The following is a 115,343-nucleotide window of genomic DNA, read 5'->3' on the forward strand; positions in this document are numbered from 1 at the left end:
ACATCACTTAACAAGTTATCGGATGTATCAAATATATACCCATCATCACCTAGGTAATGACTGCTACCAATATATTCTGGTAAAAGATAGTTATTTAAATCATCCGAAAAAATATTATCGGAAATTATGATCTTATCAAAGACCCATTTAACTGCTGATTTTATCTTTTTTGGGGATGTTAAATTTATTTCAATTTTTACCCCATCAGTATTTATGTAATACATATTTTATATTATCACTCAATTTTCCAAATAGATTCAGCTTTAGGAACAGTACCTGATTTACTTGGTATTGTTCCAGATACTATACTTTCTGACGTAACAATACCACCTCTTGGGATATTTGGTACACTGCCTAAAGGTACTCTTCCTTCACTACCCAAAGGACCATAATTAGTTACTAACCATCCCGTCGGACAATGCACATACCCATACGGATTAAAGCCACCTAATAATCCGATAGAGTCTGGTGAAATATATTGCCCAGTGTCCTTATCATAGTAGCGAAAACGATTGTAATACAAGCCACTTTCTTTATCTTCATATTGTCCAGCAAACCGAAAATGGCATTCGGTATATTCAGGGTCGTTATCGGCATAATTATCATGGGATTGCCAAAACGCTATTTGTCCCCAGGTATTTAACCGTCCCGCCCAGCTGACAATGCCTTTTTCGCTATACTAATTTTTTATAAAGGCACTGTTAATACAATGCCTATCTTATAAATAAGAAATAATTTATTTTTTTGAAAGCCAATCATTTTTAAATGAAATACTTTTCCATGAGGCTGTTCTTTTTCTTTTTAGCCATTTTTCTAATTTTCCCCCACTTGGTTTCCCTGCTTTAGTATATTTTATTGGGGTTAATAGTAATAAATTAACCTCTTCATCTTCAGGGATGGATATTTCTTTTTCTTGATGATCGAAAGAGTAATCAACGGTAACGAGTGCATCGATTTCATCAGGCCAATGAAGGTGTTTCCATTGCTCGTCATTTTTATCTAAAATAAAACCTTCTTTAATGACTTCACTTTTTTTATAATATTCAGAGAGTGAGGAAAGTAATTTCATTGGAAAATTATCTTTATAATCACTTTGGAATATTGCCCGATTAATTGGCCAATTATAGGGCAAGCAGATTAAAAATTCAGTGTGAGGTAATCTTTTAAAATTGCCGAAAGTAAAGAATAATTTATGGTAATTACCATTTCCTACCCATGATGTCATTAATCTAATATTATCAGAATAATATTCATCAGTTAGAATAGGGCCAACATTTTTATAAATATGAGAGAGAATACCATCACCTTCAATGATGCCAGCTTGCATTTCTTCGAATGCTTTTCGTCCTCCCATCGATTGTAAATATTGAGCAACATCGGTATGTCCATAGGATATAGCGAGATCTAAAGCAGTACGATTAAAATTCATCTGTAAGCGGTTAATATCTGCACCAGATTTGATAAGTAATTTGATAATGTCTAAATGACCACCACATGATGCCTCAATTAATGGTGTAGTGATCCCTCGAGGATCTCCATCAACCCATGCTTTATTATTTAGCAAAAGAGCTAATATATTTATATATCCTTCAAATGCAACCTCAACAAGAGGTGTTAGATAGCTACTATCTATTACATTGGTATTGAAACCTTTTTGTATTATGAAATCACATAATAAATATTTACCTTCTTCAGAAAATCTATGTAATAGTGATTTATCAAATTTAATTTCAGATAAGTTTAAGTCTTTTAGATATTCTGATAATTTTTCTACATCTTCGTCTTTTATTATTTGATATATATCTATATTATTTTCTTTCATAAAACCTACCTTTTATCATTTCTTTCCCTAAATCATTTAAAGCTTCCTCTACAGCATTTTTTCCTTGAGGTGCTGCAGTTATTATTTTTTCGTGAACATGTTGTGCCGCTTTTATTGTATGAGCACCACCACCATTTCTAGCCCAAATGAAATTTCTTAAATCCGTATTTAGATCAATGTCATAGTATTTAAGAACATCTTATGCTTGAAGTATATAATCTCGATTTTTTTTAGACCAATTTGAAGGTGCATTTTCTCGAACTTTATGGTGTCTGTGTGGTTTTTCATTCCGTCAGGTGCGGGTCCTCGTTTTTCGAGATCTTCTTTAGATAAAAAACGGCATTTTCCCAATCCCAAGGGCAATCCATTAGGCGCATATTGATACAGATTTAACCCGCCAGCTAACCCAATAGGGTCATGCCGGGTAAATCGGCCAATATCAGGATCATAATAGCGAAAGGTATTATAGTGTAAACCTGAATACTCGTATCATCCTGATACTCGTCCTATGGGCCAGCAAAAATGCTGTCCAAATTTGTTCCCGACAAATTTGTCTCTATCTAGATATTGCCCCTGAAAACGTAAGTTCTGATCACGATATTGAGGATAATAATGAAACTCTCCTAATTTAATTTCTGTTTTCCCCCAGATGTGAAGCGAGCTTGCCATTGAATATCACCGTTATCATCAACTAACGCATCAGGTGGACCATTAGGCTGACAATGAAAATAAAAAACAGTTTGTTTATTTTTTAATGTATCAACGCGCGCTAAGGGAGAGTAACTGCCCACATCTTCATAGACATAGAGCATGTCAATATTGGGCTTGTTTATATAGGTGAGTTCATTTTTTCCTATTTGGTTAACAACCGATAATTTTAAAGAAAGGAAATAATCATGTTGAATTCATTTAGTATTTTGTTTAATTGCATTCTCCAATTTTAGATTGGAAAAGTATCAATCTTATTTAGACGGGTCATTACCAACAATACCATATTCAATGAACAGAGTTGATTTTTTTGAACTTATCTCAATGTAAGTATATGGTGTTGATAAATTTAAATATTTATTGATGCTCATAAAATCTCTTGGTTTTTAATTAAAATTGCAGTCTTAGTACCATCATGAAATAATATATCATAGTGTGCATGTGTATCATGAATTTTATTACCTGACATATTATGAATAATATCATAAATATTTTTTATTATATATATTTCTTCCATATTCACATTTTTTATTCTTCTATAAATGGGATTGATGGTATGTTGTATAGTTAATACATTAAACTAAGAAGAATTATTACATCTCTAGCATTACTCATATTAATGTTTTTTCGAATTTGGTTTAATGGTAAATTTAAATAATTTTAATGTCAGATAATCCAGAAGATTCAATGGTCTTCTGGCTATTAGTATATTCTATTTATATACATCCTAAAACTTAGTTTCTTTCTTTATAATACATTCTAATATATGATTCAAATTGATTTTGCGTTATTTTTTCACCTAAAATTAGCTTCGGTATAATATATTGCGTAAAGATGATCATATATTCAGAAGCTATTTTCGCTGCATCAAACCGACTTGTTACACCATTTTTATTAGTAAATATAAATTCATTATCACCTAAGATAAATGATAAAACTATGTCATAAATACAATAAATACAATTTTCATCATTTAAGTTTTCTTGTAATCTAGCAAAGATAGATACTATTGATATTGCTCTTTTTTTTGTAGATATTGGTAAGCTTGTTTTTGATATAAAAATATCGTTTTCAAAGAAAGTATCTTTTATTAAAAATAAATCACCTTCAGTATGAGGTAAATTTAATATCTCAGGGGCAACGTCATACATATTATTTTTAACAACTAACCAGTCACTTGGAACATGTAACCCAAGTAAAGGAGGATATTTTTTATATAAGTTATCCATTATTCAACCTTTTTTATATACTCATTTAACGGTGGTGTAGGGCGATTATCGACCACTTTACTTTTACTAAGCCTTCTGCCAAAGGCATCATAGGTAAAACGCCAGCATTCCCCCTCAGGATTAAAACAGGCAATAAGTTGGTTCAGTGTATTCCATTGGTAATACCATGTTTTCGCGCGAAAACCGTGTTGATAAACCACTTTTTGCGTTAATCGACCATTAATGTCGTAGTGATAATCTTGATAACCTTTGGCAGTGATACGACGAGTGACACGGCCTTTTTGTTGCTGCTGCGCCAGTTGTAAAAAGGCACCTTGCGCGTCAGACGGAATAAATTGGTGCTCGGTGATATTGAGATTGTTATCGTACTGGAATTTCTCGCTTTGGCATTCAAACTGGTTGCTGTATTGGGTTTCAACAATTTGGTCGTTGGTGTTATAGCGATATTGCGTGCGGTTCCAGCGGGCATCCTCAATATTGACCAGATTAAAGGCTTTATCGTATTGATAACCTCGATGAACATCCGGTCGATATTGGCGGTTGAAGTGGATTATCGTGTAGCGATTTTAAAAAGGACTCCGTTCCCCGTCCTGCACGTTGATGCGCTAATAACCCAGTGGCGGTGTAATGGCTAGAGTTGGCAAAACCCGCTTGGCTTTGGTGTAAAAACTCTTGTCCCAGCGCGTTATAACTAAATTGCAAGGGTGCATGTTGATTGACTTGCAGTGAAGTCAGTTCATGAAGTTGACCGAAAGCATAATGAAGTTCACGCTCACCAAAGCGGGTTTGGGTAAGGATATCGTGCTCTTTATCCCATTGATGCGTAATTTCTTGCCCATTAATGCGCTCACAACACAAATGCCCTTGGTCGTCATACTCAAATTCCACCACCGAATCAGGATTGGTGGCTTGAATCAGCTGTAAGTACTTATTATATTCCTTATTTTAATTATTTGTATTGTGTTGCCTCTATTTTTACTTAATTATTCTATACTGAATTTTTCTAGTATTTTTTTTATATGGTAGCTAGAATAAGGCGTTAGAATAGGAATATTCATTGACTCTTTTTCAGTTATTGAATATTCATTTCCCCATATATCTATTTTCTTACGAGAGTTCTCAGCTCCATACGAAAAATATATATCATCCATATTTGTGGGTTTATAATTTTCTTGATGACCAATAATTTGCCAATCTGAATCTGATTCATATTTTTTGTCAAATAAAAGATAGCTATCTATTATAAAAGGAGGCGTTAAACTCTTTGCTGATTTTATTTTATTTTCATCAATGGATGGAGATTCAGAATAGAAGTTAAATATTTCGGCTATATGGCCAACTATAGATTTCGATATAATCCTACCAAAATAGTATTTTTCTTTATTAAATGTAAAGCAAAATATATCACCATTTTTTATAAATCTAATCATAGTGCGAGGTTTCTTATTCCACTTCCAAATTTTAAGATTATTCATTTGAAATTTTTTCCTAATTGTATTAGTTTGCTTTTATAAGCCTATTAAAAGGCTTTTGCTCGATCATCTTCTCTATTATGATCAAATGAATTGTATTTATTGCCTCTATTGGTTGAAGATATATTTTCTCCAATTATTCCTGTTTTTGTTTTATAGTATTCTATGTAGAATTGCTCATATCCACGAGCTTGCCCATAGTTAATATTATTTTCAATAGGCATCATTATTCCTCTAGTTGATAGCCTTCCTGTATCTCTGTGTTCAACTGTTCTTCTTTCAAGGTTATTCGTTATACCTATATAATAAGGCTTAGTGGCTCCTGGGTCGTATAAGGCATAAACATAGAATCCAGAATCATTGATACTAGAAGACAACCCAAACGGATCTACCCACCCAACAGGACAATGCACATACCCATACGGATTAAAGCCACCTAATAATCCTATAGGGTCTGGCGAAATATATTGCCCTGTGTCCTTATCATAGTAGCGAAAGCGATTGTAATACAGGCCACTTTCTTTATCTTCATATTGTCCGGCAAACCGAAAATGGCATTCAGTGTATTCTGGGTCGTTATCGGCATAATTATCATGGGATTGCCAAAACGCCATTTGCCCCCAGGTATTTAACCGTCCTGCCCAGCTGACAATGCCTTTTTCGCTAAAAATTTCTCGTGGCGTGCCTTGATGGTCAGTGACGACATAATGCAGTTTTCCACGTTGATAACGGGCTGTGGGAGTGATTTCATTGGGCTGGTAGAGCCACTGAATTTGCGGATCATAAGCGGGGGTGCCATCGGCATAAATCGGGGTTTCTTGCACCATCTGGTTGCCCGACCACAGGTAATCCGCACGTTGAATTCGTTTATCTTTAAAGGGCGAGTTTAACGGTGGCGTAGGGCGATTATCGACCACCTTGTGTTTACTGAGTCTTCTGCCAAAAGCATCATAGGTATAACGCCAGCATTCCCCCTCAGGATTAAAACAGGCAATAAGTTGGTTCAGCGTATTCCATTGGTAATACCATGTTTTCGCGCGAAAACCGTGTTGATGAACCACTTTTTGCGTTAATCGACCATTACTGTCGTAGTGATAATCTTGATAACCTTTGGCGGTAATACGACGAGTGACCCAGCCTTTTTGTTGCTGCTGCGCCAGTTGTAAAAAGGCACCTTGCGCGTCAGACGGAATAAATTGGTGCTCGGTGATATTGAGATTGTTATCGTACTGAAACTTTTCACTTTGGCATTCAAACTGGTTGCTGTATTGGGTTTCAACAATTTGGTCGTTGGTGTTATAGCGATATTGCGTGCGGTTCCAACGGGCATCGTCGATATTGACCAGATTAAAGGCTTTATCGTATTGATAACCTCGATGAACATCGGTCGATATTGGCGGTTGAAGTGGATTATCGTGTAATGACTGTAAAAAGGACTCTGTTCCCCGTCCTGCACGTTGATGGGCTAATAATTATATAACGGCATTAATTTTATGTTAATAATTAATTTATTTTGAGGAGCTAAATAAGTTAGCCCCAACTCATTAATAAAAAACTATTTTTTTGTGTGATTTTCGTTTAGTAATAAAATAGCATTATTTTTGATTTTTTGGTTTTTTGATTTAGAAAGAATTTTTAATTTTCCTATTGTATTTTCATTTCCTATGCAACTTATTCCCCAGATACATTTTATAGCAAGTGAATAGTTATCATCAAAATCTAAATATTCTAGATTTAAATTGGATGCTAAATATAAAACATCAACACTTGATGGGCTCTTATATTCTTGTAAAAGTCTAGCTAAGTCTTCATGCTTATAATGCCATTTTTCAAGAATTAATTTTTCTAATAGATAAATACAATTGTATTTATATTTAATGACATCACCAAGATATAAAATACAATCGAGAAATTCTGGATCTTTTTTTTCAATGGATAAATTTAATTCATAACAAATATCAATAAATCCAAAATTTTTTTTGTACTCTTGAATTAAACTATCTTTATTTATTTTTTTTCTCATGTATAGCTCTATTAAATTTATTTTTTCTTTTATCATATGATTTAATCCTTTTTGATTTCCTTTGATTTTTCAAATTTTTTAATATTATCATTAAATATTTCTAATGCTTTTCCTTTACCTAGGCCAATATTGATTTGTTCGCCTTCAGCTTTAAAATAAGCATTAAATTTATTCCACCCTTTGCTAATAATGGGCATATCAGGGTAGGATTCTCTTGTTGCTTTTGTTGTTCCTGGTTTTAAATCAAAACGTACTAATATTCCTGTATAACTTTCAGAAAATCCTAATGTGGGGGATAAAAATGTTTCAGATGTTGGTTTCAATTGATTGTTGTTTATTAAATGCTCATAGTGAGCAGATGACATTGAACGATAAAAACTTTCAACCTCTCCTTTATTCCCCTGACCTCCCGCCAACCCAAACGGATCTACCCAACCCGTTGGACAATGTACATACCCATACGGATTAAAGCCACCTAATAATCCGATAGGGTCTGGCGAAATATATTGCCCTGTGTCCTTATCATAGTAGCGAAAGCGATTGTAATACAGGCCACTTTCTTTATCTTCATATTGTCCCGCAAAACGAAAATGGCATTCGGTATATTCGGCGTCGTTATCGGCATAATTATCATGGGATTGCCAAAACGCCATTTGCCCCCAGGTATTTAACCGTCCTGCCCAGCTGACAATGCCTTTTTCGCTAAAAATTTCTCGTGGCGTGCCTTGATGGTCAGTGACGACATAATGCAGTTTTCCACGTTGATAACGGGCTGTGGGAGTGATTTCATTGGGTTGATAGAGCCACTGAATTTGTGAATCATAAGCGGGTGTGCCATCGGCATAAATCGGGGTTTCTTGCCCCATCTGGTTGCCCGACCATAAATAATCCACACGTTGAATTCGTTTATCTTTAAAAGGCGAGTTTAACGGTGGCGTAGGGCGATTATCGACCACTGTACTTTTACTAAACCTTCTGCCAAAAGCATCATAGGTATAACGCCAGCATTCCCCCTCAGGATTAATAAAACAGGCAATAAGTTGGTTAAGCGTATTTCATTAGTAATACCATGTTTTCGCGCGAAAACCGTGTTGATGAACCACTTTTTGCGTTAATCGACCATTACTGTCGTAGTGATAATCTTGATAACCTTTGGCGGTAATACGACGAGTGACCCAGCCTTTTTGTTGCTGCTGCGCCAGTTGTAAAAAGGCACCTTGCGCGTCAGACGGAATAAATTGGTGCTCGGTGATATTGAGATTGTTATCGTACTGAAACTTTTCACTTTGGCATTCAAACTGGTTGCTGTATTGGGTTTCAACAATTTGGTCGTTGGTGTTATAGCGATATTGCGTGCGGTTCCAACGGGCATCTTTGAAATGGTTGTTTGGTATTGATACCTGATAACGAAGACATCGAAACTATTAAACAACAAAACCAACAACAGTAAGCGCAACTGAGTGCAATAAAACATACGATGCGCGAGCTGATGGCCGAGTATGTTAGCGGCTAAAGGGTAAGTTGAGCAGCTCTTAAAAATAAATAAGCCAGAAGATTTGAGGAACTTCTGGCTATAATTTTTTTATTATTCAACTTCGTAGAATGTTATACAAAAGCCATCTTCATCAAACAATCCATTTTCTGAATGGATAAATTCAAATTTTTTTTCAGGGAAAAGTTCTTTTAATCTTTGACGCCAAAAATACTCTAATACGATAGAAAATTTGAACATTAATTCTACACTTTCGCTTGCTTCATTAGCAGCCATTAAAAAAAACTCAGAAAGACAAAAATTATTATTAGTCATTTCTAATGTTTTTTTATCTTTACCATCTCCCTCATATGGTTTAAAACTTTCATCAGCACCATCTTTCCTATAAATTACATTATTAATTTCAATAAATGTTGGGCAAAACAAACCAGCGCAAGCAAGAACTCCTTCTAAATCAACACAGTTCGCTACAAAATTAGTCAATGGTACATTTGTAGGATAGCCAGATGGAAACTTTTTAAGTAACGAATTTGATACTATACTGCCATATATATTCATTCTAATCCCAGTAATTTTCTAATTTCATCAGGAACATCTCTATCTGCAAATTTAGTTTCACTGCCTGAATGAGGGAATAATTCTCCAGTCTTTGGGTTTTTATTCCATTTTGTTATTTTAATTCTATTCGGGCTAACATCAGCAAGACGTCGACCATCTGGTCCATATACAATTACATGCCCACCAGTCGTTTTTAAATAAGTATTAGGTGTACTTATTGCTGGTAATTTATTACCACTTCTTCCTGCATCTATGACTTGTCCATCAAATTTTAGATTTCTAAAATACTCTAAATCTAAAACTTGACCTTTAGAGTCAACTAAAAATCTTGTTTTATTTTCACTTCCGCCGTTATTAAGCGTTGACGTTCCACTTAACCCAAACGGATCAACCCAACCCACTGGACAATGCACATACCCATATGGATTAAAGCCACCTAATAATCCGATGGGGTCTGGTGAAATATATTGCCCTGTGTCCTTATCATAGTAGCGAAAGCGATTGTAATACAAGCCACTTTCTTTATCTTCATATTGTCCGGCAAACCGAAAATGGCATTCAGTGTATTCTGGGTCGTTATCGGCATAATTATCATGGGATTGCCAAAACGCCATTTGTCCCCAGGTATTTAACCGTCCCGCCCAGCTGATAATCCCTTTTTCGCTAAAGATTTCTCGCGGAGTGCCTTGATGGTCAGTGACGACATAATGCAGTTTTCCACGTTGATAACGGGCTGTGGGGGCCAGTTAATGGAGTTGATCAAAAGCATAGTTAAGCTCACGCCCACCAAAGCGGGTTTGGGGGAGGATAGTAGTTGTAATCGGTTAGTAAGTGGAATAGTAGAAAATCATGATGTGATCGTCTGTGTATTAAATATCGCGATCATGTAAGAAAAAGAGAAAACAGGAGGGCATTAAAAAAATTGTGTGACTTGAAATAAAGCACTCGAAAATCGAGATGCACTACACTGTGGGCTATTCCCAATATGGCAACAAAAGCACACTTCCGAACGGAATTCATCTAACAGGGCACTGGTTAAAAGCGGCAGGTTTTGAGACTGGCTTTACGTTTACCGTCAAAATCTTAAACAGCTGTTTGGTTTTGATACTGGACAGCGAAGAGACCAGAGCAATAAAACAACAAAACCAACAACAGCAAGCGCAACTGAGTGAGATTAAGCTGCGCTTGCAGGCGTTGGTTATCGAATAGGGATGTTAAATAGATATGATGTGGTCACATAGTAAGTCTAGCACCAGCCTTTATAGGAGAAAAATCATCAGGCCACATTGTATCATTGTCATATTCTGCATTAACAAAGGTAGCATCACTGATTCTACTCACATTCATATTTGCACCTTTCAAGTTCGCACCATTCATATTTGTAGCAAATAAGTCAGCACCACTAAGATTTGCATTTTTTAAATTAGCATTTAAAAAGAAGGCGCCTGCAAGTTTGGAATCTACTAATATTGCATTTACCATAGAAGCTTCCATAAAATTAGAGTTCATCAATAATGAATTAGTGAAGTTAGCTTCATCTAATAAGCAATAGGCAAAGTTTGCACCACGTAAATTAGCTTGTTTAAAGATGGCTCTTTTTAATGAAAACTTTTCAAAAATGGCCGTATGTAATAAATCATTAGTAAAATCAAAACCATCTAAACTATTTACGTTTATCTCTCTGATTGCCTCTGTTGATTCAAACTGGATTTGCACCATTACTTACCTCCCCAATCAAAACTATCAATGTAGTGGTCAACAATAATTGTTCACACGCTATTTACTGCTTTCGTATCTCACAATAAGTGTATTTACTTATAGTATTTGCTTTCGTAAATGTCCGAAATCTCGCTAAAGCCAGTCTGTTCTAATGTACATGGATTTTTAATATGTAACAAAATGTGTATTTTGTTTCAAATTGTAACAGTGTTGATTTTTAAGGGAAAAATAAGTCTATTTTTATAAAAACAATCAAAAAAAGATTTATTTTGCGGTTGGTTTAAAAGTGAGCACTTAAAATTTAGTTATACATAGAGATAAGTATAATCTTAAGTGTGGTCATTTTAGCTATTACCTTATTTTTCTCTGAATCACCATCAAATAACCAGTCCATTGTTAATCAATTTATTTGATACAACTTATTTATTTGCAATTTGAATGTGTCATAAACCCACGTTGAACAAATAGGCCGTAGATCTTTAATAGTGAAAAATTTTATATTTTGACGAAGAAACCAAGAAAACAACTAGCTGAATATCATTTCGTTTTACTTAATACGCTTAAATAATCGATAAAAAACAAAATGATAATTAATTCCCTTGTTTGTATAAGTAAATTAAATAGTACGGATTTTTAAGAAAAAAACAGATGAAAAGATTTACAAATACTTTACTAATAGTTTACAAATGAAATAAGATATCGTTATTGTTTTAATGCTAATAATTCATTGAGTAAAAGGAACGTGTAAAATGGCGATATCTAGAAGAAAATTTATCATTGGTGGAACAGTAGTGGCTGTCGCTGCTGGTGCGGGTATTTTAACACCAATGTTAACTCGCGAAGGGCGTTTTGTTCCGGGTACGCCAAGACATGGCTTTGTTGAAGGCACTGAAGGTGCTTTACCAAAACAAGCTGATGTTGTTGTTATCGGTGCTGGTATTCTTGGTATTATGACAGCTATTAACCTTGTAGAACGCGGTTTATCTGTTGTGATTGTTGAGAAGGGCAATATCGCAGGTGAGCAATCTTCAAGATTCTACGGCCAAGCAATTAGCTATAAAATGCCGGATGAAACATTCTTATTACACCATTTAGGTAAACATCGCTGGCGTGAAATGAATGCTAAAGTCGGCATTGATACTACTTATCGTACACAAGGCCGTGTTGAAGTTCCTCTTGATGAAGAAGATTTAGTTAACGTAAGAAAATGGATTGACGAAAGAAGTAAGAATGTTGGCTCTGATATTCCATTTAAAACCAGAATTATTGAAGGTGCTGAATTAAATCAACGTCTTCGTGGCGCGACAACAGATTGGAAAATTGCTGGCTTTGAGGAAGATTCCGGTAGCTTCGATCCAGAAGTTGCAACCTTCGTTATGGCTGAATACGCTAAAAAAATGGGCGTGAGAATTTACACTCAATGTGCGGCTCGTGGCTTAGAAACACAAGCGGGTGTAATTTCTGATGTTGTAACCGAGAAAGGTGCAATCAAAACTTCTCAAGTTGTTGTTGCTGGTGGCGTTTGGTCACGCCTATTTATGCAAAATCTTAATGTTGATGTTCCAACACTGCCTGCATATCAGTCTCAGCAGTTAATCAGTGGTTCACCAACGGCACCGGGTGGTAATGTCGCTTTACCAGGTGGTATTTTCTTCCGTGAACAAGCTGATGGTACTTATGCAACTTCTCCTCGTGTGATTGTGGCACCAGTAGTGAAAGAATCTTTCACTTATGGTTATAAATATCTGCCATTATTAGCATTACCTGACTTCCCAGTGCATATTTCTTTAAATGAACAATTAATTAATTCATTTATGCAATCTACGCATTGGAACTTAGACGAAGTTTCTCCGTTTGAACAATTTAGAGACATGACGGCACTGCCAGATTTACCTGAGCTAAATGCTTCATTAGAAAAATTAAAAGCAGAATTCCCAGCTTTTAAAGAATCGAAATTAATTGATCAATGGAGTGGTGCAATGGCTATCGCCCCAGATGAAAACCCAATTATCTCAGAAGTTAAAGAGTATCCAGGTTTAGTGATTAATACGGCAACAGGTTGGGGTATGACAGAGAGCCCTGTATCAGCAGAATTAACCGCTGACTTATTACTGGGTAAAAAACCTGTTTTAGATCCAAAACCATTTAGCCTTTACAGATTCTAATTAAGCTAAAATGTAAAAACCCTCTTAATTGAACTGACCCCAGTTCATAATGGAGGGTTTTTTTGTATATTTTTATTATTACTAAATTTATTTTTTTTGACTAATTTTAAATAATATTGAAATTATAGTTTAAAAATAGACTGCTGGGAATTGAATTTCATTAATCAAAATAGATTCATTTAAATAAATTAATGCTATTTATAATAAGTAAATTTTCTTTCTTCTTCAATTTTGATAAAAGATGTTTTTTTACTATTGCATATTTGTCTGCTTTTTTTCTGTGAATATATTTTCTGTTTTTTAAATAAAATATCATTAATGTTATGACTGTGACTAAAATGCTAAAAATAGTTGTTGCTATTAAAGCTTTAAATAAAAATGTTAAAGATCCAAAAAATAAGAAAGATAAAAATAAAAGTGGAGAGAATAATACTAATATATAGAAGAGAATCATGATAGGTAGTAAAAATCGAAATAATATTGATTTTTCTCTGTAGTTAAAATATCCGTAAGGTAAAAAAAGATAGGCGGATTGAGTAGTATGATTATACACTCCTATTGCCTCGTTTTTATTTAAATCACAATATACTTCGATACGATCATCTATCCCTAGAAAAAAAGGATGTTTTTTTATGGTCAAATAACCGAAATCAGTCTTTTTATTATGTGTTGTGCATGTGAATATATTTTCTTTATTACCAAAAATATAGTTATTTTTAGCGGTTTTAATTTTTTCGCCTGGATTGTTAAATGAAAGATCGTAAGTATTCTCTATATTATCTATGTTATTATATTTAACTATAATATCATGCTTTGAAATAATTGATTTATCTTCATCATAAGAACATTTATATGATTTATTGATCATGATCTTTTCTTTTAGATGATTTAATGCTCTAGTGGTAAATCTATTTAAATTTTTATTTAATACTAAAAATATTTTAATAGCATTCTTTTTATAATTTTTTATGTCTTCTTTTTTTTCTGGGTTTTCAATAAAGTCATTTATAGGAGATGTTAAATAAATATATACATCATAGAAAGAAATAACAGTCATTATCAATGAAATTAGAAATAAAATAGGTGTAAATTCAGCGTTGTAAAATAATAATGCTGTAAAAAATAATAGAGATATAAAGCTGTATTTAAAGCTTTTGATGGTTTTCTTTTGCTCTTGGTAAATGTTATCTGTTATTAATTCTGATTTCTCTGTTTTTAGAAAATACACCCAATAACCTGAGTTTTCTAACTTTTTAACGCCAACATTTATCATTTCTCCATGTTTTATTTTATCTAACTCTTCAATAGTATTTTTAAATTGTGATTGATATAGAAATAATATTTTATTCGTGGTTATTATTCTAATGATAATATCACCAGAAATATTTTGTTTATCATATCGAATAAATTCTTCTTGATAAATACCCGCTGAATATGACATTTAATTACCTATATGGTGAATGAAATTATTCAGTGGATTATATCAATATTATAAATAGAATGATTAGATTAATTTATATTTGATTGATAATAGTTTGAATTCATTTTTTGATGATATTAATTATTATCTTAAGGTAAATTTGTTATCGCAATATTGAATTTTTATACCACCAAGTATGGTGTGAAATTTTTATAAAAATCATAGCAAAGATATATTTGTATAAAATTTATTTTTATATGTTAATGGTAAATATACTCACTCATAAAACTATAGATCGTATCTATATGCTTTTTATTTGAAATGATTTTTATAAATCATAACTAAAAATCATCTAACTTATTGATATCTATTGATTGGGTGTTCGATATTTAATGCTGCATTGTTGCTCTAAATATGATGTATATTAAAATAACATATAGAAATGTAAATTATTTTAAATTTAAAATATCGGAATAACCTTATTAACAGGGTTGGTTAATATAAGTAATATTACGATTACCCACTAACTAATGATTAAATATTTTCTGTTTATAGTTTGATAGTTTATAAACTATAATTCGGTGTTTTATCAATGTAATCATCTAATGAAAGAAGGAGAGTAGAGGGATGATTAACACCAAAGTTGGGAATAGAATAAAAATGATAAGAAGACAATTAAAAATAACAGAGAATGAGATGTCTGAAAGATTGGGAATAAGTATGCTACATTACTCTCAATTAGAAGATGGGCATCTAAAAATAACAGTCGATCAATTGATTACTATTTCTTATGTACTTGGTGTTACACCTCAAAGTCTTATCTTAGAGGCTAAGAAAACAGACTTTATGGTTTTTGAGGACAAACAGTCGATAACCCAACCAAGTGAAATAGTTATATTCAGAAAGAAGCAAGTAATTTCAAAATAACATGAGTATATTATTTGTTGATATTGAGTTCTGATAAATATATTGAGTCATTTTTTAGTTATTTTAATTAAAATTTTATTTCTCAAAGCTCAATAACTAATAGCACAAAAGCCATCTTATTATAGGATGGCTTTTGTGTATTTAATGGCAGAGTGTTGTACCTGTTATATGATTTATGGCACCGTTTTTAATCAGTAGCCTTTGCATCTCTTTAAGATTATTTTGGCAAGCATAACTTAACGCACTGTGATTATAAGAAAATAATGACTTATCTTGCGTTGTCGTAACAAGATTAACATCAGCACCTTTGGAAATAAGGTATTTTACGGTATCAAGGCGATTATTACTGGCAGCAATCATAATAAATGTTTCACCATCGCCTTCTACTCTTTGGTTATTGAGCTCAATATCGCTTCTCATTAGGTCGTGAATTTTTTTTACTACATTGACGTTATTTCCTAATACTGCTGATTTAAAAACATTATAAACATCATCTTTATCCGTAGCCCAAAGGTTAGCGCCTTGAGAGATGAGATAATCAACCATCTCTTCATCACCAATAAATGCTGCCCATCCCAGAGCTGTTTGCTCTAAGCTTCCCGTGTCTTTCGCTTCAATATTTTGACCATCGGCAAGCATCTTTTGGACTTCATTTAAATCACCATGTTTAACAGCATCAAACCATAGTGCATTTCTACCTGTGCTTGGTGAAGTATAAAATACCCGATGTGGTAAACGTGATTTATTAGCCAACTCAATCATATCAGAATAATTTGATTTAAAAGATTGATATTCGGGTGGATTATTTTCATTAATGATCAATGCTTGTGTGCCAAAAGAAACTAATAACAATGAAAGAAAAAACATTTTTATGTTCATTTAAACACCCTGTGATCTAAATAATTAACAAAACTTATTACAATTAGTTTATTAAAAATTAATATTTATTAGTATTGACAATTGAAACAGAATGTAAGTAAGGTGTGTTTTATTAATACGTATTTGTAATAAAGATAAATCTTATTAATTATTTTTTGTTTTTAATGATCATTAATGGCGTTTTTCACTGCTAAGTGTTGGGTAATCACGATTTAATGGCACAAGTTCAAAATGCTCATTGCCATTAGCATCAATGCGAGTTGGTCTGTATTTCTTAAATGTTGCCTCTCTTTCATTATTAGCCGCAACAATAAATTCACCCAGATGTGGTTTTATCTCAGGATCAACAATGATTACATCTCCTGATTTAAAATCAGGTTCCATTGAGTCACCTTCTATTTCTAATGCAAAAGCATTTTATGAAAGTTCTTGATCTGTCAGAATATACCCAAATTCACCATCACAATCGTAATGGGAACACTATGTACCAAGTTTCCTGCTTGAACGTAGTTTATTAGTGGTAATTTTTTTGTGTTGATATCATGAATAGGTTGAATGTTATCACCCATCATTAACCAACCCGCATCACACTCTAACGCTCTTGCAATGCTAATAATATTGCGGGGCTTTTTGGTTGAGCCATCTTCTATTGAAGCCCATGATTGTTGTCTGATATCCGATTTTTCTGCTGCATCAGTCTGAATAAGCCTCAAGGCATCTCTTCTGGATTTAACTCTATTTGCAAGACTCATAATTCCTCCTATTAAAATAATACAGTTATACCTGTTAAATACTCTATCTAAAAAAGACTAAATCAATAAATGATAATTTGTAAGGAGTCATTTATAGACTAATAAATATCGATATAACTAGTTTTTCTATTTAATAACAACAATTGTTTCTTAGTAGAGTTCTGTTATAAATAAGAATGGTTTTATTATTAATGATATCTAGAATATAAAATTATTTTTTTATTTTAATAGAAAGGGGGTGACAAATGTTATATGAAGATAATTAAATTTATATCAAGTTGTCATATGTCTGATAAGTGATGTTTTTATAGGAATGAAAACATTTTATCTATATTAATTTAAATAATATGGCAAGACTGTTTATAAAATAAAGGGATATTATGAAACTTATTGATGGATTAAAAACAGAATTAAAAGGTTTCTTCAATGAAACCTCTGAAAATAACTATGTGAAGATTTTTGACACTCCTCATGTGTGGGGAATGCCATTTGGTAAAGAAATTATGCCAAAAGCGATAGAGCGTGAGGCTGAGTTTGAACAAGCCATTATATCTATCTTAGACAAAATGCTGTATCGTTGTGATATTTCATCTCTTAATGCCCCTGATGAAGAATGGCATAAAATTATTCTTGCTGCGATTGATAAATCTTTTTCTGAAAAAAAGGGCGTAAAGAACGCACGCAAATTCGATTTTTATTTGCACAAACACCAACAGTTTTATTAAACGGTGTTAAATACTATTTTAGTGGAACGCCTGAATATTTGGCACTACTCTGAGCCTCATGCATTTAAAAAAAATAATTTCTGTGTAGTGATTTATCGTTATTAAAAACGAAAATATAAAGGGGAGTTAATCCCCTTTATATCGTTAATAATAATTAGTTTAACTATTTTAGGTAATCTAACGGCCAGTGTTTGAAATAAATATGATTAGCTTGCCAGTCTACTTTTTCTGTATTGTCGTTTAATAAATGGCGAGCCACCGTAAAGGCAAATTCAAAACTCACACCTAATCCTTTTGCACTGATAAATTTTCCATCAACAACAACATCTTGATCAAGATAATGACCATCATCGTATTTATCTGCCAATTTATCGCCAGTACTGTAATTACGACCTTCAAGAAGATGATGTGCCGCTAATACTTTTGCTCCTGAAGAGCATAATGCACAAATATATTTATCTTCAGCAATATGGCGTTTAATAAATTGAATAACTTGCTCGTTAGCACATAAACGATCGGTGCCTTTAGGACCACCCGGCATCATGATTGCGTCGTAGCTATGTGTTAGCTTTTCAGTTAATAAAAAATCAGCACTGATTTTGGTTTCAAAATAAGTATTTAATACCAAAGTATCCATGCAAGAAAGTACATCAACATGAATATCAAGACGGCGCATGATATCAATAAAAACAACTGCTTCACCTTCTTCAAATCCATCAGCTAATAAAACGGCAACCTGTTTCATTTTATTTATCCCTTATGTGTTTTTAGTAATGAGTGGATACTTTGAATATGATTAACAATGGTCTCTTTATCTTGTTTATCAATCGTTTCTGCTGTGGCAATCCAGCTTCCTCCACACGCAACAACTTGTGGAATAGCAAGATAATCACTCACGTTATTTAAACTAATTCCACCTGTTGGCATAAATTGGGCTTGAGCATAAGGTGATGCTAATGCTTTTAGCATTTTTACCCCGCCAGAGGCTTCTGCGGGGAAAAATTTAAGTAAGGTTAAGCCTTTTTCAAGTGCGATCTCGACTTGGCTTGGGTTGTTAATACCCGGAACAATATCAATGCCGTTATTAAGGCAGTAATCAACTGTACTTGGGTTATAGCCCGGAGAAATAACAAAGCTAGCTCCAGCTTCTTTTGCCATATCTGCTTGTTGTGCAGTCAGCACCGTCCCTGCGCATAGTACTAGCTCGGGGAAGTGTTCATGCATGAGTTTTATGGCTTTGGCTGCCGCTGGTGTACGAAAGGTAATTTCGGCAACAGGTAATTGATTTTGGGTTAGAATTTCACCCAGCCAGATTGCATCTTCAGCGCGATTAATTTGGATCACGGGGATCACTTTCAGTGATGAAAGAGTATCAACAATTGACTGTGTCATGGTTATCCTTGATTAGTGTGTAGAATGAATCAGTAATTTCATGAGGAATGATGGCGCCATGATGCTGAATGACGAGTCCTGCTAAGGTGTTTCCCCACAAACAGCACGTCGGTAAGCTGTGATTTTGGAGCCAAGCAGCAATAAAAGCAGCATTAAAAGAGTCACCTGCGGCGGTGGTATCAATAACAGAATCAATGGGTTTGGGAGAAATATAGCCCGTATTTTTGCCATCAGACCAGTAAGCACCGTTCGCACCCAATTTGACAATGATGTTCTGATTACCCCATTGATGAAGGCGTTGTGCAATGTCTTGTTCTGTCAAAGTTGGATTTTGCCAAAGTATTTGCTCATCATCTCCAGTGACTAAAGCGATATCGCTAATGCTATACAACTTCTCAAACCATTCTTGTGCATGAGGTATTGAATCCCATAAACGTGGTCGATAATTCGAATCCACAATTAAGGTAAACCCTCGTTGTTTAAGGTGTATTAATTGAGTGAGTAGTGCCTCTTTACCTTCCGGCGTTAAAATAGCAAGAGAAATACCACTAAGATAAATCACACTATTATCAGGCAGTGCGTTGAGATGTTCGGCAAAACGACGATCAGTCGTAATATAACGAGCCGCTGCATCATTGCGCCAATAGTGGAAACTACGCTCACCGCAAGCATCAATTTCAATGGCATATAGACCGGGGAGTTTTTCAGGGATCGTAATAACAGATTGGCAGTTGATCCCTTCGTTTTCCCACGCTTTTTGCATTAAGGCACTGTAAGTATCAGTGCCTAAACCTGTAATGTAGTGAGGATGCAATGAAGGGATTAGTCGTGATAAATAGAGTGCAGTATTTAACGTATCACCGCCAAAACGCTGTTGTTGCGGTAAAAAAGGCTGACCACTAAGCTCTATCATACATTCGCCAATAACGGCGACAGTTTTGTTTGTCTTCACAGTTTCCCATCACTTTTACAGACACGAATTTTATCTGCAACCACCGCTTTCATTGCAGCTTTGCCCGGTACAAGATAATGACGAGGATCACTTGCATCTGGGTTATCCAAGAAGTACTGCTTGATTGCATTAGAGAAAGCGATTTTCAGTTCAGTTGCAACGTTAACTTTGCAAATACCTAAATCGATACAGTGTCGTACATCTGCATCAGGAATACCCGATGCACCATGAAGAACTAAAGGAATGTCTGTTTTTTGGCGAATAATGGCTAAACGATCAAAATCGAGATGAGGTTCATGTTTGTACATACCATGCGCTGTACCGATTGCAACAGCCAATGAATCAATACCTGTTGCTTTGATAAATTGTACTGCAGAATCAGGATCGGTGAATAGAGCATCTTTTGTATCAACGATAAGATCATCTTCCTGTCCACCAAGGCGACCAAGCTCAGCCTCTACCGTGCAATCCCAATGATGGCAGAAATTAACCACTTCTTTGACGATGCGAATGTTTTCTTCAAAATGAAAATGAGAGGCATCGATCATGGCGGAGCGCACACCTGAAATGACTTTATGACAAATATCAGGAATATCTTCATGGTGATCTAAATGTAGAGCAACAGGGATACGATATTGCTCTGCGGCCTGCTGGCAAATAGAGATCAAATAATCACTACCTGCATAAGCAAACGTGCTTGGTGTGCCCGCTAAGATAACGGGTGATGCCATCTCAGCGGCTGTTTCCATCACAACTTGAATGGTTTCCAAGTTATGAATATTAAAAGCAGGCACAGCATAATTTTCACGCTGTGCTTTATTGAGCATATTACGAGTAGAAACCAGATACATGTTTGCCTCTCATCTTTCGTTTAATTACGAATTATAATAAACGAAAGAAATAGAAAGGTAAAAGATCTAAATCACATTTTTATTGCCTTCGCACTGAAAGCAAATGAAAGGTGATTAGAAAAAGTGTGCCATTTTAGAGCTATAACTGGTGATCCCTTTGCGTAATAAATTATTTTTCGGTCGTCTTGACTGCCCTATCACGGTTTCAGCGACTTTTTGTGCTAAGGTCTGTTTTTCTAAACGGCGGGTTAATGGTGTTTGCTGAAGGGTATAATCTTCGCAAAAAATGATGTTTACCTCTTGCGTTGCTTTCACTCCAGTCACTAAAGCTTGAATCGCAGGAATTTCGAAACGAAAGTTATCTTTTTCGATGGGTAAAGGAAGTGAAGGTGTTTGCCATAAATTGATACGATCAGCGCAATAAAGTGCAATAATCACGGCACGTAATGACCAAAAACTACTGGCAGGCCCACTGTAGTTATCAACTAAACGAGGGTCGTGAGTAAATAAGCCTTGAGTGGGAGCACCATTTTTTAATGCGCCTTGAGAAATGAAATAACGTAAACTACTTTCAAAGGCGCGTTTTGCCTCACCTACCTTCACTGAAGGACAATGTAAATCGACACCTGCTAATAATGGAGCTGAAACCGCAAGGCGATAGCAGGCGCTTCGACCAAAGAAAGGAATACCTTTTGGCGTCATAAAATACAGGTAATGTTGATTAAAGGTGTTAAGTGATTGAGTAATAAATGCTGTATCAAATTGGGGATCAATTTGCGTTAACCAATACAATGAATAGTAAAAGCCCCATGCATTGTAGTAATCATAATTACCTTTTGCCCCATCACGAAACCATCCATCACCAACATAAAATTCTTTTAATCGTTCATAGCGCCAATGGGCAATTGTGTCTTTTCCTGTGAGTGCTTTAATGACAAATTGGACGGTAAGAGGGAAGAAATGCCAATTATTATCAACAATTTCACAGTGATTAACTTGTTCGAACCAAGTCATAATTTGTTGTTGTATGGCGGGTGTTAATGTATCCCACACCCATTCACGGCTTATCCAAAGTGTGAGCGCTAAATCAGCTGCTTCACAAATTCGTTGATCGTAATCTTCAAGTTTCCCCCAATATCCTTTATGAAGTGGATCTGTGCCATGAATGAAGCTTTGTTTGATCATTAAAGGTAAGTTGAACGCTTGATGATTTAATCCCATCAATGTCCTTTTTTTGCTGCTAACTATCCATGCGGCAAGTAGAGGAAGTACCCTGCTAACACCTTCAAGAGCATCTGTTCTTGCCGTTTGTTGCCCTGGGCTTCCGGGGTAATAAGCATGAGAGTAACCCCAGACTTGATAATGATGAAACGCCTGTGTGACATACTGTGTCAGCATTTCGCATAAAGAGAAAAGCGATTGGTTTTCATCATTAAAAAAATCAGTGATCGTTTTATCATATCGACGATAAGCAGATTTTCTGACTAATCGTCGAATGATATTTTCCTTAAATAAGCGTTGGTAGATTTCTACGTTTGGGTGCTCATAAGGGAGTTTTGGACGTGCTGAAGATGCAATTTCAATAGCCATTTTCGTATCTCAGAAAAAAGACGCATCCTTGCGAAACAAAACGGAAGTTGAATATTAAGGTTTTGCAGAATCTACGAGTATTTGATAGTGATCTTGTCCCCAAAGAACGGGCTTTGGCTTATCTTTGATCCACTGGTAATACGCATTTTTTAGCTCTGTTACTTTTTGTGGATTTTGTTTAGCAAGATCGATTGATTCAGCTGGATCTTTTTTATCGTTAAAAAGTTGGGGCTGATTTTTCCCATCATCATAAAAATAGAGTGCCCATTCACCGTCACGTACCGCCCAAGCACCTTTAGAGAGTTTTTCTAAATTAGGATTTGTAGGGGGGGTTTTACGTTGATAGGTTATCCATTGATGATATCCGTGCCAAAACTCTTGGTTTTCTTCACTGTAATGTTTAGTGCCAGGGCCTGCCCAATAAAGATAGTTGTGAGGGGACTTTGTTGTTTCGCCTTTAAGCAAAGGCATGATGTTTTTCCCTTCAACGTTTAAATTGTCAGGGATCGCAATACCGGCTGTTTGTAGTGCAGTCGGTAAAATATCGAGTGCGGAAATCATTTCATCACTTTTTGTGCCTGCAGGAATAGTACCGGGTTGATAAGCAATGAAAGGAACTCTAACACCACCATTAAACATTTGCCCTTTAAAGCCTCTATCCATCGCATTCATTGGCATAGGGGATTCATTAACTGCACCATTATCCGATAAGAAAAAGATAAGTGTATTTTCTAACTCACCGTTCGCTTTTAGTTTTGCAATAATTTGACCAATACCTTCATCTGCTGCATTTAAGGCAGCAAAGTATTTATCTGCCTCAACATTTCCAGTATCAAATTTCTCCATATATTTAGCAGGAGAAGCTTGTTCTAATGGAATATGGGGAACGCTATATGAAAGATTGATAAAGAAAGGCTTATCTTTATGTTCATCGATAAATTTTAGGGTTTCATCCGTTAAAAGATGCGTGGTGTAACCCGGCGCAGGAACATTGACACCATTACGCCAAAATGCAGGTGAATTCCATAAAGCTACGCCTGAGGCGTAATAGCTAAAGTCATAATCGAAACCTCGCTCATGAGGGGCATAACCCGCTTCCGGCGTTGAGATCATGTTATCGTGATAATCACGAGTTTGCTTACTTTCATTAATTTTCGGTTTGCGGATAACTTTTGCATTGTGCCATTTACCGATACTGGCGGTGGCATAGCCATTTTCTTGGAAAAGTGAAGGCAATAGTTTGATATCTTGTGGAATGCCTAAAATAGCATCGTCATTGCTGTAAGTACCAAAGCTTGCTGGAGAGCGCCCAGTAAAGATACCTGCTCGAGAGGGCCCACAAACAGGGTGAGCAACAAATGCATTGGTCATTTTGGCACCATTTGTGGCCATTTCACTGACATTTGGCATTGCAATGCGCGCAGCTTCTACCATTTTATTGATATCGCCTTCATAACGCGGTGGTGTAGGTCTTTGCGCTAATGTATCAACATCTAAGGTATCCAGTACAAAATCAAGTTGCCCTGTGCCTAAATCATCCATCACTATCAGTAAAATATTCGGCTTTTCAGGTGTACCACCTGCATTGGCAGATATCGGGATGTTTAAACACGACGTAGCAATTAGCCCAGCGAGTAAGCTTTTTTTAACAGAAGGTAAGATCACGGATTGTCTCCAGAATAAACAAGATAAAATAAAAAAGGGTTACTTTAGGTAGTTTTTTTTCATCGCAGGAAGCGCATCACTAGCAAGGCCCCCCCGTGAAATAGCTTGTTGCATTAGTTGCATACCCATCGCTGTATGATGAAATATTTTTTTATAAGAGCGACACAGGTAGTTATGGCGATGTTTTTCGCCTTCAATAGCAATAATGCGATGTTTAGGGCAGCCACCATAACATAAGCTTTGCACTTCACACTGTTTGCAAAGACTCGTTTGTTTATCATATTTATTTTGACCAAAACGCTGTTGCTGTTTTGAAGTGGCTAAATGAGCAAGACTATTTTGATGAATATTGCCTAAATTATTGGCGGGATAAACATAGTGATCGCAAGAATAAACATCACCATTGGCTTCAATGATCAATGCCTGACCACAGGTTTTAGATTGAATACATGTTGATGCAGGATATCCCATCCATGTACCTAATAAACTATCAAATAAGCGAATATATATTTTCCCGATATCGCCTTGTCGTATCCATTCATCAAATACTTCAGCCATAAATTGTCCATAGCCTTCAGCAGGAACAGAAAATGGCGCTAATTGAGCATTGGGACCCGGAGCATAATGTCCCCCATGAGTATGAGGAAAGCGTCTATCGACTTCGACGATAGGAATAAATTGAAAGAAGGTTGAACCTAACTCTTTTAAGGCTTGATAAGTCTCTTTTCCTTTATTCCAGTTTTGGTCATTAACGACAGTGAGTGTGTTAAATTCAACGCCATATTCATTGAGTAGCTTAATTGCACGCTTGACGCGTTCAAAGGTCGGGCTACCATTGACTGAAATACGATATTTATCGTGAACAGCTTCAATACCATCAATTGAAACGCCTAATAGAAAGTGGTTATCAGCAAAAAATTGCGCCCATTGGCGATTAATGGCGATTGCATTGGTTTGTACACTATTTGTAATTGTCTTGCCGTTAGCAAATTGCTTTTGGTATTTAACGACTTGCTCAAAGAAGGCTAATCCTGCAAGCGTAGGCTCGCCACCTTGCCAAGAAAAATCAACCTGATCTCCACCATGTGACTGAATATAGTCTTTAATATAACGACGAAGTACACCATCGGGCATCACTGTATGGCCCGTTGCTTTTGTCTCATCTTGAAAAATATTCTCTTTTTCCAGATAAAAGCAGTATTCACACTTAATATTACAGTGGTAGCTTGTAGGTTTTGCCATCATATGAAAATAAGCAGGTTGATTTAATGCCATTAGTTATTTCCTGAGTTTCTTTTTTATCCTGTTACATTACGTAAAATTTATCAAAACAAAAGAGATTAAAATCACAAATACGACATAACGAAAGTAAATGAAAGTTTTCTGCGAAAGGTAAATCCCATTTTTTTCGATAAAAATACTTTCGATTTGATACTATTTCATATTCTATTGACGATTTGAGCTATTTATTTTGATTTGTTTTTCGAAAATAAATGAATGTTGTGATGTTTTAATCTGCATTTTGTGAAATAAAGCGAAATTAAATCTATATTATTGTGTTTTATCTAGCCATATATGGTGTAATCATAACTATAGCGTTGCGTTATATCATTTTATTTATTGGAAACTGGTGGCCTCAAGGCTATTATTGAAGCTACACGAAAATAATCGTAAGTAATCGACGATGATTCGAAACTTTGTGAAAGAGATCAAAAGTTTTGTTTTTTTGCATTGTCGGTAAAAATTGGCGTAGTAAACTACATTCGAAACCAATCGAAAGAAAGTCTTTTGGTTTCGTAAGGAGACGAAAGTGAAAGCGGCAGTTGAGAGGCGTATGGAAATCCTCGACATGGTAAACCAACAAGGTAAAGCCAGAGTCGAAGATCTCGCTGAATTATTTAAAGTCTCAAGTGTCACTATCCGCAGCGATCTAAGTTTTCTTGAGAAAAATGGCTATATCGTTCGCTCTCATGGTGCAGCAATTCCTAATACAGGATTTATTGCCGAAATGAGTATCCACGAAAAACGTGGGCAAAACGCGGGCATTAAGACATTAATCGGGAAAGCTGCCGCAACGCTGATAAAGGATGGGGACACCGTCATTCTTGACTCGGGGACAACTACTCGCGAAATCGCGACACATTTAAAGTCGCGCGAAAATGTAGTGGTCATGACTAACGGTCTGGATGTCGCAATGGAGTTAGCAAATACCTCAGGTGTGGAAGTATTAATGACCGGTGGTGTATTGCGAAAAAGTGCGTTGTCTTTTTCAGGCTCACAAGCTGAAAATAGTCTTAGAAATTACCGTTTTGATAAGGTTTTTTTAGGCGTTGACGGATTCGATTTACGTGTTGGTATCACTACACACAATGAACAGGAAGCCAGTCTTAACCGTTTAATGTGTGATATCTCAGAAACGATTATTGCGGTTGCAGATTCTACGAAATTCAGTAAACGCAGCTGTCATATGATCAGAGAATTTGGTGATATTGATATACTGGTGACCGATTCAGGCATTCCTGAAGAATATATTCAGGAACTGAAAGAACACAAAATCGAAGTGATTATCGTTGACAATAAGGCATCGTAATTTGCTAACTCCATTAGCAACACCGCCGGTGTTGATTATGGAGTTAGTATTTAATGCATCCTTTAGAAAAGATTGTTCAGCAACATAAATCAGGCAAACAGAATGGTATTTATTCTGTTTGTTCTGCTCATCCTTTAGTAATAGAAGCATCTCTATTACAAGCGCTGGATAATGATTCCTTTCTGCTAATTGAAGCCACCTCTAATCAGGTTGATCAGTTTGGTGGTTATACGGGTATGACTCCCGCTGACTTTCACCAATATGTTATTGAACAGGCGGAAAAGGTAGGTTTCCCTATCGAGAAGCTTATTCTTGGCGGCGATCATTTAGGACCTAATCGCTGGCAACATCTTAACGCTGAAGAAGCGATGGCAAATGCAGATGTGTTGATCGCACATTATGTTGCCGCAGGTTTTAAGAAAATCCATCTTGATTGCAGTATGTCTTGTGCTGATGATCCAATTCCTTTAACAGATGAAATTGTGGCATCTCGTGCCGCTCGCCTCGCTGTGATTGCAGAAAATACGGCAAAAGAGACATTTGGTACAAGCGATATTGTTTATGTTGTTGGTACAGAAGTGCCCGTTCCGGGCGGTGCTGCCGAAGAACTTGATACCGTTGAAGTGACTTCACCAGACGCTGCACGTAAAACCTTAGAATGTCATCGTCACGCTTTTCAAAATGCAGGTGTGGGTGATTGTTGGGAACGTGTTATTGGTTTGGTTGTTCAACCCGGAGTTGAATTTGATCATACGGGTATCATTGATTATCAACAAGAAAAAGCTCAAGCATTAAGCCAAGTGGTAAATGACTATTCTCATCTTGTTTTCGAAGCTCATTCTACGGATTATCAAACTAAAGAAGCTTATAAACAGCTAGTTCAAGATCATTTTGCCATTTTAAAAGTTGGGCCTGCATTAACCTTTGCAATGCGTGAAGGCTTATACGCACTTTGCTCTATTGAAGAAACATTATTCCCTCAAGAACAGTGCTCTAAATTACGTGAAAAAATGGAGCAATTGATGTGTCGTGAGCCAGGTTTTTGGCAAAAATACTATCATGGTGATGAGTGTCAACAAGCCTTTGCTCGAGTATATAGTTTTAGTGATCGTATTCGCTATTACTGGCCTGATGCTGAAATTAATGCCGCCATCGACACACTAATGGATAATTTATCCGTTAAACCTATTCCATTGCCGTTACTGAGCCAATATCTGCCTTATCAATTTACCCAATTTAGAGAAGGCATGATTGACGGATCGCCTGAATCTTTTGTTATTGCGAAAATTCGTGATGTGTTATCGGTTTATGCCGATGCGTGCTATGTCCATTAATTGAGGGAAACCATGGAATATTTAAGTTATCAGACCGCTCAATTGGAGCAACTGAATGCATTTTGGACTGCAAAAGAAATTGAGCAACAACCAGAATGTTGGAAGAAAACATGGCAGTCAGTAAAAGAAAAACGTGCTGATATTGAAGCTTTTTTAAATAAAGCGCTCGCAGTACCTCATGCGCGAATTATTTTAACAGGTGCGGGTACATCTGCGTTTGCTGGTAAAGCATTAGCGCCTATTTTAAGTGGTCACACAAAACGTCGAGTAGATGCGATTGCAACAACGGATTTGGTGGCTGATCCACAAGAATATTTAGCGGAAGACATTCCTACGTTATTAATTTCTTTTGCTCGCTCGGGGAATAGCCCTGAAAGTGTAGCTGCGCTAGATGTTGCAACTGAGTGTCTATCACAATGTTATCACCTCGTATTGACTTGTAACCCTAATGGCAAGCTTTATGAGTATTGCCAAAATAACAGCAGCGCATTGGCATTATTGATGCCAGAAGAATCCAATGATCGTTCTTTAGCGATGACCTCCAGTTTTTCATCCATGATGATGGCTGCTGTGACTATCTTTTTAGGTGATAACGTCTTTAGTGACTCCATCGCGCCATTCTTTAGTAATTATAAAGCGCAGTTTGATAAAGCGAATCAAATTATTAGGGATAAATATGCCGGTAAGTTTAAACGGGTTATTTATCTAGGAAGTGGTGGTTTACAAGGGTTAGCGCAAGAAGCCTCATTAAAAATGTTAGAGCTTACTGCGGGTAAAGTGGTTGCTAATTTTGATACCCCATTAGGTTTTCGACATGGCCCTAAGTCTATCGTAAATAAAGAAACTTTAGTGGTGATGTTTTTCTCTAATGATGCTTATACACGTCAATATGAGACGGACTTATTACGAGAAGTTATTCACGATAATGCAGCAGGTAAAGTGATCGCGATCACCGCACGAAATGATAATGCTTTCTCAAAAGAGAGTTTTGTTTATATTCCTGCGTTAGAGAACTGTTCCGATGTGGCGCTATTGTTCCCTTACTTGATGTTGGCGCAATCATTCGCATTTCACAGTTCGATTGCACTAGGGAATACGCCTGATAACCCGTCTCCGACAGGAGAAATCAACCGTGTTGTACAAGGCGTCACAATTTATCCGTTCTCCTACAAAAAAGACGACACACACAGTCTGCTTTAAATTAATAAAATATAATAAGAGAGCTAGTTATGAACACACCAAATATTGTCTGGACCCGCATTGATGAACGATTACTCCACGGTCAAATTCGTATTACGTGGGGTAAACATACAGAAGCAAACTTAATTTTAGTCGCTAATGATGATGCAGCTGATGGCCCTAATGCGGCATTTATGCAGGCTGGAATGAAAGCATCAGCTGGTGGTGAATATGCGGTTCGTTTCTTCTCTATTCAAAAAACCATTGATGTTATTAGTAAAGCATCTCCTCGTCAGAAAATTTTTGTTTTGTGTAATAACCCGAAAGATGTTGCCCGTTTAGTGGAAGGTGGCGTGCCTATTACTCACTGTAATGTTGGCAATATGCATTTTCATGAAGGGAAACGCCAAATTGCGAAAACGGTATCGGTCAATGATGCTGATATTGAGGCATTTAAAAGCCTTGTCGCAAACGGTGTGACTTGCACAGTTCAAAACACTCCCGATCAGACACCCGTTGATGTATTAACGCTCGCATCAGCCTGATAATTTCCTGAACAAAAAACCTGCATTAGCAGGTTTGAGGATTATTTATGATTTTTGAAGCTTCTTTAGTGGCTTTATGGGCCTTCTTTTGCGGTATAGACAAGTATGACGTTGCATTAAATATTCACAGACCATTAATTACAGGACCTGTTGTTGGTCTGATTATGGGTGATATGCAGGTCGGATTGATTGCAGGTGCAACATTAGAACTTGCTTGGTTAGGACTTGTACCTAATGCCGGTGCTCAGCCACCAGATGTCACATTAGGCACCATTGCTGCTGTTGCTTTTGCCGTAATGACAAAACAGTCTCCTGAAGTTGCGATGGGTATCGGCATGCCAATTGCTGTGTTGATGCAAATGTTAGTGATTGGCTTCTTTGCAGTAACCGCATTCACCATGGGCAAAGCAGATCGATATGCAGAACGAGCGGATGCAGCAGGGATTTCACGGCTACTGATTATTACGATTACGGTGCGTTCATTACTCTATGCTTTGGTTGCTTTTGTGACGGTTTATTTCGGTGAACATGCGGCTCAATGGATTGATGAAAATACACCAAAAGTCTTACTCGAAGGCTTAGGTATTGGCGCGAAAATGGTTCCTGCAATTGGTTTCGCCATGTTGCTAAAAATCATGTGGTCAAAAGAAGTTGCAGGTGTGTTCTTTATTGGCTTTGTGATGACGACTTATCTAAAACTTCCAATTATGGCGGTCGCTATTTTAGGCGCGTCAGCCGCAGCACTTTACTTCTTCTTTAGTGGTAATAACAAAAATTCAAGTCAGCAGAATGAGGATTTCGAAGATGGTATCTGATAACAGCACCGCATTGAAAACGCAGGATAAACCAGAAACGGGTTCTTTGATTGATGGCATTGATGAATACCAAGATACCACTGTCAGAAAAGTTATCACTAAGGGCGATCTCTGGAAGTGTGCGTTCCGTGGCTTGTTTATGGAAGGTAACTTCAACTTTGAACGTATGCAAGGTGGTGGATTTGCATTCTCAATTATTCCTGCATTGAAAAAAATCCACGGAAATAATAAGCGTGACTATGCAACATCATTAAAAAACCATCTGCAGTTTTTTAATGCCAGTCCAAAGCTGTTTACCTTCCTATTAGGAACAGCTGTTGCAATGGAAGAGAACAAAGAGAAACCATCAACAGTTAACGTGATGAAGGTTGCAGGGATGGGGCCAACAGGGGGCATTGGTGATGCAATTGACCACATGACCTTGATGCCACTGACATTAGCATTAGGTGCTTCTATTGCAATGGAAGGATCAATTGCAGGGCCTTTTGTTTTCTTCTTTTTATACCAAATTGTGCACTTTTTAGTGTATTTCGGGCTGATGTTTATGGGCTATCGCGCTGGCACGGCGGCAATGGTCAATATGAGCGATGCCACTGAAAAACTGGCTAAAGCCGCCAACATTATGGGGATCTTTGTCATAGGTGCGCTTAGTGCAACCTTTATCAAGGTACAAACCACCGCCTCGCTGGAGCTGGGAGGGAAGGTGGTTGAATTGCAAACCGCGCTCTTTGACAAAATCATGCCGAATTTACTGCCTCTGTGCTTAGTTTTCTTGATGTATAAAATGGTGAAAAGCACGGGTTTTTGGGGTAAGCCACCGGTGTTGATTTTCTCAACCTTAGCCTTTGGCGTTGTCGGTCACGTATTAGGATTCTTATAACAGAACGCTTTTATCGCCGTTGTTATTGTCAATCGAAATACATTATTAACTTGCTATAAACGGGCAGGAGAGCTTTCTGCTGCTCGCAAGGAGCCACTCATGATAGGTCTTATTGTTTCAGGACATCTTAATTTTGCCTCAGGCATGGCATCAGCCGTAAAAGCGATTGCTGGAGAGCAGGAAGATATCGCGTTTATTGACTTTGTTGAGTCAATTTCCCCTGATGAATTAGAAGAAAAAATGCGTGAAGCGATTGACTCAATGTCATGTCAGCAATATCTCTTTTTAACGGATTTACCTGGTGGAACCCCTTGTAATCGTGCAATGGCAATTATGATGCAAAATCCTGCTGTTGAAGTGTTAGCAGGTGTGAATCTACCGATGATTGTTAATGCAGCTTTTGAACGAGAAGGGTGTTCAGCGTCAGAATTAGTGCAAACGTTACGCGAAATAGGTCAAGAAAGTATTCAAGATATTCGTGAGCAATTGGCTCAAATAGACAGCAATGATCTTGAAGAAGAAGACGGCTTATGAGTCAGCGATATGCCATTTTGGCAGATAGAACCTTTACACCAGAAGGTATTCGCTATCTCAGTTATGTCTGTGTTAAAGGTGAAAATATTGAGTCTATCACCACGCAAGCACCAACAGATTGCCCCATTATTCGCCTAAAAGGGAAATCGTTACTCCCGGGTTTTGTGGATATTCATATTCATGGTCGTGAAGGTGCGGATGTCATGGATGCGACTCAGCAAGGGTTACAAACCATTGCCGATGCTTTAGTGAAAACAGGTGTGGTTGCATGGGTTGGTACAACAGTAACAGCACCTATGGATGATATTCGTCAAGCATTATCACAAGTACGTGAGTTTTTATCAAAGCCACAAACGTCAGGTGCGTTATTACTCGGCAGCTTTTTAGAAGGACCTTATTTTACTGAGCGCCATAGAGGTTCGCATCCGGTGAAATATCTAAAAGCACCGACAATATCAGAGCTAGAAACACTGCTTGAAAGTGCGGGCGATACATTATTGCGTGTCGCTGTTGCGCCAGAAGCACAAGGTTCGATAGAAGCGATTGATTGGTTGGTCAATCGAGGTATTAAACCTAGTGTGGCACATACAGCGGCAACTTATGAACAAACGTCAGATGCATTTTTACGAGGTGCTGATTGTGGCGTGCACTTGTATAACGGTATGACGGGACTTCATCATCGCGAGCCGGGATGTTGTGGTGCTGTGTTGTATCACAATGTATTGGCAGAGTTGATTGCCGATGGCATTCATGTTCATCCCGTTATGATGCAATTAGCGTATCGGATGAAAGGCTACCAACAACTCGCTTTAATTACAGATTGCATGCGAGCAGGGGGATTACCTGATGGTGACTACACGCTGGGTGCTCAAACCGTCAGCGTAACCAATGGTCAAGCAAAAACAGCCGATGGCTCTTTGGCTGGGAGTACTTGTAGCTTAGATAGTGCATTAAGAAATATGGTGCAACTAGCGCATGTCCCTGAGTGGGAAGCGGTACAAATGGCAAGTGCGATCCCAGCAGAGTATCTCGGTATCGGCGATAAATTGGGTTATATCAAAGCGGGACGGCAAGCCAGCTTTGCTGTGGTGGATGAGTGTTTTCATCTCACCGATACATTCATCAGAGGAAATCATATTTACTCTGTATCCGGGGAAAATGCATAGCTTTTCAGTTATGCACCCTATCAGTAAAAATGAGGTATTTATAATGGAAATTCGTCAGCCAATTCATAGTGAACATGCTAAAAGGCTTGATACAGAAGGACTTCGTAAGGAGTTCCTGATTGAAAACCTATTCTGTGAAGGGGAAATGAATCTCACTTATAGCCATATAGATCGCATTATTGTTGGCGGTATTGTTCCTACAACACAGCCTTTAGCGCTAATGGCAGGTAAAGCATTAGGCGTTGATTTCTTTTTAGAAAGACGCGAATTAGGTGCCATCAATATTGGCGGTGCTGGCAAAGTGATTGTTGATGGTGAAGTGTTTGATATTGGTGCTCGTGAAGCGATTTATATCGGAATGGGCGCTAAAAGTGTTGAATTTACTAGCGACTGTGTAGAAACACCTGCGCGTTTTTATATGAATTGTGCACCCGCTCATCATACTTACCCAACGCGTAAAATAACACAACAACAAGCATCACCAGAAAAAATTGGTAATGCAGAAAACTGTAACGTTCGTACTATTTATAAATTCTTACATCCATCAGTTCTGCCAACGTGCCAATTATCCATGGGAATGACAGTTCTTGAGCCGGGCAGCTTATGGAATACCATGCCTTGCCATACCCATGAGCGTCGTATGGAAGTGTATCTCTATTTTGATATGAAAGATGACAATGTGGTTTTCCATTATATGGGAGAACCAACTGAAACACGTCACTTAGTGGTACGTAATGAGCAAGCGGTTATTAGCCCTAGCTGGTCAATTCACTCCGGTGTGGGATCTGCATCTTATACCTTTATTTGGGGGATGGTGGGTGAAAATCAGGTGTTCCACGATATGGATCACGTCGCAATGAAAGATCTGAAATAACGACCCATAGTCATATTTCTCTTATCCTACAAATAATAAAAGGTGTGGCAGTGATTGCCACACCCAAGAGGTTTCGTCATGAATTTATTTGATTTAAGTGGCAAAGTTGCCATTGTTACAGGTTGTAATACAGGTTTAGGTCAAGGTATGGCAATCGGTTTAGCGCAAGCTGGTGCTGATATTGTTGGTGTGGGAATTCAAGATGCACCAGAAACACGTCAGCAAGTAGAAGCGTTGGGTCGACGTTTTCACTACATTACTCAAAATTTAATGGAACAAGATGGACTAGAAAGTTTAGTCGATGAAGCGGTTTCCGTTATGGGGCGTATTGATATTCTGGTGAATAATGCGGGTATTATTCGTCGTGAAGATTTGTTGGAATTTAGTGAAAAAGATTGGGATGATGTGATTGATATTAACCAAAAAACACTGTTCTTCTTATCACAAAAAGTCGCTCGCCAATTTGTGAAACAAGGGGATGGTGGCAAAATAATCAATATCGCTTCAATGCTCTCTTATCAAGGTGGTATTCGCGTACCGTCTTACACTGCCAGTAAATCTGCAGTAATGGGATTAACTCGTGCGTTAGCGACGGAGTTATCTCAATACAACATTAACGTAAATGCGATTGCACCAGGCTATATGGCAACAGATAACACGGCGGCATTACGTGCCGATGAAGCACGTAATGCGGCTATCTTAGAACGTATTCCTGCTGGGCGTTGGGGAACACCAGAAGATGTTGCAGGTCCTGCAATTTTCTTGGCCTCTAAAGCCAGTGATTATGTTAATGGATACACAATTGCAGTAGATGGTGGTTGGTTAGCTCGTTAATTTCATGGAGAAATAGGATGGAACACGCTAATACAGAGGCTTTGCAAAGAGATACCGTATTGCAAAATATGAAACGAGTTTATCGTTATCAGTCGGCTAATCAAGTTCGCTGTGTTCGCCGTCGTAGTGGTAAAACACGTTTTATTAAAGACACAGATTGGGAACGCGGTGTTTTATGGACCTGCGTGAGTGCGGCATGGCAAGCAACACAAGACGAAGAGTATCTTAATGGTGTATTAAATTACACGTTGCATACAGGGTTTAGAACTGGGCCAAATGCACGTTTTGCGGATGACCATGTTTGTGTACAAGCTTACCTTTCAGTAAGCCCGCTTTTTGAACAATCTGAAATTCTTGAACCAACCGTTAAAGCATTCGAGATTATGCTTAATGATCCTAAGCCGGGTCGTGAAGATTGGTGGTGGTGTGATGCACTTTTTATGGCACCTCCAGGTTTTGCTGCATTGGCTGAAATTGCCGGCGAGCGACGTTATTTGGATTATATGCATACGGCTTATTGGGATGCGATTGAGCATTTACGTGATCCTGAAACTGGGTTGATTTACCGCGATCACCGTTATATTCCTGATGGTCAAGGAAATGAAATGCGTGAGGCTAACGGTGAGAAAGTATTTTGGAGTCGTGGTATTGGATGGGTTTTAGCTTCCGTTCCTCGTATTCTTCAATATATGCCTGATGATTATCATGGGCGTGAACGTTATATTGCGTTGTTTAAAGAATTAGCGACATCCATCCTAGATTATCAACATGCAGATGGTTTTTGGCGAACCAGTTTGTTAGATCCTGATAATTTTCCTGCACCTGAAAGTTCAGCAACGGCGCTTTTTTGTTATGGACTTGCATGGGGAATTAATCAGGGAGTATTAGAGAAAGAAATTTATTTCCCTGCATTAAATAAAGCATGGTCAGCATTACAAACCTGTATTCATGACAATGGCATGATAGGTTGGGTTCAACTTCCTGCATTTAACCCTCGTGAAGTGAAGTTTGAACATAATATGGATTATGGTGCTGGTGCTTATTTATTAGCAGGGAGTGAAGTGTTAAAACTTTTGTGAAATAGCGAGATCCTTGATATTGACGCTTTGTTGTTTTTATTGTGCCTTACATGCCTTCCGCGCAATATTTTCCTAATTAGGATGCCGACCAAAATAGGGGTCGGCTTTTTTATGCTTATTTAATAAAATAAGAGGTAACAATAACCTGTTACCTCTTATTGTAAATTAGGGTGCTTAGATTAAACCGTAATAACTTAATTCGAAAATTGCGGGGGATTTCTCCCCCACAAGGTTAGTGTTTATTATTGATAAACTTAACCTGAACATTTATATATTCACTATTAATCGTGAAATTCTCAATTGGATTGTTATAGAATAAAGTTATCAATAATATGGTGATATTTACACTAATAACAATCATACTAATAAGAGAATATTTGTTCATCTTCTTGACAGTTCCTCTATAAGGAGGCAGAATCAAGTTGTCACGTTTGAGGCGGCCTCGGTTAATGTTAAATAACATAATCGGGGCTTTTCTCTTTCTGGGTCTTAAAAAATGCTTGAACCAGATTGATCCAAGCACCCGCGCAGAGAATAGCAAAATATTTATTTGAGACAACACATTTATTATCAATAATAAATTATTCGATTTGTTTTCGTTATTTAAAATAAATAATTGATTCGCTAACGGGTGTAATTAATAAAATAAGAGGTAACAGCAATCTGTTACCTCTTATTGTAAATTAGGGTGCTTAGAGTAAAACACAATAATTGAAAAAGGAAACTGTGGGGGAATGCTCCCCCACAAGATTAATATCAAATAAAAAATATATTAACCTGAATCATTAAATATCCATTATTTGGTATGAATAAACAAAAAGTGTATTCTCTAATAATACGTTACTTGATATTATCATCGTGGCGATCATTAGCCCGATTAAAGAATATTTTTTCATTTCCTCTTGCGCTCCGATAAAAATGGAGGCAGAATCAAATTGTTGGGTTTGAGTCCGCCTCGGTTAATGTTAAATAACATAATCGGGGCTTTTCTCTTTCTGGTGCTTGCAAAATGCTTGAACCAGATTGATCCAAGCACCCGCGCAGAGAATAACAAAATAATCATTGGGCACAACACATTTATTATCAATAATAAATTGTTCGATTTGTTTTCGTTATTTAAAATAAATAATTGATTCGCTAATATAATAAACCCCTCGGTATTTTTATATCGAAGGGTTTTAATTGAAATATTAAATTATTTACTTAACTAAACTAATTACAATAGGTGTTGCTTGTATTGTCGTAGTCGTAATAAGCGTATTATCATTCTGATGTTTAATAATAACACCTGATTGAGATGTTGCTAATTTCCACACTCCTTTTACGGTAACTGTGCTACTTATTGGTTTAGAGTCGGCCGTTAGCCATTGACGAGAATAAACACTGACTTCAACTTGATTTCCATTATTATCAATTTGTTCAGCTTCAATGCCTTGATATAAATTTAAATCAGGATTAACAATACTCAATGTTAACTGTTGGTTTTGTGCTTTAGCCATCACCATAGTAGGTGCATCACTCGATAATAATATTGCTTGAGGTGATTTTAATTGTGTCGCTTCAAAAAAAGCATACCCTTCTTCTTGGGTGATTTTATCTTTTACCGCATGCAATTGATTATTATGTTGCAATATCGTGTACTCAGGTGCTTTATTATCTTGTGATTCAATCGCTATCGCATACTCATAACTTGCATCTCTAGGTGCGTTACCATGAGAGATTACCGCTGTTGCAAATAGTTGTTCTGTTGGTTTTGAATTTCTATCATCAAGTGAATGCTGTTTTTGATAACTAAATTCTACGGTTTGTCCTTTAGTGAGCTTGTATAAATTACCAGCCGGATCAATTAAAGTATCTGCATTATTTAAAGTTAATTGAGTGCCTAATTGATTAACCTCTTTGCCATTAATCATTACGGATTGTAATTTAGGGACCGCGTATTGGAATAGTGTTGTTTCTGTCGTATGTCGTTTATCATTATTTTCAATACCAGAACCTAATGCAATCACTCTATTATCAAATAAGAAATAGGATTTATGGGCTCTTAAGCTTTGTTGTTGGTATTTACTGTGTCCATGTAATTTCATGGCAAACATACTGTTATTATTAAGTGTATTGGCTCCCGAATAGCTTTCTGTTGAAAGCAACATTTCTTCAATACCCGCAGCAGGTAATTGATTAAGTTTTGCCTCAAGTTCGTTATATGGAAGATGGATTGTGGTTGTTCCTGGGTACCGATTCCAATCCCATCCAGCATGACTAAATCCGGATTGAGCTAAATCAGCTGGAATGATTTCCAATTGGCCATACTGTAAATAGCGGCCATAACGATTGTTATTTTCATAACTTTCATTACCCACAAGATAACGACTAAAACCACGAGCAATCGCAAGCCAACTTTGTTGTGGTAACTGAGTTGATGTTCTGCGCTGTATCGCCATCGAAGCATAGTTCATCGTCCATGCACCCGTGGGTTCATTTTCAGCTTTAATACCTTCAAAACTGTCTTTGTTATCTAATTTTGCATAGGCCGCAGCCAATGTGCTATCTAATTTTTGTTTACCATCCGGTGTGCCAGCTAATGCCATCCATTTAAATGGTGCTATCCCTATTTTATGTAATCCAGTGGGATGACGACCACTTAATACCACAGGAATTTGAGTCTCTTTGGTGTAGATACGCATTTTTAACAAAACATCTTTTAAACGCTCATGTGCTGAAGTCGATAAGCGAAAAGGGGAATCACTCAATGCATAAACACTTGGTGCTAAACCACCAAATGCGTCTTTAGCGTAAGCAGGATAATGTTGCGAATGATGAAAAATAGAGCCATCAGGTTTGAAACCACCGGCAACACCTTTTGAACTTAGTATGGTTTTATTAAGCCAGTTTTGTAGTTGGGCTAAGGCTTGTTGACGTTGTTGATAATCTGGCAACATCAGTAAGCTTTTTATCATCCACTGTAATTGCGTGTTGAGAATATCAACGTTTGCATCAACGATTTCATTGTCTTTTTCAAAAATTCGACCTGTGGCGTTGTACCACATCATTGCTTGTTGAGTAGGTGCTAAAAGGTTATTTTTTGCAAGTATATGACGACCAATAAACCATGCGTCAAAAAGCTCTCTGGTTTGATATCCAACATGAGTAATAATTTGATAACCACTACCTCGTGTAAAACCTTGCTCAAGGACGTAACGAGTTCCTAATAAATAGAGATCTTCTAATTTTTTTCTATCGACTGCTGATAAGGAATTACTACGTAAGTAAATAGCAGTTTGGAGAAGTGTTTTACCCACATCTCTTAGCATATTGGTATCAAGTAATGCTTTTTTCGTCTCGTCACTAAATACACCTTCAACTTTCATAAAGTGTTGTCGGTTAGGGTGATCGAGAGCTTTTCCTGTTATTGATCCATCCGTATGTTGTGTTAATTCTAGTTTTTCCCATAGAGCTAAATTTTTATCTAGCATGTCTGAAGTGATTTTTTTATCACTGTTAATTCCTTGATAATACTCAAAGCGCTGATAAATTGATGCCATTTCAGCTTGATCATCGTGAAACTCAGTATCGAAATTTAGAGTTGGGTAATGAGCTTTAAACATCTGATCGTACATCAGTAAAGCACTCCAGTTTTTACTGACCATCGTATTTACGGCATTATTGACGTACGGTACTTGATAGTCAGGAACTGCCCAACGATTATCTAAAGGTACACTCATAATAATTTGGTCAAAAAAGAGCGTTCCTGCCTGATCTGGGGCTGTTATCACTAATTGATCCAACTGACCTTTTGCCGAGCCTTGCATATCACGAAAAGGCACCGCAATACCTCGCCATCCCGTAAAGTTAAGCTGAGTATCAAAACTTAATGCAATTTTATTATTTTGCTTAAATTGCAATGTTAATGGGGAGGCTTGAGGTTTTTCATTATAAATCCACATCATAAAAGTGAGTGGTATAGCTGTGTTTTTATCGTCTTGGTAATTAACTATATTATTTAACGTTAATGTTGATTGTGGTTGATATTGCCACTTGAGCGATTGTTCTCCATCTTTAGCATGCTGTTTACTTAGTGATAATTGATCATTATTTGAAATGGTGAGGGTACTGGGTATTTCATTTTCAAAGAGATAAATATCACCGAAAGTTTCATGAGAAAGAGAAGGTAATGCTTGTGCGGGTAATGATAAACATAAGCTTAATGCCATTGCGTGGGCTAAAGGATTTTTTATTAGCATAATCAGATTTCCTACAAATAAAAAAGGAACGCAAGTGCGTTCCTTTTAATGAGATCAAGAGAGAGGGGTAAGTTTGATTTCTTGTGGAATACCAAAGTAGCTGGTAAACGTGAGTTCAGTGTTATCACCTGAAACGTGATATTTTACTTTGCTATTTTTATCAGTAGGTTGCCATTTCCCGTTGACGATGACATTGATAGTAACGGCAGTTGCCGCTTTTTGGCGTGTCATATTTAAATCAGGGGTTACAGCACTAATAGTCAGTGTATTTCCTTCCTGATGTGTCATAACAATGGCGGGTTTATCGACTTTTTTGATCCATTTATCGTCAATTGAAGCGGATTGATAAAAGGCATATCCCGTCACATTGCTGAGTTTATCGTAAATAACATGAATATCTTTATCTTTACGAAGAACCTGATATAGCCCATTACCATTACGGAATTTTTCTGCCATTTCTCCCATTTTTTCAGGAGTTGCATCTAAAAAGACCATATACTCATAACTAGAATCTTTAGGTTGAACGCTGTGATCAATCCACGCTGAACTAAAGTTTCCTTCTGTAGGTTGGCGATTTTTATTTTCAGCCGAAGTCTGGTGTTGACGACTGACATTCACTTTTTCAGCTTGAGTAATTAAATAACCATTACCGTTGCTATCGATTATCCAATCACCTTGTTTTAGCGTTGTTTTGTAAGGGAAACTCTCTATCTTTTGTCCATTAATCCAAATAGTATTTAATAATGGAGTTATGGCATGTTGAAATAAGGTGGTTTCCACATTTTTATTTTTATCACTACTGTTTATATTGCTACCGACAAAAATTAAGTGATTATTAGCGGCTAATACCGTTTTTTTCGCCGTAAAGTTAGGATCAAAACGCTCAAGATTGGCAGGATAAAGAAGATCGAATGCCATCATGCCATATTTACCACCAAGGGCAGATGTTCCACTAAATCCACGTTCTCCACGTTGCATTAACGTATGAGGTTTAGGGCTGTCTAACTCTTTAAGAGGAAGATGAATAGTGGTTGCTCCTGGCATTCTATTCCAATCCCAACCTTCTTGTTGATAGCCTTGTGAAAGCTGTGAGCCATTACTGACTATTTGGGCTACACCATGGCTTTGATAACGACCATAGCGGTTATCTTTGTTATAAATTTCAGATGACCAAACATTGGTGTTATAAGCTTTCAGTGTCACCATTTTATCCTGCCAGCGATGGATACCAAAAGCACCACCATTAAAGGCATAGAAGCCTTGAGGTAAAGCTGCGGGCGCAATAGTCTCGCCAAAAATAGCACTCGACTCATTTTGAGTTTTATCACTAATCGCAAGATAAATAGAAGCGAGCTTTTTATCAGGAGATGATTTTGCCGACATTGCAAGCCAGTAGTAGCCTTGAGCGACGGATTTTAACGACGGCGAGTTAAAAGGATGCCGCCCAGCAAGAGGTAATCCGACTTCAGGATTACTATAAATCCATGCTGATACCATTGCTTTTTTCAGGTTATTCCAACCGCTTTCACCCACTGCAAATGGTGTACCGCGTAGTAAATAAATAAGCTGAGAGGCATTTTTAAAGGCAGGGAAAGAGTAACCTGGATAGTTACCTTCATGTCGCCACGCTGTACCATCAGGACGTAAGCCATCTTTACCACCTGGTGGTACTTGCGTTAATGCACCAGTAATGTAATGACTGAAAGTATTAACTAAGTTGATGCGCTTTTGATCATCAGGCTCTAGTAGTAATAAGGCTAAGTGTTGACGAGATAAGGTGTTGAAATAGTCTAAATCTGAACTATCTGCTCCTACTTTCATATCAAAACTACTTTTAAACTCTCGTGAATACCACAGTAATGAATCATAAACTTGAGTTTGTAGATTTGCTTCTTTTAAGGCCTCAGACATTAATAGTGTAGAAATATACCACCAACGAGAACTGTATCCCCAGTGATGGGTTGTGACTAATGCACTCCCTTTAACAAAGCCTTGGTCTAATAAGTGCTTTGTCATTAATAAGTACATCTGTTTTAACTGGGCTTTTTGTGCCGGATCTTTTTCAAGAACATAAGCACGGCTGATATTAAACATTAATGTTGTGTAGTTACCAAGAATGACATAATTATCAAAAAGTGGCTTATCTTGAGAATTAAGGTTTTCTTGCTGATAAATAATAGTTTGTTTATCTGTGATCAGATGTCGCCCTTGTATTCCTCCATCCGCTAAAACGCGAATATTAAGTGCATCAAAATCACTTTTTAATTTACTAATATTTTCTTCTAGTGCGAGATTTGTCTCTTTTTCACCGCCAACAAATTCGTTAATTAGGCGCTGGCGAATAAGATCAATCGCAGCTAAATTTTCGGGCGTTACTGGTAACTGAGGTTGTACGTTATGAAATTGGATCTCAGGCTCTGATAAACGTGTTTTCACTTGATAATCAGACCATTGATAGCGCGCATCATCGATAGAAAACATGATGCGATCGATATAGATTTCACCTTGCCCCACACTAGCAGGGGCTTGAAAGCGAATGCTATCAACATTTGCACCCAAAGCACGACCGATGCTATCTTGAGAGCCTTCTGACGAGGTATTCATGGCATTTAAGGTCATCTCTCGATTTTCAAGATCGTTATTTAAAGAGATCCCAACAGCACGCCAGCCAGTGAAATTCAATTTTACTTTAAATCCTGCTTGCGCTTCACTGGTTGAATTGAGTTTCTCCCCTAAGTCGATAGTGAGATAGCCATCAATGGGTTTTTCGTTATAAAGCCAAAATGATAAAACAGGGGTAGATGCGCGTCCCCATGCTTTAGACGCTTCTTTATCTGTCGGTACAATCAGCTTTTTATGCAAAATAAAGCTACTTCCACCTTTCCATTTCCACAAAAGAGATTGGTTTCCCATAATGCTACGTTTATCAGATAACGTCAGTGTCGAGTTTTTATCTGTTGTGAAATCAGCTAACGGGTTATTTTGGGCAAAATGATATATTTCAGACTGCATCAGATTATTAGGATCAAATGCAGGATTGTTTGTTGCAGCCATTGCATTATAAGGGGCTGATAATAGCCCCAATGTTATAGCAAGTGCAGTAAAGCGAAATATCGGCATTATTTTTCTCCTTAGAAACGTTGGCTAACGGTGAAGCCAATGCGTCCTTCATTGAATTTGTCATAACGCTGATATCCCATTGTTGTACCTAAATTCAACGACTGGGTAATATCGAGATTTGCCCCTACTTCAGCACTAATAATGTCACCACCAACACGATTTCCTTTAATATCAAAGGTACTTCCCCCTGTATTAAAATAGGTAAGGCTATGGCGTTGATTAATATTATTGTCACCAGCAATATCTTTAAAGTAACGCAGATTAAGGGATGGTGTTAATTTGCCATAAGAAGTTTGATAGCTATTCCATAAAGCAACTGAACCACCTAATTGATTAACAGCATAGCGTTGGCCATAAGTACGCATAGATAATGCAGAGCCTGTTTCTTCCCAAGAATCAATATTGAGCCATTGATATTGGTAAGTCAGCATCGGTTTAATATGGATGAAATCAAAATCAAAATAGGTTCCCGCATTAATCTGATAGCCTAATTGCACACCAGAGTAATCACCTTTTGCTTTGGTATTTCCTTGCCATCCGGTATTGCCACCGATATCACGCTCGCTATCGACAGTGTAATAACCAATATTTAAATTACCGTTTAGGAATAATGTGTCACTATACCAACCGGTGTAAGGCATAAATTCAAAATGGTTAATTTCTTTGCTTGCGTTACGTTGTTTCGCATCAGCTTTGGCGTAGTTATAAGCAAAAGAAACACCGATAAGAGCATCTTGATTAATTTCGTAATCAGTACCGATTTGAATACCTGTACGGTAAGTGTTGTAACCGTTAATGCCACCTTGATTACTTTGTGTGCCGTAACCGTATAGCATATTCGCCCAACTATTCCAGCCAGCTTCTCTTTCTTCTACAGGTAATTGATTATCATAGCGTAAAAAACGGTGAGAGATATTATTTCGCATATCTTCAACCATCATTAAACCGGCTTGAATATCACTGCCATCAGCGATAGGGGCTAAATCATTCGATAACGCAGCAATATTATTATCGTCATTTCCAGCCGCGACTAATAGACTCAGTGCTTCATCTGAAACTTGGCTACGTGTATTATTGAATTCATTTAAAACAGTTGGAATAACAAAATTAGCTGCTGCTAATCCATTTTCATTGACACCACCACGTTCAGCTGCACTAATAAAATTATTGCCACCTTCATAGCTAATACCATAACGTGCAACTAACTGGTTGCCACTAACACCACCACTAATATTAGGTGGCGTAGTTTCTAGCCATGAATCAGTTTTTTCTAATAAAGGGGAAACATCAGGTGCAATAGCATTGGCGTCAGTAACCGTAATTCCAGCTTCATCTTTAATTGCTGAATTGGAAGAAATTAAAATAATATCTTTATTTATAATGTTATTGACACTAGTGCCTTTAAAATCCAATTTGGCTTGACTACCTTTTTTAAAGGTGACATCCCCGTCAACATGAAGAATAGTTTCATCAGTATTGGTATTATCATCAAGGCGGAAAATTAGCTGGCTATTTTCCTTATTCATGAAATTACCTTCCCAGAGGATCGTTTTGTCTTTTCCTTGGATAGTTAAATTGCCATGGTTTTCAATTAATGGAACACCTGTAATTTTATACCCATCAAATAAGGCATTTTGAGCACCGCCTTGATAAGCAAAATTTATTTTAGTATCAGCATGCCCATTGCCTAGAATATCACCGTGGATCTCTCCATTTACATCACTTCTAAAGCCTGTTTTCAGTGTTCTAAAATCAATAGCTGCCGTTTTTCCACGAATAATGGCACCGTCTCTTACATAAACGCCAGTACCTCGTTTAGGGAAATCACCTTCAACTAATATGGCTGTGCCATTTTCACTGGTTACGTTAGCACCATTTAGGTTGATATTACTGCTAAATGAAGCCCCTTGGTTTATCTTGATAGCACTTGCGCCATCACCCGTTACAGTAATATTTTTTGTAATTGCTTGAGCTTTGTATTCTGTTGATGAGCCATTAAATACAACGCCATCACCTTGAGAAACAGTGATATCTTTATTTATTTGAGCGGTATTACCGTCATTAACATTAACCGTTTCACAGATATTTAAAGTGGGATCACATTCTGTCGCCCATGCTGAACCATAAATAGCTGATAAAATAGCAGCGCTCAAAAATAACAATTTTTTATTTTTCACAATATAACTCCATGAACAATTATATGATTTTAATTATTAGAATGTTGCTCGGAATGAAACTTTGAAATAATCCTGAGTTGATTTACTGCCATCATTTTTATTTTCAACTCGTTCATTATAATACTCCGTCATGACTCGCCATTGAGGTGATATTTGATAAGCCATTTGTAGGGTATAACGTGTCATATCTTTTTCGATATAAACGCCTTTATTTGTTCTGTCTTCTATTTTTCCGAAAATAGATTTACGCATTGATGGAGAAACAATTAATCCTATTGGTGTCGTCCAATTTACATACATACGTAATTGTTGATTATGGTTTGTTTCTTTTGTGTCGTATTCTTCATGTCGTATTGCTTGCTTACCACCATCAAAATAAGCAACGGTTGTATTAATATTAGGAGTGACAAAATAACGTAGACCGGGCTCGATTTCCCAACCTAAGTAATCCGTGTTTGTAACGCCATTACTACGTTTGTCTTCTTTCTTTTGTAAGCCAAATAAAACGCTACCTGTTAAAAACCAATCTTTATTAATTGGAAATTGGTAATTGGTTTTTGATTCATAAAAATCAATAGTTAATCGGTTGCCATTATCATAGTTAGTGAGATCTTGACGCACTTTTAAACCTGGTTGGATCCAACCATTATTTAGTTTAAAACGATAACTACCCTGTAAATCATAACGCTGATAACGGTTCTTATTGTCATGCTCACGTTGACGAAAACCAACATCGAAATACCAGTTAGACTTATCTGGATTAATATTAAAATCTACACGATAACCCGCATAGTTATTTGGTGTATCGTAATCTGCCGTTTCCCAAGAAAACATGGCGTTGACATTAGCTGCCTGAGAATGAAAAGAAGTTAAACCTAAGCCAAGAAGAGGTAAGAAAAGAGCAATACGAAGTTTGTTCATGGTATATATCCAATTCTTTATTCGCTTTTATTTGTGTCAATTTTTAGGTGTAGGACATCTTTCCTTTTTTTTATAAAAGGATTTTTTATATCAGCGAATTGGGTTTATATATAGCGCCATAAAATTATGGCGCAGATATTTTTATTATTTTTCTTTACATGTCGATATTGTTTTATTTAATTTATTGGTTGTTGCCGTAATAAATTCAGTGGCGCGCCAAGAATCTCCTGTTTTTTCCAACCAAGGGGTTAATTCTTCTTTAATTAATTTCTCAATTAAAGGCATATTATCTTTGGCAATATTTTTCATTTGATATGGATCGTTTACATTATCATATAAAGTATATTTTAATGGCTGTCCATCTTGTCTATCTATAACCAAAGTATGAGTTTTGGTCCTTACGCCTCGTTTACCAAATGAAGGTTCACCATAAGGAATAAAGAGATAAAGCTGAGAGTTTGCTGTATCGCCTTTGCCAGTGACTACTCTATCTGCAAGATCAGTACCTTCTACTGAATCAGGGATCCATTCTGATAAACCAAGTAGCCCTAAGATAGTTGGGTAAATATCAGGTGCTGACATTAATGCATCATCAGTGCCTGGTTTAATTTTACCTGGTAAACGGAACATCATAGGAACACGCATGGATTCTTCATAAGGATTATTTTTTGTTGCTTGTCCATTTGCCCCTAAGCAACTGCCATGATCAGAGAAGAAAACAACAAGAGTATTATCTGCAAGACCTTGTTTTTCTAATTCATCTACGATGCGACCAAATTGCTCATCAACACCATTGACCATTGCCATGTATTCTTTGAAATATTGAGGTCCATAGCCTTCTTGATATTCAGTATCCCACTGTACATTAGGGCGTGTATTTAGCTCTTTTGAAGTTTTACCTTGATAAGCATCGAGGTATTTTTTCGGAACTTGATCATAAGGTGAATGAGGAGGATTCATTGAAACCACTAATGCAAATGGTTTTGAATTATCTCTAAATTGATTGTTTTCATTTTTGAGGAACTTGATTGCCATATCTGCTTCATGTTCAGGTCCCCATTGATCAATGTAAATTGGTTTATCACGAGGGGTATCGTTTGCCCAATACATTGGTTTTAAATGTAAATCATAAGTGCCATAAGAATACCAAAAATCAAAACCATGGCGTCTATCTGGTGCTGCCCATTCATTCCAATAACGACCTTCCATTGGATTGTTGTAACTTTCAATAAACGGTTCGTAAGGTGCATCAAGGTGCCATTTACCGATATAGCCTGTGCTGTAATCGAGAGATTTTAAAACATCCGACCAACATTTTGCATAAGGCGATAAATCAATACCCACTTTGCCACCGTAGTCATGTGCATTTCCTGTAATACCGTTACGAACAGGGTATTGACCTGTCATAAACATGCCACGAAATGGAGAACAAAGAGGGTAGTTTGAAGCCATCTGCGTCATTACTTTGGCTTGCTTCGCAAATTTATTCAAATTAGGTGTAATTGAAGGATCTTCCCCCATAAACTGTAATGCATGAGCACGCATTTCATCTGGGAAAACAATTAATAGGTTAGGGGCATTATCTGGACGCGATCGCGTATTAGAAGTTGAGCTCCCTGAATTAGCAATAACAGGGGTAGAAACAGTCATTGCTGCACCGCTGGCTGCGAGTCCTTTGATAAAAGTTCTGCGGGAAACAGTCATTGCTTCCTCCTATTTTACGTTTACTTTCGAATTGGTGTCTTTTATCTTATTTATACTTTTGTATAAGATCAAAAAGTAAGTTAACGAAAGATCAAGAATTGAAAGGGAGATCACATAATGGTGTCAAATTGTAAGCAATTTGACAGCTAAAATAGGAGTTGAAATATTGTTAAGAATAGACTAACTTTTTATTGTTTCATGTATCATATTGATTTATATGCTAATTATTTATTTTGTGATGACGATAGCAAAAATACCTAAAAGACGCCATTTTCAGCCAAAAAGTTGGATAATAGAAAGTGTAAGTATTTTTCTTTCGTTTGTTTTCATTGTCCTTTAATGATCCACCAAGATGTACCTTGAAACTCAAAATTTTTAACAATCTCCATACCTAATTTTTGATGTGCTTTTAGTGACCTAATATTTTCGCTATTAACAAATGCGATAGGATGCCCGCCATGTAAAGAACAGATATGTTGGTAGAGATCTTTTAAGAGTGATTTTCCTCGGTGCGATTTATCAATACAAACAGGGCCGTAAAACCAATTGTTTTGTGTTATTTCTGGAAAATGTTGGTGAATAGCTTGAGCAATTGGCGGGATCGAAAAAGAGGTAACAGGAAAGCTAAAAACAATAGCAACAATATTTTCTTGGTAAAGTGCAACAATGGCGTTAGTGCTGTTTTGATACATCGTTTCAACTTTATTTAGAGGGTATTCACCATATAATCCACCTTGTTGAGATTCGGAATTTGCCTGTAATAGTAGCGCTACTGCATTAATATCTTTAGCAGTCATTTTTTGAAATATATAATTCATTTTTTATTCCTTTTGACTCTAGCTTATAATCCTAGTATATAAAAAATAATGTATATTACAAAAATATGTTATAAATACTAAAGTTAAATTTATCAATTAAATTTTTTTTATAAAAAGCAGTAATATTACTTAAATTATTACTGCTTTGGTTATAAAAATTATTTTTTAATAATCTGATTCTAGAAAAGAAAATTGTTTACCAACCATAAGCTAATCCACCGCCAATAATAACTTCTTTTTCACTATTAATGGATGAGTTTAATCGAAATGCAATATCGTTATTTGGTTTATATTGCACGCCTCCAGCAAATGCTGTGCCTGTTCGATAATTACTAATACCAATTCCGCCACTTAAGGTGTGATGAGTAAGATAAGGAATGCTCGTCATTGCAACTGATGAAGCAATGCCGGCAAATACTTTTTTTTCTAACGCGATAATTTCTTTGTCTAAATTAGCAATTGAATCTGTGATTTCAGCCTGTCTTTTTTTGTAATACTTATCAAAATCATTAACATGGGTTTTGATATTACTAATATCTGCGCTGACCGTTCTCTTTAGCTGATTAATAGTATTATTTGTTGCTATTCTATTTTTATCCACCAGTTTTTTGGCTTGAGCAAAGTTAACGGCATCAGTATTATTTTTTCCTTCACTAATATTAATTAATCGAGAAGTATGTTGATTTTCAAAATTACCAAATGATACCGTATTTTCTTCCGTTGCTAACGAATTAGTACCAATAGCAACTGAGTGTGTGTTTTTAGCTTGGCTATTTGTTCCTATTGCGATTGAACCATTACCAGAGGCATTACTTTGGTCGCCTAATGAAATACTAGGAATATTTATGATTATTGGATCTTCTCTATTTTCTTTTATTGAATTTACGTTTGAATAGGAGAAATTTGGAAATAAGAAAACAATTAAAAATAATTTTTTAAATAACATTTAATTTAATCCTTTAATGATCTTTGGTGGTATAAATTAATGCTAAATGATTGCTTTTCTCATCACAAATAAAACATTCTGTATTTATTCTTAAAAATAGTTTTAAATAAAATACTAAGCTATTTAATATATGGTTAATGGTTATATTTCATTAAATATTATTTTTAAAAATATTTATTTTATAAAAACTGCATCTTAATTAAGATGCAGTTCAGGATGAAAAATATTAATGTTTTTTTCTAAAAGCAAAAGCGACAGAAATTGCTTGTAGCAAACACATTGTTGAAGTTTGAGAACGAAAGGTTTTTATTTGAGCTTCTTTAACCGTTAAACAAACATCGCTTAAACTTGCTAATGGGCTAATTGGACTATCAGTAACAATAATTTGTTTGGCTTCTTTGTAAGTCGCCATTTCACACATTTTTTGCATTTCATCTGAATATGGATGGAAGTGAATACCAAAGAGCACATCACGATGTGTAATATTTCTTAATTGCTCTTTGTACATCCCACCTAGGTTGTTGACAAAAACAACCTCACAAGGGATATGCGAGAGAGCATGAAAAAAATAACTTGCAGCACTGAATGAGTGATGAAAGCCACAAATATAAATTGTGTCAGCGTTTTCGAGCAATTGTAATGTTTTATTTAACATTTCTCTGTGAGTCTGATTTGCCAATTGTTGCAATGAATGGCTATTTGCTTGTGCAAATTCTTGCAAAATATAGGCTGGCTCATTCAGATTAGGAGGCTCCTCTTTATATTTTTGTTTATAAGTTAAATTTTCATTTTCATTTGCCATTTCATTCATCAAGTGATTTTGAAATAATTGTTTCATTTCATTAAAGCCATTGAAATGAAATGCGTTGGCAAAACGAATTAATGTCGATGGAGGAACATTTGCTTTATCTGCAAGGATCGCAATTGTATCAAATGCCACACTGTTTTTATTATCAAGTAGATAATGTGCAACCTGCTGTAGCCTTTTACTTAATCCATTATAGCGGGAGCGAACTTGTTCCTGTAGTTCATTCAGATTTGTTGCAGTAGACATAGTGCCCTCAATAAAAATACTATTGTAATTGTAGTGTTTTTTGCGTGGTATTTGAATGTTTTTAGCTAATAGTAATTAAAATGAAATATAGAGTTAATTCCAAATAAATTAATGACCTAAAGGTAATTATTTGATGTTTAAAACTCTATTTTATTTATTCTTTATTAATTTTATTATAACCTTTCGGAATTAATTTTCTCTATTTGAAATTAAATGAAATTATTATTTCATTTAACTAAAGTGATATTAATAATGATATTGGTTTTATTTGAGTGATTTTGTTTTATTTGACATTGCTTGTTTTATATTGTTAAAAATTTGACTTATATAGCTATTTTTTTTTGATAATATCATCTCTATTTAAAATGTGAAGTGTTTTAATATCTTTGTGCGCAATGATTGATATTTATAATACAACACTTGTTTTATTTGTTAATGATAGTAATTTATCACTATCTTAATTAAAATTTATTTTTATTGGTTGAAATTTTTATATGCAAAACGATCACTCGTGGATTAATTTATTAATGCACTATTGTCATGATCATTACTCAGAAATGATGCCGGTGATATTTTTTGTTTGTATTGTTGGTATTATTTTTGGTGTTGTACGCGAAATGCGCTGGTTATCCGGTTTTTTTACGCTTCCTCTCATTATTATTGTATTTTGTTTAATAAGTTCTAATTTAGGATAAGTTGACAATACAATTGTTTTTATAGTTAGATAATTGTTGTATTAGTTTTCTTCTTATTTTTATCTCTATATCTATTCTTTTTATTATGTACATAAACACCAGCCAATACACCTATCTTCTTTTGAAAAAAAAGCTGATCCAACAATGTCATTGATTAGATAATCAACAAGGTGACTAATAAGAGCTCATTACTTATTGATTATTATTGATAATGATAAGCAAATTATTTGTTGAATTATGGGCTAACAATTTATTCTCGATCTACTAAACTAGATAACATTATTTTAATGAATTAGTAACTATTGGATTTTTATTATGCAATGGAGAAATAATGCGTCTCGCTATGGACATTTGTCACTCCTTTTACACTGGGGATCGGCGCTTACTGTCTATGGTATGTTTGCTTTAGGGTTGTGGATGGTAACGCTAGGGTATTATGATAGTTGGTATCATTCGGCACCTGAAATACACAAGAGTATTGGTATTCTTTTATTTATTATTTTGATCGTGCGTGTGATATGGCGTTGGATCTCTCCACCGCCTAAAGCGTTATCAAGTTACAGTAAATTGACACGTATTAGTGCTCATATTGCACATATGCTTTTATATTTAATCTTATTTTCTATTCTGATTAGTGGTTATTTAATTTCAACCGCTGATGGACAAGCAATATCTGTATTTGATTGGTTTTCTGTGCCTGCCATTTTTACAGGGGAAGCCGAACAAGCGGATTTAGCCGGTGATATTCATCTTTATTTAGCTTGGGCGGTGGTTTTATTATCGCTATTACATGCTGCTGGTGCTTTAAAACATCACTTTATTGATAAAGATGTCACGTTAAAACGCATGCTAGGAATGCGGACTAAATAATTAAACTTATAAAATGAATTATGGAGATAACAATGTTTAAGAAAGCTTTATTCGGTTTAACCGCAGGTGCGTTGTTATTTAATGCAAGTACTGCTTTAGCAGCAGATTATGCTATTGATAAACAAGGCCAACACGCATTTGTACAGTTTCGTATCCAACATTTAGGCTATAGCTGGTTATACGGTACTTTTAAAGATTTCGATGGTACATTTAGTTACGATAAAGAAGATCCATCAAAAGATAAAGTTGATGTTGTGATTAAAACGGGAAGCTTAGACACTAATCACGCAGAGCGTGATAAGCACTTACGTAGCGCTGATTTCTTTAATGCAAGCAAATATCCTGAAGCTCGATTTGTCTCAACCCAAGTTATTCGTGATGGCGAAAACTATGTAGTTACAGGTGATTTAACATTAAATGGCGTGACTAAGCCAGTTTCATTAAATGCAAAATTAATTGGCGAAGGTACCGATCCTTGGAAAGGTTACCGGGCTGGTTTTGAAGCAACTGGTAAAGTGAATCTGAAAGCGTTTAATTTTAAATCAGACTTAGGACCAAAATCACAAGAAGCAGAGCTGATTATCTCTGTTGAAGGTGTAAAAAAGGCGTAATTAAATGTGCTTTCTGTAGAGCAATAAAGCCTCTTATTACCTAGATGATTTATAAACCGATACTTTAAGGTATCGGTTTTTTTATGCACAATTATGATGAATGACCTTATACTTAATTAATAATTCTTATTTTTTAATAGGATTAATATTTACTTTGAGGCTTTATCGATTTTAAGTAAGCGCAAAGAGCGGTTATAACAAAGAAGCCATCCACTTATTTAACAGGAAAGAGTTAATAATGAAAAAATTACGTCATACTTTTTTGAGGACTCTACTTATATCTAGTTTTTTCACAATAGGTATTACGGATGTTGATGCATGTACTCGGCTTGTTTATTTAGGTGACAATAACCAAATTATTACGGCTCGTTCAATGGACTGGAAATATGACATAGGAACGAATTTATGGATATTTCCACAAGGGATGCAACGCTCAGGAGAAGCCGGTGATAACTCGATAAAATGGACATCTAAATATGGAAGTGTGATTGCATCTGGTTATGATATTTCTACGACAGATGGTATGAATGAAAAAGGTTTAGTAGCTAATTTATTGTGGTTGGCGGAATCGGATTATCCTGCATATACCAAAGAAAAACCGGCTATTTCAATTTCTGCATGGGCGCAGTATGTGTTAGATAATTTTGCTTCAGTTGAAGAAGCTGTGAATGCATTAGACAGTGAGCCTTTTATTGTATTGACGGATAAAGTTCCTGGACAAGATAGAATGGCAACACTACATCTTTCGCTTTCAGATGCAACGGGAGATAGCGCCATCATTGAATATATAAATGGTAAACAAGTGATTCATCACAGCAAAGAGTATCAAGTGATGACGAATTCTCCTATTTTTTCAGAACAATTAGCGTTGAATAGTTATTGGCAACAAATCGGTGGAACCGTAATGTTACCAGGGACTAATCGTGCTTCAGATCGTTTTGCCAGAGCTTCTTTTTATGTGAATGCCATTCCTAAAGCTCAATCGAGTAAAAAATCGCTCGCTAGCGTATTTGGTGTGATCAGAAATGTATCTGTACCTTATGGATTAAGTACGGTTGAATCACCAGAAATTTCATCCACACGCTGGAGAACCGTGGCTGATCATAAAAAACAATTATATTTTTTCGAATCAGCATTATCGCCGAATACTTTTTGGGTTAATTTAAAGGAAATTGATTTTTCAAAAGAGAGTGGGAAAGTGATGACATTACCATTAGGTGAGGAGCAGTCGATAATCTATTCAGCTAATGCGACAAGTCATTTTAAACCTGCAGAGCCTTTTAAATTTCAAGGATTAGATCATATTCCTTTAAATAACTAGCTGGGTATTCACAATATCTAATATGAAATTATCTGTAATACTAAATGTGATAGAGACATCTAAAGTGACAAGAAAAATGATGTCTTTATTACTTATCTTAAATGGTATTTTTATCATTTACTCTATTTTGCTGTCTCGTGGTATTTATCTGGATTGGGAAATCCATGGTTTTTCAGCATGGCTTAAATCCTTAGGTGTATTAAAACTTCTCGATATACCAAAGGTAATGTTAGGTTGTGCATTAATTTTACTTTCAATATTTATGTATCTTGGCGCCAGAATTGCGTGGTGTGTTTCTTTGATTTTATTAGCCACCATTGTTTTTCTTGATGTTGCTGTTTATCAACAAATGGACTTTCAATCCTATTTTTCTTTTACTTTATTGATTGGATTGTTAATAAGTTGGCGTGCATTTCCACATCATAGTTTAACTAGTGCTGGCTTTGTGGCTTTTATCTGTATCCTTTCTTTACTGTTATTCTCAATGCTAGGAAGTCTTTATATTGGTGATGAATTTAAGCCACATATTACAACGTTGATGGATGCGTTTTATTTTTCTATTGTCTGTATGACGACACTCGGATTTGGCGATATTGTGCCAATTAGCACGAATGCGCGTATTTTTACTCTCACTGTTGTTATCTTGGGAATAACTGTTTTTACTACTTCCATTGTGTATGTCATGGGATTTCTTGCGCGCGGCACTCGCGATATTGTTAAGAAAAGGATCGCTAAAATGCATAATCATTTTATTATTATTGGTTCATCGGTATTAGCTTCTCAATTGGAAAAAGGGTTAAGAGAACAAGGGAAACCCGTTATTGCGATTTGTACCGATAAAAGTAAAGCTTCTTATGACGCACAAGTCAATATTATTGAAGGTGATCCAACGAATCTTAAAACATTGCTATCAGCTAATATTGCGAAAGCGAGTTGGGTTGTTACTTTATCTGAAAGTGACGCAGAAAATACCTTTATTTTACTGACAATCCAAGAATGTTCTAATGTTGATGCCAAATTGATCACTATTATTAATCAAGATGAAAATAGAGATAAAATCAGCAGGTTACGCCCAGACATGTTGTTTTCTTTAGCATCATTAGGTAAAGAAATTATGATGAAAGTTTTGTGTGGCGAATCTATTTCTTCATCTGATGTGACTAATTTGCTTTTAAACAAATATTTAAAATCATAATTTTGATAAAACTTTCTTTACGAAAGATAATGATTACCATAAGATGTATTTAAAATGCATCTTATTGAGGTTGAATTATGGAACTTGTAAGTTATAAAACAATGCCAGAGTGGACTCGTACATCCATTCCTTTAGCGTTATTAGAACGCCATAATACAAAGGAAGGCACTTATGCCCAAATGCGAGTATTGCAAGGTAACATGACCTTTGTTGTTTTTAATGATGATGGCTCACAAATTTCAGTTGAGTGTAATACTGAGGAGCAACCGCCGTTAATTCAACCTCAACAGTGGCATAAAATAGATAAAGCAAGTGATGATGTACGTTGTCAGCTCTCTTTTTTATGTGCCCCAGAAGATAAGCTATTTAAAGAAAACGACTTATCATTACCGCATTCTGAAGTACGCTATATGGCAACGTTTACTCAGCCTTGCAAGGTGTTAGATTTAGGTGCCGGTCGTGGTCGAAATAGCTTCTATTTAGCGTCTCAAGGTTATGATGTGACAGCGTTAGATATTAATGCTTCACATATTGATGCTATTGAAACAGTTAAAACCAAAACAGGATTGGCAGTAAAAAGTGGCTTATATGATATCAATGAAGCTTCACTTACTGAGAAATACGATATTATTCTTTCAACTGTTGTATTGATGTTCTGCCAACGAGAACGAATTGAAAGTATTATTAAAAATATGCAGGAATGTACCAATTCTAATGGTATTAATGTGATTGTTTGCCCTGTTGAAACGCCAAATAGTGATCCTGCTGAAATTCCATTTAAAACCTTTTTACGTCCAAATGAATTAGCGAATTATTATAAAGAATGGGAAATTATTAAATATAATGAGGATCCTGGGCATTTACATAAAACAGATGCAAATGGCAATCGTATTGCCTTAAATTTTGCTACTTTAATCGCACGCAAAAAATAGTTAATAACTCTCATCTCTTTTTAAATACCCCAAATATGAACTGCACCCCAAAAGTTGGACACCAACTTTGGGGTATTTTTTATCTGCTTAAGCGAGTTTTATTGTTGTGGTGAGTTATCGCTTTTAATATCGAGGGTTTGGTTTTTTTGTTCTTTTTCCTCAGATTTTTGCAATATCCGTTCTAATAAAACCGTATAAATAGGGCGACCACCTAATAGCTGTGCCAACATCGTTGCACCTAAACAGGTAATGATCATCGGCAGGATAAGTTGATAATTATCGGTCATTTCTAATACGAGGACGATCCCCGTTAGAGGTGCTCTTACCGTTGCTGCAAATAAAGCCCCCATTCCTGCAATAGCAAACGTACCAATTTGAATTTGATAATCAGGGAAAAGTAAGGTTGCAGTTAATCCGAATGCACTACCAAATAGAGTACCTAATGCCAGAGTAGGGGCGAATATACCGCCAGGAGCACCAGAAGCAAAACTGATGATGGATGTGATAGTTCGTAAAACAAAGAAAAGTAATAGTGCAATAAGGGAATATTGTCCTGTACTAAGCGCAGGAATAATACTAAATCCACCGCCGGTTATTTCAGGAATAATTAATGCTAATAAACCGCAAAGTCCACCGATAATGCCACCAGTTAAAACAAAACGTGATGTTTTATCTTGATAGAAATGCTGAAATTGGGTTTGGACATAGAAAAGTAGTTTACTGAATATAACGCCAATAATGCCAAATAACATACCCAAAATTAAATACAACCAGAGTGTATTTAGTGGTGCGGATGAAAATTTACCGATATGAATAACACCTCCTTCACCATTAAATAGGCGAAAAACAATGCAAGACATAATAACGCCAATAAAGACTGCTTTAATTGAAATAAGACTGTATTTAAATTGAGGTCGCATCTCCTCAATAATAAATAAAATACCAGCCAGAGGAGCATTAAACGCCGCGGTTAATCCTGCGGCGGCTCCCGTAGCTAATAGAGTATGACGAGACTCTTTATCTTTTATTCGAGAAATATCATTTATAAGTTGACCGATATTGGCACCCAATTGAACCGTTGGACCCTCTCGTCCTAATACCATTCCAGAACCTAGAGTTCCGATACTGGCAATAAATTTTATAGGTAATACTCGCCACCAACGAACAGGACGAATATCTATCATGGCACCTTCAATTTCAGGTATTCCTGATCCCCCTGATTCGGGTGAAAACTTCTTGACTAAATAATAGCCCAGCATTGCCAGAATAGAGGAAAAAAGTAATGTGCAGATCGCTAGAATATAAGGATTAGTAAAGGTTTTAATAAATTCTTCTTGTCGAAAATGAATCACCCAACTAACGCTTTTTTCAAATAAAACACCCACCAATCCCGCTAGAGAGCCGACGACTGCGGATAATAGCAGGATTTTTAGTGGTGCAAGGTTGGTTTCTTGCGTTTTTCTGAACAGATTAAATCGTCGTTCATTTTGGGTGTTTTGTGCTGATTTATGATTATGCATAACTTTGATTGAAGTATTGTAACGATGAACCTAATGATAGCGCAATTTAATAATGAAGTGATATTTCTCACATAACTAAGTCAATTTTAGAGTTAGTCGTTTTTTTTTCTAGCATATTTTCACTTTTTCATCTTTAGTGTAATTGATAACAAAAAATACATATTTAGATAACATTTGGACGAAAAAGGGTAAATTATGGATTTCATCACAAATATATTAAGCGCTATAAATGGCGTGGTATGGGGAGTTCCGATGCTTGTCGGTATTCTCGGTATCGGTCTTTTTATGCAGTTTCGACTTGGTTTTTTACCTATTAGGAAATTAGGTACAGGGTTTAAGCTTTTATTTGAAAAAAATGATAAAAGAGGCGAAGGGCAAATATCGCCATTTAATGCGTTGATGACCGCACTATCTGCCACTATCGGAACGGGTAATATTGCTGGTGTTGCTACGGCTGTTGTCTTAGGAGGACCCGGTGCATTGTTCTGGATGTGGATGACCGCATTAGTGGGAATGGCAACCAAATATTCAGAAGCCGTGCTTGCTGTACGTTTCCGTGAAGTTGATAAATATGGAAACTATGTTGGTGGGCCAATGTATTACATTAAAAATGGCTTAGGTAAAAATTGGGTTTGGCTAGGCACTGTTTTTGCTGTCTTTGGTAGTTTTGCGGGGTTTGGTATTGGTAATACAGTACAAGCAAACTCGGTGGCTGATGTATTGGAAAGTAACTTTGGTATTTCAACGACAATCACCGCTATTGTGCTCGTTGTTTTAGTCGGAGCTGTACTCATTGGCGGTATTAAGCGTATTGCCGATGTTGCTGGTAAATTAGTTCCTATTATGACCGTTGGCTATTTTGGTGCAGGTATTGTTGTTTTAGCACTGAATGTGACAGCTATTCCTGATGCCATTATCCTTATTGTGAAATCTGCATTTACACCTGTTGCTGCTCAAGGTGGTTTTGCGGGGGCTGCTGTTTGGGCTGCGATCCGTTTTGGTGTAGCGCGTGGTGTTTTCTCAAATGAAGCGGGATTGGGGAGTGCGCCTATTGCCCATGCGACGGCAAAAACACAAAACCCTGTTCGCCAAGGTTTGATTGCGATGTTGGGAACTTTTATTGATACCATCATTGTTTGTTCTGTTACAGGATTAACTATTGTTATCACAGGGCAATGGCTTACAGGACAAAGTGGTGCAACATTAACCGCAGCTTCATTCTCTATCGCTATTCCGGGGGGGAACTATATTGTGGCGATTGCATTAGCAATTTTTGCATTTACCACGATTTTAGGCTGGAGTTTTTATGGCGAAAAATGTGTGCAATACCTATTTGGGCCTAAAGCTATTATGCCATTTCGTATCGCTTGGCTGATTGCGTTACCGGTTGGGGCGACACAATCATTAGAGTTTGTGTGGTTGTTAGCCGATACACTCAACGCAATGATGGCTATTCCTAACTTAATTGCATTAGCTTTATTAAGTCCTGTTGTTTATCGCTTAACAAGAGATCATATAAAAGATGTTAACGCTGATAATATTGAATTAGATAAAGAAACTCATTCAGTGAGCAAAAAAGAAGCCGAAGCAGAGTAACGCGTTCTTACTTATCGGCTAATAACACAACATAAAACCGTATACTTTATCGTGATAAGTATGCGGTTTTTTATGGTAATAACTTGAGATATGAGACATTACAGATAATAAAAAGCCTTCTGGGGAGAAGGCGAAGAGATGAGTATAGATATTATATTTATAAGAATTTAGAAAAGAGAGAAAATCTTATTCTTTCATACTGATGAAGATATTTTTCACTTGGCTATAAGCATCTAACATCATTTTATGTGTTTCACGCCCTAAACCTGATTTCTTGTAACCCCCAAATGGTGCGTGAGCTGGGAGTTCATGATAAGTGTTAACCCACATACGCCCCGTTCTTACTGCTCTTGCAACACGTAGAGCACGGTTAATATCTTGAGTCCAAACACCACCACCAAGACCATATTCAGAGTCATTCGCCATTTCGATCACTTCATCTTCATTATCGAATGGAATAACACACAATACAGGTCCAAAAATTTCTTCTCGGGCTACACGCATTTGGTTTGTTGCGTTGATGATGATGGTTGGACGAACAAAGAATCCGTCATCATAACCTTCACCAGTAATACGCTCACCCCCCGTTAAAACAGTAGCGCCTTCTTTTTTCGCGAGTTCAATGTAGCCTAAGATAGTATCCATTTGATCTTGACTAACTTGTGTACCCATTTGCGTATTCGGATCAAGTGGGTCACCGACACGAATGCTCTCAAATTCAGTTTTTAATGCTTTCAAAAACTCATCATGAATATCTTTATGTAAGAACAAACGTGAACCTGATTCACAAGCTTGTCCTTGGTTCATCAAGATAGCTAATGCTGAATATTTGACGGCTTTTTTCATATTTGCATCAGGGAACACAATATTGGCTGATTTACCGCCTAATTCCAATGTTGCTGGAACCATTTTTTTCGCTGCGGCTTCTGCGACGGTATAACCCACATTGGTAGAACCTGTAAATGCAAGTTTATCAATGTCTTCATGCTCTAAAATAGCTTGTCCTACAACCGATCCGCGTCCCGTCACAATATTAATCACACCCGCTGGTAATATTTCATTTAAAATACGACCTAGCTCTAATAATGAAAGGGAAGTCAGTGTTGCTGGATTAATAACTACCGTATCACCTGCCGCAATCGCTGGCGCCAATTTCCATGCTGCCATTAATAATGGGAAGTTCCACGGAATAATTTGACCCACAACACCAATCGGTTCGCGAATAACAAGGCTAATGGTATTTTCGTCTAGGACGGCACTTTCATCGGTATGAGAGCGTATCACGCCTGCAAAATATCGAAAATGGTCAATAGAGGCAGGTAAATCTATGTTTTTCGACTCATTGAGTGGTTTGCCGTTATCGAGCGATTCTATCCAAGCAAAGCGTTCTTGCTCTTGCTCTAAGCGATCTGCGATTTTTAATAAGAGGGATTGACGTTCAGCAGGTGATGTTTTACTCCATGTTTTGAATGCGTTACGTGCAGCGCTCACTGCGCGTTCAACATCCTCAGCACTACCAGATTGGTATTCACTTAATAATTCACCCGTAGCAGGGCTATAGGTTTTGGTTGTTTTTTGTGATGTGCTAGATACCCATTCTCCTCCAATTAGCATTTTGTAACTTTCTAGAGGGCGAAATTCTGATGGAACATTATTTAATTTAATCATTTTTAATCTCCAATGTAGGGATGAGCATCATTCAAATGTGTAGTTTCACTTCGTAATACTCGTGCTAATAACATATATCAATTGAGAAAATTTGATTAGCTATTGATGCAATAGGTGATATTAACGATAAAAAATAGTAATGAATATTACTGACTTAACAAAAATGGGTAAACTTAATCGTTTCATCTCTCAGTCTTTATATGATTAAACAAAAAATAACCATCAATAATTCTTAAATATTCCTTCTTATTTAGTCATCATCGGCGTAATGCAGTAACGCTCTCTTGTTTAGACAGTTTTTTGAGGTGTAAGCAAAATCAAAGGATGAAAAAAGAGATATTAAAAGATTTGCTAGAAATTGCGTTAGATCAAACAACATTTAAATTGTTCAATATTGCACTTTCTCTCTGATAAAAATGGCGTATTCTTATGTTGCATCTAAAATGCAACTTATAAAAATAAAGCGTTATCTTTTATTAGAAGGAATACGATATGTATTGTGTGCAATGTGAACAAACAATGAAAACGCCTGTAGGTAATGGTTGTGCCTATGCGCAAGGTATGTGTGGTAAAACAGCAGAAACGTCTGATCTTCAAGATTTACTCGTTGCGGTATTAGAAGGGCTTTCAGCGTGGGCTTTAGCAGCACGTAGCGTTGGTATTATTGATCATGATGTAGATAGCTTCGCTCCTCGTGCTTTTTTCTCTACGTTAACTAATGTTAATTTTGATTCTGATCGTATTGTCGGTTATGCGAAAGAAGCTATCTATTTCCGTGAAAGTTTGAAATCTCGTACTTTAGCGAAAAATGCAGCAATTCAAGTGACTCATCCAAGAGCTGAAATCCAATTAGCGGGTAACGATTTAGACAGCTTACAAAAACAAGCTCAGCTTTTTGCTTTAAATGCAGATAAAGCGCAAATCGGTGATGATCTTCATGGATTACGTATGCTGTGCCTGTATGGCTTAAAAGGAGCCGCTGCTTATATGGAGCACGCGCATGTTTTAGGTCAGTATGACAATGAAATTTACGCAGAATATCATCGTTATATGGCGTGGTTAGGCACAGATCCTTCGGATATGAATGCGTTGTTAGAAAATGCGATGGGTATTGGTCAAATGAACTTCCGCATTATGGCGATTCTTGATAAAGGCGAAACTCAAGCTTACGGCAACCCTACTCCGGTTACTGTTAACGTGCGCCCTGTTGCAGGTAAAGCGATTTTAATTTCAGGTCATGACCTAAAAGATCTGCAAATGCTACTTGAGCAAACTGAAGGTAAAGGGATCAACATTTATACTCATGGTGAAATGTTACCTGCTCACGGTTACCCAGAACTTAAAAAATATAAACACTTAGTGGGTAACTACGGAAGTGGCTGGCAGAATCAGCAAATTGAGTTTGCAAAATTCCCAGGCCCTGTATTAATGACGTCAAACTGTATTATTGATCCGAATGTAGGTAATTACGGTGACCGTATTTGGACACGTAGTATTGTTGGTTGGCCGGGCGTAAAACATATTACTGGTGATGACTTCTCTGAAATGATTGAACAAGCACAATCATTAGAAGGTTTCCCATACAATGAAATTGAGCATTTAATTACAGTTGGTTTCGGTCGTGAAACGCTATTAAATGCCGCAGATACTGTGATTGATTTAGTCTCACAGAAAAAATTACGTCATGTTTTCTTAGTCGGGGGGTGTGATGGTAGCCGTGGTGAACGTAGTTACTACACCGATCTTGCAAGAGAAATTCCACAAGACTGTTTAATTATGACTTTGGCGTGTGGTAAATACCGTTTCAATAAACTGGATTTCGGTACTTTAGAAGGCTTACCACGCTTACTTGATGTGGGTCAGTGTAACGATGCTTACTCAGCGATTATGCTAGCGGTTAACCTTGCTGAGAAATTAGGGTGTGGTGTGAATGACTTACCACTGTCTTTAATTCTCTCATGGTTCGAGCAAAAAGCGATTGTTATCTTATTGACTCTGCTTTCATTAGGCGTGAAAAACATTTATACCGGCCCAACAGCACCTGCGTTCTTAACGGACAATCTGCTGGCGGTACTAAATGAGAAATTTGGTATGCGCTCTATTACTACACCAGAACAAGATCTTAAAGATATTCTTTCTGCTTAATGTTTTAAATTCATTATCATTACCGAAGCCTGCGGGCTTCGGTGAGGGATCAATATCCATGACGATGCCTACTTCTCTTTGTCCTAATCGTATGCAAGTTCACTCGATTAATCAGGAAACACCTGAAGTGTGGACGCTAAATTTAATTAATCATGACTTTTATTCTTATAAACCGGGTCAATTTGCACTGGTGAGTATCAATAATAGTGATGAAATAATGCGTGCTTATACCATTTCATCTTCTCCAGGATTAAGCCCGTTTATCACTTTAACCGTTCGCCGTTTAGAAAATGGTGTGGGTTCTAGTTGGTTAACATCACAAGTAAAACCAGGTGATTATCTATGGTTATCTGATGCTCAGGGGGAATTTACTTGTGCAGGTAAAGAAGGTGCGCGTTATTTAATGTTGGCAGCAGGTTGTGGTGTGACACCAGTTATGTCGATGACACGTTGGTTGTTAAATAATCAGCCTAAAGCCGATATCACGGTTATTTTTAATATTCGTGAGCAAAGCCAGTTTATTTTTGAGAAAGAATGGATCGAATTAGCAAATGCATATCCATACAATCTTAATTTTATCATGATGCCTAAATTACCTGATAATAAAGGGGTATTTAGTGGACGCATTTCTCAAGAAAAATTAGCTGCATTAGTACCTGATATTGCGAGTCGTACAGTTATGTGCTGTGGCCCAAATAGTTATATGGAAGACACAGGACGTTTTGCAAGAAATCTTGGTGTACCTGCTGAGAATATCTTTATGGAACGTTTTGGTGATGAGCCTGTTTGTGTTGATGAAAACGAACAATTAACCATGACTATTCGCCATCCATTATCACAAATTAAAGTTCCTGTTGGTGTGACTTTATTATCAGCTATGGAAGAAAATAAAGTTCCTGTGTTTGCTGCTTGTCGAGCAGGGGTTTGTGGGAGTTGTAAAACTCGCATTGCGAGTGGTGATTATGATGTCAGTAGTACCAGTACATTAACGGCTGAAGAGATAGCTCAAGGTTATGTCTTAGCATGTAGTTGTCGTTTAAAAGGAGATGTCGAGCTCGCTTAACCTCCTTCTATTAAGTATTTCCTTCTATTTTCCTGTTTTTTTACCCTGTTAATTTATTAACAGGGTTTTTTACGTCTATTCTCCCCATTAAAAAACCGAATAATCTGGAAAATGCTTCCCTTTATTTTAAATTAAAGAAGGTTTTTATTTATTCAGAATAATAAAAATATTGGAAACGATGACGAATTAAAAATATATTTTGGTTAGTGGGGCGTTTCCTTATAAACATTCTGCTATTATTTAAACTATTGACTGGGTAAGGGGGGATATATGAAAAAATTGTTAGTTATTTGTTTATTTAGTGTCATGTTATCTGGCTGTGAAAAACCTCAACAAACCCTTGATGGCTCTAACGTAGAGTCGCTACGTATCTCAATTGTTGAAATGCGCAACTCACTTCCCCTTGATGAACAATCTCGTTTTGATGAAGCAATAGAATTAGCTATTCTTAATGATATTAATTTTAATGATTTAGTTATCGCTGGTCGCCATAAAAATGCGGATATTATCACTCGTAAAATGTGTCAATCATTAGATGGTAAAACAGTAAAAGAGATATTTTTGCAAGCAGAAGAAATAAAAGTACAAAAATTAGCATTTAAATAATCAATTAATAAACAGATTATCTTTTACTATACGATTTTCGCTTTTGTAGGAAGACTTCATTTCTTTTTTATATATTAGTTTTACATGGAACTATATTATTTAATTGTATGATGAATATTGCGAGCTATTTTTCAATAGAACTTAAACAAAATCGTTATCGTGCTTTTCATTATATTGTGAGTGGTTATAATGCGCGCCGCATTCGCAAGAAAAGTGCAGTATCTCGTTAGGCGAGGCTCCTATACAAACACAGGTTACTGATCTGACGACGTCGAGAGACGCCCAAGATTAGGACAGGATATATCGACCGAAGGTATATCCCCATGTAACTTCCAGTATTCATCGGATACGTTGTATAGTGCTAAAACCGAGACGTGTAGATAGCTTTTGCATTCTCGCTTCTGGTTTCGCCCCTATGGAGAACTGATTTGCTAAACACAAACAGTAATAGGGAACCACAAAATGAAATTCAATACTCAAAACAAAATGGATGCTGTATTAGTTGCAGATGCATCCTTAAACACACCACAAAACAACTCAACTCAAGACCAATACAATCGTTTAAAAGATGATGCAACCGTTAGTGCTTATATGAGCCAGTCTTATATTGCGGTTTCTGTCGCTGATTCTGTTGAAAATGTGAAAGCTCAATTGGTTAATGATTTAAAAGATGAATTAATCCCAACCTATTTATATGTAGTGGATAAAGATAATTATCTAAATGGGATCTTGCCCGTTAAATCATTATTAATAGCCGCTAATGATCTGTTTGTGTCTGATGTGATGCGTCAAACTTTTTTCTCTGTCTCACCAGAACAGAATCGACATGATGTGTATCAACTGATTAGCCATAGCGGTTTAGACAGTGTACCCGTGATGCATTTTGGAAAATTAGTTGGTGTTTTACGTCCTCAAGATATTGCGGAATTAATTGAAGATGAAAATACACTTGATGCTCAGATGCAAGGTGCAACTTCACCTTTAGAGCAGCCTTATTTAGAAACCAGCCCTGTAACATTATGGCGTAAACGTGTTGTGTGGTTGTTGATGCTGTTTGTGGCAGAAGCGTATACCAGTACCGTATTACATGCTTTTGAAGATAGACTAGAAGCCGCAATTTCATTAGCCTTTTTTATTCCATTGCTGATTGGTACAGGCGGAAATAGTGGTACACAGATCACCTCAACATTAGTACGTGCTATGGCACTAGGGGAAGTGAGCTTACGTAATGTTTGGTCTGTATTAAGAAAAGAGATAACCACATCCATAATGGTTGCACTGACTATGGGGATCGCCGGTTTTGTGCGTGCTTGGTTCCTCGGTGTGGGGATGGAAGTGATGATTGTTGTTGGCTTAACACTTGTTTCAATCACGGTTTGGAGTGCGATTGTTTCGTCTGTTATTCCAATGGTATTAAAGCGTTTAGGTATTGATCCTGCGGTTGTTTCAGCTCCGTTTATCGCGACGTTAATTGATGGTACAGGTCTTATTATTTACTTTGAAATCGCATCTCATGTGATGAGCGAGTTTGCTTAAGGCAATCCCACATATTCATTCTCAAGATAAAGCCGATGTGAATTAATCAACACATCGGCTTTATTTTTATCTATGTTTTTTAATATTCAATAAACTGCAAAATAGCCTGACAATGACGGCAACGGTATTGTGTCTCTCCGCGCAATACTTTGTTATGACGACGAATGGTGAGCTGGTGTTTCTCTTCACAATGGCAAGCATAAGGAAAGGTTTTAGCTTTAACTGCGCTAACATCAAAATGATGGGTGCGTTTAGCTGAAACTTGTAATACGGTTTCCATCATCCATTTCCACTCTTTCCCATGAGGCGCTACACGACCAAAATGGCGATTAACTAATAAATGCGCTAATTCATGAGGAATAACTTCTTCAATAAAATTCTGTTTATTTTCAATCAATAATGTAGGATTAATACGGATTTCCCAATTTGCATAATAGGCACTGCCTGCAATAGTTCCTCTCTGATTATAATGTAGAGTTGGTTCTGGGTAATTTGTATTAAGATAAAGATTAGCCTGCTGCAATTTTTCACGCAGTGTTTGCATAACGCTTTGCACTAAGGCAATGGGGACTCTTACCGTTTTCATGTTACAGAGCATATAGCGCCTTATACAAACACGCAATAAAAAGAAAACTTGCACAATATATAAATTAACATATTATTAAAAAGTATATTGATTATGGAGTTTACCATGACACAACGAGTTCAACCTGATTTATTAGATGCAATGAAATTGGCGGCTAATGAAGCGTCTAGCATGCTTAAGACGCTAGGAAATGGCGATCGCCTTTTATTATTGTGTCAGCTAAGTCAGGGCGAAAAAAGTGTGAGTGAATTAGAAGAGAGTTTAGGTATTCGTCAACCGACACTTTCTCAACAGCTGACCGTTTTGCGCAATGAAGGGTTAGTGAATACTCGTCGTGATGGAAAACGTATCTTTTATTCTATTGCTGATGAAAAAGTTCTCATACTACTTAATACGCTTTATCAGCTTTATTGCCCTATAGCAGGTTAATTTATGAATATAGATTGGGTTCACTTTACGCCTTTAAGTGCGGCAATTGGTGGGCTTATGATAGGTGCTGCGGCTGCCATTTTACTGTTATTTAATGGCCGTATTGCAGGAATAAGCGGTATTTTAGGTGGTGTTTTATCAACAAAACAGCAGGGAAATGGTTGGCGTTGGGCATTTTTATTTGGCATGTTAATCGCACCGACACTGTTTTATTTTTTTGATAAACCCTTATCGCCTGTGATTGAAACGTCACCTTGGATGCTAATCATTGCTGGAGTGCTGGTGGGAGCAGGTACGCGTTTAGGTAATGGTTGCACGAGTGGTCATGGTATTTGTGGGTTAGCGAGATTATCGCGTCGCTCGATGGTGGCAGTTTTCGTCTTTATGGTGACTGCATTTATTACCGTTTATATTCAGCGCCACGTAATAGGAATAGGAGGCTAAGAAAATGACCAAATTTGTTGCTTTTCTTTGCGGTCTTCTATTCAGTGCAGGATTGATTGTTGGTGGAATGAGCAATCCGCAAAAAATTCTAGGTTTTCTGGATATTACTGGAAATTGGGATCCCTCTTTATTGATAATCATGGGAGCAGGGCTGGTTGTCAGTGTGATCGGTTACCAACTAACACGCCGTAGGCAGCAAAGTGTATTAGCATGCCCTTTAAATATCCCGACCAATAAAGCGATTGATAAACCATTAGTGCTTGGTAGTGTATTATTCGGTCTTGGCTGGGGATTGGCTGGAATTTGTCCTGGCCCTGGATTGGTATTAGCGGGTGCTGGGTTTTATCAAGGTATTTTATTTGTCCTTGCTATGATTGTGGGTTGGCTGTTAATTGGATTGGTGCGTAAGCCACAATAACAAACTATTTTATACTGATACTCTTAATGAATTAATTAAACGGGAAGCCTGTGCTTCCCGTTTGTGTATTGAATGCATTGAACGTTATTTAAAGTCAGCATAAGGAATAAGAGGATTTGGTGGTAAATCTAAATCACCATTCCAACCATCAAAGGAATAACGTAAGTACATTAATGCATGGCTTGGAGTATAGTTTTTTGCTTGTTGAATATCGATAGCTGCACCCATAAACCAATGTGGCGTAATACGATGTTCAACTAATGCTCTTGTGGTATAACCAAAACCGTTGCTGGCGTCTCCTTCATCAACAGCATCTCGCTCTTGATAATAAAGCCTCATTATCTCTTCTCGATCTTCAGGGCTAAGTTCATCCAGATAGTGCTTGAATTTATCGGGAGAAACGAGATTTTGTAAAGGATAGCGCTTTCTGTCATCCGTTTGAGAGTAAGACCAAGAAAGAGCGCCGGACAATTCCCAAGACCAGTTTTCAGTACGTTCACGATAATTTATCGGGATCCCTAAAGAGACATATTTTTGAGGGCTATAATAACCACCTTGACCTAAAGTGTATCCGCTTAAGTCTTTGTCATAATGCCAAAGCATCGTACTTAACCCGACAGAAACGCGGCGGTTGTTCTCATTGATAAGTTTATAATAATAGCCTCCCATTCCTCGAACACTGCTATTATCTTCAACATTTTTACCTGCCAATTTATCAATAGAAACCTCGCCCCAATAACCGTCTTTTCCACCTAAGTCATAGCTTCCGCTTAAACGAACGCCAGTCCTTCTAACACCGCCCCATGTTTGGTTAGTCCAAACATCTCGTTGACCACCAAAAGCAAGTAAAGCGCTATTAACAGGGCGGCGGTGAATATCAAGTGTCCAGCCTACATTGAAAAGATCATGACTATAGGCGATTTTACCGACCCAATCAGTCACTTCAAAACCCAGTGGTGTTGTACCAAGATCCCATTGCCATTGCCCATTTTCCCAGCCAATAGCAGGGCTAACACCAAAGGATTTTTGCTCTAGCGGGAAACAACCCGTGCGGTAACAAGTCCCAAATTTAGAGTCATAAGGTGATGTATCCAGTTTGCCACTATTAAGATTAACTAAGTCTGCCCGCCAGAAAAAACGACCATCATAAACTGGGTGATTGAGTTGTAACATAGTGGTATGGGCGCGTAGTTTTGAATAGCCTTCACTACCACTAGATCCCCAATAATCATGTTCAAGCGTAAATCGCCACTCTTGTTGACGATAAAGCGCGTCAGTATCTGTGCGTAAACTTCGAGACAGCCAATTATCCTTTTCGTTATTACGCATCAACGTGGTGTACTCAATGTTATCTTTTGGCAATCTATCTGTTATTGCATCCTTGATCATGGCCTGTTGGTAATAATAGTGAGCTTGCTGACGATGTTGGCCATCACGCTGAAAACGAGCAATATCGCGCAATACTAAAGGATCAACATTGTCTGGCTCTGTTTCAATTTGTTGTGCCAAATAAGCAAAATAGTGTTGTGCTTTTTCTGTATTTCCGACTTCTTTTTCAGCATTGGCGACGCGTCTAATCGAGTTGCTATTAAACTGTCTGGGGGAAAGTGTTTCTATTTTTGCAAGATAGTATTTTGCCTGTGCTTTTTGTCCTTGTGCTAAGGTAACATCTGTTGCGCCTAATAGTGCTGTTTCATTGTTAGGTTCTAGATTTAGAGCGGTATGGTAATAACTTAAAGCTTGTTCAAGGTTATTTCGCTCTTGTGCCCAGTCCGCTAATAGCAAATAAGTCTGAATTTTTTGATCTGGCGGAATATGAGCAAAAAGATAATCAACAGCTTGTTGTTCTTGTCCTTTTGCACGTAAAGACTCTGCATGCGCTAATATTTCACCAAAACGTAATCGACTAACTAATGCTTTCATACTCTCACTGCGTTGAGAGAAGGGGATCGTTTTTAGCGTATCAAGAGCTTGAGTTTCCCGTCCTGTCTTATTGAGATATAGCGCATAGGCATAAAGGCGAGATGCATCATTAGGGAGACGATGATTAAGTTGATTAAAATATGCTTCAGCCACAGCGTCTTGCTGGGTGATTAATAAATTATCGGCAAGGCGATAAATATTCCAAACATCATTAGGATAATCTTTAGCAATTGCCTTACGTTTTTCAATCGCACTAAGGTATTGCTCTTTATGCTCATCATCCGCGGCTAAATCTTGCCTTATACCCGAGATAATATAGTCATAATCTTCTACCAAATTTTTATATTGTCTTGGCGTTAAACCATTAATAAATTGTTGTGCTTTATCATGTGACTGTTGGCGATAAAGTTTTGCGAGGCTATGTAACGTTGCTGGGTGATTGGGTTGATATTTTAAGGCTTGCAAATAATGGCTTTCAGCCAGATCAAATTGGTGCAGTGCAACCGCAACATTGCCTAAACCAATATAAGGCTCGCTTTCATAAGGGCTTAACTTATTGAGTTGGTTAAAATAACGTTCAGCTAATTCATAATCTTGTTTTAATAGCGCTTCATCACCTTTTGAAAGAAGGTGCCAATATTGGTTGGCCTGCAACATCGCTCGCCATTGACCACTATTATCATGATTGGGTGATAATTTTAACGCTTGTGACAGATAAAAAATAGCCGCGCCACGTTGATTGCCACGAGAATAACGGACACCCAAAGCACCTACAATATCCGCATTATCAGGTTGTTGTCGTGCTTTTTGTTTTAAGGTCGCAATCGGCAATGAGGCTACATCTGTTTTTGGTTTTACCGTGGAAGTCGTACGGGTTGTGTTTGTTATAACCGCTGAGTTTATTGTGGCGTGTTGCTGGTAGAAGCTTGCTATTTTCGCATTCTGAGGATACTGGCGATAAATATGATCAAGTCTATCCATCTTATCATCGTGAGAAGATTGCATAAGCACTTGAATATAGTCTAGTGCTAACGTCTCATCTGGCGGTATTCCTCGATAAATCTCATCGTATAAATTTAACGCATCATCATAGCGCCCAGCAGTACGGTAAAGCTGGGCTAGCTGTAATTTTTGCCGATTAACATCCGTTGTCAGTGATAAGGTTTTTATTGCACGCTGATATTGCTCCGATTGTGGAAATTGAGCCCCTAATTGGGCAAATAATTGTTGTGCTTTTGCATTGTCCTTTTGTTTTACAGCAAATTGAATTTGCATTAATAAGATATTAGGATCATTAGGCTTAATTAACGCTAAACGATGCAACGATTGAGCCACTAAAGCTTCATTTCCCGTGGATGTTCCTAATCTCATTTGCTGTTGTAAAAAAGCTTCCGTTGTCTCTTCACTGGCTTGCGTGACAGGCAAAAAGCCTGTCAGCAAAAAGAGAGCAATAACAGAGTGGTGATGTGTGTGTGCAAATTGCCACATAGCCTAGTCCTTAGCCGCTAAACGACGTTGGCTTCTTATTTTCATTGCTCGCCAAATAAGAAGAGAGACAAGAATAATGCCGACAATTGCCGCTAAACCAAGCCATATAGGGTGGGAAGAAAACACATACCAAACCTCTTCCCACCAAGGTAAATAACCGACGAAATAAGTATCACCTACACGCAAGCTATTTACACCAGATTCTCTGACTAATACCACAGAACCATGCATAGCATCACGCTTACCACTGTCACTCATTGCTTCATTTAACAGTTTGTAACCTTGCGTACTGTCGGCTAATAATGCGACAACGCTACGTTGTGAAAAGAATGGAGATTGGAAACCAATAATCGCCCCCATTGATCCTTTTGAGGTCAGAGAGATACGACTATCAGGACGTTTATCAGTCGGTTGATAACTTGTATGGCTAAAGATACTGATTTCTCGAGAAGGTAGCGTGATTTCACTACGAGCTTTATCAATCAGTACGTTCATCTGCTTATCATTATTTAATGCAGGTGGAATGGTTCCGATAAGTAGTAGGTCAGCATCCCTTTTTTGTACTTCATCCAATGAACTGGTTAATGAAACATTGAGTGCCGGATAACCTGTTTGAGCACCAATATTCCCCATTGAAATTAATAGGGTAGATAATTGTGTTGGAGACGGTTGCTGATTAACAAAAATCAAGGTTTCAGACAGATCCGCATAACGGCTAAATGGGAAACCTGCATGGCTGTAAACCCGTAAGTCAGGCAGCGCAATATAGTGTCGATAATCACCTGTAAAATTAAAACTAGATAAATCATCAATGGCGACCGTATTTGGAACAGGTTGATAAGTAATACATTGATCTACTGATCCCCCTAGAATGGGGTTGATGTAATCAAAGGCAAAGGTAATTTGATTACGCTCACCCAGTTTTACGGCGGGAATATTCAATAAATTCTTATGCTCAATCCAGCCTTGAATAAGCGGTAAATAAGCGATGACAAGATTATCTTTTTTATCTTTCTCAAGGGGATAAGCTTTAATGAAATGGTCGTTTACTGAGATAGACATACGAGAGTCATCTTGAAATGCAGGAGCAGTATAGCGATAACGCAATTGCATTTGTAATCCCGTATTATTAAACATAAAGAGATCAGGCGGTAACGTCATATTTAATGTAATCGGATTCGGTTTTAATCCACGAGATTGCAACTGACCTTCATAGTCTTGTAGCGTATTAAAGTAGATAGGTTTATTTAACTGTACCCATTTTGGCGCATCATAAGGTTCACGCGGGATCAATTTTTCTACTTCATTAATGGTGACGATATTCCCTCTGAAGATAACTTGTCCACGGGCTATTCCGTTTACGGCAGTGATCAAATCGTTATCATCACGTCCCATAATAAGAAGTAACTTAATATAAGGATTAGTTGGATGCGTCAGCATTTCGATGGTTGGCGCTTTTACATCGGGATGCTGTTTTAAAAATGTGGGTTTTTGTTTATTGGTTGCAAAAATAATGCTGTGTTGATTTGGTAGCGCATCATAATAAACAGGGTAATTTTGTTTACGCCAGTCAACTTGAGTACCAAACCAAGAAGAGAGGATTGCAGCCGCTTTTTGTTGAACTAAATTAGGTGACTGGCTGAAAACCATCGGCAGTGTTAATTCCCCAAAATCACGGCTATCAAAAAAGGGTTCTGGAAAGTATGCTAATTCATTACCTAAACGGAGTGATTGAAAGGTCAGATTTAGTTGACTGCTTTTACCTACATCCAGCCAGAGTGTTGTATTTGCTTGGTTTTCACAAATTTCACGATAATGGCCAATAAAAGAGAGTTTTATATGGTTAAAATCTTGAATAAATAGAGGATTAATGGGTATCGTAATTTGGTTTTTCTTACCTAAGTCTTCCTGTTTTAAGGTGATGACGCCCATCAATTCATCATTTAAATAGACATTAAGATGGGATTCTACAGGAAGTAGTGACGGAGACGGTGTGAATTCTAAATCGAGGGTAGCTTTTGAAACATATTCATCACTACGTACACCAAATTCTAAATAGCCATCAGGGCTAACACCCGTCAAATGGATCGCGCCATAACTAGGCGCTGTCTCTGCAAATTTTAATATCTTTTGGCGAGCTGAAGGCGTGACATCCGCAGAAGGTAATTGTGTATTTCTTGGCTCTGCTTGAGAAATAACATCAGGAGCCGCTGCCGTTATTGTAATGGGTGGCTCTGAAATAGTGGTTTGCGCTTCTTGCGTTTCATCTCCATGAGCTGAAGAAGTGAGCATAAATAAGGCAAATATGAGAAAGCGTTTTTTCATTATTGTTACCCATGATCTTATTGTTTATTAATAAATTCCCAGAAAACTGAGTTTTTCCTTCAAGACTGATGAAATATTTGTGAAACATTAACGCGTTGAGGGAGTAACGATGAAAGCCACAGCAAAAAGAGACCGAGTAAGCGAAAAGTGGCGTAAATAAAGTAAGGAGCACGTTTTAATAAGGTGTTATAACCTTGCATGCTGATAAAAATAATGTTCTTGAGACTACTTAAAGGTCTGTCGGTTGGAAGTTCATTTTGCCAATTAGCCCAAGTATCGGCTCGCTCAAAAGTACAAGCAGTAAATTCGATAGATTTTTGCGTTGTCATTTCAAGGAGTTGTAACCCAATAATTTGTCCATCAATACGTGAAATGTTAGCTTTAAAAGCATATTCACGCTGATTTTGACTGAGTAATAGTGTGATACTTTCATTTTGAGAGAGTGAAAGTATGATATTGTCAGGCAATAAAATTGCACAGCTATTATCAGAAAAATCATAGAGATAACAGCGATAGAGAGCACCATTATTTAACAGCAACATGGCCGGAACTTTAACGCGCACGCGAGGAAAACGGCGTTGTTGCTTTGTTTCGACAGAAACGGCAATCGCAACACCGAGTAAGATAAGGTTATAACAAACCCATAATAAACACATGGCAACAGCCCATGCTTCATCGGGATCGCCCGTTGTAATGCGCCAAAAAGCAAACAAAACACCTAGCAAGTTTAGGTTGAGAAAGAGTAAGTAAGGGCGGTTAATTCGCCAATCGACAAAGCCTTCTTCCATGACGCCACCTTTGCCAGTCACGTTGAAAGTTCCTTTATGAGGAGAGAAAAGGGTACTTAACACTGGGCGAGTGGTGTACCACGCTAAAATCGTTTCATAAACCTCACCCCAAAATGAGTGGCGATAAGCACCTTGTAACTTCGCACTAGCGAGTGAAATATGGATCAAATACGGCACAACATAGAGAGCGATAGCAATCGCAGGTGCATAAATGATATAAGCATGGAAAATAAGAAACGTCAGTGGTGCGAGTAAGAAGATCATCCGCGGAATGCCAGAAAAAAAGTGCAACATGGCATTTAAGTAACAAAGACGTTGCGGTAGGCTTAAACCTTTACCAAAGAGTGGATTATCAAGTCGGAATATTTGTACCATTCCTCTCGCCCACCGAATACGTTGACCTATATGTGCGGATAATGATTCTGTCGCTAAACCAGCGGCTTGTGGAATGCGAATATAAGCAGATCGCCAGCCATGACGGTGTAAGCGTAATGAGGTATGCGCATCTTCTGTAACTGTTTCAACAGCAATGCCACCAATCTCATCTAATGCAGTACGACGTAACACTGCGCACGATCCACAGAAAAACGCCGCATTCCAAGTGTCATTACCATCCTGAACTAACCCATAAAAGAGTGTGCCTTCATTGGGGGTTTCACGAAAATTACCTAAATTACGCTCAAAAGGATCGGGTGAGAAAAAATGGTGAGGTGTTTGTACCAAAGCCATTTTTTCATCTTTTAAAAACCATCCCATAGTGAATTGTAGAAATGAACGTGTTGGAATATGGTCGCAGTCAAAAATGGCAACAAATTCACCAGAAGCAAGTGTTAAGGCATGATTGATATTACCCGCCTTAGCAAAATCATGCTTTTCTCGTGCGATATAACGAATGCCGACTTCTTGAGCAAATGCTTTAAATTCAGGGCGAGCACCATCATCAAGCAGATAAATAGTGAGCTTATCTTTAGGCCAATCTAAGTTTAAGCTGGCATAGATTGTGGGTTTTACAACTTGTAGATCTTCGTTATAGGTAGGAATAAAAATATCAACGCTTGGCCATTGTGTAATGTCTTCAGGCATAGAAACAGGTTTTCGATGCAGTGGCCAAATACATTGCATAAAACTAAGGAATAGCACGCACCATGCGTAAGTTTCAGCCAGTAAAAGCAGTAAACCACAAAATAGGCTGAAATTATCAATCCAATAAAGGGTAGATTGATAACGCCACCAAATGTATCGACATGCAATGGTCAGCGCCAACATAATCATGGCGATTGAAGCAAAACGACCCGGAATATCGCGGATAGCTAAAGCAACCAACCAAAGAACAATCACAAAAACAAACTGGAATGTAAGATCAAACGGTTGAGTGATACTGAGTAAAATAAAGAAGATGGCAAAAATAGCGATGACAGAGTAGAGAGTATATAGCCAAAATGGTGTGTTTTTTTTCTTATTTTCAATGAGTTCAATCGCAATAGGAGAAACATGAACAAAAAGTTTTTTGTATGTTTTTCGAATATAGAAAATAAATTGTGTGGGTTTTTTAATCAGTAAATGTGCAACATAATGGCAAGCTAGCCAAATGCTTTGTAACAAATAGCGCAGAGGATCAAAAACTTTAGGGCAACGAGGATCAATATGAGGATATAGCGCTCGTTGTTTTCTGGCAATTTTTCGCCAAAAAGGGGACTCCATCCGTAAAAAAAAACACATAATGCCCATAAATAGCTCGCTAACAATAGCTGCGCTACGAGATGCACCGTTATGGCGATAAAACGTGTAGTAACGAATAAGAATATGTTGTGTCACATTCTTTTCGACTTTATTCGTGGCATCGTAAGATGATGGCATTATGGCTGTCCTTCTTTCCTCTCAAATAACGAAAAACACCATTGAGCGAGTTGCAATATTTCTTCTACTAACATGCAATTAGCTCGGTAATCATATAAAGGTAAACGTGAGGCACAGGCCTCTAGTGAGGCTTCATCTCGATGAAGAACGACAGGGCATAATGGAAAGGGTGTCGTTTGCCAAAATTGATAAAAATCTTGATGAATTTGGCTGGTGGCACGAAACTGGTTAATCAATACATATTCATTTTTGATAAAAGCGTGCTGGTTAAGCCGAATATGACAGTTGCTTTCTGCCATTGCCACGGTGAAGAAAATATCTGCTTTTTCTATCCAAGGCGTGAAAAGGGTGTCTTGCGTATGCTGTAAATCCATTAAAATAATGGCATCAGGATGCAGTTGAATAAATGTCGTTAAAAAATGGGTAAGACGTTGTTTTGCTGAAAATGACAATTGTAAGAGCAAATTATCCTTCATATTAACCCAACCAAAAGGTAACACTTGGTAGTGTGGTCGATAGTAAAAAATACTCTCCTCTATTGGCGTTTCTGCTAATAATGCCTGACTTAATGTGGTACTTTTTTGCTGTACTGGAAAATAAAAAGACAAAATATTTTCAGTGCAATTATCAATAATAAGCACTTCTTTATTTTGTTGATTAAATTGCAGAGCAAGCGCAATTGCCGTGGACGTTGTACCCACTCCACCTCGGAGCCCTTTTAATACAATAAGTGGCATAATTAGCCTCATTTAGTCGTGTAATGAAATGCATTAAGTAATGGCCAGCGATAAATAAGCACACGATTTTCTTCTTCATTATTAATATCCTGATAGTGATAGTTATTTAATGAAAATAATTTTTTTAGTTTGTCAATGTCCTTATTTAGATTGTTTTTTTCTATTTTTACATTTGAGTTAATAAAATTTTTATTTTTCATTTTAATAACCTCTAGATAAAAGAAAAATAAGCCACTATCAAAGTTAAAATTTTTGATAAAATAGTGGTTAAGGATTTATTCGTTATCTTTAATTAAGGTGTCTATTTTAGAATAGGCTTTTAAATGCATTATTTCAATTACGTAAAAACACATAAAATAGATATTTATTTTCTTTTTTTTATAAATGATGGATGTTGGATTTCCTTTTTGTATTTATATTTTTTATTTTTAAAGCTGTATTTTTCAAATAATAACTGAAAGAGTTTAGCTACAAAAAATCAATAAAAAATAAATGTGAATTAGCTGTTTATAACAATATATTAAAATGTTAAAATCCGATGATCATTATTGTATATTGATCTGCATCACTTTTAATATAAAAATCATTGAATTTCAGTCTTTTATTGATTGCTTGTGTTCTTGTGTTTTGGTGTTTGTTTATTTATTGCTAATTTTGTTTATTAATTGTCATTGAGTGTTATTGATGTGTGCTTTATTTTGTATTTGTTTCTAAATATAAAAATAAGATAACTCTGTGTTTCATTATTTAATGTAAATAAAGCATCATTTTTAAAAATAGACGCTATTATATAAATAGAACGTTGAGTGTTTTATTTTTAAACCCAACTTAAATAAGTTGTCTAGCATAATTTTTCTTTTATATAAGAGGTCAGTGTTTTTCTGACGATGTTTTCTTTTTCGTTATTTTTTATTTAAGGGTTTTTACTTGGTTTTAAATAAATATTCTCTTATATGTTTGTTTAGTAGTTAATTAAATATCAGAAGTAATAAAAAGACAGATATGAGTAATCATATAGCTGTCGAATTGGATTTATTTATACTAAAGAGTAGGAAATCAAAATGAACAAATCTAATAAAACCCAGTTCGATTTTTTACATTACTGGCATGGGTTGGGAGCATGGAATTTCTATTTTTTACTAAAATTTGTTTTGCTTTGGTATGGTTATTTAAATTTTGATGCTTTTAGCAATTTACTTTTTCTTGCTTTTTTATTGTTCCCATTACCAAAAAATATTTGGCATAAAATGCGTAATTGGGCCGCAATCCCAATAGGGATAGTTTTATTTTACCATGATACTTGGTTACCCCGTTTTTCAACGGTACTTGCCCAAGGTGGGCAACTTAAACAGTTTTCCTTCGATTACCTTGTTGAGTTAACTGTTAACTTTATCAATATCAAAATGATAGGTGTCGCCTTTATTTTGTTCGTGGGTTACCTTTTTATTGAACAATGGGTAAGGGTGTCTGTTTTTATTATTGCAGGTGTATTGTGGCTAAATATTGGTGGGTTTACTCATATTTCTCAAGGTGTGGTGCCTTCTGTTTCAGCGAATACTTTTATGCAAGAAAGTAACATTAATACTGAAAAAAGCACGGCAGTAGTCAAAGCTCCTGAAGTATTGCCAGCCTCTGTCGAACCGCAAGTATCCCCTGAAGTTGTATCGACTAAAGAGGCAGAAACCGCATCAATGAGTACCGTTTATCCACCACAAAAACAGAAGGTCAATAATAAGGTATTGGATGATTGGCTCACACAGTTTTATGGTTACGAGAAAAAACGTACAACACCATTTCCTACGCAGTTAGCCGCCAATGCTCAGCCTTTTGATATCTTGATTATTAATATTTGTTCACTATCTACCGCTGATGCGACGGCTGTTGGGCTACAAGAACACCCAATTTGGGGTAACTTTGATGTGTTATTTAGCCACTTTAATACCGTATCTTCTTATAGTGGTCCTGCATCGTTAAGATTATTACGCGCGAGTTGTGGTCAGACTCACCACGCTGATTTATACGATCCCGCAGATACACAATGCTTACTAATGGATAATTTATCATCGTTAGGATTTGCCAAAAAATTGGTACTCGATCATAACGGGAAGTTTGGTAATTACCTCAAAGAAGTTCAGCAACTCGGTAATCTTAATATCGCCTTACAAGATCAAGAAAATCTTTCTCATCAAATTACTGCATTTGATGGCACTAAAATTTACAACGATAAGGAAACATTACAACGTTGGTTGAAAGCACGTGAGCAGTCTAATGAGAGCCGCACAGTGACCTTTGTGAACTTGGTATCACTACATGATGGTAACCGTTATGTAGGTGAAAATAGCACTGCTGATTATGGTAAACGTGCCTCTGCATTACTTGATAATTTAGATAGCTTTATGAATGAGCTAGATAAAAAAGGAAGAAAAGTCATGGTGGTAATTGTGCCTGAGCATGGTGCGGCTTTACAAGGCGACAAGACGCAAATGTCAGGGTTAAGAGATATTCCAAGCCAAGGCATTACTACCGTACCTGTTGGTATTCGTTTCACTGGAATAAAAGACCGAGCACAATTTTATCCTCCTGTGATTATCGATGAACCAAGTAGCTATTTAGCTATTTCTGCGTTTATCTCTCGTAATGTGAATGGCGATGTCTTTAATCAATCTGTTATTGATTGGGATGCATTAGCCAGTGAACTTCCTCGCACTGCCAATGTTGCGGAAAACCAAGCCACGGTTGTGGTTGATTATCAAGGGCAGTCTTATATCAAATTAAATGGAGGTGAGTGGATTAATTACCCTAACTAATTTTTTATCGCTTTTTATAATAAAAATCGTTTCATCATAAATCTATGTTCTCGTTTTCTCTTATTGAGATCCCCGTATGATTGCGGGGTTTTTTTATGGGATTTATAAACAGAAGCCATAAAAAAACCACATCCATAAAGATGTGGTTTTATTCAAATCAATAACGTGGCGTTATGGCAAGAGACTTATTTTAAGCCAGCTGCTTCACGTAAGATTTCAGCTTTATCTGTTGCTTCCCACGGGAATTCAGGACGCCCGAAGTGACCGTAAGCTGCCGTTTTTTGGTAGATTGGGTGCAGTAAATCTAACATTTGAATTAATCCATAAGGACGTAAGTCAAAGAATTCACGCACTAACAGGATCAGTTGTGCTGTTGGGACTTTTTCAGTACCAAATGTTTCTACCATAATTGATGTTGGCTCTGCCACACCGATTGCGTAAGAAACTTGGATTTCACAACGATCAGCTAAACCTGCTGCAACGATGTTTTTCGCAACATAACGAGCAGCATAAGCTGCTGAACGGTCAACTTTCGATGGATCTTTACCAGAGAAAGCGCCACCGCCATGGCGAGCCATGCCGCCGTAAGTATCGACAATGATTTTACGACCGGTTAAACCACAGTCACCCATTGGTCCACCGATAACAAAACGACCTGTTGGATTGATGAAATATTTAGTTTGTTCATTTAACCACTCTGCTGGCAGAACGGGTTTAATGATCTCTTCCATCACCGCTTCATGCAGATCGTTTTGTGAAATATCTTCAGAATGCTGAGTTGATAATACAACCGCATCAATACCAACAACTTTATTGTTGTCATATTGGAAGGTAATTTGGCTTTTCGCATCAGGGCGTAACCAAGGTAAAGTCCCACTTTTACGAACTTGTGCTTGGCGTTGAACTAAGCGATGAGCATAAGTAATTGGAGCAGGCATTAATACGTCAGTTTCGTTGGTTGCATAACCAAACATTAAACCTTGGTCGCCAGCGCCTTGTTCTAATGGATTTGCACGGTCAACACCTTGGTTGATATCAGGAGATTGTTTACCAATCGCACTGATAACTGCGCAGGAATTAGCATCAAAGCCCATGTCGGAACTGGTGTAGCCGATTTCACGAACAGTGTTACGTGTAATTTCTTCGATATCGACCCAAGCTTTGGTGGTAATTTCTCCGCCTACCATAACCATGCCTGTCTTAACGTAAGTTTCGCAGGCAACGCGTGCTTTTGGATCTTGTTCTAAAATTGCATCCAAAACAGCATCAGAAATCTGATCTGCAATTTTATCTGGATGACCTTCTGAGACTGATTCAGAAGTAAAAAGGTGTGTAGTCATTATATTTCGTTACCTTAATACAAACGGTTTAAGGATGGATGTTTTAACATCTAGACGTCTATTTTATGACTCTTCTCTCTTTAATTCCAGCTTTTTTTAATCAAATATAGGGGGAAAGCAGAATCAAACAGTTAATCTTATTTTTGCTACCCGTTATTTTTATGTTGAGAAAATCGCGATTAGAGAAAAAAGCGTTTTTTGTACTTTTTGCTTTGCATTTTTAACTAACTAAAGGTATAACCACGCGGTTACTGTGAAATCTGAACACAGTGTAAACCGCAGGATTTTTGATCCTGTTTCTCTGTTAGGGAAATGGCTTATAGGTTTAAGCCATGTGTGGAGTGAATGGGTAATGATCCATTGTCTGCAGGTTAGTTTTTTCAAAAACCAAAACAGTACTCGCCAATACTATACACGTAGTATATCTAGAGTAATTTCCTCTTTGAGCTCTTTCTCTTTAGAGCGAAGTTGTCTGTTACTTGCCAATAGGTGATTGTGTTAACCCGTTATAAGTTAACTCAAGCACTTTCTACTATTATGTCCTGCGTATAGCTGGATAATCCTATAAAAATATATAGTGAGTCATAACTTCCAACTGTTATTTATCAGTCGTTTCAGATTTTTGTCAGATAATTGACTACTATAGTGACAGGCAAGGTATAAACTCATACTCCCTAAGGAGAATGTCATGAATGATAACATCGCTCGTAAGATGCAGCAGACCTATAATATTGCATATTGGGGGGGCGGTTACTATTTAGCGAATAATCGGGGAAATATTAGTGTTTGTCCTAATCCTGATGTTCCTGATGCAACGTTTGATTTAACTGAGCTGGTTAAACGAGTTCAAGAAGAGCAATCACATCTGCGCTTACCTGCGCTTTTTTGCTTTCCTCAAATATTACAACATCGTTTACGCTCAATTAATGCTGCATTTCATCGCGCGCGTGAATCTTACGGCTATAAAGGTGATTACTTTTTGGTTTATCCGATTAAAGTAAACCAACAACGTCGTGTTATTGAGTCATTAGTGAATGCAGGTGAGCCTTTAGGTTTAGAGGCGGGCTCTAAAGCAGAATTAATGGCAGTACTTGCTCATGCCAATATGACAAGTTCTGTGATTGTGTGTAATGGCTATAAAGACCGTGAATATATTCGTTTAGCACTCACTGGTGAAAAACTTGGGCATAAAGTTTTCTTAGTCATTGAGAAAATGTCTGAGATTAAAATGGTTCTTGAAGAAGCTGAACGTTTAGAAGTTATTCCACGTTTAGGCGTTCGCGCTCGTCTTGCTTCTCAAGGATCAGGCAAATGGCAGGCCAGTGGTGGTGAAAAATCAAAATTTGGTTTAGCCGCGACTCAAGTTCTGCAATTAATTGATATGTTACGCCAAGCGAACCGTTTAGATAGCTTGCAATTACTGCATTTCCATTTGGGATCACAAATGGCGAATATCCGTGATATCGCAACCGGTGTTCGTGAATCTGCACGCTTCTATGTTGAACTGCACAAATTAGGCGTAAATATTCAGTATTTCGATGTGGGTGGTGGTTTAGGTGTGGATTATGAAGGTACACGCTCACAATCTGATTGCTCTGTTAACTATGGCCTTAATGAATATGCCAATAACGTTATTTGGGCGATTGGTGACGCATGTGATGAAAACGATTTACCACATCCAACGGTTATTACTGAATCAGGTCGAGCATTAACGGCACACCATACCGTATTAATTTCTAATGTGATTGGTGTTGAACGTAATGAATTTACAGCAATTACTCCCCCTGAAGATGATGCTGCAAGACCGATTGCAAGCCTTTGGGAAACATGGGAAGAGATGCAAACTAAGGGGCATAGCCGTTCATTACGTGAATGGTTACATGATAGCCAATTAGACTTACACGATGTGCATACTCAATATGTTCACGGCATGTTAAGCCTGACAGAGCGTGCATGGGCAGAAGAGCTGTATTTGAATATCTGTCGTCGTATTCAGTACGATTTAGATCCGAGTAATCGTGCTCATCGTCCTATTATTGATGAGTTACAAGAACGTATGTCAGATAAGTTCTATGTTAACTTCTCACTGTTCCAATCTTTACCTGATGCATGGGGTATCGACCAGTTATTCCCTGTATTACCGATAGAAGGGTTAGATAAACCGCTTGATCGTCGCGCAGTGTTACTCGATATCACTTGTGACTCAGATGGTATTATTGACCATTATGTTGATGGTGATGGTGTTGAAACAACAATGCCGATGCCAGCTTATGATCCTGAATATCCACCCATGATCGGTTTCTTTATGGTAGGGGCTTATCAGGAAATTTTAGGCAATATGCATAACTTATTTGGTGATACAGCAGCTGTTGACGTTTACCTTGATGAGAAAGGTAATCTGACTTACGTACAAAGTGAAGAGGGCGATACGGTTGCTGATATGCTCCAGTACGTTAAGTTAAACCCTACCGTGCTGTTAGATCGTTTCCGTACCCAAGTAAAAAATGCACAGTTAGATAAAGCGTTACAAGAGCAATTCCTGACTGAATTTGAAAGTGGTTTATACGGTTATACGTATCTGGAAGAAGAAGAGTAATTCTTAGCATTTCCAATGCAAGAGTGATGTTTTTAAACATCACTCTTTATCTATCATATTGATTGTATGTTGCTTATTTTAAATAAGTAACAGAGGTAATAGCATGAAAAATAGTACGTTAGGTAATGAGACTGATAATTCATTGATCTCTAATGCATTTGGTTTTTTACGTTTTCCATTGAATTTTCAGCCTTACAGCAGTGATGCAGATTGGGTTATTACGGGTGTGCCTTTTGATATGGCAACATCAGGTCGTGCAGGAACTCGTCATGGGCCAGGCGCTATTCGTCAAATCTCAACGAATTTAGCGTGGGAAGGTAACCGTTGGCCGTGGGATTTCGATATGCGTGAACGTTTAAGCGTTGTCGATTGTGGTGACTTAGTCTTTAACTTTGGTGATGCACAGGATATGAGCGATAAATTACAAGCTCATACAGAGAAGTTATTAGCGGCAGGTAAAAAATGTTTAACCTTTGGTGGTGACCATTTTGTCACATTACCTTTATTACGCGCCCATGCAAAACACTTTGGTAAAATGGCATTAGTGCATTTTGATGCGCATACCGATACTTATGGTAATGGCAGTAAATTTGACCACGGTACCATGTTCTTCCATGCACCAAATGAAGGATTAATCGATCCTAACCACTCTGTTCAAATTGGTATTCGTACTGATCATGACAGTGATAATGGTTTCACTGTATTGGATGCTGCGCAAGTTAACGATCGCGGTGTGACTGATCTCGTTGATCAGATAAAAGGCATTGTTGGTGATTTACCTGTTTACCTAACTTTTGATATTGATTGTCTTGATCCTGCATTTGCACCAGGAACAGGCACACCAGTTGTAGGCGGTTTAACAACAGATAAAGCACTGAAAATTTTACGCGCATTACAACCGTTAAATATTGTCGGTATGGATTTAGTTGAAGTTTCTCCAGCTTACGATCAATCAGATATTACCGCACTTGCAGGGGCAACTATTGCTCTGGATATGTTATATCTGCAAGCAGCCAAAAAATAATTTCTGTTAACCCCAGAAAATAAAGACAAAGCGATATCTGTTAGGTATCGCTTTTTTGTATTTTATCTATATACAGATTGAGTATTTTTGAGGGATAAAAACTAAAGTTGAAAATAACGGGCAAGTAGGGGGGCTGTAAAATTCTTTTTTAAATAGAAGCCTCTGGGTAAGGTCATAATACGTTGTCCATTTTCGCCAATAGCTTCTGTTAATGCTTTACTGTTCGCGGCTTTTGGGCGGATTTGTAAGACTTGTCCGTGGCGTGCGGTAATGCTTTCTACTTTGCCTAACACAATCATATCCATTAGCTCTTCCCAATCATGACGTAATAGTTCTTCTTCCGTCCTATTAGGGCTCCAAAGTAACGGAGAGGCGACGCGACGTTGTGCTAATGGTATTCCCCTTTCTCCTTCAACAGGCACCCATAACACTTTTGAGAGTTTACGTTTTACATGGCTATTTTCCCATGTAATACCACTGTTTCCGGTTAATGCTGCGACACAGACAAACGTCGTTTCTAAAGGCATACCAAATCTATCAATGGGAATTGTTTTGAGTTCAATACCCAATTCACTGAAGTCTTGCTCTGGTTTGCTGCCTGCACTTGCACCTAAATAATATTCCAACAACATACCTACCCAGCCTTTATCTCTTTTAAGATCCATTGGGATAGGAAGTTGTGCAAAAGCGGCAAGTTCACCAAAAGTATAACCCGCAAGCGCTTTTGCTCGCTCTAATAAAACATGTTCATTTTCGGGTGCAACTGGTGGCGTAAACATACTTATCATCTTCTTGTATAAATAATAGACAGAAAAAACAGGTTGTTGATAACGTATTTAGCTTTATTTTATTTAAATTATAATAGCATGATATATCATCATTTTTTTGAGTTAATTCGCCAATTGAAATTTATAATTTCAAGTTGTGCACGGTTATCCTGAAATCATAAACAGGCTTTTACACTAGGTTATCCACAGCTTTATGGGATAACTCACAGAAAGTGAGATCACTGTTCTGATTTACAGCCTTGACTTTTGCAGATATTTGCCAAAATTATCCTATTTTGTCTAACTAATCGGCATAACCTGTGGATAAAACACCCCGAGTCTATTTTTTGTACGATTTAAGCGCGAGGGGGTTTTAATTGTTTTATCCAATCGCTGAAATAGGCATTGAAATTTAGCTACTAATTTGAATTATAAGTGATATTTTAAAATTTGTATCAACAGCTTTTCTAACAATACAAAAACTATACCCTGATTATCTCACTCTTTTTCACATAGATATCCACAGAAAAAGTGAATAAATCCCCTGAGCGTTTATATGGGTGTTTATAACTTTCAAGGTTTCTGTGAATTAACGCAAATAATGGCCAATTTGAATACTGAAAAGAGACAATAACCTATTTTAACCTTGGTGTATCGATATCAGGTGTAAACCACGCTGATTTAAAATCAAACCAGCCAAAAGTATTCATTTTGACGCCGCGTATGGTTCTCTGGCCTTGTAGCTCGAGTAAATGGTGAAATAGAGGATAAAGCCAAATATCTTGTGTTAGCTGGCGACACCACTCTTCGAGTGGCAACGATTTTTGATGCCATAATGTGAGCTCTTGTGAAAACGAGTTTCCTAAACATTGGTGAAAGAGGGGTAATTCATAAAGAGCAGCAAAAATTGAGAACTCTAAAGGTTTGTAAAAATTCACTGTCGCTAACCAAATATCACTATTAGCTTCACCGTAATACCATTGTTCATAATCAAGTATTTGAATGGTCAGTTCAATATCATACTGAGATAAAATATTTTTGATTAAATCGGCAATAGTGCTGTATTCATGATGCTCTTTATAAAGCGTGACAGTTAGTTTTGTTAATGAGTCAGGTTTGGAATGTTGGCGGATTAATTTACTGTGATGCCAATGAAGTAATAATCCATAAGCAGGAGACCAATGGCGTTGATAGAATGGATCACAATGCGTCAGCATATTAACCGGTGTTAACACGCTGCTTAACCATTCTCTTATTTCAGTCTGCTGGCACTGCTTTGAGCGACTATCATAGAGCAGAAAATAACATCCTTCCTCTTTACGGCTTTCTAGTGGATCTTTATTGGTATCGTCATCTGTTAAATGAATCGTTGAACAGACCATTTTGTTATTTAGTTCAGGAACGACCCAAATATCAATTTCATCTAATAATGCCCGTAAGCCAAAATAGCGATTAAAGGCTTTGATTTGCAACTTATGTTTATCATTAGCGATAACTTGATAAGCGCCTGTACCAATAGGGCGTTGTGCAAAAGAGGGGAGTGATGCCCATTCTTGCGGCAAAATAACGGCTTGTGGACTCCCTAATAACGTTGCAAATTGCTTATCTGCTTCGCTTAAAAAAATATCGAGCACATAAGGTTGAGGTGAGGAAATTTGTTCTATATGTGCATAAAGAGGGTTGCAGTGTTTCATTCTTATTAAAGATGTGCTGATATCTTCAAGAGTGAGCTCACGACCATGATGGAAATAGATAGAAGGACGTAAATAAAATCGCCAATGTTGCTCTGTGATCATTTGCCAATGATGAGCTAATTCAGCTTCGACTTCCCCATTTTCCTCTTTTAAATGGACTAATGAGTTAAATATTTGACTCATTAAATGCAATTCAGAGCGTCTTAGTGGTGTTCCCGGTAATAAATTATGAAAGGGGCGATAATAAATAATACGCAGAAGTTGTTGATTCGGATGAAAACTTTTTTCAATTTGTGAAAGCACCATTTGGCGGACAGAATCTTTATCACCCATCAGCGCGACAAGCTTTTCTATATCATTTTCTTCTATCAGCCTTTCAGCGCGATTTTGCTGGATCTCAAGTGCATTAGAATGAAAAATAAGCGTGGATTTTTTACCTCGACCGACTTCTGCTTGCCAATTTATCCAACCTATTTCTTGCATCTTATTTAATAAAGAGCGGACATGACGACGTGTGCAATGCAGGGTTTGCGCTAATTCTTGTAACGTTGTTTCAGTTGTTTTTCCCTGAAAGGCTTGCCATAAGCGAATAAATTGTAACTCTAAGCGGGCAGAGGTCATAAAAGAGGAAATCCCTTGATAAAGTGATCAATTTTAATTTCCTTATATTAGACCGATAATGTCTGTGTTTAAAGTTAGCTCTCATGTTAGTTATCGCAAATTACGAATACTGACAGACTCCCCCATTTGAGCATTCGGTGATTACCGGCCAGTGATGATTAATCACTGGCTTTTTTATGGGTTATTTATAGGAATCGTTTTGTTGGCGTAAAAAAAAGCCGTAAACGAATTTACGGCAAGAATGACAAAGTAAACATCACAGAAAGTAGAAGAAGGTGAAAATTTGTTTGAGTTAGCGCATAAAGGCGGGTTGTTTGGCCTCGTAAGCACTAATATCATCTTGGTGTTGTAGCGTTAATCCAATGCTGTCTAATCCTTCAATCATGCAATGGCGGCGAAATGTGTCGATTTCAAAAGAGAAATGTAATTCACCCGCTCTGACCTCTTGTGCGACTAAATCTACGGTAATGGGGGTACCAGCATGTTCTTTTACGCAATCAAATAATTGTGAGACTTCATCATCACTTAATTTGATTGGCAATAATTGATTGTTAAATGAATTCCCGTAAAAAATATCAGCAAAACTGGGGGCGATAACGGCGTGAAAACCATAATCAGTTAATGCCCATGGTGCGTGTTCACGAGATGATCCACAACCAAAGTTTTCTCGTGCTAATAAAATAGAAGCACCTTGGTAAACTGGCTGATTTAAAATAAATGCAGGATTAGGCTGAGTGCCTTCATCATCCAAAAAACGCCAATCATGAAACAGGTGTTTACCAAAGCCAGTGCGCGTTACTTTCTGCAAAAATTGCTTAGGAATAATGGCGTCGGTATCCACATTTGCCGCATCTAAAGGAACCGCAATACCCGTGTGTTGAGTAAATTTATTCATCATGTTCTCCTTTAAGATGCCACTGCAAATGTACGAATGTCTGCAAAATGACCATTAATCGCAGCCGCTGCTGCCATTGCAGGGCTGACTAAGTGTGTTCGACCACCACGACCTTGGCGGCCTTCAAAGTTACGGTTGCTGGTGGATGCGCAGCGCTCACCCGGATTTAATCGGTCGTTATTCATGGCTAAACACATTGAACAGCCCGGTAAGCGCCATTCAAAACCTGCTTCAATAAAGATTTTATCTAAGCCTTCAGCCTCCGCTTGGGCTTTAACCGGCCCTGATCCCGGAACCACTATCGCTTGAACATGAGACGCAACTTTATGGCCTTTTGCAATTTCAGCAGCAGCTCGTAAATCTTCAATACGAGAGTTTGTACAAGAGCCAATAAAGACTTTATCGATAGCGACATCCGTTAAGTTAACACCTTCACTTAATCCCATATACGCCAAGGCTTTTTCAGCAGAAGCGCGTTCCACGGGATCATTAAAGCTATTTAATAATGGGACTATTTGATCAATCGCAATAACTTGCCCTGGGTTGGTACCCCATGTGACTTGTGGTGCAATCTCTGCTGCATTAATAGTGACGGTGGCATCGAAAATTGCATCATTATCAGACTTTAAGGTTCTCCAATAAGTGACGGCTTCATCCCATGATTGACCTGTGGGCGCAAATTGACGCCCTTTTAAGTAGTCAAAAGTGGTGTCATCAGGTGCGACTAAACCCGCTTTAGCGCCCATCTCAATCGCCATGTTACATAAGGTCATTCGACCTTCCATGCTTAAGGCTTCAATAGCTTCGCCTGTAAATTCAACGATATAGCCTGTACCACCTGCGCTGCCTAATTTGCCGATAATGGCTAATACGATATCTTTTGCTGTGATCCCAATGGCTGTTTTACCTTGAACTTCGATTTTTAATGTTTTAGCTCGAGACTGTTTTAAGGTCTGAGTTGCTAAAACATGTTCAACTTCTGAAGTACCGATCCCGAAAGCTAATGAACCAAAAGCACCATGAGTTGCCGTATGTGAATCACCGCAAACAATCGTCATTCCCGGTAAGGTTAAGCCTTGCTCTGGTCCCATTACGTGAACAATTCCTTGATAAGGATGGTTTAAGTCATACAGCGTGACACCAAATTCTTGGCAATTTTTCATCAACTCTTGCATTTGAATTCTTGCCATATCACCACAAGCATTAATGTCTTTAGTTCGTGTTGATACGTTGTGATCCATCGTTGCAAAGGTTTTATTCGGTTGACGAACAGGGCGGCCTTTTGTTCTTAATCCATCAAAGGCTTGAGGTGATGTTACTTCATGCACTAAATGTCGATCGATATACAAAATGGGTGTTTCATCACTCACTTCTCTGACAACATGTGCATCATAAATTTTTTGATATAATGTTTTACCCATGTTATGCCCCTTCGTGAATAAATTGAGCGATACGATCACCCATTTCGGCGGTTGTGATTGCGTTACCATCACCCGCTAAATCTGCGGTGCGATAGCCTTTTGCTAATACTTGTGTGATAGCCTCTTCAATGGCTTGAGCTGCATTATCTTCATTAAAGCTATAACGTAATAACAGTGCCGCAGACAGAATTTGTGCAATAGGGTTGGCGATGTTTTTACCTGCGATATCAGGGGCTGAACCGCCTGCGGGTTCATATAAACCAAAGCGTTCTTCGTTAACACTGGCAGAGGGTAACATTCCCATAGAACCGGTGATCATGGCGCATTCATCAGATAAAATATCGCCAAAAATATTGGAGCACAGCAACACATCAAACTGAGATGGATCTTTAATTAACTGCATTGTTGCGTTATCGATATACATATGTTGGATTTCAACATCTGGGTATTCTTTTGCGATCCCTGTGACAACTTCACGCCATAAAATAGAGCTTTGTAATACGTTAGCTTTATCAATTGAGGTTACTTTATGGCGGCGCTTACGTGCCGATTCAAACGCAAAGCGTGCAATACGTTCAATCTCATAACGATGATAAATTTCAGTATCAAAAGCACGCTCTTGTGCGCCTTCACCTTCACGACCTTTAGGCTGTCCGAAATAGATACCGCCTGTTAATTCACGTACACATAAAATATCAAAACCACGCTGTGCAATATCAGCGCGTAATGGACAGTAGGCTTCTAAACCTTCATATAAGCGAGCAGGGCGTAAATTACAGAACAATTTAAAATGCTTGCGTAATGGCAATAAAGCACCGCGCTCTGGCTGTTCATTTGCGGGTAAATGTTCCCATTTAGGTCCACCGACAGAACCAAATAAAATCGCATCAGCTTGTTCACAACCGGCTAAGGTAGCTGCGGGCAACGGAGTGCCATGATTATCAATGGCAATGCCACCGATATCGTATTCTTTTGTTGTGATATTGAGTGAGAAGCGCTCACTAACGGCCTTCATCACTTTTTGTGCTTGAGCCATGACTTCAGGGCCAATACCATCTCCGGGTAATACTGCAATATGATAATTTTTTGACATAATTAAATCGCTTCTTGTGTTGTATGTTGTTTGCGTTTTTCTATTTCGACTTGCTCTGAGCGCCAAATGCTATTAATAACGTGGATCATGGCATTTGCTGATGAACCTACGATGTCAGTTTCTAAACCCATTCCATGAAATTTACGTCCTTGATATTCAACGACGATATCAACTTGACCTAAGGCATCTCGGCCTTCACCTTTAGCGGTTAATTGGTAAGTGACTAATTTCAATGGATAACCTGTTGCGCGAGAGATAGCTTGATAAACCGCATCGACGGGACCATTTCCCGTTGCCGCTTCAGTAATTTCTTTATCACCATGAGTAATGCTGACACTTGCCGTAGCAACGGTTGATGAGCCAGATTGAGTATTAAAATAATTCATTACAAACTCATCAGGCTCTTGTTGCTGTTGTCCCATAAATGCCAAAGCTTCCAAATCATAATCAAAGACTTGGCCTTTCTTATCAGCCAAACGTAAGAAAGCAGAATATAAAGTATCCAAGTTATAATCTGTTTCGCGATAACCCATCTCTTCCATGCGGTGTTTAACTGCAGCACGACCTGAGCGAGAAGTTAAATTCAATTGCACTTCTTTTAATCCGATCGATTCCGGCGTCATGATTTCGTAGGTTTCTCGGTTCTTCAAAACGCCATCTTGGTGAATACCTGATGAATGCGCGAATGCATTGGAGCCAACAACAGATTTATTAGCATGAATTGGCGTATTACATAATTGGCTGACTAATTGACTGGTACGATAAATTTCTTTGTGATTAATCCGCGTCTGAACATTCATCATTTGTTCACGGACTTTTATTGCCATAATGACTTCTTCTAATGCGCAGTTACCTGCTCGCTCACCTAAGCCATTAATGGTTCCTTCTACTTGTCTTGCACCTGCTTGTACTGCGGTAATTGAGTTCGCGACCGCCATGCCCAAATCGTCATGACAGTGAACAGAAATAATAGCTTTATCAATATTGGGAACTCGCTCAAACAAGTTGGTGATAATGCCACCAAACTGATAAGGCGTTGTATAACCTACAGTATCTGGAATATTAATGGTGGTTGCGCCAGCATTAATGGCGCTTTCAACAATTCGACATAAATTATCGATATGAGTACGGCCTGCATCTTCGCAAGAAAACTCCACATCATCGGTATAGCGACGAGCTCGTTTTATTGAGTTCACGCCCATTTCAATAATATCTTCGAATGATTTCTTCAATTTATGTTCAGCATGCAATGCCGAGGTTGCCAAGAATACGTGGATACGAAAAGCCTCTGCGACGTTTAAAGATTCTGCTGCAACATCAATATCGTTATCAACACAGCGAGCTAATGCACAAATACGGCTATTTTTGATTTCGCGTGCAATGGTTTGTACGGATTCAAAATCACCAGGAGAAGAAACAGGAAAGCCCGCTTCAATGATATCCACACCTAAACGTTCTAAAGCGTAAGCAATTTGTAACTTCTCTTTTACGCTTAAGCTCGCCTGCAATGCTTGTTCGCCATCTCTTAATGTGGTATCAAAAATAATCACGTCATTGCTCATAATCTGTTCCTTACTCTTTTTATTTGCTGTTTGCGCTCTCCCAGGTATAAAAAAACCCGCGACTAGCGCGGGTTTTCTCTCTAAGGGCAGGTGTGTTTCACTTTTTACCCATAAGCCGACCGCGCATAAAAATTGCGAGTAGTAGTAGGCTTGATAGTAAAATTGCGTTTAACATGAAACATCCTTAGATAAGTTCTCAATAATCTGTATTTATTGATACCTAATACCAATAAAGATGTCAAGCATTGGAATTTATTAATTCATTTATCAATGTTATCTATAAATTTTTTATAGTGATTCTGACTAATATCTAAATTTTTACTAATGATTATAACTATCAAGCATTCATTGATTGGGTTAATGTTCCATACGTTGTTTAAAAAAGAGTGAAATGAAAAATTAAACAATTGTTTGCTGTTTTTTTGATCAGCCGGTTGATAGGGAAAAAAGAGGGTGTTAGGGAGGAGATGATTGATAAATGAGAGCAACGTTTTGAATGTAAGAATAAAAATCATTGTATTATAAAAGATAATAGATATTGAATACCTATTTTAGGAATGAAAGTACATTATTTTATTATGATTTTTATCATACTTTGTTTTATTATTTGCAAGGCAGAAGATAAAACAGGTTGTAAAATATATTGATATAATCATTTTCTATACATGTAATTTTAATGTCAAATTTCATTATTTATATGAAATATGTTTTTTTATTGATATCAAACTTATGTGGTTAGTTATATGCATGGATGATGAATAATAAATTTTAATAAATAGTTTAAGTAATAGTTAAGGTCTATCTATTATTAACAATATCTCTGTTAATAATATTTATTTAGCTATTATGATAACATAGTGGAGTAAGAAATGACGGATTACACATCAGCAACAGTTACCACCAGAGAATCAACAGATATGCATTTACGTAATGTTGATCTTAATTTATTAACGGTATTTGATGCTGTTATGCAAATGCAAAATGTTACCCGTGCTGCACAAGTATTGGGCATGTCACAACCCGCAGTAAGTAATGCTGTATCTCGCCTTAAAGTTATGTTTAATGACGAATTATTTGTTCGCTATGGACGCGGTATTCAACCTACATTAAGAGCTAAACAACTTTTTGGTCCAGTAAGACAAGCTTTACAATTAGTTCATAACGAGCTTCCCGGAGCAGGATTTGAACCAGAACAAAGTGAGCGTATATTTAATTTATCTATTTGTAGTCCTCTAGATATAAAACTAGCTCCCAAAATAGTTGAACAAATTGAGAATGAAACACCAAATATTAACGTTAATATTAAGTCTTATTTAAATAGCAATATAGAACACCAATTAAAATATCAAGAAGTTGAATTCTTTATTAGCTATAAGGAATTTGAAAAGTCTGAATTTCATTCACAACCACTATTTAATGACGAAGTTGTTTTGGTTGTTTCTAATAAACATCCTCGTATTAAAGAGAGTGTGACTCAAGAAATGTTATTAAATGAGCAACATTCCATTGTTTCTTTAGATGATATTGGTTCATTTAGTACGCTTTATTATAAAAATACTCATTTAGAAGATTTAATCACTTATCAAGGGACAGATTTAAATAGTGTATTAAATATTGTATCTAGAACTTATTTGGTCGCTATTGCACCGAGATGGTTAGTTGAGAATTATTCTGAGCAATTAGATATTAAAGCAGTGTCGTTACCTTGGGAAAAAACAGATCGTCCATGTTACTTGATCTGGCATGAGTCAACAGCGCGTGATAAAGGCCACTTATGGATGAGAAATTTATTAAGTAAAGTTTGTCAAAACTAGAGTGTTTTTGCTCATAATTAGTATTTATTACTAATTATGCAGAAATAGTGGCAGATAACGTTAGTTATTCGGCTAATGACCAAAATGGTGTTTATGCAGTTAGGTAAACTAAATTGGGTTACTGTCACTATTTTTGCCCTTTCTTTGTAATAATGACTCTTATTCGTGTTATTACTTTGTTAAACCTATTTTTTTGCAATAATATCTCCTTTTTATATTGTCATTGATTAAGTTATGACAATTACCTATTGTTATTTATCCGCTTTTCTTTTCGGCTTTCCATAAAAAATAAGATCATAATATTTATTTTTCTCACTGTAATGAGATAGCCTTTTCTGACAAAACTTTTCATAACTCACAATTTTACAAATTTATGTAAAATTGAATTCCTTTATTTTGGTGGATCACTTAGACTTTTATTCGAGTCAGCGAACATGTGTAAGCTGAAATTGTAAGAGAGGCATTTTCTCCATTTCGATTTCATATCACGGTCGCTTTTCCATAAATAGCAGGAAAATTATGATAACTAATAATAATCTTCATGATTATCATATAATTAGAAGATTGCAGATGCAGTTTTTGCACAGCAGGAATAAAATTGCTTATCGTCAGTGGGATGCTAAGCGCAATATTGAAATGTCATGGGCGTTAGTTGAAAAGAAAACACACGCACTCTCAAATGCATTGTTAGAAATGGGTGTGAATGTTCAAGAAAACATTGGGATCTTTTCTCAAAACACCATTGATTGGACTTTGGCTGATATTGCTTCTTTGCAACTACGTGCAGTAACTGTTCCTCTTTATGCAACAAGCAGTGTTGAACAAGCCGCTTACATTTTAAATGATGCGAATATTCGCATTCTTTTTGTTGGCGACCAAAAGCAATACGATATTGTTTCTGAATTATTAGCGTTATGCCCTCAGCTTGAACATATTATTGTGTTTAACTCCGATGTTGTGTTAAACGAAAATATACCGTCATGTTATCTGGAAAATTTAATTAACTCGTTGCAATTTCAGCATGATGACGTATTAAAACAACGTATTAATGAATGCAGTTTAGATGATCTGTTTACGCTGATTTATACATCAGGAACCACAGGTGAGCCTAAAGGCGTTATGCTTGACTATACAAGTCTGGCATCACAGCTTTATCTACATGATGAGCGTCTCTCATTATCTGATAAAGATGTTTCGCTCTGTTTTTTACCTCTTTCTCACGTTTTTGAACGCGCGTGGAGCTTCTATGTGATGCACACAGGCGCGGTTAACGTGTATTTAACAGACACTCATGCTGTCAGAGAGGCAATGAGTGCAGTTAAACCTACTGTGATGTGTGCTGTTCCTCGCTTTTATGAAAAAGTGTATAGCGCTATTCAAGATAAAGTGTCTCAAGCTTCAGTGTTTCGTCAATTTATCTTTAAATGGGCGATAAAACAGGGTGAAAAACAGCGTGAAGCACAACTGAATCAGCGTCAACTGGGCTTTATTTCCCGCTTATGTTATCGCTTTGCAGATAAAAAAGTGTTAAATCCATTGCGTCAAATCTTAGGTGGCCGAGTTCGTTTTTTACCCGCGGCAGGGGCTCGTTTAGATGATGCAGTGATCCGCTTCTTCTTAGCTGTCGGTATTAATATTAAATATGGCTATGGTATGACAGAAACCTGCGCCACAGTTTCATGTTGGGAAGATAACAAATATAAGTTAGGTTCTATTGGTACGCCATTGCCGGGCGTTGAAGTGCGTATTGGTGCAGAAAACGAAATCCAAGTACGTGGCAGCATTGTCATGAAAGGGTATTTCAATAAGCCTGAAGATACGGCGGCCGCTTTTACCGAAGATGGATGGTTACGCACTGGAGACGCAGGCGCACTTGATAGTGATGGCATGTTATTTATCACGGAACGTTTAAAAGATTTAATGAAAACGTCAAATGGTAAATACATTGCGCCACAAATGATCGAAGGAACATTAGGACAAGACCGCTTTATTGAGCATATTGCGGTGATCGCAGATACACGTAAATTTGTTTCTGCACTTATCGTACCTTGTTTTGATGCATTAGAAGAACACGCGCGTGCATTAAATTTAAAATATCAAGATCGTATGGAATTACTGCGTCATACTAAAATTAAAGAGCTATTTGATGAACGTTTACGTGAAATGCAAAAAAACTTTGCAAGTTTTCATCAAGTTAAGCGCTTTACTCTTCTTGCTGAAGGCTTTTCAATGGAATCGGGTGAATTAACACCAACATTGAAACTTCGCCGTAAAATCATTTTTGAACGCTACCGAAATGAAATCGAATTAATGTATCAAGATTAATTTTCATTGATGAAAAAGCATCTATAGGGTGCTTTTTTCTTTTGAAATTACTTATTGATAGATAACGATGATTGAAATAATTGATAAAAGACATATACGGAAACGTTGACGCATACGGTTTTATCAGTAAATTGTGTTAAAATACAAACTCAGATCAGCATGATGACTGAAATTCATAGCAATATGTAATAAATAACACATTTAATAATTAAAAGAGGCTAATGTGAAACTGGATGAAATCGCCCGCTTGGCTGGTGTTTCACGAACAACAGCAAGTTATGTCATTAATGGTAAAGCGAAACAGTACCGTGTAAGTGACAAGACTGTTGAAAAAGTGATGGCGGTGGTCAGAGAGCATAATTACCACCCGAACGCTGTTGCCGCGGGATTACGTGCTGGTCGTACGCGTTCTATTGGTTTGGTCATTCCTGATTTGGAAAATACCAGTTATACCAGGATCGCAAATTACCTTGAACGACAAGCGCGTCAACGTGGTTATCAATTACTGATCGCCTGTTCAGAAGACCAACCAGACAACGAAATTCGTTGTGTTGAGCACTTACTGCAACGTCAAGTTGATGCCATTATTGTTTCAACAGCATTGCCACCAGAGCATCCTTTCTATCAGCGTTGGGCAAATCGCTCATTACCGATTATTGCGTTAGACCGAGCATTAGAAAGTGAACATTTTATCAGTGTTGTTGGTGATGACTTAGAAGATGCCAAAATGCTGGCAACAGAATTAAAAGCATTTCCTTCGCAATCTGTACTCTATTTAGGCGCACTTCCTGAACTTTCTGTGAGTTTTTTACGTGAACAAGGTTTCCGTAATGTATGGAAAGATGATCCTAGAGAAGTCACCTACCTATATGCTAATAGCTATGAACGAGAAGCTGCTGCGGCTGCTTTTTCTGAATGGTTAAATAACAATCCAATGCCTGATGCGTTATTCACGACCTCTTTTGCTTTACTACAAGGGGTTATGGATGTGACATTACAACGTAGTGGTCGTTTACCAACGCAATTGGTTATTGCGACTTTTGGTGATCATGAATTATTGGATTTCCTTGAATGTCCGGTTTTATCTGTCGCTCAACGACATCGTGATATTGCAGAACGTGTATTAGAACTTGTTCTTGCGAGTCTTGAAGAAGAACAAAAACCCCAAGCAGGAATTACACGTATTCGTCGTGATTTATGCCGCCGAGGTAGTTTGGGACGTGCACGTTAATTGATGTCACTCTGTTGGTAATTATTTGCATTTATACTCATCCCTGTTTTATTAAATTAAAACGGGGATGTTTTATTTGATTGAAGAATGTCGAATTGCTTAGAGAATATTAAATTTGAGATTAATCTTAAGACTTTTTTTACTATTTCTCTCGTTTTATTAAGTTAGTAGATTAAATTTTGACATACCCATAAGTGATATTGCTTAAATTTAATAAGTAATTAATTTTGTTTTGGGAAACTTAAGAAAAAAATAAATAACTATCTTCATGATATTGAATTATTTTTTTTCGTCTTACTATTTTTATTTATATAAAATTAACCTCAAATTATTATGTTGGCTAAAGGTAAATGAACTGCAATAAATTAGTTTTTTATAATAAAAATCATGATTTACTCATTATGATTTCTTTATCTGGAATTCTTCCTTGTAATCGCTATAAATAATTACTTTTCGTGATTAAAAATAAAATTTGAAAAATAACCTCTATTAATCATAGTGTTAATATTTCTCTTTTCCTTTTTGTCGATAATTTAAACATTTCGGTGTGCCTATAAAATTACTGTAAATATAAATAAAGCTTCCTATATCTGGCTTGACAACGTTTTCATACCATCCGTAAACTCTATTTGTGGGGATTTGTGGGATAATGTGGTGTAAATTACAGGGCTGGGGGTAATGAGGATGTTTCGTGGAGCAACACTCGTTAATCTTGACAGCAAAGGGCGAATAACAGTTCCTTCCCGTTATCGAACAACGCTGAGTGAGATTTCTGAAGGTCAAATGGTTTGTACCATTGATCTCAATCAGCCATGTTTATTGCTTTATACCCTTCCAGAATGGGAAAAGATTGAGTTAAAATTAGCGGCTTTGTCCTCCATGAACCCTGCGGAACGTCGAGTCCAACGTTTGTTATTAGGTCACGCCAGCGAATGCCAAATGGATAGCGCAGGACGTCTTTTGTTAGCTAGCACGCTAAGACAGCATGCGGGGCTAACAAAAGAGGTCATGTTAGTCGGTCAATTCAATAAGTTTGAATTGTGGGATGAACAGGTCTGGTACAAACAGATCGAACAAGACATTGTAGCCGAGCAAACCTCACAGGAACCGTTATCGACACGACTATTGGATTTATCACTTTAAATAATGACAACAAATAATTTTAGTCATACCAGTGTATTGCTGGATGAAGCAGTGAATGGCCTGAATATTAAACCTTCAGGTATTTATATCGACGGAACATTTGGCCGCGGAGGTCACTCTCGTCTAATTTTATCGCAATTGGGTGAACAAGGTCGCTTGATTGCAATAGACCGAGATCCACAAGCCATCGCTGTTGCTAATGAAATTGATGATGCTCGATTTTCTATTATTCATGGGCCTTTTTCAGATATTGAACAGTATGTTAATGAGCTTGGTTTAGCTGGAAAAATTGACGGCGTATTACTGGATTTAGGTGTTTCTTCTCCTCAACTTGATGATCCTGAACGCGGCTTCTCTTTTATGCGCGATGGGCCTCTTGATATGCGTATGGACCCAACATCAGGGCAATCAGCCGCACAATGGCTGATGACAGCAGCAGAAGACGACATCACATGGGTACTAAAAACATTTGGTGAAGAACGCTTTGCTAAGCGTATTGCTCGCGCCATTGTTGCACGTAACAAAACAGAAGAGCCTTTGACTCGAACTAAGCAATTGGCTGATTTAATTAGCGATGCAAGCCCAGTAAAAGAGCGACATAAGCACCCCGCAACACGCAGTTTTCAGGCAATTCGCATCTATATCAATAGCGAATTAGATGAAATTGAAAAAGCATTAAAAGGTGCGGTTTCTGTTTTAGCACCCGCAGGACGTTTATCTGTAATTAGTTTCCATTCCTTGGAAGACCGATTAGTGAAGCGTTTTATTCGAGATGAGAGCAAGGGGCCTGTTGTTCCTGCGGGTATTCCTCTCACAGAAGCGCAGATAAAAGTGTTAGGAAGTGCTCGCTTATCGAGTATTCACAAGATGAAACCGACAGGCGTAGAAGTTGAAGAAAATCCACGGGCTCGAAGCTCTGTATTGCGTGTAGCACAACGTATTGAGGAATAAATGTCTACTGAACGACACTCACTACCAGGAGTTATAGGGCAGGATTTACTGCGTCATGGCAAATTACCTGTATGTTTACTGATTGCTGTGATTATTTCTGCGGTGTATGTCGTAACGACAGCACATAAGACACGTTTATTGACAGCAGAGAAAGAGCGTTTAGTGCTGGAGAAAAACGTATTGGAGATCGAATGGCGCAATCTCATTCTTGAAGAAAATGCACTGGCAGATCATAGCCGAGTAGAGCGTTTTTCAAGTGATAGTTTGGGGATGATCCATGTTGACCCAACAAAAGAGAATATCGTGGTTACTAAATAATTAAGGCAAGTATGAAATTTTCACGTTCGGCAAAAGCGAAAGCAAAGACAAAGTCAAATGCCAAACTACGCAAGCCTGAAGAAAAAACAGGATTTGTGAGTTGGCGTTTTGCGCTGCTTTGTGGTGGCATTGGTATCGCTTTAGCCGCGTTATTAATCCGTGTTGCCTATTTACAGATTATTAATCCCGATCCTCTTATTCGTGAAGGGGACATGCGTTCTCTACGTGTGCAAAAAGTTCCAACAGCAAGAGGCATGATCAGCGATAGAATGGGCAGACCTCTTGCCGTTAGTGTACCTGTTTTTGCCATTTGGGCCGATCCTAAAGTTGTTTTAGATGCTAATCCTGATATGACGGACTCTCGTTGGTTAGCACTTGCTGATGCACTGAAAGTGCCAGTGAATCAAATTGAGCAAAAAATTGTCGCAACGCCTTCCGCTCGTTTTATCTATTTGGCTCGCCAAGTGAATCCTGAAATTAGTGATTATATTAGTAAGCTAAAAATCACAGGGATTAATATGCGCCAAGAATCAAAACGCTATTATCCATCAGGTGAAGTAACCGCTCACATCATCGGTGTAACAAATATTGATGGTGATGGCATTGAAGGTGTTGAAAAAAGCTTTAACCAGTGGCTGACAGGTGCTCCCGGTGAGCGCGTTGTTCGTAAAGATGGTTTTAACCGTGTTATTGAGAATATCGCTCAAACAGATAGCCAAGCCGCTCATAACTTGATGTTAAGTATCGATGAACGTTTGCAATCTGTGGTTTATCGCGAATTAACCAATGCGGTTATTAAGAATAAAGCAGAGTCAGGAACCGCTGTTTTAGTTGATGTAAATACGGGGGAAGTACTGGCGATGGCAAACAGTCCATCGTACAACCCAAATAATTTAACGGGTACGCCTAAAGATGCGATGCGTAATCGTGCTATCACCGATATTTTTGAACCCGGTTCTACCGTAAAACCGATGGTTGTGATGAGTGCACTTCACAATCATATTATTCAAGAAAATAGTGTTATTAATACTGTTCCTTATCGTATTAGCGGACATCAGATAAAAGATGTGGCGTTATATCATGAGCTTTCGATAACAGGAATATTACAGAAATCGAGTAACGTGGGTGTTTCAAGACTGGCGTTAGCGATGCCCGCATCTGAGCTTGTGGATGTTTATTCACGATTTGGATTCGGGAAGCCAACTAACTTGGGGCTAGTTGGTGAAAGTAGTGGCATATTTCCAATAAAAAAACAACGGTGGTCCGATCTTGAAAGGGCCACCTTCTCATTCGGATATGGGCTAATGGTGACGCCGTTACAGTTAGCGCGTGTCTACGCAACGATTGGTAGTTTTGGTATTTATCGTCCTCTCTCTATTACGAAAGTTGACCCTCCTGTACCCGGAACACGAGTCTTCCCAGAACCTCTGATGAAAACTGTCGTGCATATGATGGAAAGCGTCGCATTACCTGGTGGGGGTGGTGTGAGTGCGGCAATTAAAGGTTATCGTGTTGCGATTAAAACAGGGACAGCGAAGAAAGTAGGGCCAGATGGAAAATATATCAATCAATATATCTCTTATGCGGCGGGTGTTGCACCTGCGAGTCGTCCTCGCTTTGCGTTGGTTGTGATAATCAATGAACCTAAAGCAGGTAAGTATTATGGGGGCGCAGTATCCGCACCGGTGTTTGGCTCAATTATGGGCGCGGTTTTACGCACAATGAACGTAGAACCTGATGCATTGACGCCAGACGATAAAAGTGAATTTGTAATTAAAAAAGAAGAGGATACAAGTGGCCGATCCTAACTTAAGTGACCTATTAGGGGCACTCGGGATACAAGCACCGTCATTGATGCTCAAAGACATGACACTCGACAGCCGAAAAGCGGCGAGCGGTGATCTTTTTATCGCCATTAAAGGTCATGAAACTGATGGTAGACGCTATATTCCTCAAGCAATTGCTCAAGGTGTTTCGGCGGTATTAGCGGAAGCACAAGATGTTGCAACGCATGGCGAAATCCGTGAAAGTCACGGTATTCCTGTTATTTATATTGATAATCTTAATGCAGAGTTATCAAAGTTAGCTGGACATTTTTATCATCAACCTGCGGAAAAGCTGAAACTGATTGGTGTTACTGGGACTAACGGAAAAACGACAACAACACAATTGTTAGCACAGTGGGCACAAGGTTTAGGTGAAACAAGTGCTGTGATGGGAACAGTAGGAAACGGGCTTTTGGGTCATGTTGTTCCTGCGATGAACACCACAGGATCTGCGGTTGATATTCAATTAGAGTTACAGCAATTATTAAATCAAGGCGCGACATTGACAGCGATGGAAGTTTCTTCTCATGGTTTAGTTCAAGGTCGCGTCAGTGCATTGCCTTTTGTGGCGAGTGTATTTACGAATTTAAGCCGTGATCATCTTGATTACCATGGTGATATGGCTAACTACGAAGAAGCAAAATGGTTACTGTTTTCCACTCATCACAGCGGTGAAAAAATCATTAATGCGGATGATGCCGTTGGTCAAAAATGGTTATCTCGTTTACCTGACGCAGTTGCCGTGACAATGGAAAATAAATTGCCACAAAATTGGCAGGGGCGTTTTGTTAAAACAACCCAGATTAATTATCATGATGCGGGTGCAACGATCCACTTTAGTTCTAGCTGGGGTGATGGTGAAATTGAAAGTCCACTGATGGGAGCTTTTAATGTCAGTAATCTTTTATGTGCTTTAGCGACATTATTGGCTCTTGAATATCCATTAGATGCCGTTATTAAGGCATCATCTTCACTCACCCCTGTTTGTGGTCGCATGGAAGTATTTAGTGCGGATAATCGCCCTACCGTTATTGTCGATTATGCCCATACTCCAGATGCTTTAGAAAAAGCACTTCAAGCTGCTCGTTTACACTGTACAGGTAAACTGTGGTGTGTATTTGGTTGTGGTGGAGATAGAGACAAAGGTAAGCGCCCACTAATGGGAGCAGTCGCAGAAGAGCTGGCGGATAAAGTCGTTATCACCGATGACAACCCTCGTAGTGAAGAGCCTCAAGCGATTATCCAAGATATTCTTTCGGGTTTAATGGATCCTGGTCGAGCGATTGCTATTGAAGGTCGTGCTGAAGCGGTCACTAACGTGATTATGCAAGCAGATACCAATGATATGATTTTAGTCGCAGGTAAAGGGCATGAAGATTATCAGTTGGTTGGCTCGCGTCGTCTTGATTATTCAGACAGATTAACCGTTGCTCGGTTATTGGGGGTGATAGCATGATCCCTCTGTCTTTAGAAAATATTGCACAAATTACCAAAGGCACATTGAGCCATATCGCTCAAAGCCAAGCAGATCAACTTATCATCAAATCGATTTCAACAGATAGCCGTAAAATTGATGAGGATTGCCTATTTATTGCATTAGCGGGTGAGCGTTTTGATGCTCATGATTTTATTGCTGATGTAAAAGAAAAGGGCGCTGCTGCTGTTTTAGTTAATCGTGAAATCGATGTCGATTGTCCACAACTCATTGTGAAAGATACCCATCTCGCAATGGGTGAGATTGCAGCACATATTCGTTCGCTAAGTCACGCCAAGATTGTTGCGCTGACAGGTTCTTCCGGAAAAACCTCCGTTAAAGAGATGACGGCTTCTATTTTGCGTTACTGTGGCGAAACCTTATATACCCATGGCAATTTAAATAACGATATTGGCGTACCTTTAACGCTTTTTCGTTTAACACCTGAACACCGTTTTGCGGTTATTGAGTTAGGTGCAAACCATATCGGTGAAATCGCCTATACCGTAAATATGGTAAAACCAGATAGTGCATTGGTAAACAACCTCTTTTCTGCACACATTGAAGGTTTTGGCTCTCTAGAAGGTATTGCTCAGGCAAAAGGTGAAATCTTTACACACTTAAAAGAGCAAGGTACAGCCATTATTAATCTTGATAGTAATGACTTACCTCTGTGGCAACATCATTTAAATGCGCGCCAAACACAATGGTCGTTCTCTTTATCAGCACAACGCAATGCAGATTTTTATCCTACTGAGATCGTTGTTAAGCAACTCACCACAAACTTCACCTTACACACACCAGAAGGTTGTGTGGACGTCACTCTTCCATTACCGGGTCGTCATAATATTGCGAATGCTTTAGCCGCAAGTGCTCTTGCGCTATCTGCTGGGGCGACGCTTGCAGATATTCGCCTTGGCTTATCGACATTAAAAGCGGTACCGGGAAGATTGTATCCTGTTGAATTAACGGCAGGGAAAATGGTGTTAGATGACACTTACAATGCGAACGATGGCTCGATGATTGCGGGTTTACAAGTGCTATCTCAATTACCAGGATATAAAATTTTTGTTGCAGGGGATATGGCTGAATTAGGCAAAGATTCAGAAAAATGTCACCGCGATGTTGGTCGTTTTGCTCACAATGCAGGTATTGATAGTGTCTTTACTGTTGGGCATCACAGCCATTTTATTAGTGATGAAAATCAAGGTGGTCAGCATTTTACATTTAAAGCCGACTTACTTGCTCAATTAATTCCATTATTACAGCAGCATGATGTTGTTTCAGTTTTAGTAAAAGGTTCACGAAGCTCCGCGATGGAAGATATCGTGAACGCATTAAAGGAGTGCTTTGAATGTTAGTTTGGCTAGCCGAATATTTGGTTAAATACCATACATTTTTTAATGTGTTTTCTTATCTGACATTCAGGGCGATTGTTGGTTTATTGACGGCATTAATTATTGCTTTGTGGATGGGGCCTCATCTCATCGCATGGTTACAAAAAATGCAAATTGGCCAAGTGGTTCGTAGTGAAGGCCCTGAGTCGCATTTTAGTAAACGTGGTACACCAACAATGGGCGGGATTATGATCCTGTTCTCTATCTCCATCTCTACACTATTATGGGCAAGATTAGACAATCCTTATGTTTGGTGTGTATTGCTGGTTTTAATTGGCTATGGCGTGATTGGTTTTGTTGATGATTATCGCAAAGTTGTTCGTAAAGATACCAAAGGCTTAATCGCACGTTGGAAATATTTCTGGCAATCCGTATTAGCACTTGTTGTGGCATTTAGTATGTATGCTATTGGTAAAGATACGCCAGCAACACAGTTAGTCGTGCCATTCTTTAAAGATGTCATGCCTCAATTGGGTATGCTTTACATCTTACTGGCTTATTTCGTTATTGTTGGAACAAGTAACGCGGTTAACTTAACCGATGGTTTAGATGGTTTAGCCATTATGCCAACCGTTTTTGTTGCTGCGGGTTTTGCATTAGTTGCATGGGCGACAGGTAACGTTAATTTTGCAAGCTACTTAAAAATTCCTTACTTGATGCATGCGGGGGAATTGGTGATTGTCTGTACCGCTATCGTTGGTGCAGGCCTAGGTTTCCTCTGGTTTAATACTTATCCAGCTCAAGTTTTTATGGGCGATGTCGGCTCGCTTGCATTAGGTGGCGCATTAGGAACGATTGCGGTGTTATTACGTCAAGAATTCTTATTAGTCATTATGGGGGGGGTGTTTGTTGTTGAAACACTCTCTGTAATTTTACAAGTCGGCTCATTTAAGTTGCGTGGTCAACGTATTTTCCGTATGGCTCCAATTCATCACCATTATGAATTAAAAGGTTGGCCTGAGCCCCGTGTTATTGTCCGTTTCTGGATCATCTCACTGATGTTAGTGCTTATTGGTCTGGCGACATTAAAGGTACGTTAAGATGGCAAATTATCAGGGAAAAAAAGTGGTTGTTGTTGGGCTTGGTATAACAGGCCTTTCCTGCGTTGACTTTTTTATCCGCCAAGGTGTTACACCTAAGGTTATTGATACACGCCAAAAACCAGGAGGCTTAGATAAGCTTCCTGCTGACGTTGAATATCATACAGGCAGTTTTCATCAAGCATGGCTTAACGATGCTGATCTCATTATCTCAAGTCCGGGTATTGCACTTTCGACACCTGAGCTTATTGAGGCAGCAAATCAGGGTGTTGAAATTGTTGGTGATATTGAACTGTTTTGCCGTGAAGCCAAAGCACCTATTGTCGCGATTACTGGCTCTAACGGTAAAAGCACAGTGACAACGCTGGTAGGTGAAATGGCCCGCGCGGAGGGTATTCGCGTTGGCGTCGGTGGCAATATCGGCGTTCCAGCTCTGACCCTATTAACCGAGCCTCATGATTTATATGTATTAGAGCTATCAAGCTTTCAACTCGAAACGACTTATAGCTTACAAGCCGCTGCTGCAACGGTGTTAAATATTAGCGAAGATCATATGAATCGCTATCCGTTAGGATTAGAGCAATACCGGGAAGCAAAACTGCGTATCTACGATAATGCTAAAACCTGTATTTATAACGAAGATGATGCGTTAACACTACCGCTAGCAGGTAAAGATAATCGTTGTGTTAGTTTTGGTGTCGGACAAGGTGATTATCAGCTTGATAATACGAACCGTATTTTAAAAGTGAAAGGTGAAAAAGTCCTTTCAACGGCTGAGATGTATCTTTCAGGACAGCATAACTATACCAATGCATTAGCCGCATTAGCACTGGCTGATGCAGTGGGTCTTTCGCGTAAAGCTGCAACCGAGGTACTGAAAACGTATCACGGCCTTGCTCACCGTTTTCAATTAGTTTACTCACATCAAAATGTACGTTGGATAAATGATTCGAAAGCCACCAATGTGGGAAGCACCGAAGCAGCATTACGAGGACTCGAAGTTGAAGGCACACTACATCTTTTATTAGGTGGTGATGGAAAATCGGCTGACTTCACTTCTTTATTGCCTTATATCAGCGGCACCAATATTCGTCTGTACTGTTTTGGACAAGATGGACAAGCCTTGGCAAATCTACGACCAGATGTCTCTTTATTAACAGTGACAATGGAAGAAGCCATGCGAGCTTTAGCGCCCACTGTAAAATCAGGAGATATGGTGTTGCTTTCTCCTGCATGCGCAAGCTTAGATCAGTTTAAATGTTTTGAGCAGCGTGGGGATGAATTTGCACGTTTGGCAAGGGAGCTTGGCTGATGAGCATATTCGCAATGCGAAGATTAAAACAGTGGCTAGTGGGTAGTTATCAAACTGAGAATACGGCATTTGTGCCGTATGATCGCGCTTTGCTCTGGTTTACTTTCGGATTAGCGGTTGTCGGCTTTGTTATGGTGACATCAGCGTCAATGCCTGTTGGTCAACGTCTTGCAGAAGATCCTTTCTTATTTGCTAAACGTGATGGTATCTATATCGTTGTCGCATTTTGTATTGCGTTAGTCACCATGCGTATCCCAATGGCAATTTGGCAACGTTATAGCAGCTTAATGTTGTTTGGTTCGATACTCCTTTTATTGGTGGTATTGGGAGTAGGGAGTTCCGTTAATGGTGCTTCACGCTGGATTGCTGTGGGGCCATTAAATTTCCAGCCTGCTGAATTATCAAAACTAGCACTGTTTTGTTATCTATCGAGCTACTTAGTCCGAAAAGTTGAAGAAGTGAGAAATAACTTTTGGGGTTTCTGTAAGCCGATGGGCGTGATGTTAGTACTGGCTGTTTTATTGTTATTACAACCAGACTTAGGAACCGTTGTAGTTTTATTCGTAACAACATTAGCGCTGTTATTTTTAGCGGGTGCTAAAATTTGGCAATTCTTAGCCATTATTGGTTCAGGAATTGCCGCTGTTGTTATGTTGATTATTGTTGAGCCTTACCGTGTTCGACGTATTACTTCTTTCTTAGAACCTTGGGAAGATCCATTTGGTAGCGGTTATCAGCTTACACAATCTCTAATGGCATTTGGTCGTGGCGATTTACTTGGACAAGGTTTAGGAAACTCAGTACAAAAACTAGAATATTTACCTGAGGCACATACCGACTTTATTTTCTCTATTCTTGCAGAAGAACTTGGTTATATCGGTGTGGTTTTGGTGCTTTTAATGGTATTCTTCATCGCTTTTCGCGCGATGCAAATTGGACGACGTGCGCTGATCCTCGATCAACGTTTTTCAGGCTTTTTAGCTTGCTCTATCGGGATCTGGTTTACATTCCAATCATTGGTCAATGTAGGCGCAGCAGCGGGCATGTTACCCACAAAGGGATTAACCCTTCCTCTTATTAGTTACGGTGGTTCGAGCTTGATTATTATGTCAACCGCCATCGTGATGTTATTACGAATTGATTATGAAACACGTCTAGCACAAGCTCAGGCGTTTGTAAGGAGCCCGAAATGAGCGAGCGTAGACGCCGTTTAATGGTTATGGCTGGTGGTACTGGGGGACATGTATTCCCAGGACTGGCTGTTGCTCATTATCTACAATCTCAAGGTTGGGAAATTCGATGGTTAGGAACGTCGGATAGAATGGAAGCCGATTTAGTCCCTAAGCACGGTATTGAAATTGAATTTATTCGCATTTCAGGTTTACGTGGTAAAGGTATTAAAGCGTTAATCGCAGCACCTATTCGTATTATTAAAGCGATTTTTCAAGCTCGTACCATTATGAAGCGCTATCAACCAGATGCTGTACTTGGTATGGGGGGATATGTTTCAGGCCCCGGTGGTGTTGCTGCTTGGATGTGTGGGATCCCCGTTATTTTGCATGAGCAAAATGGTATTGCTGGATTAACCAATCGATGGTTATCGAAAATTGCTAAACGTGTATTACAGGCTTTTCCGGGGGCATTTCCTAAAGCACCCGTTGTTGGAAATCCTGTTCGTGAAGACGTATTGGCACTTGAAGCACCTTCAGTACGATTAAAAGAGAGAACAGGGCCTGTTCGTGTACTGATTATTGGGGGTAGCCAAGGTGCTAGAATTTTAAATCACACCTTACCTGTAGTTGCAGGTTTACTAGGTGAACATGTTACAATCTGGCATCAAGCAGGAAAAGGTGGCGAAAGTGATACAAAAACACGCTATCAGAACGAATTAGCAAAAAATTCAGTTAAATCTGAATATAAAGTTACTGAATTTATTGATGATATAGCGCAAGCTTACCAATGGGCTGATGTTGTTGTGTGTCGTTCGGGGGCATTAACGGTCAGCGAAATTGCCGCAGCGGGATTACCCGCTATTTTTGTTCCTTTCCAGCACAAAGATAGACAGCAATATTGGAATGCACTGCCGCTAGAAAAAGCGGGTGCTGCGCGAATTATCGAACAAAATGATTTAACGCCAGAAGTCATTGCACAAACCCTGAAAAATTGGGATAGAGAAACCTTGTTAGCGATGGCAGAGAAAGCAAAAAGCGTTGCGATTACGGATGCCACAGAGCGCGTAGCAAATGTGATAATCGAAGTGGCAAAAAAATAAACGTAACTTGTAACCATTAACTTAGAGTGAAGAAGTAAATAGTGAATACACAACAACTGGCAAAATTAAGATCGTTTGTGCCTGAAATGAGAAAAGTTAAGCATATTCACTTTATCGGCATCGGTGGTGCGGGTATGGGTGGGATTGCTGAAGTGCTGGCTAACGAAGGTTATGAAATCAGCGGTTCTGATTTAGCACCAAACGTAGTCACACAACAGCTCGTTGCCTTAGGCGCGACAGTCTATTTTAATCATCGCCCTGAAAATATTCGTGGTGCAAGTGTTGTTGTGGTTTCGACAGCAATCAGTGCTGAAAACCCTGAGATTATTGCAGCAAGAGAAGCGCGTATCCCAGTTATTCGTCGTGCTGAAATGTTGGCTGAATTGATGCGTTATCGTCATGGTGTTGCGATTGCTGGAACACATGGTAAAACGACAACAACAGCGATGATTTCAAATATTTATGGACAAGCGGGTTTAGATCCTACTTTTGTTAATGGTGGGCTTGTTAAATCGGCTGGCACGCATGCTCGCTTAGGTTGCAGTCGTTATTTAATTGCTGAAGCTGATGAAAGCGATGCATCATTTTTACATTTACAACCCATGGTTGCTGTCGTTACGAATATCGAAGCAGACCATATGGACACATATCACGGTAATTTTGACAATCTAAAAGAGACCTTTATTACCTTTTTGCACAATTTACCTTTCTATGGTCGTGCAGTGATGTGTCTGGATGACGATGTCATTCGTTCGATTATTCCTAAAGTGGGTCGTTATATTACGACTTATGGCTTTAGTGAAGATGCCGATGTTCGTATTACGCATTATGAACAAAAAGGGGCTCAGGGTTTTTTCACTATTTCTCGTGAAGGTATGCCTGATTTACAAGTTGTATTAAATGCACCCGGTCGCCATAACGCATTGAATGCGACAGCTGCGGTTGCTGTCGCCACAGAAGAAGGCATTGCTGACGAACATATTTTAGCTGCATTACTTAACTTCCAAGGTACTGGACGTCGTTTTGATTTCTTAGGTAACTACGGTCTTGAGCATGTTAATGGTCAAGAAGGTGAAGTGATGCTAGTGGATGATTATGGTCATCATCCAACAGAAGTTGATGCAACGATTAAAGCGGCGAGAGCAGGATGGCCAGATAAACGTCTAGTGATGATTTTCCAACCTCATCGCTATACACGTACTCGTGATTTATATGAAGACTTTGCCACTGTTCTCAATCAGGTTGATATTTTATTATTAACAGATGTTTATTCTGCAGGGGAGGCGCCTATTGCAGGTGCTGATAGTCGCTCACTTTGTCGAACAATTCGCCAACGTGGGAAGCTAGATCCTATCTGGGTTTCTGATGTGGCTAATATCTCATCAATATTAGCGGGTGTATTAACAGATAATGATCTTGTTTTAGTTCAAGGTGCTGGAAATATTGGTAAAATAGCGCGTCGCTTAGCAGATACGAAGTTACAGCCATCTTTCAGCGAGGATTAAGACGGATGTTTGAGCAAGTGAACATCATTTATGGTGAAATGGTCAATAAAATAACTGTAATGATGGAGTGTTATGAGAAAAATAACACTATATTAGCGAAAAAAATGATCGAGAATTCGCTTGCTCAAATCTATGTCGAGAAAAAATTTCAGTTAAAAAGTAAGAAAAACGCAGAAAAATTCGCAATTTCTTCTTTTAAAGTAAATAATTCTCAACAGATTGAACAATTTAGTGATTTAATTATCAAACCTAAAGGTGTTCATAAAGTATATATATGTAGGAAAAGTATTAATCGCTGGAATATCGGACAAAAGGATGGGCGATTCTCTTGTTTAAACGTTGCTCAGGAGTTAGCAGGTTAATATGTCACAAGCAGCGCTAAATATAAAAGAACACAAAGAGAAGCAACATTCTGACAGACCGAGTAATGGTACTTATTTATCAGGATTAATCTTTTTCTTATGTGTAATTGCCACCATCATTTGGGGTGGGATACAAGTGGTTAACTGGATGAAAGACGCAAATCGTCTGCCAATCTCAAAACTTGTATTAACGGGCGAGCGACATTACACAACGAATGATGATGTGCGTCAGGCCATTTTGTCTTTAGGACAGCCGGGCACATTTATGACACAGGATGTGAATATCATTCAGCAACAAATTGAACGCATGCCATGGATTAGGCAAGTCACTGTTCGTAAACAGTGGCCTGATGAACTTAAAATCCATCTGGTAGAGTATGTTCCTTTTACCCGTTGGAATGACACTTACTTTCTTGATAAAGAAGGGCGCGTTTTCAGCCTGCCAACGCAGTTGGAAAACAAAGGAAGTTATCCTTTGTTATATGGCCCTCAAGGAAGCGAAAAAATGGTGTTATCAGGTTATGTGGCAATGAGAGATCAGCTTCTTGCAAGTAACTTGAATTTAAAAGCAGCGTCAATGTCTGCCCGTCAAGGATGGCAATTAGTTTTAGACAATGATGTCCGATTGGAGTTAGGTCGTAAGGATAACGAAAAACGGATCGCTCGCTTTATTGAGTTGTATCCGATACTGCAACAACAAACAGATAAACGGGTTGATTACGTGGATCTGCGTTATGACAGTGGTGGTGCAGTCGGATGGGCTCCTTTATTACTTGAGAATGAATAAACAAGACGTGGCAGATGACACGATGAAGGCGAAGGCAGAACAATAATGATCAAAGCGACGGACAGAAAATTAGTAGTTGGTCTTGAGATTGGTACGGCCAAAGTAGCCACCCTTGTCGGTGAGATCCTGCCTGATGGTGTAGTGAATATTATCGGGGTGGGAAGTTGTCCATCTCGGGGCATGGATAAAGGTGGCGTTAATGATCTCGAATCCGTCGTAAAATGTGTACAACGGGCGGTAGATCAAGCTGAGTTGATGGCTGACTGTCAAATATCGTCAGTATATTTGGCGTTATCAGGCAAGCATATCAGTTGCCAAAATGAGATTGGTATGGTGCCAATTTCAGAAGAAGAAGTGACACAAGATGATGTTGATAGCGTGGTTCATACTGCGAAATCCGTCAAAGTAAAAGATGAACACCGTGTTTTACACGTTATACCGCAAGAGTATGCCATTGATTATCAAGAAGGGATCAAAAACCCAGTTGGATTATCGGGCGTGCGTATGCAGGCTAAAGTTCATTTAATTACCTGCCATAACGATATGGCAAAGAATATTGTAAAAGCAGTTGAACGCTGTGGGTTAAAAGTGGATCAACTGATTTTTGCGGGACTCGCTTCAAGTTTCGCTGTATTAACAGAAGATGAACGTGAATTAGGTGTGTGTGTTGTTGATATTGGTGGCGGTACAATGGATATCGCTATTTATACCGGTGGAGCATTAAGACATACCCGCGTTATTCCTTATGCAGGCAATGTTGTAACCAGTGATATCGCCTACGCGTTTGGCACTCCGCCAAATGATGCTGAAGCAATCAAAGTTCGCCATGGTTGTGCATTAGGATCTTTAGTTGGTAAAGATGAAAATGTCGAAGTTCCAAGTGTCGGAGGCAGACCACCAAGAAGTCTGCAACGACAAACTCTTGCTGAGGTGATTGAGCCTCGTTATACCGAACTGCTCAATCTTGTTAATGAAGAGATTTTAAAAGTTCAAGAACAGTTACGCCAGCAAGGGATTAAGCATCATTTAGCCGCAGGTATCGTGCTAACAGGTGGTGCTGCACAGATTGATGGACTTGTTGAATGTGCTCAACGTGTTTTCCACACGCAAGTACGGATCGGTAAACCGTTAAATATTACCGGGCTAACAGATTATGCGCAGGATCCCTACTACTCAACAGCGGTTGGGCTCTTGCATTACGGTAAAGAATCTCACTTTGGTGAGGAAACTGAAACCGAAAAACGCTCAGCTGTCGGTGGTTTATTTAAGAAACTCACTGGTTGGCTAAAAAGAGAGTTTTAATAATCAGACAAATTTAAAAAGAGGTCGTTTGAGCAAGCGGCCCTGAGAAGGCACAAAACGGAGAGAAATTATGTTTGAACCTATGGAATTAACCAACGATGCGGTGATCAAAGTCATCGGCGTTGGTGGCGGCGGCGGTAATGCGGTTGAGCACATGGTTCGTGAACGTATTGAAGGCGTAGATTTCTTTGCAGTCAATACGGATGCTCAAGCGCTACGTAAAACAGCGGTTGGACAGACTATCCAAATTGGTAATGCCATTACGAAAGGCTTAGGTGCAGGTGCAAATCCTGAAGTAGGTCGTAATGCAGCAGAGGAAGACCGTGAAGGGTTACGTGCAGCACTTGAAGGTGCTGATATGGTCTTTATCGCAGCCGGTATGGGCGGTGGTACGGGTACTGGTGCTGCGCCTGTTGTTGCAGAAGTGGCTAAAGAATTAGGCATTTTGACCGTTGCTGTAGTGACTAAGCCTTTTAATTTTGAAGGCAAAAAACGTATGGCATTTGCGGAACAAGGTATTACTGAGTTATCAAAACATGTTGACTCATTAATCACTATT

The 115,343-nt window shown here is 37.8% G+C and carries 95 protein-coding genes, 4 pseudogenes and 1 riboswitch (2 of these 100 cut by a window edge); of the genes and pseudogenes, 50 read left to right on the plus strand and 49 right to left on the minus strand.

Annotation, left to right across the window (positions count from 1 at the left end; all coding sequences use genetic code 11):
* From B6258_RS07465 to B6258_RS07505, 10 genes and pseudogenes are all read right to left on the minus strand, one after another.
* Positions 1-224, minus strand: partial view of a hypothetical protein gene (locus tag B6258_RS07465; protein ID WP_099074725.1) — the beginning only. It extends 544 nt beyond the left edge of the window; 224 of the gene's 768 nt are visible here — the first part of the coding sequence; its start codon is at positions 222-224; its stop codon lies off the left edge, out of view.
* Between the two features lie 152 nt (positions 225-376).
* Positions 377-676, minus strand: a pseudogene (locus B6258_RS07470) (RHS repeat-associated core domain-containing protein); the annotation flags it as partial.
* A 60-nt stretch (positions 677-736) separates the two neighbouring features.
* Complete coding sequence (locus tag B6258_RS07475) at positions 737-1,822, minus strand: ankyrin repeat domain-containing protein (RefSeq protein WP_099074726.1); 1,086 nt, start codon at positions 1,820-1,822, stop codon at positions 737-739.
* Positions 1,823-2,161: 339 nt separating this feature from the next.
* Positions 2,162-2,302: pseudogene (locus tag B6258_RS18540) on the minus strand (RHS repeat-associated core domain-containing protein); the annotation flags it as partial.
* Between the two features lie 143 nt (positions 2,303-2,445).
* Complete coding sequence (locus B6258_RS18165) at positions 2,446-2,634, minus strand: RHS domain-containing protein (protein ID WP_099074727.1); 189 nt, start codon at positions 2,632-2,634, stop codon at positions 2,446-2,448.
* 630 nt (positions 2,635-3,264) lie between these two features.
* Positions 3,265-3,759 carry a hypothetical protein gene (locus B6258_RS07490; protein WP_099074728.1) on the minus strand — a complete coding sequence of 165 codons (495 nt, stop codon included), beginning with the start codon at positions 3,757-3,759 and terminating at the stop codon, positions 3,265-3,267.
* Complete coding sequence (locus B6258_RS18610; RefSeq protein WP_476704257.1) at positions 3,759-4,313, minus strand: RHS repeat domain-containing protein; 555 nt, start codon at positions 4,311-4,313, stop codon at positions 3,759-3,761. The genes B6258_RS07490 and B6258_RS18610 overlap by 1 nt, the downstream gene beginning before the upstream one ends.
* On the minus strand, positions 4,255-4,647 hold the full coding sequence (locus tag B6258_RS18335) for a hypothetical protein (RefSeq protein ID WP_240531539.1): 393 nt from the start codon (positions 4,645-4,647) through the stop codon (positions 4,255-4,257). Before B6258_RS18335 ends, B6258_RS18610 begins: the two co-directional genes overlap by 59 nt.
* A 95-nt stretch (positions 4,648-4,742) precedes the next feature.
* On the minus strand, positions 4,743-5,234 hold the full coding sequence (locus B6258_RS07500; RefSeq protein ID WP_099074729.1) for an Imm26 family immunity protein: 492 nt from the start codon (positions 5,232-5,234) through the stop codon (positions 4,743-4,745).
* 44 nt (positions 5,235-5,278) lie between these two features.
* Complete coding sequence (locus B6258_RS07505) at positions 5,279-6,514, minus strand: RHS repeat domain-containing protein (RefSeq protein WP_476704258.1); 1,236 nt, start codon at positions 6,512-6,514, stop codon at positions 5,279-5,281.
* Here B6258_RS07505 and B6258_RS18340 point away from each other — a divergent pair.
* Entirely contained in the window at positions 6,407-6,652 is a 246-nt protein-coding gene (locus B6258_RS18340) for a hypothetical protein (protein ID WP_240531541.1), read from the plus strand. The genes B6258_RS07505 and B6258_RS18340 overlap by 108 nt on opposite strands.
* Positions 6,653-6,786: 134 nt before the next feature.
* On the opposite strand, the gene B6258_RS07510 is transcribed toward B6258_RS18340, so the two are convergent.
* The 4 genes and pseudogenes from B6258_RS07510 to B6258_RS18170 all read right to left on the minus strand — a co-directional run.
* A complete protein-coding gene (locus B6258_RS07510) occupies positions 6,787-7,290 on the minus strand; it encodes a hypothetical protein (RefSeq protein ID WP_099074731.1) in 504 nt (167 codons plus the stop codon).
* Between the two features lie 371 nt (positions 7,291-7,661).
* Positions 7,662-8,630, minus strand: a pseudogene (locus tag B6258_RS18545) (RHS repeat-associated core domain-containing protein); the annotation flags it as partial.
* A gap of 209 nt (positions 8,631-8,839) precedes the next feature.
* Positions 8,840-9,304: a hypothetical protein gene (locus tag B6258_RS07520; RefSeq protein WP_099074732.1), complete on the minus strand. Its 465-nt coding sequence runs from the start codon at positions 9,302-9,304 to the stop codon at positions 8,840-8,842.
* Positions 9,305-9,675: 371 nt separating this feature from the next.
* Positions 9,676-10,050, minus strand: a pseudogene (locus tag B6258_RS18170) (RHS repeat-associated core domain-containing protein); the annotation flags it as partial.
* Positions 10,051-10,273: 223 nt separating this feature from the next.
* Between B6258_RS18170 and B6258_RS07535 the strand changes: the two are divergent.
* Complete coding sequence (locus B6258_RS07535) at positions 10,274-10,513, plus strand: SymE family type I addiction module toxin (RefSeq protein WP_240531543.1); 240 nt, start codon at positions 10,274-10,276, stop codon at positions 10,511-10,513.
* 24 nt (positions 10,514-10,537) lie between these two features.
* On the opposite strand, the gene B6258_RS07540 is transcribed toward B6258_RS07535, so the two are convergent.
* Entirely contained in the window at positions 10,538-11,023 is a 486-nt protein-coding gene (locus B6258_RS07540; RefSeq protein ID WP_099074736.1) for a pentapeptide repeat-containing protein, read from the minus strand.
* 749 nt (positions 11,024-11,772) lie between these two features.
* Here B6258_RS07540 and B6258_RS07545 point away from each other — a divergent pair.
* Entirely contained in the window at positions 11,773-13,188 is a 1,416-nt protein-coding gene (locus B6258_RS07545; protein ID WP_099074737.1) for an NAD(P)/FAD-dependent oxidoreductase, read from the plus strand.
* Positions 13,189-13,363: 175 nt separating this feature from the next.
* Here B6258_RS07545 and B6258_RS07550 read toward each other — a convergent pair whose 3' ends face one another.
* Positions 13,364-14,629 carry a hypothetical protein gene (locus B6258_RS07550; protein ID WP_099074738.1) on the minus strand — a complete coding sequence of 422 codons (1,266 nt, stop codon included), beginning with the start codon at positions 14,627-14,629 and terminating at the stop codon, positions 13,364-13,366.
* Between the two features lie 606 nt (positions 14,630-15,235).
* On the opposite strand from B6258_RS07550, the gene B6258_RS07555 reads away from it, so the two are divergent.
* The gene (locus B6258_RS07555; RefSeq protein WP_099074739.1) at positions 15,236-15,535 is read left to right on the plus strand and encodes a helix-turn-helix domain-containing protein; all 300 of its coding nucleotides are present in this window, start codon (positions 15,236-15,238) and stop codon (positions 15,533-15,535) included.
* Between the two features lie 141 nt (positions 15,536-15,676).
* Here the strand turns inward: B6258_RS07555 and B6258_RS07560 are convergent, their stop codons facing one another.
* From B6258_RS07560 to B6258_RS18350, 3 genes are all read right to left on the minus strand, one after another.
* Positions 15,677-16,414 (minus strand): ankyrin repeat domain-containing protein, encoded by a 738-nt coding sequence (locus B6258_RS07560; protein WP_099074740.1) that lies wholly within the window; start codon positions 16,412-16,414, stop codon positions 15,677-15,679.
* A 171-nt stretch (positions 16,415-16,585) separates the two neighbouring features.
* The gene (locus B6258_RS18345; RefSeq protein WP_240531544.1) at positions 16,586-16,798 is read right to left on the minus strand and encodes a S24 family peptidase; all 213 of its coding nucleotides are present in this window, start codon (positions 16,796-16,798) and stop codon (positions 16,586-16,588) included.
* A 53-nt stretch (positions 16,799-16,851) separates the two neighbouring features.
* A complete protein-coding gene (locus B6258_RS18350) occupies positions 16,852-17,166 on the minus strand; it encodes a helix-turn-helix domain-containing protein (protein ID WP_240531545.1) in 315 nt (104 codons plus the stop codon).
* A 380-nt stretch (positions 17,167-17,546) separates the two neighbouring features.
* Here B6258_RS18350 and B6258_RS07570 point away from each other — a divergent pair, with 380 nt between their 5' ends.
* Positions 17,547-17,891: a phospholipase D-like domain-containing protein gene (locus tag B6258_RS07570; protein ID WP_206073611.1), complete on the plus strand. Its 345-nt coding sequence runs from the start codon at positions 17,547-17,549 to the stop codon at positions 17,889-17,891.
* Between the two features lie 163 nt (positions 17,892-18,054).
* Here B6258_RS07570 and B6258_RS07575 read toward each other — a convergent pair whose 3' ends face one another.
* From B6258_RS07575 to B6258_RS07605, 7 genes are all read right to left on the minus strand, one after another.
* Positions 18,055-18,636: a DJ-1/PfpI family protein gene (locus B6258_RS07575; RefSeq protein WP_099074741.1), complete on the minus strand. Its 582-nt coding sequence runs from the start codon at positions 18,634-18,636 to the stop codon at positions 18,055-18,057.
* Between the two features lie 5 nt (positions 18,637-18,641).
* Positions 18,642-19,283: a bifunctional 4-hydroxy-2-oxoglutarate aldolase/2-dehydro-3-deoxy-phosphogluconate aldolase gene (locus B6258_RS07580; RefSeq protein ID WP_099074742.1), complete on the minus strand. Its 642-nt coding sequence runs from the start codon at positions 19,281-19,283 to the stop codon at positions 18,642-18,644.
* Complete coding sequence (locus B6258_RS07585; protein WP_099074743.1) at positions 19,264-20,235, minus strand: sugar kinase; 972 nt, start codon at positions 20,233-20,235, stop codon at positions 19,264-19,266. The genes B6258_RS07580 and B6258_RS07585 overlap by 20 nt, the downstream gene beginning before the upstream one ends.
* Complete coding sequence (locus B6258_RS07590) at positions 20,232-21,086, minus strand: tagatose bisphosphate family class II aldolase (protein WP_099074744.1); 855 nt, start codon at positions 21,084-21,086, stop codon at positions 20,232-20,234. The genes B6258_RS07585 and B6258_RS07590 overlap by 4 nt, the downstream gene beginning before the upstream one ends.
* 114 nt (positions 21,087-21,200) lie before the next feature.
* On the minus strand, positions 21,201-22,676 hold the full coding sequence (locus B6258_RS07595) for a DUF2264 domain-containing protein (protein WP_099074745.1): 1,476 nt from the start codon (positions 22,674-22,676) through the stop codon (positions 21,201-21,203).
* A 54-nt stretch (positions 22,677-22,730) separates the two neighbouring features.
* Positions 22,731-24,341, minus strand: a complete 1,611-nt coding sequence (locus B6258_RS07600; RefSeq protein WP_099074746.1) for a sulfatase family protein — start codon at positions 24,339-24,341, stop codon at positions 22,731-22,733.
* Between the two features lie 39 nt (positions 24,342-24,380).
* A complete protein-coding gene (locus B6258_RS07605; RefSeq protein WP_099074747.1) occupies positions 24,381-25,616 on the minus strand; it encodes an anaerobic sulfatase maturase in 1,236 nt (411 codons plus the stop codon).
* Between the two features lie 535 nt (positions 25,617-26,151).
* Between B6258_RS07605 and agaR the strand changes: the two genes are divergently transcribed.
* From agaR to B6258_RS07660, 11 genes are all read left to right on the plus strand, one after another.
* Entirely contained in the window at positions 26,152-26,931 is a 780-nt protein-coding gene (gene agaR, locus B6258_RS07610; protein WP_099074748.1) for a transcriptional repressor AgaR, read from the plus strand.
* 53 nt (positions 26,932-26,984) lie between these two features.
* Positions 26,985-28,265 carry a tagatose-bisphosphate aldolase subunit KbaZ gene (gene kbaZ, locus B6258_RS07615; protein WP_099074749.1) on the plus strand — a complete coding sequence of 427 codons (1,281 nt, stop codon included), beginning with the start codon at positions 26,985-26,987 and terminating at the stop codon, positions 28,263-28,265.
* A gap of 12 nt (positions 28,266-28,277) precedes the next feature.
* The gene (locus B6258_RS07620) at positions 28,278-29,465 is read left to right on the plus strand and encodes an SIS domain-containing protein (RefSeq protein WP_099074750.1); all 1,188 of its coding nucleotides are present in this window, start codon (positions 28,278-28,280) and stop codon (positions 29,463-29,465) included.
* A 29-nt stretch (positions 29,466-29,494) separates the two neighbouring features.
* Positions 29,495-29,989 (plus strand): PTS N-acetylgalactosamine transporter subunit IIB, encoded by a 495-nt coding sequence (agaV, locus tag B6258_RS07625; RefSeq protein WP_099074751.1) that lies wholly within the window; start codon positions 29,495-29,497, stop codon positions 29,987-29,989.
* A 47-nt stretch (positions 29,990-30,036) separates the two neighbouring features.
* The gene (gene agaW, locus B6258_RS07630) at positions 30,037-30,804 is read left to right on the plus strand and encodes a PTS N-acetylgalactosamine transporter subunit IIC (RefSeq protein ID WP_099074752.1); all 768 of its coding nucleotides are present in this window, start codon (positions 30,037-30,039) and stop codon (positions 30,802-30,804) included.
* Positions 30,794-31,684, plus strand: coding sequence for a PTS system mannose/fructose/sorbose family transporter subunit IID (locus B6258_RS07635; RefSeq protein WP_023581442.1), 891 nt, complete (start codon positions 30,794-30,796; stop codon positions 31,682-31,684). The genes agaW and B6258_RS07635 overlap by 11 nt, the downstream gene beginning before the upstream one ends.
* A gap of 99 nt (positions 31,685-31,783) precedes the next feature.
* The gene (agaF, locus tag B6258_RS07640) at positions 31,784-32,218 is read left to right on the plus strand and encodes a PTS galactosamine/N-acetylgalactosamine transporter subunit IIA (RefSeq protein WP_099074753.1); all 435 of its coding nucleotides are present in this window, start codon (positions 31,784-31,786) and stop codon (positions 32,216-32,218) included.
* The gene (gene nagA, locus B6258_RS07645; RefSeq protein ID WP_099074754.1) at positions 32,215-33,384 is read left to right on the plus strand and encodes an N-acetylglucosamine-6-phosphate deacetylase; all 1,170 of its coding nucleotides are present in this window, start codon (positions 32,215-32,217) and stop codon (positions 33,382-33,384) included. The genes agaF and nagA overlap by 4 nt, the downstream gene beginning before the upstream one ends.
* A 43-nt stretch (positions 33,385-33,427) precedes the next feature.
* Complete coding sequence (gene kduI / locus B6258_RS07650) at positions 33,428-34,258, plus strand: 5-dehydro-4-deoxy-D-glucuronate isomerase (RefSeq protein WP_023581445.1); 831 nt, start codon at positions 33,428-33,430, stop codon at positions 34,256-34,258.
* A gap of 78 nt (positions 34,259-34,336) precedes the next feature.
* Positions 34,337-35,092: a 2-dehydro-3-deoxy-D-gluconate 5-dehydrogenase KduD gene (gene kduD, locus B6258_RS07655; RefSeq protein WP_099074755.1), complete on the plus strand. Its 756-nt coding sequence runs from the start codon at positions 34,337-34,339 to the stop codon at positions 35,090-35,092.
* A 17-nt stretch (positions 35,093-35,109) separates the two neighbouring features.
* The gene (locus B6258_RS07660; protein WP_099074756.1) at positions 35,110-36,171 is read left to right on the plus strand and encodes a glycoside hydrolase family 88/105 protein; all 1,062 of its coding nucleotides are present in this window, start codon (positions 35,110-35,112) and stop codon (positions 36,169-36,171) included.
* Positions 36,172-37,370: 1,199 nt separating this feature from the next.
* On the opposite strand, the gene B6258_RS07665 is transcribed toward B6258_RS07660, so the two are convergent.
* From B6258_RS07665 to B6258_RS07700, 8 genes are all read right to left on the minus strand, one after another.
* Complete coding sequence (locus B6258_RS07665; protein WP_099074757.1) at positions 37,371-40,412, minus strand: chondroitinase family polysaccharide lyase; 3,042 nt, start codon at positions 40,410-40,412, stop codon at positions 37,371-37,373.
* Between the two features lie 54 nt (positions 40,413-40,466).
* Positions 40,467-43,532 (minus strand): chondroitinase family polysaccharide lyase, encoded by a 3,066-nt coding sequence (locus tag B6258_RS07670; protein WP_099074758.1) that lies wholly within the window; start codon positions 43,530-43,532, stop codon positions 40,467-40,469.
* Between the two features lie 11 nt (positions 43,533-43,543).
* Complete coding sequence (locus tag B6258_RS07675; RefSeq protein ID WP_099074759.1) at positions 43,544-45,709, minus strand: autotransporter family protein; 2,166 nt, start codon at positions 45,707-45,709, stop codon at positions 43,544-43,546.
* A gap of 36 nt (positions 45,710-45,745) precedes the next feature.
* Positions 45,746-46,630, minus strand: a complete 885-nt coding sequence (locus B6258_RS07680) for an OmpG porin family protein (RefSeq protein ID WP_099074760.1) — start codon at positions 46,628-46,630, stop codon at positions 45,746-45,748.
* A 144-nt stretch (positions 46,631-46,774) separates the two neighbouring features.
* Positions 46,775-48,334 (minus strand): sulfatase-like hydrolase/transferase, encoded by a 1,560-nt coding sequence (locus B6258_RS07685; RefSeq protein ID WP_099074761.1) that lies wholly within the window; start codon positions 48,332-48,334, stop codon positions 46,775-46,777.
* Positions 48,335-48,660: 326 nt separating this feature from the next.
* Positions 48,661-49,152, minus strand: a complete 492-nt coding sequence (locus B6258_RS07690) for a GNAT family N-acetyltransferase (protein WP_099074762.1) — start codon at positions 49,150-49,152, stop codon at positions 48,661-48,663.
* Between the two features lie 196 nt (positions 49,153-49,348).
* Positions 49,349-50,098, minus strand: coding sequence for a YadA-like family protein (locus B6258_RS07695; RefSeq protein ID WP_099074763.1), 750 nt, complete (start codon positions 50,096-50,098; stop codon positions 49,349-49,351).
* 226 nt (positions 50,099-50,324) lie between these two features.
* Positions 50,325-51,152: a MurR/RpiR family transcriptional regulator gene (locus tag B6258_RS07700; RefSeq protein WP_099074764.1), complete on the minus strand. Its 828-nt coding sequence runs from the start codon at positions 51,150-51,152 to the stop codon at positions 50,325-50,327.
* 1,010 nt (positions 51,153-52,162) lie between these two features.
* Between B6258_RS07700 and B6258_RS07710 the strand changes: the two genes are divergently transcribed.
* The 5 genes from B6258_RS07710 to tehB all read left to right on the plus strand — a co-directional run bounded on the left by B6258_RS07710 (position 52,163) and on the right by tehB (position 56,776).
* On the plus strand, positions 52,163-52,717 hold the full coding sequence (locus B6258_RS07710) for a cytochrome b (protein WP_099074766.1): 555 nt from the start codon (positions 52,163-52,165) through the stop codon (positions 52,715-52,717).
* A gap of 32 nt (positions 52,718-52,749) precedes the next feature.
* Positions 52,750-53,328, plus strand: a complete 579-nt coding sequence (locus B6258_RS07715; RefSeq protein WP_099074767.1) for a YceI family protein — start codon at positions 52,750-52,752, stop codon at positions 53,326-53,328.
* Between the two features lie 235 nt (positions 53,329-53,563).
* A complete protein-coding gene (locus tag B6258_RS07720; RefSeq protein ID WP_099074768.1) occupies positions 53,564-54,649 on the plus strand; it encodes a linear amide C-N hydrolase in 1,086 nt (361 codons plus the stop codon).
* Positions 54,650-54,725: 76 nt separating this feature from the next.
* On the plus strand, positions 54,726-55,844 hold the full coding sequence (locus tag B6258_RS07725) for an NAD-binding protein (RefSeq protein ID WP_240531546.1): 1,119 nt from the start codon (positions 54,726-54,728) through the stop codon (positions 55,842-55,844).
* 77 nt (positions 55,845-55,921) lie between these two features.
* Positions 55,922-56,776 (plus strand): SAM-dependent methyltransferase TehB, encoded by an 855-nt coding sequence (gene tehB / locus B6258_RS07730; RefSeq protein ID WP_099074770.1) that lies wholly within the window; start codon positions 55,922-55,924, stop codon positions 56,774-56,776.
* Between the two features lie 98 nt (positions 56,777-56,874).
* On the opposite strand, the gene clcA is transcribed toward tehB, so the two are convergent.
* Positions 56,875-58,296 carry a H(+)/Cl(-) exchange transporter ClcA gene (clcA, locus tag B6258_RS07735; RefSeq protein ID WP_099074771.1) on the minus strand — a complete coding sequence of 474 codons (1,422 nt, stop codon included), beginning with the start codon at positions 58,294-58,296 and terminating at the stop codon, positions 56,875-56,877.
* A gap of 195 nt (positions 58,297-58,491) precedes the next feature.
* Between clcA and B6258_RS07740 the strand changes: the two genes are divergently transcribed.
* Entirely contained in the window at positions 58,492-59,892 is a 1,401-nt protein-coding gene (locus B6258_RS07740; RefSeq protein ID WP_099074772.1) for an alanine/glycine:cation symporter family protein, read from the plus strand.
* 186 nt (positions 59,893-60,078) lie between these two features.
* Here the strand turns inward: B6258_RS07740 and B6258_RS07745 are convergent, their stop codons facing one another.
* Positions 60,079-61,560 (minus strand): aldehyde dehydrogenase family protein, encoded by a 1,482-nt coding sequence (locus B6258_RS07745; RefSeq protein ID WP_099074773.1) that lies wholly within the window; start codon positions 61,558-61,560, stop codon positions 60,079-60,081.
* Positions 61,561-62,052: 492 nt separating this feature from the next.
* On the opposite strand from B6258_RS07745, the gene hcp reads away from it, so the two are divergent.
* The 4 genes from hcp to mgtE all read left to right on the plus strand — a co-directional run bounded on the left by hcp (position 62,053) and on the right by mgtE (position 66,910).
* Positions 62,053-63,705 carry a hydroxylamine reductase gene (hcp, locus tag B6258_RS07750; protein WP_099074774.1) on the plus strand — a complete coding sequence of 551 codons (1,653 nt, stop codon included), beginning with the start codon at positions 62,053-62,055 and terminating at the stop codon, positions 63,703-63,705.
* Between the two features lie 58 nt (positions 63,706-63,763).
* The gene (hcr, locus tag B6258_RS07755) at positions 63,764-64,768 is read left to right on the plus strand and encodes an NADH oxidoreductase (RefSeq protein ID WP_099074775.1); all 1,005 of its coding nucleotides are present in this window, start codon (positions 63,764-63,766) and stop codon (positions 64,766-64,768) included.
* A 270-nt stretch (positions 64,769-65,038) separates the two neighbouring features.
* Complete coding sequence (locus B6258_RS07760) at positions 65,039-65,374, plus strand: DUF6694 family lipoprotein (protein ID WP_099074776.1); 336 nt, start codon at positions 65,039-65,041, stop codon at positions 65,372-65,374.
* Between the two features lie 215 nt (positions 65,375-65,589).
* Positions 65,590-65,761: riboswitch (M-box (ykoK) riboswitch) on the plus strand.
* Positions 65,762-65,836: 75 nt separating this feature from the next.
* The gene (gene mgtE, locus B6258_RS07765) at positions 65,837-66,910 is read left to right on the plus strand and encodes a magnesium transporter (RefSeq protein WP_099074777.1); all 1,074 of its coding nucleotides are present in this window, start codon (positions 65,837-65,839) and stop codon (positions 66,908-66,910) included.
* A 79-nt stretch (positions 66,911-66,989) separates the two neighbouring features.
* On the opposite strand, the gene B6258_RS07770 is transcribed toward mgtE, so the two are convergent.
* Positions 66,990-67,496, minus strand: a complete 507-nt coding sequence (locus B6258_RS07770) for a SprT family zinc-dependent metalloprotease (RefSeq protein ID WP_164996150.1) — start codon at positions 67,494-67,496, stop codon at positions 66,990-66,992.
* Between the two features lie 105 nt (positions 67,497-67,601).
* Here B6258_RS07770 and B6258_RS07775 point away from each other — a divergent pair, with 105 nt between their 5' ends.
* From B6258_RS07775 to B6258_RS07785, 3 genes are read left to right on the plus strand one after another with little or no spacing between them, the layout of a single operon-like run.
* Complete coding sequence (locus B6258_RS07775; protein WP_099074779.1) at positions 67,602-67,925, plus strand: ArsR/SmtB family transcription factor; 324 nt, start codon at positions 67,602-67,604, stop codon at positions 67,923-67,925.
* 3 nt (positions 67,926-67,928) lie between these two features.
* A complete protein-coding gene (locus B6258_RS07780; protein WP_099074780.1) occupies positions 67,929-68,369 on the plus strand; it encodes a YeeE/YedE family protein in 441 nt (146 codons plus the stop codon).
* Positions 68,370-68,373: 4 nt separating this feature from the next.
* Complete coding sequence (locus B6258_RS07785; RefSeq protein WP_099074781.1) at positions 68,374-68,787, plus strand: YeeE/YedE family protein; 414 nt, start codon at positions 68,374-68,376, stop codon at positions 68,785-68,787.
* 84 nt (positions 68,788-68,871) lie between these two features.
* Here B6258_RS07785 and bcsC read toward each other — a convergent pair whose 3' ends face one another.
* Genes bcsC through bcsR form a run of 5 tightly spaced genes read right to left on the minus strand, consistent with a single transcriptional unit; the run spans position 68,872 to position 78,105 of the window.
* Positions 68,872-72,198 (minus strand): cellulose synthase complex outer membrane protein BcsC, encoded by a 3,327-nt coding sequence (gene bcsC / locus B6258_RS07790; RefSeq protein WP_099074782.1) that lies wholly within the window; start codon positions 72,196-72,198, stop codon positions 68,872-68,874.
* 3 nt (positions 72,199-72,201) lie between these two features.
* Positions 72,202-74,523 (minus strand): cellulose biosynthesis cyclic di-GMP-binding regulatory protein BcsB, encoded by a 2,322-nt coding sequence (bcsB, locus tag B6258_RS07795; protein WP_099074783.1) that lies wholly within the window; start codon positions 74,521-74,523, stop codon positions 72,202-72,204.
* Between the two features lie 59 nt (positions 74,524-74,582).
* A complete protein-coding gene (bcsA, locus tag B6258_RS07800; RefSeq protein WP_099074784.1) occupies positions 74,583-77,168 on the minus strand; it encodes a UDP-forming cellulose synthase catalytic subunit in 2,586 nt (861 codons plus the stop codon).
* On the minus strand, positions 77,168-77,905 hold the full coding sequence (locus B6258_RS07805; RefSeq protein ID WP_099074785.1) for a cellulose synthase operon protein YhjQ/BcsQ: 738 nt from the start codon (positions 77,903-77,905) through the stop codon (positions 77,168-77,170). The genes bcsA and B6258_RS07805 overlap by 1 nt, the downstream gene beginning before the upstream one ends.
* 8 nt (positions 77,906-77,913) lie before the next feature.
* Entirely contained in the window at positions 77,914-78,105 is a 192-nt protein-coding gene (bcsR, locus tag B6258_RS07810; RefSeq protein ID WP_099074786.1) for a cellulose biosynthesis protein BcsR, read from the minus strand.
* Between the two features lie 861 nt (positions 78,106-78,966).
* On the opposite strand from bcsR, the gene bcsG reads away from it, so the two are divergent.
* Positions 78,967-80,712 carry a cellulose biosynthesis protein BcsG gene (gene bcsG, locus B6258_RS07815; RefSeq protein WP_099074787.1) on the plus strand — a complete coding sequence of 582 codons (1,746 nt, stop codon included), beginning with the start codon at positions 78,967-78,969 and terminating at the stop codon, positions 80,710-80,712.
* A gap of 185 nt (positions 80,713-80,897) precedes the next feature.
* Here bcsG and metK read toward each other — a convergent pair whose 3' ends face one another.
* Positions 80,898-82,052, minus strand: a complete 1,155-nt coding sequence (gene metK, locus B6258_RS07820; protein WP_099074788.1) for a methionine adenosyltransferase — start codon at positions 82,050-82,052, stop codon at positions 80,898-80,900.
* Between the two features lie 688 nt (positions 82,053-82,740).
* Here metK and speA point away from each other — a divergent pair.
* Together speA and speB are read left to right on the plus strand one after the other, a co-directional pair.
* Positions 82,741-84,648 carry a biosynthetic arginine decarboxylase gene (speA, locus tag B6258_RS07825; protein ID WP_099074789.1) on the plus strand — a complete coding sequence of 636 codons (1,908 nt, stop codon included), beginning with the start codon at positions 82,741-82,743 and terminating at the stop codon, positions 84,646-84,648.
* A 103-nt stretch (positions 84,649-84,751) separates the two neighbouring features.
* On the plus strand, positions 84,752-85,672 hold the full coding sequence (gene speB / locus B6258_RS07830; RefSeq protein WP_036912424.1) for an agmatinase: 921 nt from the start codon (positions 84,752-84,754) through the stop codon (positions 85,670-85,672).
* Between the two features lie 101 nt (positions 85,673-85,773).
* On the opposite strand, the gene mutH is transcribed toward speB, so the two are convergent.
* From mutH to leuA, 6 genes are all read right to left on the minus strand, one after another.
* Positions 85,774-86,451 (minus strand): DNA mismatch repair endonuclease MutH, encoded by a 678-nt coding sequence (mutH, locus tag B6258_RS07835; protein WP_099074790.1) that lies wholly within the window; start codon positions 86,449-86,451, stop codon positions 85,774-85,776.
* A 623-nt stretch (positions 86,452-87,074) separates the two neighbouring features.
* Complete coding sequence (gene sgrR / locus B6258_RS07840) at positions 87,075-88,754, minus strand: HTH-type transcriptional regulator SgrR (protein ID WP_099074791.1); 1,680 nt, start codon at positions 88,752-88,754, stop codon at positions 87,075-87,077.
* A 292-nt stretch (positions 88,755-89,046) separates the two neighbouring features.
* Positions 89,047-89,652 carry a 3-isopropylmalate dehydratase small subunit gene (gene leuD / locus B6258_RS07845; RefSeq protein WP_099074792.1) on the minus strand — a complete coding sequence of 202 codons (606 nt, stop codon included), beginning with the start codon at positions 89,650-89,652 and terminating at the stop codon, positions 89,047-89,049.
* Between the two features lie 8 nt (positions 89,653-89,660).
* Positions 89,661-91,070 carry a 3-isopropylmalate dehydratase large subunit gene (gene leuC, locus B6258_RS07850; protein ID WP_099074793.1) on the minus strand — a complete coding sequence of 470 codons (1,410 nt, stop codon included), beginning with the start codon at positions 91,068-91,070 and terminating at the stop codon, positions 89,661-89,663.
* 1 nt (position 91,071) lies between these two features.
* On the minus strand, positions 91,072-92,163 hold the full coding sequence (leuB, locus tag B6258_RS07855) for a 3-isopropylmalate dehydrogenase (RefSeq protein ID WP_099074794.1): 1,092 nt from the start codon (positions 92,161-92,163) through the stop codon (positions 91,072-91,074).
* A 2-nt stretch (positions 92,164-92,165) separates the two neighbouring features.
* Entirely contained in the window at positions 92,166-93,725 is a 1,560-nt protein-coding gene (gene leuA, locus B6258_RS07860; RefSeq protein WP_099074795.1) for a 2-isopropylmalate synthase, read from the minus strand.
* 869 nt (positions 93,726-94,594) lie between these two features.
* On the opposite strand from leuA, the gene leuO reads away from it, so the two are divergent.
* The 18 genes from leuO to ftsZ all read left to right on the plus strand — a co-directional run.
* Entirely contained in the window at positions 94,595-95,539 is a 945-nt protein-coding gene (gene leuO / locus B6258_RS07870) for a transcriptional regulator LeuO (protein ID WP_099074796.1), read from the plus strand.
* Between the two features lie 519 nt (positions 95,540-96,058).
* Positions 96,059-97,864 carry an AMP-dependent synthetase/ligase gene (locus B6258_RS07875; RefSeq protein WP_099074797.1) on the plus strand — a complete coding sequence of 602 codons (1,806 nt, stop codon included), beginning with the start codon at positions 96,059-96,061 and terminating at the stop codon, positions 97,862-97,864.
* 223 nt (positions 97,865-98,087) lie between these two features.
* Positions 98,088-99,095: a catabolite repressor/activator gene (cra, locus tag B6258_RS07880; protein ID WP_075670767.1), complete on the plus strand. Its 1,008-nt coding sequence runs from the start codon at positions 98,088-98,090 to the stop codon at positions 99,093-99,095.
* A gap of 684 nt (positions 99,096-99,779) precedes the next feature.
* Positions 99,780-100,238, plus strand: a complete 459-nt coding sequence (mraZ, locus tag B6258_RS07885; RefSeq protein ID WP_069367686.1) for a division/cell wall cluster transcriptional repressor MraZ — start codon at positions 99,780-99,782, stop codon at positions 100,236-100,238.
* A 3-nt stretch (positions 100,239-100,241) separates the two neighbouring features.
* Positions 100,242-101,189, plus strand: coding sequence for a 16S rRNA (cytosine(1402)-N(4))-methyltransferase RsmH (rsmH, locus tag B6258_RS07890; RefSeq protein ID WP_099074798.1), 948 nt, complete (start codon positions 100,242-100,244; stop codon positions 101,187-101,189).
* Positions 101,190-101,507 (plus strand): cell division protein FtsL, encoded by a 318-nt coding sequence (ftsL, locus tag B6258_RS07895; RefSeq protein ID WP_023581490.1) that lies wholly within the window; start codon positions 101,190-101,192, stop codon positions 101,505-101,507. It begins immediately after the preceding gene.
* Positions 101,508-101,518: 11 nt separating this feature from the next.
* Complete coding sequence (ftsI, locus tag B6258_RS07900) at positions 101,519-103,315, plus strand: peptidoglycan glycosyltransferase FtsI (RefSeq protein WP_099074799.1); 1,797 nt, start codon at positions 101,519-101,521, stop codon at positions 103,313-103,315.
* On the plus strand, positions 103,302-104,789 hold the full coding sequence (murE, locus tag B6258_RS07905) for a UDP-N-acetylmuramoyl-L-alanyl-D-glutamate--2,6-diaminopimelate ligase (RefSeq protein ID WP_099074800.1): 1,488 nt from the start codon (positions 103,302-103,304) through the stop codon (positions 104,787-104,789). The genes ftsI and murE overlap by 14 nt, the downstream gene beginning before the upstream one ends.
* The gene (gene murF / locus B6258_RS07910; protein WP_099074801.1) at positions 104,786-106,168 is read left to right on the plus strand and encodes a UDP-N-acetylmuramoyl-tripeptide--D-alanyl-D-alanine ligase; all 1,383 of its coding nucleotides are present in this window, start codon (positions 104,786-104,788) and stop codon (positions 106,166-106,168) included. The genes murE and murF overlap by 4 nt, the downstream gene beginning before the upstream one ends.
* Positions 106,162-107,244 (plus strand): phospho-N-acetylmuramoyl-pentapeptide-transferase, encoded by a 1,083-nt coding sequence (gene mraY, locus B6258_RS07915; protein WP_023581493.1) that lies wholly within the window; start codon positions 106,162-106,164, stop codon positions 107,242-107,244. Before murF ends, mraY begins: the two co-directional genes overlap by 7 nt.
* Position 107,245: 1 nt before the next feature.
* Positions 107,246-108,556: a UDP-N-acetylmuramoyl-L-alanine--D-glutamate ligase gene (gene murD / locus B6258_RS07920; protein WP_099074802.1), complete on the plus strand. Its 1,311-nt coding sequence runs from the start codon at positions 107,246-107,248 to the stop codon at positions 108,554-108,556.
* Positions 108,556-109,749 (plus strand): cell division protein FtsW, encoded by a 1,194-nt coding sequence (gene ftsW, locus B6258_RS07925; RefSeq protein ID WP_099074803.1) that lies wholly within the window; start codon positions 108,556-108,558, stop codon positions 109,747-109,749. The genes murD and ftsW overlap by 1 nt, the downstream gene beginning before the upstream one ends.
* On the plus strand, positions 109,746-110,828 hold the full coding sequence (gene murG, locus B6258_RS07930) for an undecaprenyldiphospho-muramoylpentapeptide beta-N-acetylglucosaminyltransferase (RefSeq protein ID WP_099074804.1): 1,083 nt from the start codon (positions 109,746-109,748) through the stop codon (positions 110,826-110,828). The genes ftsW and murG overlap by 4 nt, the downstream gene beginning before the upstream one ends.
* A 41-nt stretch (positions 110,829-110,869) precedes the next feature.
* On the plus strand, positions 110,870-112,333 hold the full coding sequence (gene murC / locus B6258_RS07935; protein ID WP_099074805.1) for a UDP-N-acetylmuramate--L-alanine ligase: 1,464 nt from the start codon (positions 110,870-110,872) through the stop codon (positions 112,331-112,333).
* A 5-nt stretch (positions 112,334-112,338) separates the two neighbouring features.
* Positions 112,339-112,695, plus strand: coding sequence for a hypothetical protein (locus B6258_RS07940; RefSeq protein ID WP_099074806.1), 357 nt, complete (start codon positions 112,339-112,341; stop codon positions 112,693-112,695).
* Between the two features lies 1 nt (position 112,696).
* Positions 112,697-113,482 carry a cell division protein FtsQ gene (gene ftsQ, locus B6258_RS07945; RefSeq protein WP_099074807.1) on the plus strand — a complete coding sequence of 262 codons (786 nt, stop codon included), beginning with the start codon at positions 112,697-112,699 and terminating at the stop codon, positions 113,480-113,482.
* 45 nt (positions 113,483-113,527) lie between these two features.
* Complete coding sequence (ftsA, locus tag B6258_RS07950) at positions 113,528-114,784, plus strand: cell division protein FtsA (protein WP_098942190.1); 1,257 nt, start codon at positions 113,528-113,530, stop codon at positions 114,782-114,784.
* Positions 114,785-114,854: 70 nt separating this feature from the next.
* Positions 114,855-115,343, plus strand: partial view of a cell division protein FtsZ gene (gene ftsZ / locus B6258_RS07955; protein ID WP_023581499.1) — the start only. Its footprint extends 678 nt past the window's final position; the window shows 489 of its 1,167 coding nt (coding positions 1-489); the start codon lies at positions 114,855-114,857; the stop codon falls past the right edge of the window.

It is taken from the genome of Proteus alimentorum, assembly GCF_002607735.1.
GTDB classification, from domain to species: Bacteria; Pseudomonadota; Gammaproteobacteria; order Enterobacterales; family Enterobacteriaceae; genus Proteus; species Proteus alimentorum.

Bases quoted from the DNA above. Each gene is read 5' to 3' on its own strand.
- B6258_RS07725 (WP_240531546.1), top strand. From the start codon at position 54,726: ATGATGTCTTTATTACTTATCTTAAATGGTATTTTTATCATTTACTCT.
- ftsL (WP_023581490.1), top strand. From the start codon at position 101,190: ATGTCTACTGAACGACACTCACTACCAGGAGTTATAGGGCAGGATTTA.
- B6258_RS07670 (WP_099074758.1), bottom strand. From the start codon at position 43,532: ATGCCGATATTTCGCTTTACTGCACTTGCTATAACATTGGGGCTATTA.
- B6258_RS07510 (WP_099074731.1), bottom strand. From the start codon at position 7,290: ATGATAAAAGAAAAAATAAATTTAATAGAGCTATACATGAGAAAAAAA.
- B6258_RS07695 (WP_099074763.1), bottom strand. From the start codon at position 50,098: ATGTTATTTAAAAAATTATTTTTAATTGTTTTCTTATTTCCAAATTTC.
- leuD (WP_099074792.1), bottom strand. From the start codon at position 89,652: ATGATGAATAAATTTACTCAACACACGGGTATTGCGGTTCCTTTAGAT.
- B6258_RS07490 (WP_099074728.1), bottom strand. From the start codon at position 3,759: ATGGATAACTTATATAAAAAATATCCTCCTTTACTTGGGTTACATGTT.
- B6258_RS07760 (WP_099074776.1), top strand. From the start codon at position 65,039: ATGAAAAAATTGTTAGTTATTTGTTTATTTAGTGTCATGTTATCTGGC.
- kduD (WP_099074755.1), top strand. From the start codon at position 34,337: ATGAATTTATTTGATTTAAGTGGCAAAGTTGCCATTGTTACAGGTTGT.
- B6258_RS07745 (WP_099074773.1), bottom strand. From the start codon at position 61,560: ATGATTAAATTAAATAATGTTCCATCAGAATTTCGCCCTCTAGAAAGT.
- ftsW (WP_099074803.1), top strand. From the start codon at position 108,556: ATGAGCATATTCGCAATGCGAAGATTAAAACAGTGGCTAGTGGGTAGT.
- leuA (WP_099074795.1), bottom strand. From the start codon at position 93,725: ATGAGCAATGACGTGATTATTTTTGATACCACATTAAGAGATGGCGAA.
- B6258_RS07780 (WP_099074780.1), top strand. From the start codon at position 67,929: ATGAATATAGATTGGGTTCACTTTACGCCTTTAAGTGCGGCAATTGGT.
- mutH (WP_099074790.1), bottom strand. From the start codon at position 86,451: ATGTTTACGCCACCAGTTGCACCCGAAAATGAACATGTTTTATTAGAG.
- bcsR (WP_099074786.1), bottom strand. From the start codon at position 78,105: ATGAAAAATAAAAATTTTATTAACTCAAATGTAAAAATAGAAAAAAAC.
- bcsB (WP_099074783.1), bottom strand. From the start codon at position 74,523: ATGAAAAAACGCTTTCTCATATTTGCCTTATTTATGCTCACTTCTTCA.
- mraY (WP_023581493.1), top strand. From the start codon at position 106,162: ATGTTAGTTTGGCTAGCCGAATATTTGGTTAAATACCATACATTTTTT.
- B6258_RS07595 (WP_099074745.1), bottom strand. From the start codon at position 22,676: ATGGCTATTGAAATTGCATCTTCAGCACGTCCAAAACTCCCTTATGAG.
- B6258_RS07700 (WP_099074764.1), bottom strand. From the start codon at position 51,152: ATGTCTACTGCAACAAATCTGAATGAACTACAGGAACAAGTTCGCTCC.
- murG (WP_099074804.1), top strand. From the start codon at position 109,746: ATGAGCGAGCGTAGACGCCGTTTAATGGTTATGGCTGGTGGTACTGGG.
- B6258_RS07740 (WP_099074772.1), top strand. From the start codon at position 58,492: ATGGATTTCATCACAAATATATTAAGCGCTATAAATGGCGTGGTATGG.
- speB (WP_036912424.1), top strand. From the start codon at position 84,752: ATGAAAAATAGTACGTTAGGTAATGAGACTGATAATTCATTGATCTCT.
- ftsI (WP_099074799.1), top strand. From the start codon at position 101,519: ATGAAATTTTCACGTTCGGCAAAAGCGAAAGCAAAGACAAAGTCAAAT.
- tehB (WP_099074770.1), top strand. From the start codon at position 55,922: ATGGAACTTGTAAGTTATAAAACAATGCCAGAGTGGACTCGTACATCC.
- B6258_RS07660 (WP_099074756.1), top strand. From the start codon at position 35,110: ATGGAACACGCTAATACAGAGGCTTTGCAAAGAGATACCGTATTGCAA.
- murD (WP_099074802.1), top strand. From the start codon at position 107,246: ATGGCAAATTATCAGGGAAAAAAAGTGGTTGTTGTTGGGCTTGGTATA.
- hcp (WP_099074774.1), top strand. From the start codon at position 62,053: ATGTATTGTGTGCAATGTGAACAAACAATGAAAACGCCTGTAGGTAAT.
- B6258_RS07605 (WP_099074747.1), bottom strand. From the start codon at position 25,616: ATGGCATTAAATCAACCTGCTTATTTTCATATGATGGCAAAACCTACA.
- B6258_RS07635 (WP_023581442.1), top strand. From the start codon at position 30,794: ATGGTATCTGATAACAGCACCGCATTGAAAACGCAGGATAAACCAGAA.
- nagA (WP_099074754.1), top strand. From the start codon at position 32,215: ATGAGTCAGCGATATGCCATTTTGGCAGATAGAACCTTTACACCAGAA.
- B6258_RS07560 (WP_099074740.1), bottom strand. From the start codon at position 16,414: ATGAACATAAAAATGTTTTTTCTTTCATTGTTATTAGTTTCTTTTGGC.
- B6258_RS07785 (WP_099074781.1), top strand. From the start codon at position 68,374: ATGACCAAATTTGTTGCTTTTCTTTGCGGTCTTCTATTCAGTGCAGGA.
- leuO (WP_099074796.1), top strand. From the start codon at position 94,595: ATGACGGATTACACATCAGCAACAGTTACCACCAGAGAATCAACAGAT.
- mgtE (WP_099074777.1), top strand. From the start codon at position 65,837: ATGAAATTCAATACTCAAAACAAAATGGATGCTGTATTAGTTGCAGAT.
- bcsG (WP_099074787.1), top strand. From the start codon at position 78,967: ATGAACAAATCTAATAAAACCCAGTTCGATTTTTTACATTACTGGCAT.
- bcsC (WP_099074782.1), bottom strand. From the start codon at position 72,198: ATGTGGCAATTTGCACACACACATCACCACTCTGTTATTGCTCTCTTT.
- hcr (WP_099074775.1), top strand. From the start codon at position 63,764: ATGACGATGCCTACTTCTCTTTGTCCTAATCGTATGCAAGTTCACTCG.
- B6258_RS07685 (WP_099074761.1), bottom strand. From the start codon at position 48,334: ATGACTGTTTCCCGCAGAACTTTTATCAAAGGACTCGCAGCCAGCGGT.
- mraZ (WP_069367686.1), top strand. From the start codon at position 99,780: ATGTTTCGTGGAGCAACACTCGTTAATCTTGACAGCAAAGGGCGAATA.
- B6258_RS07620 (WP_099074750.1), top strand. From the start codon at position 28,278: ATGGAATATTTAAGTTATCAGACCGCTCAATTGGAGCAACTGAATGCA.
- ftsQ (WP_099074807.1), top strand. From the start codon at position 112,697: ATGTCACAAGCAGCGCTAAATATAAAAGAACACAAAGAGAAGCAACAT.
- B6258_RS07550 (WP_099074738.1), bottom strand. From the start codon at position 14,629: ATGTCATATTCAGCGGGTATTTATCAAGAAGAATTTATTCGATATGAT.
- B6258_RS07540 (WP_099074736.1), bottom strand. From the start codon at position 11,023: ATGGTGCAAATCCAGTTTGAATCAACAGAGGCAATCAGAGAGATAAAC.
- B6258_RS07575 (WP_099074741.1), bottom strand. From the start codon at position 18,636: ATGAAACAGGTTGCCGTTTTATTAGCTGATGGATTTGAAGAAGGTGAA.
- agaW (WP_099074752.1), top strand. From the start codon at position 30,037: ATGATTTTTGAAGCTTCTTTAGTGGCTTTATGGGCCTTCTTTTGCGGT.
- rsmH (WP_099074798.1), top strand. From the start codon at position 100,242: ATGACAACAAATAATTTTAGTCATACCAGTGTATTGCTGGATGAAGCA.
- B6258_RS07590 (WP_099074744.1), bottom strand. From the start codon at position 21,086: ATGTATCTGGTTTCTACTCGTAATATGCTCAATAAAGCACAGCGTGAA.
- sgrR (WP_099074791.1), bottom strand. From the start codon at position 88,754: ATGACCTCTGCCCGCTTAGAGTTACAATTTATTCGCTTATGGCAAGCC.
- B6258_RS07690 (WP_099074762.1), bottom strand. From the start codon at position 49,152: ATGAATTATATATTTCAAAAAATGACTGCTAAAGATATTAATGCAGTA.
- murF (WP_099074801.1), top strand. From the start codon at position 104,786: ATGATCCCTCTGTCTTTAGAAAATATTGCACAAATTACCAAAGGCACA.
- ftsA (WP_098942190.1), top strand. From the start codon at position 113,528: ATGATCAAAGCGACGGACAGAAAATTAGTAGTTGGTCTTGAGATTGGT.
- B6258_RS07805 (WP_099074785.1), bottom strand. From the start codon at position 77,905: ATGCCACTTATTGTATTAAAAGGGCTCCGAGGTGGAGTGGGTACAACG.
- agaF (WP_099074753.1), top strand. From the start codon at position 31,784: ATGATAGGTCTTATTGTTTCAGGACATCTTAATTTTGCCTCAGGCATG.
- B6258_RS07580 (WP_099074742.1), bottom strand. From the start codon at position 19,283: ATGACACAGTCAATTGTTGATACTCTTTCATCACTGAAAGTGATCCCC.
- bcsA (WP_099074784.1), bottom strand. From the start codon at position 77,168: ATGCCATCATCTTACGATGCCACGAATAAAGTCGAAAAGAATGTGACA.
- B6258_RS07775 (WP_099074779.1), top strand. From the start codon at position 67,602: ATGACACAACGAGTTCAACCTGATTTATTAGATGCAATGAAATTGGCG.
- B6258_RS07545 (WP_099074737.1), top strand. From the start codon at position 11,773: ATGGCGATATCTAGAAGAAAATTTATCATTGGTGGAACAGTAGTGGCT.
- B6258_RS07940 (WP_099074806.1), top strand. From the start codon at position 112,339: ATGTTTGAGCAAGTGAACATCATTTATGGTGAAATGGTCAATAAAATA.
- kbaZ (WP_099074749.1), top strand. From the start codon at position 26,985: ATGCATCCTTTAGAAAAGATTGTTCAGCAACATAAATCAGGCAAACAG.
- B6258_RS07570 (WP_206073611.1), top strand. From the start codon at position 17,547: ATGAAACTTATTGATGGATTAAAAACAGAATTAAAAGGTTTCTTCAAT.
- B6258_RS07680 (WP_099074760.1), bottom strand. From the start codon at position 46,630: ATGAACAAACTTCGTATTGCTCTTTTCTTACCTCTTCTTGGCTTAGGT.
- leuB (WP_099074794.1), bottom strand. From the start codon at position 92,163: ATGTCAAAAAATTATCATATTGCAGTATTACCCGGAGATGGTATTGGC.
- B6258_RS07875 (WP_099074797.1), top strand. From the start codon at position 96,059: ATGATAACTAATAATAATCTTCATGATTATCATATAATTAGAAGATTG.
- speA (WP_099074789.1), top strand. From the start codon at position 82,741: ATGAATGATAACATCGCTCGTAAGATGCAGCAGACCTATAATATTGCA.
- B6258_RS07475 (WP_099074726.1), bottom strand. From the start codon at position 1,822: ATGAAAGAAAATAATATAGATATATATCAAATAATAAAAGACGAAGAT.
- B6258_RS18165 (WP_099074727.1), bottom strand. From the start codon at position 2,634: ATGCTCTATGTCTATGAAGATGTGGGCAGTTACTCTCCCTTAGCGCGC.
- B6258_RS07710 (WP_099074766.1), top strand. From the start codon at position 52,163: ATGCAATGGAGAAATAATGCGTCTCGCTATGGACATTTGTCACTCCTT.
- clcA (WP_099074771.1), bottom strand. From the start codon at position 58,296: ATGCATAATCATAAATCAGCACAAAACACCCAAAATGAACGACGATTT.
- metK (WP_099074788.1), bottom strand. From the start codon at position 82,052: ATGACTACACACCTTTTTACTTCTGAATCAGTCTCAGAAGGTCATCCA.
- B6258_RS07520 (WP_099074732.1), bottom strand. From the start codon at position 9,304: ATGAATATATATGGCAGTATAGTATCAAATTCGTTACTTAAAAAGTTT.
- B6258_RS18345 (WP_240531544.1), bottom strand. From the start codon at position 16,798: ATGGAACCTGATTTTAAATCAGGAGATGTAATCATTGTTGATCCTGAG.
- B6258_RS07555 (WP_099074739.1), top strand. From the start codon at position 15,236: ATGATTAACACCAAAGTTGGGAATAGAATAAAAATGATAAGAAGACAA.
- B6258_RS07715 (WP_099074767.1), top strand. From the start codon at position 52,750: ATGTTTAAGAAAGCTTTATTCGGTTTAACCGCAGGTGCGTTGTTATTT.
- leuC (WP_099074793.1), bottom strand. From the start codon at position 91,070: ATGGGTAAAACATTATATCAAAAAATTTATGATGCACATGTTGTCAGA.
- B6258_RS18350 (WP_240531545.1), bottom strand. From the start codon at position 17,166: ATGAGTCTTGCAAATAGAGTTAAATCCAGAAGAGATGCCTTGAGGCTT.
- B6258_RS07665 (WP_099074757.1), bottom strand. From the start codon at position 40,412: ATGCTAATAAAAAATCCTTTAGCCCACGCAATGGCATTAAGCTTATGT.
- agaV (WP_099074751.1), top strand. From the start codon at position 29,495: ATGAACACACCAAATATTGTCTGGACCCGCATTGATGAACGATTACTC.
- kduI (WP_023581445.1), top strand. From the start codon at position 33,428: ATGGAAATTCGTCAGCCAATTCATAGTGAACATGCTAAAAGGCTTGAT.
- B6258_RS07500 (WP_099074729.1), bottom strand. From the start codon at position 5,234: ATGAATAATCTTAAAATTTGGAAGTGGAATAAGAAACCTCGCACTATG.
- B6258_RS07770 (WP_164996150.1), bottom strand. From the start codon at position 67,496: ATGAAAACGGTAAGAGTCCCCATTGCCTTAGTGCAAAGCGTTATGCAA.